At 58.6% G+C, this 113,313-nt stretch carries 105 protein-coding genes, 1 tRNA gene and 1 pseudogene (2 of these 107 only partly in view); 46 read left to right on the forward strand and 61 right to left on the reverse strand.

The window, feature by feature from the left end; all coding sequences use genetic code 11:
• Nucleotides 1-1,553: the 3' portion of a tetratricopeptide repeat-containing sulfotransferase family protein gene (locus ACYQ6M_RS07515; RefSeq protein ID WP_167579592.1), read on the forward strand. 130 nt of this gene lie to the left of the window's left edge; 1,553 of the gene's 1,683 nt are visible here — the last part of the coding sequence; its start codon lies beyond the left edge, outside the window; the stop codon is at nt 1,551-1,553.
• A 63-nt stretch (nt 1,554-1,616) separates the two neighbouring features.
• On the opposite strand, the gene ACYQ6M_RS07520 is transcribed toward ACYQ6M_RS07515, so the two are convergent.
• The 3 genes from ACYQ6M_RS07520 to ACYQ6M_RS07530 are packed head-to-tail and all read right to left on the reverse strand — an operon-like array spanning nt 1,617 to nt 5,067.
• On the reverse strand, nt 1,617-2,180 hold the full coding sequence (locus tag ACYQ6M_RS07520; RefSeq protein WP_460073020.1) for a DUF1254 domain-containing protein: 564 nt from the start codon (nt 2,178-2,180) through the stop codon (nt 1,617-1,619).
• A complete protein-coding gene (locus ACYQ6M_RS07525; RefSeq protein ID WP_023001022.1) occupies nt 2,177-2,857 on the reverse strand; it encodes a DUF1214 domain-containing protein in 681 nt (226 codons plus the stop codon). The genes ACYQ6M_RS07520 and ACYQ6M_RS07525 overlap by 4 nt, the downstream gene beginning before the upstream one ends.
• On the reverse strand, nt 2,854-5,067 hold the full coding sequence (locus tag ACYQ6M_RS07530) for a transglycosylase domain-containing protein (protein WP_460073022.1): 2,214 nt from the start codon (nt 5,065-5,067) through the stop codon (nt 2,854-2,856). Before ACYQ6M_RS07530 ends, ACYQ6M_RS07525 begins: the two co-directional genes overlap by 4 nt.
• Nucleotides 5,068-5,287: 220 nt before the next feature.
• Here ACYQ6M_RS07530 and ACYQ6M_RS07535 point away from each other — a divergent pair, with 220 nt between their 5' ends.
• The gene (locus ACYQ6M_RS07535) at nt 5,288-5,773 is read left to right on the forward strand and encodes a YcgN family cysteine cluster protein (protein ID WP_209169451.1); all 486 of its coding nucleotides are present in this window, start codon (nt 5,288-5,290) and stop codon (nt 5,771-5,773) included.
• A 55-nt stretch (nt 5,774-5,828) separates the two neighbouring features.
• On the opposite strand, the gene ACYQ6M_RS07540 is transcribed toward ACYQ6M_RS07535, so the two are convergent.
• Nucleotides 5,829-6,446 carry a TetR/AcrR family transcriptional regulator gene (locus ACYQ6M_RS07540; RefSeq protein WP_460073025.1) on the reverse strand — a complete coding sequence of 206 codons (618 nt, stop codon included), beginning with the start codon at nt 6,444-6,446 and terminating at the stop codon, nt 5,829-5,831.
• Nucleotides 6,447-6,563: 117 nt separating this feature from the next.
• On the opposite strand from ACYQ6M_RS07540, the gene ACYQ6M_RS07545 reads away from it, so the two are divergent.
• Nucleotides 6,564-7,145, forward strand: a complete 582-nt coding sequence (locus ACYQ6M_RS07545; protein ID WP_460073027.1) for an NAD(P)H-dependent oxidoreductase — start codon at nt 6,564-6,566, stop codon at nt 7,143-7,145.
• A gap of 73 nt (nt 7,146-7,218) precedes the next feature.
• Here the strand turns inward: ACYQ6M_RS07545 and ACYQ6M_RS07550 are convergent, their stop codons facing one another.
• The 4 genes from ACYQ6M_RS07550 to ACYQ6M_RS07565 form a co-directional block, all read right to left on the reverse strand.
• On the reverse strand, nt 7,219-8,706 hold the full coding sequence (locus ACYQ6M_RS07550; RefSeq protein WP_460073029.1) for an MltF family protein: 1,488 nt from the start codon (nt 8,704-8,706) through the stop codon (nt 7,219-7,221).
• Between the two features lie 88 nt (nt 8,707-8,794).
• Entirely contained in the window at nt 8,795-9,313 is a 519-nt protein-coding gene (locus ACYQ6M_RS07555) for a DUF3833 family protein (RefSeq protein WP_460073031.1), read from the reverse strand.
• 68 nt (nt 9,314-9,381) lie between these two features.
• Nucleotides 9,382-10,386, reverse strand: a complete 1,005-nt coding sequence (locus tag ACYQ6M_RS07560; protein WP_168692808.1) for a P1 family peptidase — start codon at nt 10,384-10,386, stop codon at nt 9,382-9,384.
• A 54-nt stretch (nt 10,387-10,440) separates the two neighbouring features.
• Nucleotides 10,441-10,968 carry a flavin reductase gene (locus ACYQ6M_RS07565; RefSeq protein ID WP_023001030.1) on the reverse strand — a complete coding sequence of 176 codons (528 nt, stop codon included), beginning with the start codon at nt 10,966-10,968 and terminating at the stop codon, nt 10,441-10,443.
• Nucleotides 10,969-11,291: 323 nt separating this feature from the next.
• On the opposite strand from ACYQ6M_RS07565, the gene ACYQ6M_RS07570 reads away from it, so the two are divergent.
• On the forward strand, nt 11,292-12,395 hold the full coding sequence (locus ACYQ6M_RS07570; protein WP_460073034.1) for a branched-chain amino acid ABC transporter substrate-binding protein: 1,104 nt from the start codon (nt 11,292-11,294) through the stop codon (nt 12,393-12,395).
• A gap of 77 nt (nt 12,396-12,472) precedes the next feature.
• Here the strand turns inward: ACYQ6M_RS07570 and ACYQ6M_RS07575 are convergent, their stop codons facing one another.
• Nucleotides 12,473-13,087, reverse strand: coding sequence for a YceI family protein (locus ACYQ6M_RS07575; RefSeq protein WP_460073036.1), 615 nt, complete (start codon nt 13,085-13,087; stop codon nt 12,473-12,475).
• 351 nt (nt 13,088-13,438) lie between these two features.
• On the opposite strand from ACYQ6M_RS07575, the gene ACYQ6M_RS07580 reads away from it, so the two are divergent.
• Nucleotides 13,439-13,918, forward strand: a complete 480-nt coding sequence (locus tag ACYQ6M_RS07580) for a L,D-transpeptidase (protein ID WP_286133815.1) — start codon at nt 13,439-13,441, stop codon at nt 13,916-13,918.
• Nucleotides 13,919-13,969: 51 nt separating this feature from the next.
• Here the strand turns inward: ACYQ6M_RS07580 and ACYQ6M_RS07585 are convergent, their stop codons facing one another.
• The 3 genes from ACYQ6M_RS07585 to ACYQ6M_RS07595 form a co-directional block, all read right to left on the reverse strand.
• Complete coding sequence (locus ACYQ6M_RS07585; protein ID WP_023001034.1) at nt 13,970-14,845, reverse strand: hypothetical protein; 876 nt, start codon at nt 14,843-14,845, stop codon at nt 13,970-13,972.
• Nucleotides 14,846-15,205: 360 nt separating this feature from the next.
• On the reverse strand, nt 15,206-16,420 hold the full coding sequence (locus ACYQ6M_RS07590; protein WP_055654880.1) for a vWA domain-containing protein: 1,215 nt from the start codon (nt 16,418-16,420) through the stop codon (nt 15,206-15,208).
• A 50-nt stretch (nt 16,421-16,470) separates the two neighbouring features.
• Nucleotides 16,471-17,403 (reverse strand): AAA family ATPase, encoded by a 933-nt coding sequence (locus tag ACYQ6M_RS07595; protein ID WP_460073039.1) that lies wholly within the window; start codon nt 17,401-17,403, stop codon nt 16,471-16,473.
• A 163-nt stretch (nt 17,404-17,566) separates the two neighbouring features.
• On the opposite strand from ACYQ6M_RS07595, the gene ACYQ6M_RS07600 reads away from it, so the two are divergent.
• Nucleotides 17,567-17,914, forward strand: a complete 348-nt coding sequence (locus tag ACYQ6M_RS07600; RefSeq protein ID WP_168692810.1) for a c-type cytochrome — start codon at nt 17,567-17,569, stop codon at nt 17,912-17,914.
• Nucleotides 17,915-18,061: 147 nt separating this feature from the next.
• The gene (locus ACYQ6M_RS07605) at nt 18,062-18,334 is read left to right on the forward strand and encodes an usg protein (protein ID WP_031269297.1); all 273 of its coding nucleotides are present in this window, start codon (nt 18,062-18,064) and stop codon (nt 18,332-18,334) included.
• A gap of 17 nt (nt 18,335-18,351) precedes the next feature.
• On the opposite strand, the gene ACYQ6M_RS07610 is transcribed toward ACYQ6M_RS07605, so the two are convergent.
• Complete coding sequence (locus ACYQ6M_RS07610) at nt 18,352-19,161, reverse strand: tRNA1(Val) (adenine(37)-N6)-methyltransferase (protein WP_460073042.1); 810 nt, start codon at nt 19,159-19,161, stop codon at nt 18,352-18,354.
• 1 nt (nt 19,162) lies between these two features.
• Nucleotides 19,163-19,399, reverse strand: a complete 237-nt coding sequence (locus ACYQ6M_RS07615) for a putative signal transducing protein (RefSeq protein WP_055654874.1) — start codon at nt 19,397-19,399, stop codon at nt 19,163-19,165.
• Between the two features lie 174 nt (nt 19,400-19,573).
• Between ACYQ6M_RS07615 and ACYQ6M_RS07620 the strand changes: the two genes are divergently transcribed.
• On the forward strand, nt 19,574-20,590 hold the full coding sequence (locus tag ACYQ6M_RS07620) for a polyprenyl synthetase family protein (RefSeq protein WP_023001041.1): 1,017 nt from the start codon (nt 19,574-19,576) through the stop codon (nt 20,588-20,590).
• A 97-nt stretch (nt 20,591-20,687) separates the two neighbouring features.
• Here ACYQ6M_RS07620 and ACYQ6M_RS07625 read toward each other — a convergent pair whose 3' ends face one another.
• Together ACYQ6M_RS07625 and ACYQ6M_RS07630 are read right to left on the reverse strand one after the other, a co-directional pair.
• Nucleotides 20,688-21,569 carry a 4-(cytidine 5'-diphospho)-2-C-methyl-D-erythritol kinase gene (locus ACYQ6M_RS07625; RefSeq protein ID WP_460073045.1) on the reverse strand — a complete coding sequence of 294 codons (882 nt, stop codon included), beginning with the start codon at nt 21,567-21,569 and terminating at the stop codon, nt 20,688-20,690.
• Between the two features lie 12 nt (nt 21,570-21,581).
• Nucleotides 21,582-23,369 carry a tetratricopeptide repeat protein gene (locus tag ACYQ6M_RS07630; protein WP_206907650.1) on the reverse strand — a complete coding sequence of 596 codons (1,788 nt, stop codon included), beginning with the start codon at nt 23,367-23,369 and terminating at the stop codon, nt 21,582-21,584.
• Between the two features lie 326 nt (nt 23,370-23,695).
• Here ACYQ6M_RS07630 and ppdK point away from each other — a divergent pair, with 326 nt between their 5' ends.
• Nucleotides 23,696-26,368, forward strand: a complete 2,673-nt coding sequence (gene ppdK / locus ACYQ6M_RS07635; protein WP_460073047.1) for a pyruvate, phosphate dikinase — start codon at nt 23,696-23,698, stop codon at nt 26,366-26,368.
• 41 nt (nt 26,369-26,409) lie between these two features.
• On the forward strand, nt 26,410-27,366 hold the full coding sequence (locus ACYQ6M_RS07640) for an ArgK/MeaB family GTPase (protein ID WP_460073049.1): 957 nt from the start codon (nt 26,410-26,412) through the stop codon (nt 27,364-27,366).
• 76 nt (nt 27,367-27,442) lie between these two features.
• Here ACYQ6M_RS07640 and ACYQ6M_RS07645 read toward each other — a convergent pair whose 3' ends face one another.
• The 3 genes from ACYQ6M_RS07645 to map all read right to left on the reverse strand — a co-directional run bounded on the left by ACYQ6M_RS07645 (nt 27,443) and on the right by map (nt 31,505).
• Nucleotides 27,443-29,722: a bifunctional diguanylate cyclase/phosphodiesterase gene (locus ACYQ6M_RS07645; protein ID WP_062488475.1), complete on the reverse strand. Its 2,280-nt coding sequence runs from the start codon at nt 29,720-29,722 to the stop codon at nt 27,443-27,445.
• Between the two features lie 172 nt (nt 29,723-29,894).
• On the reverse strand, nt 29,895-30,608 hold the full coding sequence (gene radC, locus ACYQ6M_RS07650; RefSeq protein ID WP_460073051.1) for a RadC family protein: 714 nt from the start codon (nt 30,606-30,608) through the stop codon (nt 29,895-29,897).
• Nucleotides 30,609-30,674: 66 nt separating this feature from the next.
• Nucleotides 30,675-31,505: a type I methionyl aminopeptidase gene (gene map, locus ACYQ6M_RS07655; RefSeq protein WP_023001049.1), complete on the reverse strand. Its 831-nt coding sequence runs from the start codon at nt 31,503-31,505 to the stop codon at nt 30,675-30,677.
• 220 nt (nt 31,506-31,725) lie between these two features.
• On the opposite strand from map, the gene ACYQ6M_RS07660 reads away from it, so the two are divergent.
• A tRNA-Leu gene (locus ACYQ6M_RS07660) sits at nt 31,726-31,811 on the forward strand.
• A gap of 362 nt (nt 31,812-32,173) precedes the next feature.
• On the forward strand, nt 32,174-33,349 hold the full coding sequence (locus ACYQ6M_RS07665) for an alpha-D-ribose 1-methylphosphonate 5-triphosphate diphosphatase (RefSeq protein ID WP_460073053.1): 1,176 nt from the start codon (nt 32,174-32,176) through the stop codon (nt 33,347-33,349).
• Nucleotides 33,350-33,833: 484 nt separating this feature from the next.
• Here ACYQ6M_RS07665 and phnE (ACYQ6M_RS07670) read toward each other — a convergent pair whose 3' ends face one another.
• The 4 genes from phnE (ACYQ6M_RS07670) to phnC (ACYQ6M_RS07685) form a co-directional block, all read right to left on the reverse strand.
• Entirely contained in the window at nt 33,834-34,691 is an 858-nt protein-coding gene (phnE, locus tag ACYQ6M_RS07670) for a phosphonate ABC transporter, permease protein PhnE (protein WP_460073055.1), read from the reverse strand.
• A 2-nt stretch (nt 34,692-34,693) separates the two neighbouring features.
• Nucleotides 34,694-35,608: a phosphonate ABC transporter, permease protein PhnE gene (gene phnE, locus ACYQ6M_RS07675; RefSeq protein ID WP_460073057.1), complete on the reverse strand. Its 915-nt coding sequence runs from the start codon at nt 35,606-35,608 to the stop codon at nt 34,694-34,696.
• Between the two features lie 168 nt (nt 35,609-35,776).
• The gene (phnD, locus tag ACYQ6M_RS07680) at nt 35,777-36,688 is read right to left on the reverse strand and encodes a phosphonate ABC transporter substrate-binding protein (RefSeq protein ID WP_460073059.1); all 912 of its coding nucleotides are present in this window, start codon (nt 36,686-36,688) and stop codon (nt 35,777-35,779) included.
• An 89-nt stretch (nt 36,689-36,777) separates the two neighbouring features.
• On the reverse strand, nt 36,778-37,599 hold the full coding sequence (gene phnC / locus ACYQ6M_RS07685) for a phosphonate ABC transporter ATP-binding protein (protein WP_062488481.1): 822 nt from the start codon (nt 37,597-37,599) through the stop codon (nt 36,778-36,780).
• A 298-nt stretch (nt 37,600-37,897) separates the two neighbouring features.
• On the opposite strand from phnC (ACYQ6M_RS07685), the gene ACYQ6M_RS07690 reads away from it, so the two are divergent.
• From ACYQ6M_RS07690 to ACYQ6M_RS07705, 4 genes are all read left to right on the forward strand, one after another.
• Complete coding sequence (locus tag ACYQ6M_RS07690; RefSeq protein WP_152506341.1) at nt 37,898-38,770, forward strand: phosphate/phosphite/phosphonate ABC transporter substrate-binding protein; 873 nt, start codon at nt 37,898-37,900, stop codon at nt 38,768-38,770.
• Between the two features lie 62 nt (nt 38,771-38,832).
• Nucleotides 38,833-39,585: a phosphonate ABC transporter ATP-binding protein gene (gene phnC, locus ACYQ6M_RS07695; protein WP_460073062.1), complete on the forward strand. Its 753-nt coding sequence runs from the start codon at nt 38,833-38,835 to the stop codon at nt 39,583-39,585.
• Nucleotides 39,578-40,411, forward strand: a complete 834-nt coding sequence (phnE, locus tag ACYQ6M_RS07700) for a phosphonate ABC transporter, permease protein PhnE (protein ID WP_460073064.1) — start codon at nt 39,578-39,580, stop codon at nt 40,409-40,411. Before phnC (ACYQ6M_RS07695) ends, phnE (ACYQ6M_RS07700) begins: the two co-directional genes overlap by 8 nt.
• Complete coding sequence (locus ACYQ6M_RS07705) at nt 40,408-41,082, forward strand: class I SAM-dependent methyltransferase (protein WP_460073066.1); 675 nt, start codon at nt 40,408-40,410, stop codon at nt 41,080-41,082. Before phnE (ACYQ6M_RS07700) ends, ACYQ6M_RS07705 begins: the two co-directional genes overlap by 4 nt.
• A 24-nt stretch (nt 41,083-41,106) precedes the next feature.
• On the opposite strand, the gene ACYQ6M_RS07710 is transcribed toward ACYQ6M_RS07705, so the two are convergent.
• From ACYQ6M_RS07710 to ACYQ6M_RS07720, 3 genes are read right to left on the reverse strand one after another with little or no spacing between them, the layout of a single operon-like run.
• Nucleotides 41,107-42,279: an osmoprotectant NAGGN system M42 family peptidase gene (locus ACYQ6M_RS07710; RefSeq protein ID WP_055654850.1), complete on the reverse strand. Its 1,173-nt coding sequence runs from the start codon at nt 42,277-42,279 to the stop codon at nt 41,107-41,109.
• The gene (gene ngg, locus ACYQ6M_RS07715; RefSeq protein WP_460073068.1) at nt 42,276-44,057 is read right to left on the reverse strand and encodes an N-acetylglutaminylglutamine synthetase; all 1,782 of its coding nucleotides are present in this window, start codon (nt 44,055-44,057) and stop codon (nt 42,276-42,278) included. Before ngg ends, ACYQ6M_RS07710 begins: the two co-directional genes overlap by 4 nt.
• Before the next feature lie 2 nt (nt 44,058-44,059).
• Nucleotides 44,060-45,835: an N-acetylglutaminylglutamine amidotransferase gene (locus ACYQ6M_RS07720; RefSeq protein WP_460073070.1), complete on the reverse strand. Its 1,776-nt coding sequence runs from the start codon at nt 45,833-45,835 to the stop codon at nt 44,060-44,062.
• An 84-nt stretch (nt 45,836-45,919) separates the two neighbouring features.
• On the opposite strand from ACYQ6M_RS07720, the gene ACYQ6M_RS07725 reads away from it, so the two are divergent.
• Entirely contained in the window at nt 45,920-46,396 is a 477-nt protein-coding gene (locus ACYQ6M_RS07725; RefSeq protein WP_023001062.1) for a MarR family winged helix-turn-helix transcriptional regulator, read from the forward strand.
• Nucleotides 46,397-46,411: 15 nt separating this feature from the next.
• On the opposite strand, the gene ACYQ6M_RS07730 is transcribed toward ACYQ6M_RS07725, so the two are convergent.
• Nucleotides 46,412-48,553: a bifunctional diguanylate cyclase/phosphodiesterase gene (locus tag ACYQ6M_RS07730; RefSeq protein ID WP_460073205.1), complete on the reverse strand. Its 2,142-nt coding sequence runs from the start codon at nt 48,551-48,553 to the stop codon at nt 46,412-46,414.
• Between the two features lie 452 nt (nt 48,554-49,005).
• Between ACYQ6M_RS07730 and ACYQ6M_RS07735 the strand changes: the two genes are divergently transcribed.
• Nucleotides 49,006-50,430, forward strand: coding sequence for a TrkH family potassium uptake protein (locus ACYQ6M_RS07735; protein WP_023001064.1), 1,425 nt, complete (start codon nt 49,006-49,008; stop codon nt 50,428-50,430).
• 62 nt (nt 50,431-50,492) lie between these two features.
• On the forward strand, nt 50,493-51,197 hold the full coding sequence (sfsA, locus tag ACYQ6M_RS07740) for a DNA/RNA nuclease SfsA (protein WP_062488489.1): 705 nt from the start codon (nt 50,493-50,495) through the stop codon (nt 51,195-51,197).
• Here the strand turns inward: sfsA and ACYQ6M_RS07745 are convergent.
• The 6 genes and pseudogenes from ACYQ6M_RS07745 to ACYQ6M_RS07770 form a co-directional block, all read right to left on the reverse strand.
• Nucleotides 51,187-51,243: pseudogene (locus ACYQ6M_RS07745) on the reverse strand (hypothetical protein); the annotation flags it as partial. The gene sfsA and the pseudogene ACYQ6M_RS07745 sit on opposite strands and share 11 nt — an antisense overlap.
• 14 nt (nt 51,244-51,257) lie before the next feature.
• Nucleotides 51,258-51,938: a L,D-transpeptidase gene (locus tag ACYQ6M_RS07750; protein WP_075282450.1), complete on the reverse strand. Its 681-nt coding sequence runs from the start codon at nt 51,936-51,938 to the stop codon at nt 51,258-51,260.
• Nucleotides 51,939-52,185: 247 nt separating this feature from the next.
• Nucleotides 52,186-52,695, reverse strand: a complete 510-nt coding sequence (gpt, locus tag ACYQ6M_RS07755; protein ID WP_023001067.1) for a xanthine phosphoribosyltransferase — start codon at nt 52,693-52,695, stop codon at nt 52,186-52,188.
• 15 nt (nt 52,696-52,710) lie between these two features.
• The gene (locus tag ACYQ6M_RS07760) at nt 52,711-53,454 is read right to left on the reverse strand and encodes a competence/damage-inducible protein A (protein WP_023001068.1); all 744 of its coding nucleotides are present in this window, start codon (nt 53,452-53,454) and stop codon (nt 52,711-52,713) included.
• A gap of 73 nt (nt 53,455-53,527) precedes the next feature.
• Nucleotides 53,528-54,730, reverse strand: coding sequence for an FAD-dependent monooxygenase (locus ACYQ6M_RS07765; protein ID WP_460073074.1), 1,203 nt, complete (start codon nt 54,728-54,730; stop codon nt 53,528-53,530).
• A 15-nt stretch (nt 54,731-54,745) separates the two neighbouring features.
• Nucleotides 54,746-54,991: a zinc-finger domain-containing protein gene (locus tag ACYQ6M_RS07770; RefSeq protein WP_023001070.1), complete on the reverse strand. Its 246-nt coding sequence runs from the start codon at nt 54,989-54,991 to the stop codon at nt 54,746-54,748.
• Nucleotides 54,992-55,205: 214 nt separating this feature from the next.
• Here ACYQ6M_RS07770 and ACYQ6M_RS07775 point away from each other — a divergent pair, with 214 nt between their 5' ends.
• Together ACYQ6M_RS07775 and ACYQ6M_RS07780 are read left to right on the forward strand one after the other, a co-directional pair.
• On the forward strand, nt 55,206-55,961 hold the full coding sequence (locus ACYQ6M_RS07775; RefSeq protein WP_055654839.1) for an alpha/beta fold hydrolase: 756 nt from the start codon (nt 55,206-55,208) through the stop codon (nt 55,959-55,961).
• Between the two features lie 65 nt (nt 55,962-56,026).
• Entirely contained in the window at nt 56,027-56,911 is an 885-nt protein-coding gene (locus tag ACYQ6M_RS07780) for an alpha/beta fold hydrolase (protein ID WP_055654838.1), read from the forward strand.
• Nucleotides 56,912-57,042: 131 nt separating this feature from the next.
• Here ACYQ6M_RS07780 and ACYQ6M_RS07785 read toward each other — a convergent pair whose 3' ends face one another.
• Nucleotides 57,043-57,855 carry an enoyl-CoA hydratase gene (locus ACYQ6M_RS07785; RefSeq protein ID WP_460073076.1) on the reverse strand — a complete coding sequence of 271 codons (813 nt, stop codon included), beginning with the start codon at nt 57,853-57,855 and terminating at the stop codon, nt 57,043-57,045.
• 166 nt (nt 57,856-58,021) lie between these two features.
• On the opposite strand from ACYQ6M_RS07785, the gene cysE reads away from it, so the two are divergent.
• Both cysE and ACYQ6M_RS07795 read left to right on the forward strand, forming a co-directional pair.
• The gene (gene cysE, locus ACYQ6M_RS07790; protein ID WP_023001074.1) at nt 58,022-58,858 is read left to right on the forward strand and encodes a serine O-acetyltransferase; all 837 of its coding nucleotides are present in this window, start codon (nt 58,022-58,024) and stop codon (nt 58,856-58,858) included.
• A gap of 112 nt (nt 58,859-58,970) precedes the next feature.
• Entirely contained in the window at nt 58,971-59,186 is a 216-nt protein-coding gene (locus tag ACYQ6M_RS07795; protein WP_006940479.1) for a DUF3126 family protein, read from the forward strand.
• An 86-nt stretch (nt 59,187-59,272) separates the two neighbouring features.
• Here ACYQ6M_RS07795 and ACYQ6M_RS07800 read toward each other — a convergent pair whose 3' ends face one another.
• The gene (locus ACYQ6M_RS07800; protein WP_460073079.1) at nt 59,273-59,902 is read right to left on the reverse strand and encodes a hypothetical protein; all 630 of its coding nucleotides are present in this window, start codon (nt 59,900-59,902) and stop codon (nt 59,273-59,275) included.
• A gap of 282 nt (nt 59,903-60,184) precedes the next feature.
• On the opposite strand from ACYQ6M_RS07800, the gene ACYQ6M_RS07805 reads away from it, so the two are divergent.
• Nucleotides 60,185-60,511: a DUF6949 family protein gene (locus tag ACYQ6M_RS07805; protein WP_023001076.1), complete on the forward strand. Its 327-nt coding sequence runs from the start codon at nt 60,185-60,187 to the stop codon at nt 60,509-60,511.
• Nucleotides 60,512-60,517: 6 nt separating this feature from the next.
• Complete coding sequence (locus tag ACYQ6M_RS07810; protein ID WP_023001077.1) at nt 60,518-61,045, forward strand: gamma carbonic anhydrase family protein; 528 nt, start codon at nt 60,518-60,520, stop codon at nt 61,043-61,045.
• A gap of 175 nt (nt 61,046-61,220) precedes the next feature.
• Here the strand turns inward: ACYQ6M_RS07810 and ACYQ6M_RS07815 are convergent, their stop codons facing one another.
• Entirely contained in the window at nt 61,221-61,835 is a 615-nt protein-coding gene (locus ACYQ6M_RS07815; RefSeq protein ID WP_460073081.1) for a transglutaminase-like cysteine peptidase, read from the reverse strand.
• A gap of 544 nt (nt 61,836-62,379) precedes the next feature.
• Between ACYQ6M_RS07815 and tnpA the strand changes: the two genes are divergently transcribed.
• Nucleotides 62,380-62,796 (forward strand): IS200/IS605 family transposase, encoded by a 417-nt coding sequence (gene tnpA / locus ACYQ6M_RS07820; RefSeq protein WP_460073083.1) that lies wholly within the window; start codon nt 62,380-62,382, stop codon nt 62,794-62,796.
• A 36-nt stretch (nt 62,797-62,832) separates the two neighbouring features.
• Here the strand turns inward: tnpA and ACYQ6M_RS07825 are convergent, their stop codons facing one another.
• Both ACYQ6M_RS07825 and ACYQ6M_RS07830 read right to left on the reverse strand, forming a co-directional pair.
• Nucleotides 62,833-63,468 carry a PilZ domain-containing protein gene (locus ACYQ6M_RS07825; RefSeq protein WP_055654833.1) on the reverse strand — a complete coding sequence of 212 codons (636 nt, stop codon included), beginning with the start codon at nt 63,466-63,468 and terminating at the stop codon, nt 62,833-62,835.
• A 368-nt stretch (nt 63,469-63,836) separates the two neighbouring features.
• Nucleotides 63,837-64,484, reverse strand: a complete 648-nt coding sequence (locus ACYQ6M_RS07830; protein ID WP_075282469.1) for a PAS domain-containing protein — start codon at nt 64,482-64,484, stop codon at nt 63,837-63,839.
• A 555-nt stretch (nt 64,485-65,039) separates the two neighbouring features.
• Here ACYQ6M_RS07830 and ACYQ6M_RS07835 point away from each other — a divergent pair.
• Together ACYQ6M_RS07835 and ACYQ6M_RS07840 are read left to right on the forward strand one after the other, a co-directional pair.
• A complete protein-coding gene (locus tag ACYQ6M_RS07835; RefSeq protein WP_055654831.1) occupies nt 65,040-65,828 on the forward strand; it encodes a rhomboid family intramembrane serine protease in 789 nt (262 codons plus the stop codon).
• A 280-nt stretch (nt 65,829-66,108) separates the two neighbouring features.
• The gene (locus tag ACYQ6M_RS07840; protein WP_023001082.1) at nt 66,109-66,540 is read left to right on the forward strand and encodes a CBS domain-containing protein; all 432 of its coding nucleotides are present in this window, start codon (nt 66,109-66,111) and stop codon (nt 66,538-66,540) included.
• A 53-nt stretch (nt 66,541-66,593) separates the two neighbouring features.
• Here the strand turns inward: ACYQ6M_RS07840 and ACYQ6M_RS07845 are convergent, their stop codons facing one another.
• The 8 genes from ACYQ6M_RS07845 to folE form a co-directional block, all read right to left on the reverse strand.
• Nucleotides 66,594-67,241, reverse strand: coding sequence for a cytochrome c3 family protein (locus ACYQ6M_RS07845; RefSeq protein ID WP_031269311.1), 648 nt, complete (start codon nt 67,239-67,241; stop codon nt 66,594-66,596).
• Nucleotides 67,241-67,711, reverse strand: a complete 471-nt coding sequence (locus ACYQ6M_RS07850; protein ID WP_023001084.1) for a nitrate reductase cytochrome c-type subunit — start codon at nt 67,709-67,711, stop codon at nt 67,241-67,243. Before ACYQ6M_RS07850 ends, ACYQ6M_RS07845 begins: the two co-directional genes overlap by 1 nt.
• 8 nt (nt 67,712-67,719) lie before the next feature.
• A complete protein-coding gene (napA, locus tag ACYQ6M_RS07855) occupies nt 67,720-70,215 on the reverse strand; it encodes a periplasmic nitrate reductase subunit alpha (RefSeq protein WP_228867788.1) in 2,496 nt (831 codons plus the stop codon).
• Complete coding sequence (locus ACYQ6M_RS07860) at nt 70,212-70,496, reverse strand: chaperone NapD (protein ID WP_077292652.1); 285 nt, start codon at nt 70,494-70,496, stop codon at nt 70,212-70,214. Before ACYQ6M_RS07860 ends, napA begins: the two co-directional genes overlap by 4 nt.
• Nucleotides 70,493-71,008 carry a ferredoxin-type protein NapF gene (gene napF, locus ACYQ6M_RS07865; protein ID WP_228930152.1) on the reverse strand — a complete coding sequence of 172 codons (516 nt, stop codon included), beginning with the start codon at nt 71,006-71,008 and terminating at the stop codon, nt 70,493-70,495. Before napF ends, ACYQ6M_RS07860 begins: the two co-directional genes overlap by 4 nt.
• A gap of 4 nt (nt 71,009-71,012) precedes the next feature.
• Nucleotides 71,013-71,168 carry a periplasmic nitrate reductase, NapE protein gene (gene napE, locus ACYQ6M_RS07870; RefSeq protein ID WP_023001088.1) on the reverse strand — a complete coding sequence of 52 codons (156 nt, stop codon included), beginning with the start codon at nt 71,166-71,168 and terminating at the stop codon, nt 71,013-71,015.
• Nucleotides 71,169-71,375: 207 nt separating this feature from the next.
• The gene (hisI, locus tag ACYQ6M_RS07875) at nt 71,376-71,831 is read right to left on the reverse strand and encodes a phosphoribosyl-AMP cyclohydrolase (RefSeq protein ID WP_228930153.1); all 456 of its coding nucleotides are present in this window, start codon (nt 71,829-71,831) and stop codon (nt 71,376-71,378) included.
• Nucleotides 71,832-71,876: 45 nt separating this feature from the next.
• The gene (gene folE, locus ACYQ6M_RS07880) at nt 71,877-72,512 is read right to left on the reverse strand and encodes a GTP cyclohydrolase I FolE (protein ID WP_023001090.1); all 636 of its coding nucleotides are present in this window, start codon (nt 72,510-72,512) and stop codon (nt 71,877-71,879) included.
• Between the two features lie 288 nt (nt 72,513-72,800).
• Here folE and ACYQ6M_RS07885 point away from each other — a divergent pair, with 288 nt between their 5' ends.
• The 3 genes from ACYQ6M_RS07885 to ACYQ6M_RS07895 all read left to right on the forward strand — a co-directional run bounded on the left by ACYQ6M_RS07885 (nt 72,801) and on the right by ACYQ6M_RS07895 (nt 75,490).
• Nucleotides 72,801-73,253 carry an iron-sulfur cluster assembly scaffold protein gene (locus tag ACYQ6M_RS07885; RefSeq protein ID WP_023001091.1) on the forward strand — a complete coding sequence of 151 codons (453 nt, stop codon included), beginning with the start codon at nt 72,801-72,803 and terminating at the stop codon, nt 73,251-73,253.
• 17 nt (nt 73,254-73,270) lie between these two features.
• Complete coding sequence (yidD, locus tag ACYQ6M_RS07890; protein ID WP_208984189.1) at nt 73,271-73,621, forward strand: membrane protein insertion efficiency factor YidD; 351 nt, start codon at nt 73,271-73,273, stop codon at nt 73,619-73,621.
• A gap of 78 nt (nt 73,622-73,699) precedes the next feature.
• Nucleotides 73,700-75,490, forward strand: coding sequence for a B12-binding domain-containing radical SAM protein (locus ACYQ6M_RS07895; protein WP_460073089.1), 1,791 nt, complete (start codon nt 73,700-73,702; stop codon nt 75,488-75,490).
• Here the strand turns inward: ACYQ6M_RS07895 and ACYQ6M_RS07900 are convergent.
• Nucleotides 75,485-76,381, reverse strand: coding sequence for a DMT family transporter (locus ACYQ6M_RS07900; protein ID WP_289808765.1), 897 nt, complete (start codon nt 76,379-76,381; stop codon nt 75,485-75,487). The two genes, ACYQ6M_RS07895 and ACYQ6M_RS07900, sit on opposite strands and share 6 nt — an antisense overlap.
• Before the next feature lie 135 nt (nt 76,382-76,516).
• Here ACYQ6M_RS07900 and ACYQ6M_RS07905 point away from each other — a divergent pair, with 135 nt between their 5' ends.
• The 5 genes from ACYQ6M_RS07905 (at nt 76,517) to ACYQ6M_RS07925 (ending at nt 82,873) form a co-directional block, all read left to right on the forward strand.
• A complete protein-coding gene (locus tag ACYQ6M_RS07905) occupies nt 76,517-76,969 on the forward strand; it encodes an Lrp/AsnC family transcriptional regulator (protein WP_031269318.1) in 453 nt (150 codons plus the stop codon).
• A 147-nt stretch (nt 76,970-77,116) separates the two neighbouring features.
• The gene (locus tag ACYQ6M_RS07910; RefSeq protein WP_460073092.1) at nt 77,117-78,301 is read left to right on the forward strand and encodes a GNAT family N-acetyltransferase/peptidase C39 family protein; all 1,185 of its coding nucleotides are present in this window, start codon (nt 77,117-77,119) and stop codon (nt 78,299-78,301) included.
• Nucleotides 78,302-78,305: 4 nt separating this feature from the next.
• Complete coding sequence (locus tag ACYQ6M_RS07915; protein ID WP_460073094.1) at nt 78,306-79,772, forward strand: RimK family protein; 1,467 nt, start codon at nt 78,306-78,308, stop codon at nt 79,770-79,772.
• A 138-nt stretch (nt 79,773-79,910) separates the two neighbouring features.
• Complete coding sequence (thrS, locus tag ACYQ6M_RS07920; protein WP_023001097.1) at nt 79,911-81,881, forward strand: threonine--tRNA ligase; 1,971 nt, start codon at nt 79,911-79,913, stop codon at nt 81,879-81,881.
• 143 nt (nt 81,882-82,024) lie between these two features.
• Nucleotides 82,025-82,873 (forward strand): lysophospholipid acyltransferase family protein, encoded by an 849-nt coding sequence (locus tag ACYQ6M_RS07925; protein WP_460073096.1) that lies wholly within the window; start codon nt 82,025-82,027, stop codon nt 82,871-82,873.
• A gap of 48 nt (nt 82,874-82,921) precedes the next feature.
• Here ACYQ6M_RS07925 and ACYQ6M_RS07930 read toward each other — a convergent pair whose 3' ends face one another.
• Complete coding sequence (locus tag ACYQ6M_RS07930; RefSeq protein ID WP_370197133.1) at nt 82,922-83,950, reverse strand: hypothetical protein; 1,029 nt, start codon at nt 83,948-83,950, stop codon at nt 82,922-82,924.
• 413 nt (nt 83,951-84,363) lie between these two features.
• Here ACYQ6M_RS07930 and ACYQ6M_RS07935 point away from each other — a divergent pair, with 413 nt between their 5' ends.
• The 4 genes from ACYQ6M_RS07935 to ACYQ6M_RS07950 all read left to right on the forward strand — a co-directional run bounded on the left by ACYQ6M_RS07935 (nt 84,364) and on the right by ACYQ6M_RS07950 (nt 88,531).
• On the forward strand, nt 84,364-84,960 hold the full coding sequence (locus ACYQ6M_RS07935) for a nitroreductase family protein (RefSeq protein ID WP_460073100.1): 597 nt from the start codon (nt 84,364-84,366) through the stop codon (nt 84,958-84,960).
• Between the two features lie 3 nt (nt 84,961-84,963).
• Nucleotides 84,964-85,566, forward strand: coding sequence for a flavin reductase family protein (locus tag ACYQ6M_RS07940; protein WP_023001101.1), 603 nt, complete (start codon nt 84,964-84,966; stop codon nt 85,564-85,566).
• Nucleotides 85,567-85,904: 338 nt separating this feature from the next.
• Nucleotides 85,905-87,212, forward strand: coding sequence for a transglycosylase SLT domain-containing protein (locus ACYQ6M_RS07945; protein ID WP_460073102.1), 1,308 nt, complete (start codon nt 85,905-85,907; stop codon nt 87,210-87,212).
• A 452-nt stretch (nt 87,213-87,664) separates the two neighbouring features.
• Entirely contained in the window at nt 87,665-88,531 is an 867-nt protein-coding gene (locus ACYQ6M_RS07950) for a DUF2336 domain-containing protein (RefSeq protein ID WP_416384213.1), read from the forward strand.
• Nucleotides 88,532-88,554: 23 nt separating this feature from the next.
• Here the strand turns inward: ACYQ6M_RS07950 and ACYQ6M_RS07955 are convergent, their stop codons facing one another.
• From ACYQ6M_RS07955 to ACYQ6M_RS08015, 13 genes are all read right to left on the reverse strand, one after another.
• Nucleotides 88,555-90,315 (reverse strand): caspase family protein, encoded by a 1,761-nt coding sequence (locus ACYQ6M_RS07955; protein ID WP_460073104.1) that lies wholly within the window; start codon nt 90,313-90,315, stop codon nt 88,555-88,557.
• Between the two features lie 162 nt (nt 90,316-90,477).
• Complete coding sequence (locus tag ACYQ6M_RS07960; protein ID WP_460073106.1) at nt 90,478-92,232, reverse strand: caspase family protein; 1,755 nt, start codon at nt 92,230-92,232, stop codon at nt 90,478-90,480.
• A gap of 161 nt (nt 92,233-92,393) precedes the next feature.
• Nucleotides 92,394-94,127, reverse strand: coding sequence for a caspase family protein (locus ACYQ6M_RS07965; RefSeq protein WP_460073108.1), 1,734 nt, complete (start codon nt 94,125-94,127; stop codon nt 92,394-92,396).
• 159 nt (nt 94,128-94,286) lie between these two features.
• Nucleotides 94,287-96,041, reverse strand: coding sequence for a caspase family protein (locus tag ACYQ6M_RS07970; RefSeq protein WP_460073110.1), 1,755 nt, complete (start codon nt 96,039-96,041; stop codon nt 94,287-94,289).
• Nucleotides 96,042-96,148: 107 nt separating this feature from the next.
• A complete protein-coding gene (locus ACYQ6M_RS07975; protein ID WP_460073112.1) occupies nt 96,149-96,673 on the reverse strand; it encodes an Hpt domain-containing protein in 525 nt (174 codons plus the stop codon).
• Nucleotides 96,674-96,817: 144 nt separating this feature from the next.
• The gene (locus ACYQ6M_RS07980) at nt 96,818-97,627 is read right to left on the reverse strand and encodes an NAD kinase (RefSeq protein ID WP_447238269.1); all 810 of its coding nucleotides are present in this window, start codon (nt 97,625-97,627) and stop codon (nt 96,818-96,820) included.
• A 166-nt stretch (nt 97,628-97,793) separates the two neighbouring features.
• The gene (locus ACYQ6M_RS07985; RefSeq protein WP_460073114.1) at nt 97,794-98,558 is read right to left on the reverse strand and encodes a trypsin-like serine peptidase; all 765 of its coding nucleotides are present in this window, start codon (nt 98,556-98,558) and stop codon (nt 97,794-97,796) included.
• Between the two features lie 141 nt (nt 98,559-98,699).
• Nucleotides 98,700-100,196, reverse strand: coding sequence for a sulfatase-like hydrolase/transferase (locus ACYQ6M_RS07990; protein ID WP_460073116.1), 1,497 nt, complete (start codon nt 100,194-100,196; stop codon nt 98,700-98,702).
• Nucleotides 100,193-100,975 (reverse strand): phosphonoacetaldehyde hydrolase, encoded by a 783-nt coding sequence (phnX, locus tag ACYQ6M_RS07995; RefSeq protein ID WP_055654807.1) that lies wholly within the window; start codon nt 100,973-100,975, stop codon nt 100,193-100,195. The genes ACYQ6M_RS07990 and phnX overlap by 4 nt, the downstream gene beginning before the upstream one ends.
• Nucleotides 100,976-100,984: 9 nt before the next feature.
• Complete coding sequence (locus tag ACYQ6M_RS08000) at nt 100,985-102,112, reverse strand: TIGR03364 family FAD-dependent oxidoreductase (RefSeq protein WP_460073118.1); 1,128 nt, start codon at nt 102,110-102,112, stop codon at nt 100,985-100,987.
• A gap of 191 nt (nt 102,113-102,303) precedes the next feature.
• Nucleotides 102,304-103,197: a LysR substrate-binding domain-containing protein gene (locus ACYQ6M_RS08005; RefSeq protein WP_460073120.1), complete on the reverse strand. Its 894-nt coding sequence runs from the start codon at nt 103,195-103,197 to the stop codon at nt 102,304-102,306.
• Between the two features lie 6 nt (nt 103,198-103,203).
• Entirely contained in the window at nt 103,204-104,616 is a 1,413-nt protein-coding gene (locus ACYQ6M_RS08010; protein WP_460073122.1) for an AtzE family amidohydrolase, read from the reverse strand.
• Nucleotides 104,613-104,798 (reverse strand): DUF4089 domain-containing protein, encoded by a 186-nt coding sequence (locus ACYQ6M_RS08015; RefSeq protein ID WP_200863770.1) that lies wholly within the window; start codon nt 104,796-104,798, stop codon nt 104,613-104,615. Before ACYQ6M_RS08015 ends, ACYQ6M_RS08010 begins: the two co-directional genes overlap by 4 nt.
• 206 nt (nt 104,799-105,004) lie before the next feature.
• Between ACYQ6M_RS08015 and ACYQ6M_RS08020 the strand changes: the two genes are divergently transcribed.
• From ACYQ6M_RS08020 to nirB, 6 genes are all read left to right on the forward strand, one after another.
• A complete protein-coding gene (locus ACYQ6M_RS08020) occupies nt 105,005-105,592 on the forward strand; it encodes an ANTAR domain-containing response regulator (protein ID WP_023001117.1) in 588 nt (195 codons plus the stop codon).
• A 60-nt stretch (nt 105,593-105,652) separates the two neighbouring features.
• Complete coding sequence (locus tag ACYQ6M_RS08025; RefSeq protein WP_460073125.1) at nt 105,653-106,762, forward strand: CmpA/NrtA family ABC transporter substrate-binding protein; 1,110 nt, start codon at nt 105,653-105,655, stop codon at nt 106,760-106,762.
• A 365-nt stretch (nt 106,763-107,127) separates the two neighbouring features.
• Complete coding sequence (locus tag ACYQ6M_RS08030; protein WP_023001119.1) at nt 107,128-108,528, forward strand: CmpA/NrtA family ABC transporter substrate-binding protein; 1,401 nt, start codon at nt 107,128-107,130, stop codon at nt 108,526-108,528.
• Between the two features lie 91 nt (nt 108,529-108,619).
• Nucleotides 108,620-109,702, forward strand: a complete 1,083-nt coding sequence (locus ACYQ6M_RS08035; RefSeq protein WP_460073127.1) for an ABC transporter permease — start codon at nt 108,620-108,622, stop codon at nt 109,700-109,702.
• Nucleotides 109,703-109,712: 10 nt separating this feature from the next.
• Entirely contained in the window at nt 109,713-111,473 is a 1,761-nt protein-coding gene (locus ACYQ6M_RS08040) for an ABC transporter ATP-binding protein (protein ID WP_460073129.1), read from the forward strand.
• A 17-nt stretch (nt 111,474-111,490) separates the two neighbouring features.
• Nucleotides 111,491-113,313: the 5' portion of a nitrite reductase large subunit NirB gene (nirB, locus tag ACYQ6M_RS08045; RefSeq protein ID WP_460073131.1), read on the forward strand. It continues 631 nt past the right edge of the window; 1,823 of the gene's 2,454 nt are visible here — the first part of the coding sequence; the start codon lies at nt 111,491-111,493; its stop codon lies off the right edge, out of view.

Raw genomic sequence — 113,313 nt, forward strand, 5'->3', positions numbered from 1 at the left:
CGCTGGGCATTGCTGCTTACCAGAACGGTGACGTGGGGCTTGCTATCGAGATGCTGAGGAAGGCTGAGCGCAAGGCCGGCAAGCATCCGCAGGTGCATCAGTTGCTCGGTCTGGCCCTCATGAACGCTGGCGATCTGGCCGGCGCGCTGAAATCGCTGAAAAAAGCTGTGGCCCTTGCGCCCAAAGCCGCTGATTTCCACGCCCATCTTGGTGACCTGTACACGCTCAAGCGTCAGCCGGTGCTGGCACGACAGAGCTTTCAGCGTGCATTGGCGATCGATCCGGAAAATGGTTATGCCCTTGTCGGCATGGGCCAGCTCGATATCACTGTCGGCCAGATCGACGAGGCTGTCGCCTGGTTCGAAAAAGCCATCGCATTGGGCAAGGAACTGCCCTCGGCCCTTCACTGCCTGACGATGGCACGCACCTACAGGGAAGAACCGGCGGAACTTGCCAAGATCGATGACCTGTTGAAACAGGCAAGCGCACTGCCTGCTCCGGAGCACGCTCACCTGCATTGGGCGGCCGGCAAGATCCACTACGACCTGGGAGACACCGCGCGCGCTGCCCAGCACTACCGCTCCGCTCGCCGGTTGCGCTACCAGTCGTTCGATCAGCAAGCCCATGAAGAGCGCATCGCGTTCATGAAGGAAGTTTTCAACGAGGCATTTTTCGCCGAACGGACGGAATTTGAGGATCCCTCGGAGCGGCCGGTTTTCATTTTCGGCATGCCGCGTTCAGGCACGACCCTGGCCGAGCAGATCGTGAGCCGGCATTCGCGCATCGCCAGCGGTGCGGAAATTCCGTATTTCCGCTTGCTGCAGCAGGACCTGGGTTTGCGGGGGGCGCCAAGTGCTGCCCTGGAAAACCGGTTGAAGAGCCTCGGGCCGCGTGAGTTCAAGCAGTTTGCACGGCAGTACCTTGCGGAACTGAGCGCAATCGATCGGCGGGCAGACCGTGTCACCGACAAGATGCCGCATAATTTCGAAGTGCTCTGGCTTATGAGCCTTCTGTTTCCGAAAGCGGCTTTCATCCATTGCGTTCGCTGTCCTGCGGACACATGCGTTTCGCTTCTGTCGCATTCGCTTTCGCCCGCGCATAACTACGCCATGACGCAGAAGTCACTGGGCAGCTATTTCGTCGCCTACGACGGTCTGATGAAACATTGGGAAAAGGTCCTGCCGGTTCGCATCCACACGCTTTCCTACGAAGACCTGGTTCATAACCAGGAAAAGGAAAGCAAGGCGCTACTGGCGTGCACAGGCATGGACTGGGAAGAGCAATGCCTGGAGTTCTATAACGGCGACAGTCCCGTGACGACGTTCTCCAATCTCCAGGTGCGGAAGCCGATGTTCAGATCATCGATCGGTCGGTGGAAGCGTCACAAGGATCTTCTGGGAGACCTGTTCGAGTCGCTCGGTCCACTGTCACCGCTCAATGAGGCTGCACCGGTCGGCAATAGTTCCAGCTACGGTCAGCAACAGACGCTTGCAACCGGTATGCCCGACAACGATATTTCTCACCTGCGGAACGCGGTTTCTCCGATATCGTGACCAGTTGCGGCGTCGGGGCGTGACAGCGTCCCGGCCTGACCGTTTTTCATGATTGCAAGTAGCTTAGCGAATGGAGCCGCAGCTTGCGGCCCTGAGAGCGCGGTCGACGTTGTCCGCCCGGGTCGGGTGGGGCACATAGGCTCGCAACAACGCAAAACCGCTTAGCGGCTCTTCCGTTTCAATGACGATGAGGTCTTCCAGGTTTTCCGGCGGGTTCTCCCGCAGGATCGACAGCTGTTCCGTGGTCAGCACCAGCATTGACAGGCGCTCGGCACCTGCGGTGCGGTTGTTGAGACTGTAGACGGCCTCTCCAGCCGCGTTGAACAGTCCTATGGACCAGAAGGGTACCGGAATGCTGGCATCGAAAAGAACCGGCCCGTCGGCGAGCTGAAACCGGCAGGCAGCGTGCTTCATGGCCGGATCGAGATCGGGCAGGGCTTCCTCGCCGGGGTGGACATCCGGCAGCAAATTGAACTGCCGGTCCGGTCCGTGGTTGCCGATGTTGTCATAGGCACTGTGCAGAACGTTCTGGGGGATGCTCAGCACCACCAGGATGTGAATGATGGCAGCAAGACACAGTGTGGCCAGCAGGCCAACCGACAGGGAAAAACGTGAAGAAAGGGTCATGGGCAGCCCAACCTGTCGATGGTGGGCATGCTGACGCCGTCAAGGGCTGCACCGGTCGTGACCGGAGCGTCATAGACCCTAAGCACGAAGCGTAGACCGTCGGCGGCCCTTGCATCGCTCGCCAGGGGCAGCCAGTTGCCGGAGTGGGGGCGGGTGGCGGCGACGATCTCGAATGTGCCGTCCGCGTTTCGCAGCAAGGCGTCACTTGCTAGGTTCACCCGGCCGGACATCGTCTTGACCAGGTGGCCGTGGCCATCGACCGCGGTCATGGTCCAGAGCCGTGCAGACGGGGTCTGGCCTGCGATACGGTACTCACATGTCGGATCAAGCTGGTGGCCGTTGCTGTCTTCGCGCGCGACCAGAGCAAGCCCTTCGCCCGATGCCAGGGGAATGACGGCGCCTCTTGTGTAGATCGCCACGGAATAGGGATCGGCTTCGGAGGTGCCGGCTTTCGGATAGGCGTGCCACGGGCCGATGGTGACCGCATTTAGCGGTTGTTCCCGCTCGATGATCAGATAGGCGGAGCTGATGCCGAGCAAGGAGGCCAGAACGACGACAAGCGTCACCGTGGCGAGCGTGCGAAAAGGATTGCCCCGATGCGAGCGGATGGCACGTGGAAGCCTTTCGTCATACCAGTCTGCCTCGCCATGTGCGGGCCGGAATCCTGTATCGCTCATTGCACCGCCGCGACATCGGTGTTGGCAGACCCTTGAGCAGGGGCGGCATCGGCGCTCGTTTGTTCAAGCAGCAGGCGCAGATCCTGACCGATCTGCAAGAGGAGATCCTGGGTGCGCCGTTTCAGGACTCGTGGCTGCGCAGTGTCGCTGGTGTCTGTAGCCAGCCTTGCCGGTGCGGTTCGGGCCAGTCGCGGCAGGCTTTCCGGATCGACACCGGGCATCCGGGCAAGCTCGATGCCATTGTGGGCAAAGGCGTTGTATTTCTGCCAGGCCATGGCAGGAAGGCTGCCGCCGGTGACACGCCGCGTGGAGGTAAAATCGTCGTTGCCGAACCAGACGGCCGTGGCAAAGTTGCCGGTGTAGCCGACAAACCACGCGTCACGGTAGGCGTTGGTGGTTCCGGTCTTTCCGGCTGCGACCACGCCGTCAATCTGCGCCCGGCGGGCCGTGCCGGCCTCAACCACATTGACCAGGATCTCGTTCATTTCCTGAACTTTCTCCTCCGGCAGGACACGAACTGCAGGCGGCTCGTCGCGTTCACGCCGGTAGAGAACCTTGCCGGCGCTGTTCTTGATCTCCAGAACCGCATAGGCCGCTGCCTTGGTTCCGCCATTGGCGAAAACGGAATAGGCCGACGCCATGTCGATGACGGAGACTTCAGATGAGCCGATTGGTAGCGACACGGAGTTTTCCAGTTCGTGGGTCAGGCCCATGCGATACGCCGTATCGATGATTTTTTGCCGGCCGAAATCCAGGGAAAGGATCACCGGAATGGTGTTGATGGACTTGGTGAGCGCGGTTTTCAGCGTGACAGCGCCCCGGTAGCTTCTGGAATAGTTCTTGGGCGACCAGTTACCGATCCAGACCGGACGGTCGGAGACCACGCTGTCCGAGGTGTAGCCGTTCATGAAAGCCGTCATATAGACGAAAGGCTTGAACGAGGATCCTGGCTGGCGCAGCGCGTTGACGGCGCGATTGAACTGGCTTTCGCCATAGGAACTGCCACCGACCATGGCAACGACGGCTCCGTCCGGGATCATCGAAACCATCGCCGCTTCACGAGCGTCGCGCAAATTTCCGTTTTCCCGAAGCACGGTTTCCACGGCCAGATCCGCCTGGCGCTGCAGCGCCGGGTCCAGTGTGGTGCGTACGGTCACAATGCGGTCGCGGGCGAGTGCCGGATACCGGCGTGCAAGTTTCTTGACCTCTTCAAGCGCCCAGTCGAGGAAGTATTCCGGCAACTGTTCCTGAGACCTGTCGACAGCCAGGGCCGGATTACGGCGTGCGCCGATCACCTGGCCTTCGGTCAGGAAACTGGCCTGTACCATGTTGGACAGGACTTCGTTGGCACGCGCGCGGGCTGCAGGCAGGTTGATGTGTGGGGCGTATTTGGTCGGTGCCTTGTAGAGACCTGCCAGCATGGCACTTTCAGCAAGCGTCAGCTCACGCACATTCTTGTTGAAATAGAATTCGGAAGCTGCCGTCACCCCGAAGACGCCGCCGCCCATGTAGGCGCGGTCGAGATAGAGCTTCAGGATTTCCTGCTTGGAAAGGTTCGCTTCCAGCCACAGCGCCAGATAGGCTTCCTTGATCTTGCGGCTGAGACTGCGCTCGTTGGTCAGGAAGAGGTTTTTGGCCAGCTGCTGGGTGAGCGTCGAACCGCCCTGGACGACACCGCCTGCGCGTGCGTTCTCGACCATGGCCCGGAAGGTGCCGAAAAAATCAATTCCGAAGTGGCTGAAGAAACGGCGATCTTCGGTGGCGAGCGTTGCCTTTATCAGGGAGTCTGGAATTTCCTCAAGCGGTACGCTGTCGTTGAGAACGATGCCGCGCCGGCCGATTTCCTTGCCGAAGCGATCCAGGAAGGTCACCGCGAAATCGTCTGTGGTCTTCCAGTCGGCATAGCGCGTTGCCTCGAAGGCTGGCTGGGCGAAGGCCAGCACCACGATGAAACCGGCAAGACCGTAAGTCAGGCCGTCAGACGAAAGTTCGGCAAGAACGCGCCAAATTCCCTTGGCCCGGAACCGCCGCAAGAAGGCGTCATAGCCTTCGAATATCCGGCGGATAGCTGTTCCGCTCTTCCACAGGGCCGTGTCGATAAGGGCATCGATCGCCAGGAAAAAGCGGCGAATACGATTGCGCTTTTTCGGCGGCTTCTGCGCCGGCGGATGGCCGGTTTCGACATCATCTGATTGCGGTTTGTCCGTCACGCGAACAAGGTCTCCGGATCAAAAAGGATCGGCCCAAGCTAGCCGTTTTTCGAGGTCGTGCAAACTGGTTGCCAACGTGCCCCTTTCATTGGAACAGTTTACCTAAAGTTCTTGCAATTTCATTGAGGAAAAACAGCCCGTTTTTTCGCCCAGGTTGCCCGACAGCCTGTAGCATGATAGGCGCCGATTGTTCCGGCCCAAGAAAGGCGCACAAGACTTCATGACTGTGGACGATACCTCACGCGAGCTTCCGTTCTGGAAAACCCGCACACTGGAAGACATGACGCAGTCCCAGTGGGAATCGCTTTGCGACGGCTGCGCACGCTGCTGTCTCAACAAGCTTGAGGACTGGGACACCGGCGAAATCGTCTGGACGGATGTTGCCTGCACGTTGCTTGATGGCACCAGCTGCCGCTGCAAGGATTACGACAACAGGGCAACCATCGTGCCGGACTGCATTCAGCTCACACCGGGTGAGGTGAGGACACTGACCTGGCTGCCTCCAACCTGTGCCTATCGGCTGGTGCGGGAAGGCAAGGATCTCTACTGGTGGCATCCTTTGGTGTCGGGAGATCCTGAAACGGTCCATCAGGCGGGCATTTCCGTTCGCGGGCGGACGATCCCCGAAGACGGCATGGCTCTGGAAGACTACGAGAACCACGTCGTGTTCTGGCCGGGGGAAATGCCGGAAGACCGGAAGGGTTGAGCTAACCCTGCCGATCAGGATGCAGTCACTCTATTCGAGCCCGCTTTGATCACTCTCATTGTCTGATCAGGAAAGCCTCGACATGGCGGCGGAGCCGATGTTCCAGTTCCACCCTGTCAGTCAGTTGATGGCTTTTGACCAGGATGGCTCCATGGATCATGAAGGCAATCAGCCCATCGACCATTTCCTTGGCTGACCGATCCTGCCTCAGGTTCGGCTTCAGGCTGGCCCCCTGTTGCCAGAACGTCAGGAAATGCTCCAGTTCCGCATCGAGGGCGTCCAGAGTTTCGACAAATTCAGCAGCGCAATTGGGTTTGGTTACACCGATATTGTCCAGGAACAGCCGCAGGATTGTCGGGCTGTCGGTGATGACGTCGATCAGGGCCATCATGCGCCGGGTCAGCAGTCCGACAGGGTCGGACAATTGGTCGGGTTCTGCTGCTTCGTCGGACGTCGCCGCACGCAGGGCATTCAGCCGGTCCAGCAGCACGTAGGACAAAAGGCCGTCCATATCGCCGAAATGCGAGAACACGGTCCCCTTTGCGACACCTGCCTCCTGAGCAACCGCTTCCGCGGTAACCAGGTCCAATCCGTGTTTTTGACTGAGATCGCGTGCGGCAGCCAGGACCCGTGCCCTTGTGGCAATGCTCCGCTGTTGTGGTTTGCGTGTCATGATTTTCCGTTAAAATGACCGTGGTCAAAAAATATCTTGACGGATGTGATGCCGAATGTCAAAAAATGACCACGGTCAATTTTGGCGTTTGACGCCTGCAAGCTCACAAGGTTGGACATGACAAGAATACTGGTATTGGAAGGACACCCAGCCAAGGACACGTTTTGCGGCGCCCTCGCGGCGGAATATGCAAATCATGCGCAAAAGGGTGGAAACGAAGTGCGGGTCAGGCATCTGGCCGATCTGGACTTCGACGCGGATTTCGGAGTGTCATCCTTCAAGGATGCGAAGCCTCTGGAGCCTGACCTAGAAGCACTGTGGCAGGATATCCTGTGGTGTGAACATTTCGTGCTCACGCACCCATTGTGGTGGGGCGGTCTGCCGGGCAGGTTGAAGGGGTTGTTCGACCGGATCCTGCTGCCGGGCATGTCCTTTCAATATGTGAAAGGCAAGCCTCTGCCTGAGCAACTGCTCAAGGGCCGCACCGCGCAGGTCCTGGTGACTTCCGACACACCGGGTTGGTACTTCACCTGGATTTATGGTGCCGGTGCCAAAAAGCAAACCGAGAAGCAGATCCTCGATTTCTGCGGTCTCAAGCCCAAAGGCTACCATATGTTCTCGCCGATCCGCGGATCGAGCGGCGAGGCAAAGCGGAAGATGCTGGCGCGGGCCGCTGCTCTTGGTCGCAAGGTTGCCTGAAGCGTTTTGCATCGGTCATGGTGGACGTTCAAACGGCCTTCGTTGAACGTCCTCATGTTGCTCGCGAAAGATCCTAGTTTCCGGCTGCCGCCTTCTCGGCAGCTTCTGTTTGCCGACGCTGCTGTTGGTTGAAGAACACGACGTAATACTGGTAGATGTTGCCGACGTAATCGACAGGTTCCCGGCCGATTTCGGAAGCCACGATCCACTCGACGTTGTCAAACCACTTGTCCGGGTCAAAGCCCTGTTGCTTGGCTTTTTCGCGCAGTTTGGCAAACCGGCTGGGGCCGGCGTTGTAGGCCGCAAGCGCAAAGAAGGTCTGGTTGGCATCCCGTGTCTGAAGACCGGCAAAATACTGGTTGGCAAGGTACCGAAGATATTTGACGCCTGCCTGAACGTTCTTGTCCGGATCTGCATCAATGCCGCTGATGTTGATTGGGTCGCCTTTGGCCGTAGCCGGCTTGATCTGCATCAGTCCAACGGCGCCCGCGCGGCTGTGGGCTTTCTGGTCGAAACGCGATTCCTGAAAGCTTTGCGCGGCGATCAACAACCAGTCGATCTCATACTCGTCCCCGTATTTCTGAAAAATGGTTTGGAGACTGGCGAGGTCGTTCTTGTAGTCCGCGCTGCGCATGTCCCGGAGGTAGTCGGCCTCTTTCAGATATCGCTTGAGGATGATGTTGCCGAGCAGGGTGCCTTTTGTCACGGTGGCGGCGAAGGCATCGACTTCCTTCAGGAGCTCCGGCGCATTGTTGCGAACGGCTATGGCAATCTCTCCATCCGTGCGCACGGCTGCCGAGGGATGCATCTTCAGGCCGTCCAGAACTTCCAGCCAGAGCTCGGCCTTGTGCTGGTCCACGATCACCATGGAAATGGCGCCGGCTGCCACCATTTCCAGAAGATCCTCGTCTTCCATGTGCTCGTCAGCGGTCACAATGTCGACCGGCTTGGCGCCTTTTTTGCCGAGCCTGTCGTTAAGTGCCTTGAGGCTCTGATAATAGGAAGACGAAGCCCGGACGTGAACGGTCTGACCTGACAGGGCTTCAGGTGAGGGAAGGTCGGCAACCCCTACGGCGGTGACCGGTACTTCGTGCACATCCTTCAGCAAAGGGGACGAAAAGGCGACCAGATCTTCCCGTTCGCGGGTAATGGTCAGATTGCCGATCGCGATGTCGCCTTTGCCCGCGGCAAGATCTGAAAACAAGTGATCTCTTGGGGTCGGAACAAGTACGAGCTTTGCATCCTTCGCCTTCTTCTCGTGGATCTTGTCCAGGTATTTGTCGAACTCGGTCATGAGATCAACCGAGCTGCCGCGCTGAACGCCCTTGTCGATGAAGTAACCGGTCTTTGAAAACGGGATCAGGACCCGAATGTAGCCACGCTTGAGCAAGGCGTCGAAGTCGCCGTCGAACGGTTCAAGCAGTTTGTTCTCAAGCGTTTCGGCAAGGCCCGTGCCCATTGCGCTTGCCAAGGTTGACTGGCTTGCAAGGCCCGCTACCACAAGAGCCATTGAAAACATCAGGTTCAGGAGATGTGGCAGGAAGTGCCGGATCGGTATCATGAAGCCCCCACGGACAATTTCTTCCGCAGAGTAAAGGCTTGAAATCACTCCCGATCAAGCGCCAAGTCGTACCTGAGCCCTGGAAGCTTTACCTTTTAAATGTCAGCGAAACCGTACCGACCGTAATCCCGGCCTTCATGACCTTGGCGGTGTTCCTGACCGTGTTTCTGTCGACCTGTGTCAGCGTGTCGTCAAAACGAAGCAGCAATGGCCCGTTCTCAGTCTCCAGGCTCGCGACGTAGGAGAAACGAAGGTCTCCATTTTCATCCGTACGAACGTTTGCCGGACCCAGTACGTCGGCTCTCTGGCCGATGTATCGGTCTTCGGCAACCTTCTGAAAGAACCAGGTCTTGGTATCACGTTCACCGTCTTCGTAGACGAAGTCCTCGCGAAGCCGGAGCGTAAAGGTCTTGCTGTTCCAGGTTCCTGTCAACGTGACGGTGAATGGTCGGTAGACACCGGCGATCTTGCTTTCAAAAACGCCCTTGCCCACCGTTTTTCCGCGGAAGAATTCTTCCAGCACCAGGGATTTGGCGTCGGCCGGAACAGAAGCGCAGACACCTATGGCGAACATGGCGAGAAGCAGAAAACGGTGAACGCGGGTCATGATGGGCAGAACCTCCTTCAGGAAAATCTGCCCAGTTTACGCAGGTCGGCGCGCGTCGGATCTGGTGACTAGCTTCCGAACCGCTCTCGCCACGTCGGGACCGGATCGTCGGCTGCCGGGGCTGCATTATAGACGCCGCGGGCGATGGCACGTGCCAGGCACGAAGCGGCTGCCGCACCGAGCTGAACCATGTCTTCCAGTCCGTTTTCCATTCGGCGTTGGCCCGTGGAGAGGGCGAAGACGAGATCGCCATCAAGCGGTGTGTGGGCGGGCCAGAGAGCCCGCGCGAGCCCGTCATGCGCCATGACCGCGAGGCGTTTCGCTTCGCCCTTGGTCAGGATGGCATCGGTCGCGACAGCTGCGATCGTGGTGTTGGCACCGGCCTTGAGGCCGTCAAGTTTGGTGCGGACCGTGATGCTGTCCGGCGGCAGCGGATGCGCCATTCCCAGGCCACCGAACTCATCGCCGATTTCAAAGGGGGCCGCCCAGAAGTGCGCGCTGTCCCCCACGGTTGCTCGCCCAAGCGCGTTCACCGCGACAATGGCGCCGACCGTAATGCCGTTTTCCAGTACATGGGAGGCAGACCCGAGACCGCCTTTCAGATTTGCGGTGGTGGCTCCGGTGCCGGCACCGATGGAACCGAGGGAAAAATCATGGCCGATTGCATCAAGTGCAGACCGGCCGAGATCCCGGTAAGGCGCTGCCTGTCCCCAGCTCTTGTCACCGCCGTTCAGGAGGTCGAACAGGATGGCGGTGGGAACGATCGGAACGCGGACCGGGCCGACCTGGAACCCGTAACCCAGTTCGGCAAGGCGTCCCTGGACACCTGCACCGGCATCCAGACCGAAGGCGGATCCACCGGCCAGCACGATGGCGTCGATCTTCTCGACGGTCTGCTCCGGCTCCAGGAGCGCGATTTCACGGGTGCCAGGTGCACCGCCGTGAATGGCCACCGAGGTGACCGCGGGTTCGTCCGGTACGAGCACGGTCGCCCCGGATTTCAGTTCAAGATCGGAAGCATTGCCAACCTTGAGGCCCGGGACATCGGTGATCAGGTTGCGTAAACCGGCCATGGGCAGACGGTCCTCGATTGAAGGTGGACGATAAGGAGTGTGATCGGCTGCGTGTCAGGTGTCGAGGCTTTTGTAGCCGCGGCGGACATAGAGAAGGGATTTGCCGGGATCGGTCATCCGAAGGTCGGTTACGGTGCCGACGATGATCGAATGCGTCCCCATTTCGGTGACTGAATAGACTTCGCAATCGACGCTGAGACGCGCGCTGTCGAGGGCGGGGCAGCCAGTGGCCAGACTTGTCCAGTCGCCTTTCTCGAACCTTTGCGGCATGTCCAGCTTGTCTCGCCCGGCAAAGGTGTCGGAAATTTCCTCGTGATCGTCGCTGAGCGTGTTGAGGCAGAAGCAGCGGTTTTCGAGAACTGCGCCATGGATGCGTGTTTTCCTGTTCAGGCAGATCAGAATGCTGGCGGGCTCGTCGCTGACCGAACAGGCAGCCGAAACGGTTGCACCCATTCGGCCGCCGGGGCCGTCAGTGGTCACCACGTGGACGGCTGCGGCAATCCGGCTCATGGCTTCCCGAAAAATGGCGGTCTCCAGGGGAAGCCTGTCCTGGTCTTCGGATTCTGAAGAGGTTGGGGACATCAAGTCGGCTCCTGGGCGGCTCAGCGGGAATCAATCGTCTGTCGGACGCGGACGGGAGTTTAGGCGGCCACGGAAAGGATGCCTAGACCATGCTGTGCTCGACACGGTGCAGACGGGTTTTTCTGATATTTCAAGGTCAACACCTTATGAACGCACGTCGGAAGGTCTCGTAAACCCATCCAACCGAAGTCGTGGGCCGGAAAGCTCATGAATTCATATGGGGCAGGTGTTCCGCATTTGCCACCTAAGCCACAAGTGCGGATTGAGCTGCGGACCGGGCCGCGCTAGGGGTAGGGGGCGATCACCGGATCTTGGGGAGACGAATGACCTTTCAGCAGTTTCTGGCCAGTGCTGGCCTCCTGGCTTACAGCGTCGTTGCGACACCTGCTGTCGCCGACATCCGGATCGCTGTTGCCGGGCCGATGAAAGGGCAGTTTGCTGCTTTCGGTGAAGAAATGCGTATCGGCGCGGAAAAGGCGGTTGCCGACCTCAATGCGGCCGGCGGGGTCAATGGCGAGACACTGGTGCTGGAAACTGTCGACGATGGCTGTGATGCGGACCAGGCTGTGGCCGTGGCCAACCAGTTGATCGGCAGAGACGTTGTCTTTGTTGCCGGCCATCTTTGTTTCAGCAGCTCTATTGCCGCCGCTGAAGTCTATGCCGGTGCGGGGATCGTTCAGATGTCACCGGCAACGACCTTGCCGAAATTCACCGATGAGCGGCAAGGCGAAGGCATTTTTCGTCTCGCCCCGAGGGATGACCGGCAGGCGGACGTGGCCGGCAGGTTGCTGGTGAATGAATTCGGCGACAAACGAATTGCAATTCTGCATGACAAGACAGCCTACGGCAAAGGTCTTGCTGACGCGGTCAAGGCGGTCGTGAACGAGCTGGGAACCAGCGAGAGCATGGCGCTGGGGTTTGACGCAGGCGGTGACGATTTCCGCAGCCTCGTGTCGCAACTGAAGCTTCAGGCTGTCGATGTTGTTTACCTGGGCGGTTATCACCCGGAAGCGGGGCTGATAAAGCTGGAGATGGACCGTCAGCGGTTGGACGCGGTGCTGGTGGCCGGTGATGCACTGATGACGGAAGACTATTGGTCCGTAACAGGTGAGGCGGGGAATGGAACCTTGCTGACCTATCCGGAGATCCCCCGGGATCGCCCCGAAGCGCAGGAACTGGTTGCTGATCTGGAAGCGGCGGGAGCTTCCGCAGACCGCTTCACATTGACGACCTATGCCGCAATTCAGGCCTGGGCACAGGCTGTCGAGGTCGCTGGTGGTACGGCGTTGCAAGGCGTGGCGACTGCTCTTCAGGAAGGAACCTTCGACACGGTGCTCGGAGATGTAACCTTCGACGGCAACGGTGACAGCAATCTGCCGGACTACATTGTCTATGAGTGGCGCAATGGTGTGCCACTAACCCGCTAGATCTGCCCCATAATGCAAGAGCACGCGGCCCTTGCAGGCACGCGTGCTTCTCAGGAATACAAGGCAAATGGTGGAGGTCAGCTACGTTTTCCGGTGCCTCTGATCTCGAGATTGACCTTGTCGGCGTAGATCGGCAAACCGGCATCCATGCCGTAGAGGCTGCGGAAAAACCCGCCTGACACTTCGAATCCGACCTGACCGTTGGCCTTGCTGTCGGTAATCTTCACCGAAAGCTTGGTGCGTTTCTGCTTTCCGCGAAGGTTCAAGACACCCTCAACTTCCGCCGTGTTCTGGCCGGTAATATGAACCCGGGTGCTCTGGAATGTGGCCACCGGGTGGTTGGCGACATCAAACATGGCCGAACTCTTCAGAAAACCTGTAACCTTGTCGTTGTTCGTGTGAACACTTCTCAGGTCGACCTTCACGACCACCTGGCTCTTCTCCGGACGGTTTTGGTCCAGTGTCATCTTGCCGGATACGGTCTTGAATTCACCCGTTACAGGGCCGCGTCCGAGGACCCGGACAGAAAAGCCGGTGGCCAGTTGAGCCGGTGACAGCAGGTAGGTGCCAGTCAAAGATCCGGCGAATGAAGGCAAAGGTGCCGCGGCGAGTGCGACAAGACAGGCGAAGGTTGCGACGGTTTTTCGAAAGGGGCGATTGAAGCCGCGTGTCGTGGCAGATGTTTGGGTCATTCGACAGGTCCTTGAACAAGATAAACGATGCAACTGGTGCGGCCATGTTCCGCAAGTTTTAAACTCAGGCTCTCTCTTCGAGCCATGGACGCAGTATCTCATGAGGCTCCGTCAGACGCGGTGACGCCTGTCACAGGCAAAGATGCGATTGTTCGACCGGTATTCGCTCACCCCCAGATACCAGTTGGCTCGCCGTATTGTCTCTTCACGTTGGAGTGCTGATTAACCTTTTGGTAAGAAAATAGGCCTGTCCCGGTTCTTTCAAGGGAAGGGGCAAGGTAATCTCGGCGCAACTGCATGGAGTTTGTAATGCGTCTGGTCTCCTTGTTCCGCGTTTTCATTCCTTTGATGATGCTTGTTGCAATCAGTGTTCCGCCAAAGTCTGCCGATGCCGCCGAAGTGGTGGGCTTCTCGGATGCCCGCTTTCGCGCCGGAACTATCGTGATAAAGAATTCCGAAAAGCGGCTTTATCTTGTGCTCGGCGCCAACAGGGCGATCCGCTACAAGGTTGCAGTCGGCAAACGGCAAAAATCCTGGACCGGACAGGCATTCATAACGGCTAAATACGTGAAGCCCGACTGGGCTCCGTCGGACGAAGTCCGTCGAGACTTTCCGCATTTGCCGACGGTCATTCGCGGTGGCGCGCCCAACAACCCGATGGGCGTTGCCGCCATGACGCTGTCCAACGGAAACTACGCCATTCACGGCACCAACCGGCCGGGCTCCATCGGGCGCGCGGTTTCGTATGGCTGCATCCGGATGGCCAATCACGACATCGAGGACCTGTTTCAAAGGGTAACGGTTCGCACGCCTGTGGTGGCATTGCCGTGAACCAGCCAGGTGCATTCGCTGGCTAGCCGGTAACTGGCGAGGAGATCAGTCTTACCTGTCCCGCTTGCCATTGCGTCCGGATGACGGTGCCGACCAGGCATTTTCCGGGGGTTTCTTCCGGTCCAGATAGGTTCCCAGCATCAGGACGACACCCAGCAGCAGGCAGCTTGTTCCCGCGAAGAACAGTTCGAACGGGGCCTGCTCGGAGGGGGAAATCTGCATTTTATGAAGCACGACCGTGCCGATGATCATGGGCAGCAGGTAAAGAGCAAGCGCGGTGAACTGACGGTAGAAATTTGATCTGCCTGGTTGCATCACGCTCTGGAAAGGAGCCTGATTGCGCATCTGGACCAGGAGGTCTACCGACACCAGCCACATGCCGAATTGCGTGATCATCGACAGTTCGTTCCCCCACAGAAAGAACGCATAGACTGTTTCCGCAAAGCCGAAGGACAATACGGCCAGGCAGACAGATACCAGGAGCAGCCTGACGACAGTATGCCGTTCCTGGGAAAGCTCGAAACTGAAGCAGCAAAACAGGAAGAGAGCCGTTTCAATCGAGAACCGGCCGTACATATTGATCGATTCCAGGGAATGGGACAGCCAGCTGTCGGCAAATAGAGTGATCTGATCCGGAAACAGGGCCTCGGCAATACGAAGGCCCGAGAGCAGGATCATCAGGCAGCACAGGGTACCCCTGAGCCAGACCGAGCGCGCCCATTGCAGACGAAAGAAGATAGCTCCGGCCAGAATGAGAAAACCAAGTGCCGTGATTGGATGAGTAGACGGCTTTGGGCCGGAAAAGGGATCGCCGGAAGAAAGATAGACGTTGTGTCCCAGACCAAACAGGATGACGAGCAGAAGCGAACAGCCAATCACTTGATGGTAGACTGTTTTGTCGAGATCCTGATTATTGTTCCTGGTCATAACGCGGCAGCAAATTCAAGAAGTAACGTCTGTTTCACACCACAAAAGTGTAGCGCAGTTTAATCGCGTTTTCGAGGTCAAGTTCATGCGGCAGCGCACACCCTGCCGCAGAGGCAGCATGTCGCATTTAGTTTCATGAAATTGAATATATGGTGGGTCCGAGGCCTGCAAACGACCTCTCAAATGACCCTGTCAACTTCTAGTGCCCCAACACGAAGCTGGCAGGGTCTCTTTGTTCATGCCGTCATTTTGAAGCAGAAAATCACCTGCTTCCAGCCTGCATGAAACCAGGCCAGTCAGGCACCGTCTTCCAGACTTTTGAGTGTCAATTGGACACGTCTGCGCAATGGGCTACCAACGTTACGGTTTCAACCAACGCTTCGGATTGGCACTGCTGTCGCGACCGCCTGAACCCGACAACGCAGCGACAAGATCGGCAACCGCGTCGAGTGAATGAACCGCTCGGAATTCGTCCACATTCGGCAGCATGGCGCGGATACCCTTTGCCTTTGCTTCGAAGCCTTCGAAGCGCAGCAGGGGATTAAGCCAGATTAGTCGACGGCAAGAGCGGTGCAGCCGGTCCATTTCCCGCTCAAGATCCTCGTCCGTATCGCGCTCCAAGCCGTCGGTGATCAGCAGTACGGTCGGCTGTCCCGACAGCACACGGCGAGACCAATGCCGGTTGAAATCATGCAGTGCAGAGGCGATGCGGGTGCCTCCCGACCAGTCCTCGACACCTGACGAGCAAGCTTCCAGGGCCTCGTCAGGATCCTTCATGCGCAATTGTCTCGTGACGTTCGTCAAACGGGTGCCAAACAGGAATGTGTGTACATCCCGCCGTTCCACGGTCAGACCATGCAGAAAATGCAGCAGAAGCCTGGAGTACTGGCTCATGCTTCCGGAGATATCGCAAAGGGCGACAAGCGGCGGCCGTTTTTCCGCCGGTTTGCGGAACTTCAGGTCAATTATGTCACCACCGGCCCGCATGGAGGCGCGCAAGGTTCGGCGTGGATCGACTTTTCCTCTGGACGCCGGCTTGAGGCGACGAAGCCTGATCTTGTCCAAAGGCATTGTCATGGCCCTGAGCGCCAGCTTGGCTTCGGTAATTTCATCCGACGTCATCTGCGCGAAGTCCTTGGTCTGCAGCAATTCCTTGCCGGAGACGGTGAACTTTGCATCGATTTCGATCTGGGGAACGGTTTCCTCTGCGACCCGCTCTTGCGCTGCCTGAAACGCCTGCGAGACCCGTGTCTGGCCGGCCTTCGGTTTTTCAGGCTCACCTCTGGGCGGGGCGACCGGCGACAGGATCGCCAGCATCTTCTCGATCAATCCACGGCTTTGCCAGTAGATCCGGAAGGCCTCGTCGAACAGCACCTTCTGTTCGCGTTTGCGCACGAAGACCGCATGCAGTGTCCAGTAGAGGTCCTCACGGCTTTCGATGCCGGAGACTTCCACGGCCGCAACCGCATCCACCACGGAGGCGGGGCCGACGGGAACGCCCGCCTTGCGCAGCGTTCGCGCGAAATAGACGATGTTGTCCGTGATCCGCGATCGCAACTCAGGAGAGGGTGTCATTGCAGCCTCCCGGATGAGTGCGATGGGACGCTTGTGGTCTTGTCACCTGTTCAAACCGCCGGCATGGATTGCTGGTGCGGAGCGTCCTTGCGGATGTCGTCGATCATCTGGCGCACTTTGGAGCCGCGGACGCGTTCGATGTCGTCCTGGTATTTCAACAGAAGGCCTAGCGTGTCGGATGCCATGTCCGGATCGAGCGCCATTTCGTTGAGTTCGGAAAGAGCTGTCGCCCAGTCCAGGGTTTCGGCGACACCGGGTTGCTTGAAAAGATCCTCGTCGGCACGCAGCTTCTGCACGAAGGCAACCACTTCGCTTGCAAGGCGCTGGGCGGCACCGGGAACCTTGCGGCGGACAATCTCCAGCTCGCGCTCGGCATCGGGGTAGTCGACCCAATGGTAGAGACAGCGGCGTTTCAGGGCATCGTGAATTTCACGCGTGCGGTTGGTCGTGATGATGACGATGGGCGGCTCGGCTGCCTTCACGGTGCCGAGCTCGGGAATTGTCACCTGGTTATCGGCCAGAACTTCCAGAAGAAAGGCTTCGAACGCTTCATCCGCCCGGTCGAGTTCGTCGATCAGGAACACCGGCGCGCCTGCCAGCGAAGGTTCGAGCGCCTGCAGCACGGGGCGCTTGATCAGGAAGCGTTCGTCGAAAATCGATTTGGAAAGCTCGGAGTGGTCAGTGTCACCGGCTGCTTCCGCGACACGGATTTCGACCATCTGAGCGGGGTAGTTCCACTCATAGACCGCGGAGGCGACGTCGAGACCTTCATAGCATTGCAGGCGGATCAGGTCTCTTCCGAGGGTCGACGACAGGACCTTGGCAATTTCCGTCTTGCCGACACCGGCTTCGCCTTCCAGAAACAGGGGGCGTTTCATCTTCAGGGCCAGATGCAGAACGGTGGCAAGCGACCGGTCGGCCACGTAGCCCGCCTGATCCATCAGGGCGAGAGTGTCGTCAATGGAAGCCGGCAGCTGGTTCATGTTTCCTCCGGTGAACGGGTGGTGATCCCGGTTATATAGAGATACTGGCGTCGAGAACATTGGTGTTGAAGGCACATTTTTCGTGGCCACCGTGTTCCCCCTAATGGGTTTCTGTTTCCGAACCTTCTATAAAAGCGAAACTGATTCAAGGGAGGGAAGTAGAGTGTCGTGCAGCAAGCCGTTTTTTGGTGTCGCCGTCATCCTGTTTGCAGCATCGTCCGCCCTGGCTTCTGACGGAGCTTATCCGACGGATCCGGTGAGCGTTGCGACCGGCCGGGAGCTGGCGGAAATCCATTGTGCTACGTGTCATGCAGTCGGCAGGGACGACCAGAGTGCACAGGCCGGTGCTCCTGCCTTTCGTGATCTTTCCAGCCGGTATCCGCTGGAAAGCCTGGAAGAACCATTGGCGGAAGGCATCGTGACGGCACATGACAACATGCCGGAATTCGCGCTGGAGCCGGATGACATCGACGCCTTTCTGGGGTATCTGACCACCATCCAAGTGAAATGATGCTTTTTGCAGCCCATGGCTCCTGTTGTTAGCAGTGCCTGTCGAGTGCTGCTAAATTGCTGTTTTTAAACAGCAAATATCCAAAAGTCGGGTTTGGTTAACCAGATTTCCGTGACAATCTTTCTTTGCACAGAAGAAAGGATTGGCATGAAAACCAGCTCTGACTTTGAAAAACGCCTTCTCGGTTATGGACTGATGACGGCGGAAATCCTCTACCGTCTGCCTGATCATCCGAAGTTGCTGCAGAGTTTCCTGTGGCAAACGGAAGACCTGGCGCCGAAATTTCCCGAATTGACCAGGTTTCTCGTGTTCTGGGAACGGGAGATAGAAGGTCGCATCCATTCCGTTCGCGTTGCGCATCAGACCCTGATCTCGCCGGTTGATTTCCGCTACGCGGACGGAGAAATCGTGGTGCACTGAGATAGGCGGGACAGGAATCAGCGCGCGCTGAGGCCAAGTCCTTCGCCATCACGCATGACGGCTTTTGACTGAGGGGTGAAATCGGATCCGTCCCCCTCATGCAATACGAACCCCGGCATCAGCCGCAAGGGGGCCTTGCTGGCGCGAATGGCGCGCAGCAGAACACGTGTTGCTGCCGCTTCCTGCCTTGGACGAAGCGGAATGACTTCGATTGCGCCGAACCGGCCCTTGAGAACGCTCAACAGTTCCTGCAGACCGTCTGCCCGAAAGATGACGGTCAGGCTGCCGCCTTCCTTGACAATATCCGTTGCTGTTTTCGCCCATGGCTCCAGTCCTCGGTCATCGAGCATATGCGCGCCGGCACGAGCACTGTTGGGCGATGCCCGGAAGCGGTCCGCCTCATAGTAGGGCGGGTTCATGATGGCATGGTCCGCCAATGCGGGGGTAAGACCGGCTGCGTGGCGCGCACTTCCCTTGGCCGTAATATCGGCTTCCAGAAGGGAAACACGGCTGGAAAATGCGCCATTGGCGGGGTCTTCAAGGCCGCGACGGGCGAGGGTGAGCACGGTCTCGTCGATATCAACCAGCGTTACCCGAATGTCCGGCAAGCGCGCCGCGGCGCAAAACCCGGCGGTGCCGACACCCGCGCCAAGGTCGATGACATGCCCCCGGGTACCATTCGGCAGGGCCGCCGCAAGATAAACCGCATCGAGGCCTGCCCTGTGCCGGCCACGCTTGGGCTGATGCACATAGACCTTGCCGCCCAGAAAAGCGTCATGGGTTGTTTCCTGTGATGTGCATTCGGTGCTGTCCGTCGGCGAAGTCATGTCAGGCCCGGCCGCTTTCCGGGCGCAGTTCATGTTCCAGACCGGCGTCTCGCACCAGCTTGCGCGCCATCTGGATCTGGTCTGAATCGACAAGTATGCGACGCGGGATCATGGCCAGCGAACCTTCCAGAATGCTCATGTTGCCGTCTGCGACAAAATGTTTGATGCCGGCATCTTCAAGAATCGATTCCAGAAAGGAAATCAGGACGGGATCGTTTGTTCTGACTAGTTCTTCCATAAGATTCCCGGCGTTAGCGGTCCATGTCCTGCGGTCGAACAGAAAGCCTCATCCGACCCGTTTACAGCAAAACCAGCTGATTGCGGCATTTCAACAGTTTGTCAATGGATTGGCGGCTTGCCCCGAAGGCGTTCGCAACATATTGTCCGCACAAATATTCAGGGAGTGCCATTAGTGGCCGTTGTTGCAACTTATACAGACGATCAGCCGCGCCGTCCGAGCATTCAGTCGCTCGTTGATCTGGTGTCCGGCGGCATGGGCGAGGTCAACGATCTGATCCTGTCGAAGGCAGGATCGAATGTTGAATTGATCCCGGAAATCGCCAAGCACCTGATTTCCTCCGGCGGCAAGCGGCTCCGGCCGATGCTGACGCTGGCCTGTGCCGAGATGTTCGGCTACCAGGGCGATGGTCATGTCACGCTGGCGGCCAGCGTGGAATTCATGCATACCGCCACGCTGTTGCATGACGATGTCGTGGACGAAAGCGACATGCGTCGAGGCAAGCTTGCAGCGCGCAAGCTCTGGGGGAACCAGGCAAGTGTTCTTGTCGGCGACTATCTGCTCGGACAGGCCTTCAAGATGATGGTCGATGTCGGTTCGCTGGAAGCGCTGCGCATCCTCTCCACGGCATCCGCAGTCATTGCCGAAGGCGAAGTGCTGCAGCTTGGCGCTGCAAAGAACATCGCCACGACCGAAGCAGACTATCTGCGGGTGATCGAGGCCAAGACCGCCGCTCTGTTTGCCGCTGCTGCCGAAGTCGGCCCCGTGATTGCCGGGCAGTCAGTGGAAATGAAGCGGGCCGCGCGGACCTACGGCATGGAACTCGGCTATGCGTTCCAGCTAGTTGACGACGCGCTCGACTATGGTGGCTCTTCCGCAGATCTCGGCAAGGATGTCGGCGATGATTTCCGCGAAGGCAAGATCACACTACCGGTGGTGTTGGCCGTTGCCCGTGGCACTGATGCAGATCGCGACTTCTGGAGACGTTGCCTGGAAGGCGAGGAAATCCAGGATGGTGATCTGGAACAGGCCATCGAGCTTTTGAAGAAATACGACGCCTTGTCTGAAACGGTCGAGCGGGCGAAGGACTACGGCAACAAGGCTCTTGCTGCACTGGACACGTTGCCGTCCGGTGCGCATAGCGATGCGCTGGGTGATGCTGTTGCCTTCTGCATCTCGCGTGTGAGCTAACTCTTACAAGTATTTGTTTTTCTGACGAAATTGAAACGCCGCCATTTTTGAAATGGCGGCTTTTTCTTTGTTTTCTAAAAGCCAACTCTGCGTTCTGTCAGGAGAGCGGCCCGGAGGCGATCCACCAGTCGGGATGGCTGCTGCGCAATGCACGTTCGACGTCCATGGCGGCATTCAACTCACACAGGCCGAAGCAGGTCGCACCGGAGCCGGACATCCTTGCAAGGTCGACGCGGGCATCGGCTTCAAGTTCGGACAGAACCTGACCGATTTCAGGACACAGACCCTTGGCCGGGTCCTGCAGATCGTTGCGGCAGCTTGCCAGATAGGCGACTAGCGAGGCCAGCGTTTCAAACTTTTCCGGCATGAGATCCATGGGAGCGTTGTCCCGCTGTTCCATGGACTTGAAGACTTCCGGAGTGGATACGCCAACCCTCGGGTTTACAAGCACGATACCGCAAGGCGGAAGGTCCGGACCGGCACTCAGGTCGCCGCCGATGCCGCGCATGATCTGGGGTTCCGGAAACAGGCAAACCGGTACATCCGCCCCAAGCGTCAGCGCCAGCGCGTGCAGATCTTCCTCGGCAAGATAGGTGCCGGTGAAGTCCTCCAGAAGGCGCAAGGTGGTAGCGGCATCGCTGGAGCCGCCGCCGATGCCGGAAGCGACAGGCAGGCGTTTGGTCAGTGTCAGACGAACCTGTGGAACATCAATACCGGCCTTTTCGGCGAAGCTGCGCACGGCCTTCAGGATAAGGTTGTCTTCGACCGGGCCCGTCAGGTCTCGCGCAAACGGGCCTTCGACTTGCAGGTCGAGCTCACCGGCAGCTTCTATTGCCAGTCTGTCGCCGATCTGGGGGAAGACCACGAGCGAATCCAGCAAATGATAGCCGTCCGGCTGCTGACCTGTAATATGCAGTGCCAGATTCACCTTGGCCCGGGCCAGCTCCACCCGGGGGGAAGACTTTGAGGCGAGGGCCATGGGTGTGTCCGGTTAGCCGCCGTTTTTGCCGGTCTCGGCTTTGGCGGCATCCGTTCCCGGAACCTCCTTCAGGCCTTCGGCAATCTTTTCCAGAATTTTCGGCAATTCCTCTGCGTCCGGACCCAGGTCGCGGGCGTGGTTCCACTGGAACCTTGCCTCGTTGCGACGACCGACCATCCAGTAGGCATCGCCCAGGTGATCGTTGATGACCGGATCCGCCGGGCGAAGCTCGATAGCCCGCTCCAGTTCCTTTACCGCTTCTTCGTAGCGACCAAGACGGAAATAAACCCAGCCAAGGCTATCGACGATGTATCCGTCTGTTGGCCGCAGTTCGACGGCTTTCTTGATCATGCCCAGGGCTTCATCCAGCTTCAGGCCCTGGTCGACCAGGGAATAGCCGAGATAGTTGAGCACGAGTGGCTGATCCTCGTTGAGTTCAAGCGCCTTGCGGAAGTCGGCTTCGGCAAGTTCCCATTTTCCCAGTCTTTCCCGGGCGATACCGCGGAAATAAAGCATCAGCCAATGCTGACTTTGCAGTTCGGAAATGGTGTCGATGCCCTTGGAGTAGGTTGCCTCGGCGTCCTCGTAGATTTCGTGTGCACGCAGGATGTTGCCAAGTGCGATCACGGCTTCAAGATCCGAGGGATCCTGTTTGATAAGCTCTTCCAGATGGCTGCGGGCTTCATCCACCATCTCCAGGGCATTGTAGTTCATGCCAACCTGGATTTCGGCTTCGCGCTTCAGCACGCTGTCATCGGGCACCATCATCAGGGCTTCGATGGCCCGTTCCGGCTGCTCCATCCGCTCAAAGACACTGCCGAGAGCAATGGCTGCAAATTCGGCCTTCGGATCGAGGTAGAGCGCAAGCTGCAGATAGGAGGTCGAAAGCTCTTCACCGCCATCGCGGCCGATTACGGCACCAAGGCCATAGAGGATTTCCGCCATGCCGGCTGCCGGATCAGTAACGAGCGGCGGAATGATCTCACCGCTGCTGATAGCCTCGCGGGTCTGGTCAAGCTTGGGGTGACCGCGGAATTGTGCATCGTATTGATCGAGCGCATCAAGTGCTTCCTTCTGGCGTCCGTTGGCGGCCAGAAGGCGGGTGTAGGCGTCCACGACGCGCAGGGCACCCTGGTCGATGGCATAGGCGCTCTCGGCGGCTTCCAGTGCTTCCTGGTTACGCCCTGCGGCAAACAGAAGATGTGCCTTGTGGGTGGACTTGAACACTTCGAACCAGTCCGGTCCCTCAAGTCCGTCAATCATCGCGACGGCTTCGTCGATCTTGCCGCTGCCATAAAGCGTCCAGGCGCGGGAGATACCGATGGAAAGCTGCGCGAGCGGGCCGTTCCGGCCCCGCTCAAGTTCTTCGTTGGCCTTTTCATAGCGGCCGTCCAGCATCTCTTGAGCACCGAGCGTCAGCTGCGCGAGGAAATTCTGCAGACCGGCGCTTTCCAGCTCCTTGGAGTAGACAACGGCCTGTTCGACATCGCCATTGGCCAACTTCAGGAGGAAAGTGCGTTCGAGCAACATCGTATTGCTCGGGTCGGCGGCCAGGGTTTCTTCGTAAAACGCCGCTGCCTGGGCGTAGTCTTTCTGGAAACCGGCGAGGCGGCCGGAAAGATAGCTGCCGGACAGCGTGAACGGCAGATCGGACGGTGTGCCAAGTGTTTCCGGTTCGGTGCTCGTTTCGGCAAGTGCGGTAGCGGGAAGAAGGGCGAGCACGCTGACCAGCGCAAGCAGTTTCCGGCGGAGAGGACTGCGATCCCTGGTCGAAACGGCACCGGTCGGATTTGTCATCATTGTTCGCACTTCTGTCCCTGAATCTGGTGGGTTTACTGCTTATTACCTTTGACAATGGCGTCTTTAAGGCTGACCGGCAAGGCGCCCGGGATAACTTTCTGCGGGTTTAAATCCTTTTGATTTTGCTCAACGTCGGAAATGCTAAGACTTACGACCAATCATAACCGGTTTCGCTGAAAAAGGGCTTGAAGACAAGCAGTTGCCGTAGCAGGAATGTGCGGTGCAAAAAGATCTGGTGCCGGTGCGGCCCGATTGCTGCCGGAATGATAATGCGAGTTGGCTGCGCGCGAGACGCCGCAGACCGAACTAGGCGAGGAGAGTATCAGATGACCAAGTGGGTCTACAGTTTCGGCAATGGTGCTGCAGAAGGTGCAGCGAATATGCGTAATCTTCTCGGTGGGAAGGGCGCAAACCTTGCCGAAATGAGCAGCCTGGGTCTGCCCGTGCCACCGGGCTTCACCATCACCACGGAAGTCTGCACCTGGTACTACGAGCATGAAAAATCCTATCCGGACGCTTTGACGGCACAGGTTGCCGAAGCGCTCGAGAAGGTCGGCGAGGCGACCAACCGAAAGTTTGGTGACCCGGAACGGCCGCTGCTGGTTTCCGTCCGCTCCGGCGCCCGTGTTTCCATGCCCGGCATGATGGATACCGTCCTGAACCTCGGCCTTAACGACCAGACCGTCGAAGCGATCGCGCAAGAGGCGGGAGACAGGCGTTTCGCCTACGACAGCTACCGCCGCTTCATCCAGATGTATTCCGACGTGGTGCTGGGCCTCGACCACCATGAGTTTGAAGAAATTCTGGAAGAGTACAAGGAACGCAATGAACTGACGCTCGATACCGAAATCGATGCGGATGCCTGGCTGGGCATCATCGAGAAGTTCAAGGCGCTGGTGGAAGAAGAACTGGAAAAGCCGTTCCCGCAGGATCCGCAGGAGCAGCTCTGGGGCGCGATTGGCGCGGTCTTCAGTTCCTGGATGGTGCCGCGTGCCGTGACGTATCGCCGTCTGCACGATCTGCCGTCCTCCTGGGGAACTGCCGTCAACGTTCAGGCCATGGTGTTCGGCAACATGGGCGAGAGCTCTGCGACCGGCGTCGCCTTTACCCGGAACCCTTCCACTGGCGAAAACGCCCTTTATGGCGAGTTCCTGGTCAATGCACAGGGCGAGGACGTGGTTGCCGGCATCCGGACACCGCAGGATATCACCGAGAAGGCCCGCACCGGGGCCGGGTCTTCCAGCCCGTCGCTGGAAGCGCTGATGCCGGAGGCATTTGCCGAATTCCAGACCTATTGTGCCAAGCTGGAAGCCCATTACAGGGACATGCAGGACCTGGAGTTCACGATCGAGAAGGGCAAGCTTTGGATGCTGCAGACCCGGTCGGGCAAGCGCACCGCCAAGGCGGCGCTGAAGATCGCAGTCGACATGGTTGCCGAAGGGCTGCTGGGTGAGGAAGAGGCCATTGGCCGCGTGGAGCCTGCTGCGCTCGACCAGCTCCTGCACCCGACAATTGATCCGAAAGCAAAGCGCGATGTGATCACGACCGGCCTGCCAGCCTCTCCCGGCGCTGCGTCCGGTGCCATCGTCTTTTCCTCCGACGAGGCGGAAAAAGCCAAGGCGGAAGGGCGCAAGGTCATTCTTGTTCGCGTGGAAACCAGCCCGGAAGACATCCATGGCATGCATGCGGCCGAGGGTATTCTGACCAGCCGGGGCGGCATGACAAGCCACGCGGCCGTGGTGGCGCGCGGCATGGGCAAGCCTTGTGTCGCCGGGGCTGGGATGCTGCGGATCGACTATCGCAACGGTGTGATCAATGCTGCCGGACGGCAGTTGAAGGAAGGCGACATCATCACCATCGATGGAGCCACCGGACAGGTTCTGGTTGGTGAGGTCGAGATGCTGCAGCCGACACTCTCCGGCGATTTCGGCACGCTGATGGGCTGGGCGGACAAGGTGCGCCGCATGCGCGTGCGCACCAACGCGGAAACGCCGCAAGACGCCAAGGTTGCGCGGGAGTTCGGCGCTGAAGGTATTGGCCTTTGCCGCACCGAGCACATGTTCTTCGAAGGCGAGCGTATCATTGCCGTGCGCGAGATGATCCTGGCCGAGACCGAAGCCGGACGCCGGACAGCACTTGCAAAACTCTTACCGATGCAGCGGCAGGACTTTACCGATCTCTTCGAAATCATGCACGGCCTGCCGGTAACGATCCGTCTGCTGGATCCGCCACTGCACGAATTCCTGCCGAAATCGGAAGAGGAACTGGCGGACGTCGCAAAAGCCATGGGTGCCGATCCGGAGTTGCTTCGCGACAGGGCGCTGGCACTGGAAGAATTCAACCCGATGCTCGGCCATCGCGGCTGCCGTCTGCTGGTTTCCTATCCGGAAATCGCCGAAATGCAGGCCCGGGCCATCTTCGAGGCGGCTGTCGAGGCTGCCAAGGTAACCGGCGCACCGGTGGTTCCGGAAATCATGGTTCCGCTGGTCGGCCTCAAGGGAGAACTCGACCTCGTACGCCAGAGCATCGAGGCCATGGCAAAAGCCGTGATGAGCGAAACCGGAGCGGAACTGACATACCAGATCGGCACCATGGTGGAACTGCCGCGCGCCGCCCTGAAAGCGGCGGAAATCGCACAGTCTGCCGAGTTCTTCTCCTTCGGTACCAACGATCTTACGCAGACCACCTTCGGTATCTCGCGCGATGATGCGGCTTCCTTCCTGGGGACGTATCAGACGCGCGGCCTGCTGGAGCAGGATCCGTTCGTCTCTCTCGATCAGGAAGGCGTGGGTGAGCTTATCAAGATCGGCGTTGAACGCGGCCGGTCGACCCGTCCCGACATCAAGCTTGGCATTTGCGGGGAGCATGGCGGTGATCCGGCCTCGATCTCCTTCTGCGAAGGCGTCGGTCTGGACTATGTCTCCTGCTCACCGTTCCGTGTGCCGATTGCCCGCCTGGCGGCAGCTCAGGCGGCCTTGAAGTTCAAGTCCGGAAGCTGAATGGGGCGGAAAACTCCGGTCGAGGCCAAGGGGAGCGCGGTGTGAGCGATGCTTACCCCCAGCTGGACACCTTGCGCGCGGGAGGCAAGAGGCAGCTCGCGCGGGTTCTCAGCCGGCTGGAAAGCCATGCGGAGGACGCCGAAACCGCGGCTTTTCTGGATTCGGCCGCTGGTGAAGCCACCGCGAAAGTGTTGGGCCTCACCGGTCCGCCCGGCGTCGGCAAATCAAGTCTGACCGACGCGCTCATCAAGGCGTGCCGGACGGCGGGGCAGACTGTGGCTGTACTTGCGATTGATCCGTCTTCCGCGGTGACCGGTGGTGCCCTTCTGGGTGACCGAACCCGCCTGAAAACCGATCCATCCGACGATGGCGTCTTCGTCCGCTCCATGGCGGCGCGAGATCGCCTTGGGGGCCTCTCCGATCATGCGGTTGCGGCAATCGCCGTTCTCCGGTGCGTGTGTGACTGCGTGATCGTTGAAACCGTTGGTATCGGACAATCGGAAGGTGACCTGAAGCAGGCTGTCGACACGGTTGTTCTGTGTATCCAGCCCGGATCGGGTGACAGTCTGCAGTTCATGAAGGCCGGCATCATGGAGCTGCCGGATATCGTGGCTGTCACCAAGGCAGATATGGGTGTGCTTGCCCGTCGGGCTGCCTCGGATGTCGCGGGCGCCCTGTCGTTGAGCGATACCGACAGCACTGCAGGGTGGAAGGTGCCTGTGTGCGAAGTCTCCGCGCAAACCCTCAGCGGTGTTGATGATCTGGTTGACCACTGGACGCGCCACCATGCGCACATCGCGTCAGGCGAGACCTTGCAACGCCAACGCAAAGCGCAGCATGTTGCCTGGTTCAAGGATATGGTGCGTGCGGAATTCGGTCACGCTGGCCTGAAGCTGGCTGCCGGGGTAGAGCAGGACTGGCTGACATTGGCCGAGACGGCTCCCTTTGCGAGCTTTCACGGGTTTGCCGCCCGGCTCCGTCCGTTGCTCGGTCTTTGAGCCTGGTGGCGTTTCCAGGTCGTTCCTGAACAAATCGAAGACCCGACGTGCAGGCATTTGCCCGTACGAAGTGTCGTCAAGCTTCCGCCGCGCGTACCTGATAGCTCAGGTCCGTACCGTAACCGGGCGTACCGACGCGGTGAAATTCGTCCAGGAACGCGGTCAGGGCGGTGTCCGTCAGCGGCCGGGAAATGTAATAGCCCTGCATTCGGTTGCAGTCGTGTGCCTGCAGGAAACGGATCTGTTCCAGCGTCTCGATGCCTTCGGCAACGATGGTCATGCCAAGCGCTTTGCCGAGCTGGATGATCGACACCAGGATGGCCTCGGCTTCGGCGTTGCCGTTCATGTCGGAAACGAAATCCCGGTCGATCTTGAGCGTGTCGAAAGGAAAGCGGCGCAGGTAGCTGAGGCTGGAATAACCTGAACCGAAGTCATCGAGCGCAACCTTCACGCCCAGGTTCTTCAGCCTGCGCAGGGCCTTCAGCACCGAATCGTTGCGGCCCGCGAAAACACTTTCGGTGACTTCAATTTCCAGGCGCTGTGGCGGCAGGTTGTTGGCGGCAAGGATCGCCATCACCTTTTCGACGAACCGCGGATGCTTGAACTGGTTTGGCGAAACGTTGACCGAAACGGTGATGCCGGGCCATTCGTGCGCCTTGGCACAGGCCTTGTTGAGCACCCAGATGCCCAGTTCGTTGATCAGGCCGGTTTCCTCGGCCACCGGAATGAACTGCGCCGGGGAAATGACGGTGCCGTCTTCCTTGGTCCAGCGGGCCAGCGCTTCAACGCTGACGATCCGCTTGGCCGATGTGTCGGACTGAGGTTGGTAGGCAAGTGTCAGTTCGTCGTTCTTGAGTGCCAGCCGAAGTTCGCGGGACAGCCGGTCCTTTGACTGGACGTGATGTTCCATGTTCGGTTCGAAGAAGGAACGGCGGTTCCGGCCGTTTGCCTTGGCATCATAAAGCGCGATATCGGCCTTGCGCAGCAGCTCGTCCGGATCGTTGCCGTCGCGCGGGGCAATGGCTGCGCCCATCGAGAGGCTGGCGTGAAGTTCACGGCGCCCGATCATTATCGGACGGCTGATTTCGTCCTGCACCTGGTCGAGGATGTATTCCAGCCAGACATCGTCTTCGCAGTTCTTGATGACCATCGCGAATTCGTCGCCGCTGATGCGCGCAACGATCCCGGTTTCGGGAATGACGCGCTGCAGTCTTTGGGCGACCGCAGTGATCACCTTGTCGCCGGCGGAATGGCCAAGCGTATCGTTGATGTCCTTGAAATGGTCGAGGTCGATGTAGACGACGGCCGTATTCGTTCCCTTGGCAACGCTTTCGTCCAGCGTGTCCGTCAAAAGTGCATGGAACCGCGCGCGGTTCGGCAGGCCGGACAGGGCATCATGACGCGAGGAGTGGACTGCCTTGGCTTCGCTGCGTGCAAGACGTTTGGTCATCTGGCGGGTGAAGATGGTCACGGCGATGACCACGGCGGCAATCATGAAAGCCGCCAAGGCCAGGAACGGATTGATCCGGCGTATCATCTGGCTGCCGGGCTCGGTTGTCTGCCAGGCGATCAGGCCGACATCCTGTCCAAGCGGGGACTTCAGCTGAAACCTGCCGACGCCATCGCGCTGGGTCTGGTTGTTGGCGAGAACAAACCCGTCAAGGCGAGACATTTCCGAGATTTCCGTCAGCTTTTCACCCCGCAAGGGTACCAGGCTTACCAGCACTGACGGCGGGAAACGGACCCGGGAGATCGACTGGATCTGCGGCATGATGGCGGCGGCACTGAAGAGATACGGTTCGCCCGCCAGGGAGACGAGGCCGGTTTCGGCAATCGACCGGCGCGCGTCGCTGCTTTGCGGAATGAAACTGTAGAGCCCGGATGGTGTGCGGCGGAAGGAAATGATGTAGCGGGCGCGCACCTTGGCAACGGCGGGCTTCAGTTCCTGAAGCAACTCCTGCGTCATCCACTTGTTGGTGTGGTTCTGCGCGTAGACATATTGCACGCCGTAATCGCGGTTGATCAGGATCGACTTGGAAAAACCGTGGTTCTGGAACAGCCAGTGCATCAGGTTGTTGTAGATCCAGCCTTCGTCCGGGTTGATCTGATTGACCCGGTGATAGGCTTCGTCCCAGATCACGACGCCGTTCTGCTGCTTGACCATGTAATTCTGGGTCAGCTGCAAAGCGCCGGAAATGAGCTTGTTCTGGGATTCGACAGCGGTTTCGTCCGACAGGCGGGCAGACCAGTGCAACAGGCCGAAAATACCGACAACGGATATCATGACGATCACGACCATCGGAATAATGATCGCGTTTGCTATCTGTCCGCCGGAGTTTTTAGACGAATTGTACATATACGAGCCCGATTTCTTTGGCCCGAGTATTGTCGATCTGGGTTAAGGAATGCCGCAAATTCTAAGTAAATTAAGGGTAAAGTCTCGAAACTCCCGATCCGGTTTTGCAAACAGTCTTAAAGAGCTTAGCTGTACGGGCCCCAAGACTTGGCCTGTCGGTTGCTCGAACAGCTCAAATCAGCTGTAAGCTGCGGAAGCTGACGTTTGTACGCAGACCAACGATGATATGGTCATGCAACTCGATCCCGAGTGGGCCGGCAATATCGACGATTTTCTTGGTCATCTGTATGTCGGCGCGTGATGGGGTCGGATCGCCCGACGGGTGGTTGTGGACAAGGATCAGGGCCGTTGCCGAAAGCTCCAGGGCACGCCGGATCACTTCGCGCGGATAGACCGGGGTGTGATCGACCGTGCCCGTCTGCTGAACCTCATCTGCGATAAGCGCATTTTTCTTGTCGAGAAACAGGATCCTGAACTGCTCTACCGGGGCCAGCCCCATGGAAACCTGCAGGTAGTCCATGACCTTCTGCCAGCTGTCGAGCACCTGCCGTTTTTCCAGCCCGGCCTTGTGAAAGCGGATGACCGATGCATGCACCGCCTGTAGCGCATCTATGCTGATGTCGGACAACCCCGGGATTTCCTTGAGCCGTTCCCGGGGGGCGGCAAGGGCTGCCGGAAAGGAACCGAAGCGCTGAAGCAGCGCTTTGGCGATCGGCTTTGTATCCTGGCGGGGCAGGGCGGAAAATAACAGGAATTCCAGAAGTTCATAATCGGCGAGACCTTGCTCGCCCGTTTTACGAAATCGTTCCCGCAGCCGCTGGCGGTGTCCCTTGTGGTCGCTGCCGGTTGCGGCCGGTGCTTCACTGGCGGTCGTCGTCTCTTTCATGAGCTCCTGCGTCAGCCGCTGTCAGATGACGGTGCATCGCCGGTAAACGGACCTCAGGCCGAACAATCAGTCCGTCTGCAGGCCCGGCTTGTGGATGCCTTTGGGGGACGTGGTGAAGATCTGGCAGCCTTCAGGCGTGATGCCAATGGAATGTTCGAACTGGGCGGACAGGGATCTGTCTCGCGTGACGGCCGTCCAGCCGTCGCTGAGAACCTTCACGTGCGGACGGCCCAGATTGACCATCGGTTCGATGGTGAAGATCATGCCCGGCTTCAGTTCAACGCCTTCGCCAGGACGCCCGTAATGCAGGATGTTGGGGGTGTCGTGGAACAGAAGGCCAAGTCCGTGCCCGCAGAAATCGCGCACGACCGAACAGCGTTCAGCCTCGACAAAGGTCTGGATGGCAGCGCCGATATCACCGGTGGTGTTGCCCGGCTTGGCAGCCTCGATACCGCGCATCAGCGATTCATAGGTCACATCGATCAGGCGCTCGGCGGCACGTTTCAACTGGCCGACCGGATACATGCGGCTGGAATCGCCGTGCCATCCGTCCAGAATGAAGGTCACGTCGATGTTGACGATGTCGCCCTCGCGCAGGGCCTTGTCGTTTGGAATGCCGTGACAGACGACATGGTTGATCGACGTACAGGAGGACTTTGTGTAGCCGCGATAGTTCAGCGTTGCCGGAATGGCGTTGTGATCCATGCCGTACTGGTAGACGAAGTCGTCGATTTCCTGGGTGGTCGTGCCCGGTTTGACGATGTCGGCCAGCTCGTCCAGACAGGCTGCGGTCAGCTGTCCGGCGCGCATCATGCCTTCAAAATCTTCAGGGCCGTACAAACGTACCTGACCCGTGTTTTTCAAAGGGGCTTCCGAAGCGTCGATATAGCTGACCATGGGGTTTACCGTGTCTCACAATTATTCGGTGCCATTCTAAGCCCACAAGGCCCTGTTCGGCACCAATTATCCGTTACCTGTTCTCATACCGCCCAAAGCGCCTATTTTCCAGCTTCTGTTCCCGCAAAATCAGGCTGACGTGGAAACTTCCCGCCTGTGCGCTGAAAAGCGGCAGTGCCTTCTTGCGCTTTTCGGGCAGGAGAGCTAGGGGAAGGGAAAAGCGGGCGTGGTGGAATTGGTAGACACAAGGGACTTAAAATCCCTCGGCCCTAGGCTGTACGGGTTCGAGTCCCGTCGCCCGCACCATGGTTTGTTGCGCTACCGGCCTTTGGCCCACTTGAGCGGCGGCCTGGTTCGAGGTTCCCTTTCTGACCTGTCATTCTTCCCTGTGCTCTTGCCTTTCCAGCCGGTTGAGCGCAGATTTTGTGTCCGACCCTGCTAATCCATCCCTTCGCCTGCAATCTGCAGATTTTTCCGGATTGTCACGGATCCGTTGAACGACTGTCACAATTTGCGCCCGAAAGAGCGCTAGATCATCGGTCGATCAACCGGAAACGCGTTTGCTTCCGGCCCCAGTTCACTCCCGCTCTCGCGGAGTCATATCTCATTGCGGTCCGCTACCGGGCCATCCTTGAATTCGTTCGACCTGCTCGCCGGAAGGAGTTTCCATGACTTATGCCGACAATCGCGTGCCCTCCGGCAGTGCCCTGACAGTTCTGAAAAACGCCCGGCTGGTGCTCGCCGATGAAGTCGTCAACGGTCACATTGCCTTTTCCGAAAGCGGGATCGTCTCGGTGGATCAGGGCAGCGCGCCGCAAGCCGGGTTCGATCTCGAGGCTGATTACCTGCTGCCGGGGTTGGTCGACATTCACACCGACCACTTCGAAAAGCATGTCTTTCCGCGTGCACATGTGCGCTGGGATCCGCTCAGAGCGGCGATGGCCCATGATGCTCAGATCATCGGCAGCGGCATCACCACCGTGTTCGACAGCCTCTGCGTGGGGGCGACGATCAAGAACCCGGAGCGCCGCGAAATCCTGGCGCCAATGGTCGACGCCCTGGAAACGCTTCAGTCCGGAGGCATGCTCAAGTCGGAGCATCTGGTGCACCTGCGCTGCGAGATTACAGATGGCGAGACCACGCGTCTGACGGAAGAAAACATCGGCAAGGACATCGTGCGCATGGTGTCGGTGATGGAACACCTGCCGGGCCGGCGCCAGAGCAAGGACGTCGAGGCCTATATTCACCGCCGCATGGCCGACACGGGCGAAACACGTGCCGTTGCCGAGCGTGAGACGCAGGAGCTGTTGAACTTCTCCGATGAAATCAGCTCGAAGGTTCGTCCGGCTGTGGTCGCGCTGGCGCATGCACACAAGCTGCCGCTGCTCAGTCACGACGATACGGAACTGGAACACATCGACGAAGCCCTCGGCGAGGGCATCAGCGTTTCGGAGTTTCCGTGCACACTGGAGGCAGCCCGCAAGGCCAAGAGCCACGCAATGCACGTCGTCGGTGGTGCGCCCAACGTCATTCGCGGCGGGTCCCAGTCGGGCAACATCGCGGTCAGCGCACTGTTGGCGGAAGATCTCGTCGACATCCTGGCTTCGGACTACGTCCCGCGCTCGCTGCTCGACTGTGCGTTTCTTGTGGGGCTGGACGATGCGTTCCACGCCGACCTTCCGGCAGCTATCCGGATGGTTTCAAAAACGCCGGCCGAAGTTGCCGGACTGTCAGACAGAGGCGAGATCGCAGAAGGAAAACGCGCCGACCTGCTTCATGTCGGCGTCCTCAACGGGCATCCCTTCATCAAGCAGGCCTGGCGGAACGGACAGCGGGTGCTCTGATTATTCGACTGTTCGATGTGCGTTGCCTTTTTTGGGGACTGATCGTGTGGTGAGGTCACGGCCTGGATGCCATGGTCGAGCCATGGCATGACGGATGGGGTGGGGTGTCGAATGTCCTCATCCATGGCCTGTTTTCTGATCAGCTAAGGCGAATTCGGATATGTTGACTTTCCTGTCGACATAGATCGCGAAATGAGGCCGCAGACCGGATGCTGCTTATAGGCATGGGCTTGACGGTAGGTTGGAGTGTTTTGTTCTGAAAAACTCCCGCCGTCATTGCAGGGTCAAGCCCTGCAATGACGGAGTGGTAATTCGACTAAAATTCCTCCTCCGTCATGCCATGGCTTGACCATGGCATCCATGCCAATGCCGGTACCCACGAGCTGACGCTGTTCGTTTTATGGGAAGTTTGTCGCGCACGAACACAAAGTTGCGTAGTGGCAGTGCCGATCATGGATAATCTCGGCGCTCCCCCAGGTGAAAATTACTTTCGCTCCGGTTCCAGGCCGATGATCCGCCGCCGCAGGAAACCGGAGAAGCCGTCGATCAGGTAGACCATGAAGATGATCAGGAAAATGATCGTCCAGGCTTCCGGCCAGCGGTAGGCGTGGATGCGGTCGGCGAGGAGGAAGCCAATGCCTCCGGCGCCGACAATGCCCAGGATGGTGCCGGTGCGGGTGTTGGATTCGAAATTGTAGAGGATGATCGACAGGATCACCGGCAGGGCCTGCGGCAGAACCGCAAAGCGGATTGTCTGCAGGCTGCCGCCGCCGGAAGCGCGCACGCCTTCGACCGGCTTTGGGCTGGTGTTCTCTATGGCTTCCGAAAAGAGCTTCGAAAACGTGCCGACTTCCGAAACCGCGATGGCCAGAATGCCTGCCAGTGGCCCGAGGCCGAAGGCGCGGATGAAGACGAGCGCGAGGATCAGCTGTTCGATCGCCCGCAGGGCGTCGAAGCCGCGCCTGACACCGAGCCGGAGCCAGGACAGCGGCAGGATGTTCTTGGCGCCCAGGAATGCCAGTGGAAACGCAACCAGGGCTCCCAGAAGCGTGCCCATGAACGCCATGGCGACGGTTTCTCCCAGGCCTTTCAGAACTTCCTGCCATTCCGCCCAGCTTGTCCAGATGTGGGGTGGAAACATGAAGGCGAGCACATCGCCAAAGCGGGTTGCCCCGTGAAGAAGTTTTTCCGGCGCAAAGCCGAAGTCCCACAGGCACCAGCCGGTCAAAAGAAGGAAAGCCGACCAACCGGCGAGACGGATCAGGCGCGTCCGGAGCGGTGTTGAAAAGGCGCCTGGTACGAGCGTTCTGGCGCGGGCGATATCAGGAGATTGTGCGGTCATGGTCAGATGCCTCTTCCGGTCAGGCCGATGATGCGGTGACGCACCTTTTCGCTCAGCATGTCGATGACGATCACGGTGAGGAAGACGATCAGGAACAGCGCCGAAAGATCGGTGTATTCCTGCAGGGACATTGCCACGCGGATCTCTTGGCCCAGGCCACCTGCGCCGACGAAGCCGATGATGGAGGAGGACCGTACGTTGATCTCGAACCGCAGCAGCGTGTAGCTGATGATATTAGGGACAACCTGGGGCACGATGCCGTAGCGGATCTGGTCGAACCAGGTGCCGCCCGACGCCTTGATGCCTTCGAGCGGGCGCATGTCGGCATTTTCGTTGGCTTCGGAATAGAGCTTGCCGAGAGCGCCGGTGGCATGAAGACCGATGGCGAGAACACCGGCCAGCGGGCCGACGCCAAAACAGAAAACGAAAATGAGGGCCCAGACGAGATCCGGAACCGTCCGGATGATTTCCAGGAACCGGCGGGTGACATTCAGGACCAGTCTGTTGGGGGAGAGGTTCCGTGACGCCGGGAAACTGAGGAGAAACGCACCGATGATGCCAAGCAATGTTGCCATATAGGCAATCAGGATCGTTTCCAGGAGCAGCCAGAGCCAGACCTTCCAGCGCCAGAACCAACCGGCAAGATCCGCCCCGAGTGTCTCGCGGTGAAGCTCTGGCAAGGTCTTGTAGAGATACTCTCCAAGCCGCGGCAAACCTGCCCAGATCTTCCACATGGACACACGGTCGCCATCGGGCAGGGTGACGTCGGTCATGTCGAAGAAACCGCCTAACCACGCTGTTGCGAAGAAGCAGAGTGCGAAGACCGTGGTCGAGATGAGGTTTACCCGGAGGGCTGACCGGCGGGCGGCAGCATAATCGATTTCGAACCGGTCAATGGCAGGGGAGAGCGCTGTCATGCCTCTAGTTCCAATGATTTTGGGCAGGAGGCGCTGACGCCGCAGCTTTCTGCGCCACAAGTTTATCCAGGCGTCATCCCGGGAGATGCGAAGTGCCGCCCGGGATGACGATGGTCGGGTCGTCGAGAGGAACCCGGATCAGCCGGTTTCCTCCCTCGCTCTGCAAAGTCAGCCGCCGCGGCGCTGTTTCTTCAGCCAGTCGCGCATTTCGACGATCCACTGGTAACGGTCGTGATCAACCTCGATCCACGCTTCCTGGGTGCTGTCTTCGCCGCCGGTCATTTCGATGAAGGCCAGCGTATCCTTTTCCGGGATTTCCATGACCGCGGTGCGCATGGCATCGATCAGGCCCTTAGGCAGGTTGCTGCGGGCAGCCAGCGGACCGGAAGTGATTTCCGGTGACTTCCAGATGGTGCAGATCGCGTCCTTCTCGATCATGCCCTTGGTGACCATGCGCTGCGGAATGCCGTCTTCCTCGTTGGTGATGTAGGTAGCGGCAGCGTCATACTGCTTGTTGTAGACACCAAGCACACCGGTTTCATGGGCCCCGGAGAAGGGAATGGCACCGAAATAGGTTTTCGGCTCGTAGCCCTGTTTGCTGAGGTTGAAGTAAGGCACGGCATAACCGGACGTGCTGTCCGGATCGGCAAAAGCCAGTGTCTTGCCCTTCAGGTCGTCAAGGGTCTTGTAGCCGCTGTCGCAACGCACGGCGACGACCGAGAAATAACCGGTGGAACCGTCCTTCTGCAGGCGGGAGACAAGCGGAACGACACCGCCGTTGGTTTCGGTGTAGGCAGCGGCATAGGAAGACGAACCGAAGAAGGCGAATTCGATCTGGTCGGCCGCCATGGCCTGGATCACGCCGTCATAGGATCCGGCGGTGAAGATTTCGACATCAACGCCGAGTTCGTTCTCCAGGTACTTTTCGAAAGGCGTGTAACGGGCAATCCGGTCCTTTTCGTTTTCACCGGAAAGAATGCCGAACTTGACTGTCTTGTACTGATCCTTCCAGCTGTCCGCCAGGGCCGGGGAGGCTGCAAGAACGGCAGCGGAAACGGCTGCTGCAAAAATGGCCTTCATCTCAAGTCTCCTTTGGTGCCGGCAGATCCGGCGATTTGCGCGGCAAAGGCCGCTTCAAGAGCGAGAGCGGATGATCCGCTTCGCGAAGGTCAGGCCCCGACAGCCTTCATCGGCGGCCGGGAAGTGGTTGTCGAAAGGGAGGTGGAGGTGACTGCTTCGTTGATGTCACCGGAAAGATCGTCGGATCCGTAAATCTGCCGAACCCTTTCACTGGTCAGGGCGTCCGGCGTGCCGTCGAACTGAACCCGCCCGTCCTTCATTGCGATAATCCGGTCGCAATAGGCACGGGCGGTGTCGAGCGTGTGCAGGTTGACCAACACCGTGAGACCGTCCGTCCGGTTGATTTCGCGCAAGGCGTCCATCACACGGCTGGCGTTGGCCGGATCAAGTGAAGCAATCGGTTCGTCGGCCAGCATGATGCGCGGGTTCTGCACCAGCGCCTTGGCGATGGCGACGCGCTGCTGCTGCCCGCCGGAAAGGGTTCCCGCGCGTTGCAGCGCCTGGGGCACAAGGTCCAGCCGGTCCAGGGCTTCGATGGCGCGGGCGCGGTCTTCGTCAGTGAAGGATCGTGTCATGGAGCGCAGGAACCCAGTGTGGGCGATACGGCCAACCATGACATTGGTCAGCACATCCATGCGCTCGACGAGATTGAACTGCTGAAAGATCATGGCGCAGGACGCACGCCAAAGCCGCAGATCGCGACCCTTCAGGGCCGTGATGTTCTTTCCCTCGTTGAGGATCGTCCCCCGGCTGGGGTCGGCCAGCCGGTTGATCATGCGCAGGAACGTGGACTTGCCGGCACCGGACCGACCGATCACGCCGACCATCTGTCCCTTGGGAATGGCAAGGGAGACACTGTCCACCGCGGTCAGGTCTCCAAAGACTTTAGATAATTGCTCAATGACCAGCATCGGGCCCTCCGAAAAACGGAGAGCGAACTAGCAGACATGTGCCGAGAACAGATGTCTATACGATTATACTTTTATGAAGTTTTACGACAGAGACATCGATAAAATTTGCCGGAAAACAAATAAGATCAAGATTTGTCTGGAGGTTCGAAGATAAAGAAATTTTCTGCTTCGTAGATCCGTCTTTTTCTGATGTAAATTTCGTAAAATTTACATAATACAGTCACGTTCCGCGGCGCGCGTGTCGTTACGCTCCTGTTGCCTTGCCGGCTTTGTTTCGGCTGTCTGAGGAGTTCCTGTCATGCGCTTTTTGAAATCCGCCGCACTCGCGGCTGCCGTTCTTGCCGTTTCCCTGTCTTCTTCCCTGGCCGACACGTTCAAACTGGCCGTTACCGATGTTGAGGGCCTGGAGCGGCTGCAGGTTGAATGGGGGCCGTTCAAGAACGCCCTTGAAAATGCAACAGACCACACCTTCGAGTTTTTCCCGGTTACCAGCCGGACCGCGGCGGCTGAAGCCTTGCGCGCAAAACGCGTCGACTTCGTCGTAACCGGCCCTGCCGAGTACATCGTGATCAACAAACTGACCGAAGCCCGTCCGCTTATCGGTCTTGGCCGCCCGGATTATTTCTGTGCTGTCGTCGTGCGAGCCGACAGCGGTTTCACGCGGCCGGCCGATCTCAAGGGCAAGAAGGTGGCCTTCGGTGATATCGGTTCCACCTCGAACATGCTGTGCCCGATGCAGCTGATGGCCGATTATGGCGTCGATCCGGTCAAGGACATCGAGAAGCTGCATACTTCGCGCAACATTGCGCATGAAGCTTTGAAGAAGGGCGACGTTGCCGCCATCGGGATCAATCACAATTCGTGGATTGGCACCCGCAACAAGGATGACAGCGTCCCGAACGGCTTTTTCCGGGTGATCGCCCGTTCCGGCGATCTGCCGAACGACATGATCATGGCCGGAGCCCATGTCGATCCCGCGACAGCGCAGAGCCTGCGCCAGGCGATCCTCGACAACAAGAAGTCGATCATCGCCGCGATCCTGCAGCACGAGGAAAACGACAAGTATTCGGGCATGGATCTGGTGGCGATCGAAGATGGTGCCTATGACCTGGTGCGGTCCATGTACACCACCGCCGGTTTCCCGCAATACGACAAGTTCATCGGCGAATAATGGCGCAGCCTCTGCTCCAGTCCGCCGGCGCAATTGCGCCGGCGGTCCCAGCCCGACAGCCCGTGACGGAGACGCCGTGTGACCTGAAGGTCGAAGGCCTTTGCAAGACTTTCGGCAAGGACCGTAGCGTGCTGCGCGAAGTTTCCTTCTCCGTGGACCGTGAGGAAGCGGTTGCCTTGATCGGTTCAAACGGTGCCGGAAAATCGACCGCATTGCGCTGCGCGCTGCGCCTGATCGAGCCGGAAACCGGTTCGGTTCTGTTGTTCGGTGAAGACATTTCGACTGCGCGACAGCGCCAGCTCAGGCGGATTCGCGCCGAGGTCGGCTTTGTCTTTCAAAAGCACAACCTGGTGCCTCGTGTTTCGGCTTTGACCAACGTAATCCATGGCAACCTGGGCCGCACCGGTGGCATGCGCGGCTGGACGCAGTTTCTTGCCAAAACGGCCTTGCGTGACCGGGCTATGGCGTGCCTCGAAAGGGTCGGGCTCGCGGACCATGCATTGAAACGGGCAGACCAGCTCTCGGGTGGTCAGTCCCAGCGGGTTGCGATCGCCAGAGCCTTGATGCAGCAGCCCAGAATGATCGTCGCGGACGAACCCGTTGCCAGCCTTGACCCGGTTGCCGGCCAGGAGGTGATGGACCTCTTCCGCCAACTCACCCGGGAGGAGGGGATCACGCTCCTGTTCACCTCGCACAACGTGGAACAGGCGCTCGCCTACTCTGATCGGGTCCTTGCGATCCGGCAGGGGGAAGTCGTTTTGGACGAGAAGAGCAGCAACCTTAGTGTTGCGGATCTGGGGAGGCATTATGGCTGATCTCCTGACATTGAAACGCTCCCGCATGCCGGATCGGTTCGAACGCCCGGGTGCATTTCATTTTGTCGCCTATGTCGCGCTGCTGGCCTTCGTTGTCTGGTCGTTTCAGGGGGCAGGCTGGTCGTTTTCCGCTCTGGTGTCTGGTGGTCCGGCGCTGGTCGACTTCCTGTCGAGGGCCTGGCCTCCCTCTCTGGAAAGGTTGCCGCAACTGTCAAAGGCGTTGCTGGAAACGTTTCAGATGGCGCTCGCGGGCACACTTATCGGCATCGTCCTCAGCCTGCCGTTGGCGATCCTGGCCGCAAAAGGCCTGACGCGGCCGTCGATGCTGTCCCGGGCTGTCTATACCTGTGCCCGCTTGCTGGTTGCCCTCTTCAGAACGGTGCTGGATCTGGTCTGGGCATTGGTCTTTGTCATTTCGGTCGGACTTGGCCCATTCGCGGGCACGCTTGCGATCGCCGTCGACACCATCGGTTTTTGCGGACGCTTCTTCGCTGAAGCCATGGAGGATGTGGAGAAAGGACCAACCGAGGCGCTGACAGCGGCCGGTGCAGGGCGTTTCGACACGATCTTCTGTGCAGTGGTACCTGCCGCGATGCCCTCCTTTATCACCACCTCGCTGTTCGCGCTTGAAAAGGCCACGCGATCCTCCGTCGTGCTTGGTCTTGTCGGGGCAGGGGGCATCGGCATCGAACTCAAGGTGGCCATGGACTTTTTCGACTACCAGCTCGCGATGACTATCATCCTGATGATCTTCGTGCTGGTTCTTTGTGTTGAGCGGCTTGGCACAATCGCCCGCAGCCGGATACTGGAAGGATCGTCTCAATGAGCGACACGCACACTCTGGAAAAAACCGATACCGCCCATCTCGCGTGGGACAAGCGCTGGCAGACAGAAGAAGGCCGAGCGGATTGGCTGCGTCCGGAGGCGGACGTTGCCGGTCTTATCGAAAGACTTCAGAAGCAGGGGCCGGTGAAGGCCCTGGATCTGGGCTGCGGGGTTGGCCGACATGCGCTTTCCTTTGCTCGCGCCGGGTTCGAGACCCACGCGATGGATCTTTCCGAAGCCGGGCTGGGTGAGCTGAAAAAGAGCGCGGTACTGGAAAGCATGCAGATCGCGACGCGTCTGGCGCCGATGACGTCGCTGCCCTTTGAGGACGACAGTTTCGACTATGTCCTGTCCTTCAACGTGATCTATCACGGTGATCCGTCGATCGTCCGTACAGCCATTTCGGAGATTGCCCGGGTGCTGAAACCTGGCGGGATCTACCAGGGAACCATGCTGTCAAAGCGCAACGCGAACTTCGGGATCGGGACGGAAATTGCCGCGGACACCTGGGTTCGTGAGGGGGATGACGACAAGGATCACCCGCATTTCTATTGCAATGCGGGTGAGCTGGTTTCGCTTTTCGACCGGTTTGAGCTGAGCTACCTGGAAGACAAGGTGCACTCGAAGCCCGGGTCGTGGCACTGGCACATGATCGCGGAACTCAACCGCTGAACGAGCCGGTCTCGGCGGCGGGCGTTATTCGCCCGCCGGTTCCGGCAGCGGTTCGTCCGTCTCCGGATTGAGTGTCTGGTCGGCATCGGCAGTCGGCTGACGGGTAAAGCCCTTGAGGTCCGCAAACTCGCGGGCGTCCCGCTGGATTTCCACCGGGCTGAGGGCATAGCCGGTCGCCAGTTCGGCGAGCGAGCGCAGCGCGTGCATGTGGATGCGCTCATAGCCGTGGCTGGCATCAACGCCAAATGTGATCAGCGCCGTGCGCACGTCCGCACCCGCCTCGATGGCGGTTGCCGCATCCGAGCGATAGAAGCGGAAGACATCCTTCTGGAACTTGATGTCGTTGTCCCGGCAGAGTTGGACCATCTTGCGGGTGAGATGATAGTCGAACGGTCCGGTCTGGTCTGCCATGGCGATCGTGACGCCGAATTCGTCCGAATTCTGCCCTGGGGCAGTGGTGCCGTTGTCGATGGCAACCAGCGACGCGATGTCTGGCGTCAGGATGGACTGGGCGCCATGGCCGGTTTCCTCTGCAATCGTGAACAGCCAGAACACGTCGACCGTCGGTTCGATGTCGGATTCCACCAGCGCCTTGATCGCCGCCAGCATCACCGCAACACCTGCCTTGTTGTCCAGGTGGCGGGAAACGATGAAGCCGTTTTCCAGGAACTCCGGCGCCGGGTCTATGGAAACAAAATCGCCGACGTCGATACCAAGCCGGTGCAGGTCGTCTACCGACTTGGAATAGGCGTCTACGCGAAGTTCGACATAGGGCCAGCCGACCGGAAGTTCATCCACGCCGGTGTTGTAGGTGTGCCCCGAAGCCTTCAGCGGCAATATGGTGCCGGTGTAGGCGCCGCTTTCGGAAAAGATCGTCGTGCGGGCTCCTTCCGCGAAGCGGGCGGACCAGTGGCCGATAGACACCAGCTCCAGCCGGCCGTTGTCTTTCAGCGATTTTACCTGAGCCCCAAGCGTATCGAGATGCGATACGAAGGCCCGCGCGGGTCGGCGCGACTTGCCGGACACTCTTGCCCGAACGCCGCCACGGCGAGTAATTTCGTAAAATACCCCCAGCGCCTCCAGTTCCTTGGAAACGTGCCGGACAATTTCGTCCGTATAGCCCGTCGGGCTGGGGATTTTCAGAAGTTCCTTCAGTCGATCGTTCAAATAGGAAATATCGATATTCAGCAAGGTCATGTTCCGGCCCGGTTCAAGGTCGTCCTGACGGGTTGAGGCACCGACAGGGGAAACAGGAAGTCCACGAAGCGTTCTGCGGTTGGCTGAGGTTCGTGGTTGGCGAGCCCCGGCCGCTCGTTCGCCTCGATAAAGCGGTACTCCGGTTGTCGCGGGTCTTTGACCATCAAGTCAATGCCTGTCACCGGAATTTCAATTGCGCGCGCTGCCTTGATCGCGGCTTCGATCAGGGTGTGATGGGTTTCACCAGTCACATCATGAATGGTGCCACCGGTATGAAGGTTGGCCGTACGGCGGACCGGCAAGGTCTTGCCTTCTGGCAGAATATCTTCCAGCTGAAAGCCGTTGGCTGTGAGGCAGCGCAGAACCTCGTCGTCCACTTGGATCCTGGATTCCCCGCCTGTTGCCGCAGACCGGCGACGGGACTGTATTTCGATCAGTTCTCCAATCGTGGCCTTGCCGTTTCCGGTGACCTCGGCCGGTTTGCGCAGGGCGGTCGCCACTACCTTGTAGTCGATCACGACAAGCCGCAGATCCTGACCGGTCACGAATTCCTCCACCAGAACATCATTGGAGTAGGTGCGGGCAACTTCCACCGCAGCCATGACGTCTTCGGTCGTTGTCAGTCCGATGGCGATGCCCTTGCCCTGTTCACCGCGCGCAGGCTTGACCACAACCGAACCGTGCTGCTCCAGAAACGCGGCGATCTCATCAGCGGATCCTGCCAGGATCTGGTCAGGCACGTTTACACCGGCCCTTTCGACGATCCGGCGCGTGGTGGCCTTGTCGTCGCAGATGGACATGGCGACGGCGCTGGTGAATTCGCTCAAGGATTCCCGGCAGGCGACCGAGCGGCCACCATAGGACAGGCGAAAGAAGCCGCCTTCCGCGTCGATGATCTCCGCCTGGATGCCGCGCCGCCGTGCCTCGTTCACGACAATGGTGGCGTAAGGGTTGAGCTTGTCTTCAACGGCAGGGCCGGCGAACAGGGCCTCGTTGATGGTGTTCTTGCGCTTGATGGTGAAATAGGGAACCCGCTCGAAGCCGAGTTTGTCGTAAAGGCCAATGGCAAGTTCGTTATCATGAAGCACCGACAGGTCCATGTGCGGTGCGCCTTTGCCCTTGAAGACCTCCGCCATGCGCCGGACCAGGGCTTCCCCTATGCCCGGAAACCGGGCCTGTGGGGAAACCGCAAGGCACCAGAGCGAACTGCCGAGATCGGCATCATTGGTGGCCCGGCTGTGATCGACGCCCATTGCGGTGCCGACGATGACACCGGTCTCGTCTTCTTCCGCCACGAGTACCGTGATGGTACGCGGATCGAGTTGCGACCAGAAAAACTCCGGCGGCACCGGCACCATGCCGCGGGTGAGATAAAGTTCGTTGATCGCCTCCGCATCACTGCGGGAAGACAGGCGCCGTACCGTGAAGCCCTTGCGACGATTGCGCGCCGGCCGGTAGGTCGCAAGATCCAGGCGGAATGTGTGCGAGGGGTCAAGGAACAGCTCCTGCGGGGCCGAGCCAACAAGCACATGCGGATCACGCACATAGAACGCGATGTCGCGTCTGTCCGGTCGCTCGTTGCGCAGGACCTCGACCAGTTTCTCGGTTTCGCCATAGGTGTTGGCAAACACCAGCCGTCCCCAGCCGCAATCGATGAACCGGTTCTTCTGGGCTTCCGTCTCGTCCAGCCGGTATTCCGGTTTGAGCCCATGCTGGCGCATACGCTTCAGGCGGTGGTCAAACGCACCTTTCGGTCGCGAAGGTTCATTCTCGGCCATGTTCAGACCTCCTGTGCCTGCAGCCACATTTCCAGAAGCGCGACCTGCCAAAGCTCGGAACCACGCAAAGGCGTGATGTATTTGGTCGGGTCGGCATACAGTTTCTGCAGGTAAACCTCGTTGAAGAGGCCTCGTTCCCTGGCGGCCTGACTGGAAAGCGTGTCGCGCACCATGTCGAGGTAGTCACCCTGGATGTATTTCAGGGCGGGCACCGGGAAATAGCCCTTCGGACGGTCGATGACGGCACTCGGAATGACCTTGCGCGCAGCTTCCTTCAGGACGCCCTTGCCTTCCTGTGCGAGTTTGAACTCGGCAGGAATGCGTCCGGCGAGCTCGACCAGTTCGTGATCGAGGAACGGAACGCGCGCCTCAAGGCCCCAAGCCATGGAGTGGTTGTCGACACGCTTGACCGGGTCATCCACCAACATGACGTTGGTATCGAGCCGCAGGGCCTTGTCGACCGGATCGGCAGCGCCGGAGCGGGCGAAATGTTCTTCGACGAAGGCAAGGCTTTCATCCCTGGCACAGTGGTAGGCGGGGGAAACAGCCTCTGTCATCTGTGCTTCAGTCCGGTCGAAAAAGGCCGTGGCATAATCGGAAACCGGACTGTTTGAGCCGCTGAGCTTCGGATACCAGTGGTAACCGGCAAAGACTTCGTCGGCACCCTGGCCGGACTGGACCACGGTGATGTGCTTGGAGACCTCACGCGACAGCAGATAGAAGCCGATATTGTCATAGGAGACCATCGGCTCGGACATCGCCTTGATCGCTCCGGGCAGGTTTTCCTGAAGCTCGGAGGAGGGGATGAAGATCTGCTGGTGATTTGTTCCGTAGTGTTCGGCAATCAGGTCCGAATACTGGAATTCGTCGCCCTTTTCGCCATGTGCTTCTTCAAAGCCGATGGAGAAGGTTGCAAGACCCTTCTGGCCTTCCTCGGCCAGCAGACCGACGATCAGGCTGGAATCGACACCGCCGGACAGGAGAACGCCGACAGGTACGTCGGCCACCATGCGGCGGCGAACGGCTGTGCGCAGGCTTTCCAGGACTTCATCGCGCCAGTCGTCGGCGCTGCGGGCAAGGTCTTCCGCCGTCTTTTCAAAACGCGGTTCCCAATAGGTGTACTCGGAAGAGGTGCCATCAGCTTCAAGCGTCCGCACCGTGGCCGCGGGCAGCTTGCGCACGCCGTTCAGGATCGTGCGCGGCGCGGGAACGACAGCGTGCCAGCTCATGTAGTGATGCAGCGCCACCCGGTCGATCGACTTGTCGATGCCACCGCCTGCCAGAAGTGCAGGCAGGGAGGAGGCGAAGGCAAGACGCCCGTTCGCTTCGCTCAGGTAAAGCGGCTTGATGCCGAACCTGTCGCGGGCAAGGTGAATGCGGCCGCTGTCATGCTCGTGAATGGCGATGGCGAACATGCCATGGAACCTGGAAAAGCAATCCTTGCCCCACTCGGCCCAGGCCTTGAGGATGACCTCGGTGTCGCTGGTAGAGAAGAACGAATAGCCGCGGCCAATCAGCTCGGATCGCAGCTCCTGGTAATTGTAGATGCAGCCGTTGAAGACCAGGGACAGGCCAAGCGCCATGTCGGTCATTGGCTGCGTACCACGTTCGCTTAGGTCAATAATCTTCAGGCGCCTGTGGCCAAAGGCGACCCGGCCGCGCTGCGTTACACCCATACCGTCGGGGCCGCGCGCCGCCATGGTGTCCGCCATCCGGCTGACCCGGACAACGTCTGCCTGACTGCCATTGAAAACCACTTCGCCGCAAATGCCGCACATATTGAAAAAAATCTCCGTTTTGTAACTGGACGTGCACTATATAGAGGTCTAATCATTAGAGTTCAAATTAATAGAGGTGTAATAATGCAGGCGATGCAGGCATCGCAAGTGGTCAAGGCTATCCGGAAGATCGTCCGGGCCATTGACTTGCGCTCCAGAGAAGTGTCCAGACTGACCGGGCTCACGATCCCGCAAATCGTTGTTTTGCAAGGGATTCGGGATCTGGGTGAGGTGACGACCAAAGCCCTTTCGGACAACGCTGACCTGAGCTCGGCGACCGTGGTAACCATTCTCGACAAGCTGGAAGAAAAGGGTCTTGTCGAGCGGTACAGATCCGTCTCGGACCGGCGAATCGTCCATGCCAAGCTGACGAAAAGTGGAAAAGAGGTTGCTTCAAACCTGCCTGGCCTTCTGCATGAAGAGTTCGTGCGAAAGTTCGATGATCTGAATGCCGAGGACCGGACGCACCTCGTTTCTTCAATCGAGCAGATTGCCGAAATGATGAACGCGCACAAGCTGGATGCGGCACCCATCCTGATGACGGGAAAGCTCTCGGGATAAGACACCCGGGCAAGATCAGGCTCGTTTCTTGGATGACCGGTCGGAGTCGTTCATGATGCCGGACGCTTTCAAGGTCGCCCTGAAGCTCTGAAGCTGCGATTGAATGAGGTTTGCCGGTACGGCCGGGGAGCAATAATAACCCTGAAGGCCGTCGCAGTGATGGGTCACTGTCAGCGCGAATTCTCCTGCAGTCTCGGCACCTTCCGCTATCACACGCAAGCCCAGGCTGCGTCCAAGCCGAACGATCGCCTCAAACAGCTGTTCGCGTTGCGGGTGCGTATCCGCCCCGGAAATGAAGGCTCGGTCGATCTTCAGCTCCTGGAATGGCAGCCGGTGCAGATAATTCAGGGAAGAGTAACCCGAGCCGAAATCGTCCAGGGAAAGCTGGACACCAATTTGCTGAAGTTCTGAAAGGATGTTCAGAACCAGCTGTTCCCTGGTGTCGACAAAGACGTTTTCCGTCACTTCAAGACACAGGTAGCTTGCAGGCAGGCCATAGTCGTTCAGGGTCTGCCGAACTGTGTCGGCAAAATTGGACTGGCGGAATTGAAGCGGTGATACGTTGATGGAAACCTGGCCGAACTCGAAACCGGCCTGTCGCCACTCTGCAGCCTGCTTGCACGCCGATTCCAGAACGTATTGGCCAAGGTCCAAGATAAGGCCGGTCTTTTCCGCAATCGGAATGAACTCTCCCGGCGGGATGAGGCCACGTTTTTCGTGTGGCCAGCGGAGCAGGGCTTCCAGGCCAATGAGACGGCCGTCGGCAGGGCAAACCTGAGGCTGATAATGCAAGACAAGCTGGCGGGTCTGAAGTGCAGCCCGCAGCAGCGTCTCCGTGAGCATTTCACTCTGGACGCGGTCGTTCAGGGGCGGAGAGAAGAATTCGTATCGTGCACCTGCGTTCCGCTTTGCTGCCCGCAAGGCAAGTCCTGCCATACGGTGAGCCGTTTCCGCGTCCTCTGCATCTTGCGGCAAAAGGGCTATGCCGATGCTTGGTTCTACACGGATTTCGCCTTCTTCCAGCTGGAAGGGGACGGACAGCATGTCGATTGCCTGCACCGCGTAGTCTTCTGCAATCGCGCCCTTGCTGTCAAAGGGCAGGAGAATGCAGAAATCGTCTGCCGAAATTCGAGCAATCTGCGCGCTCGGACCGAAGATATTTGCAAGACGTGCGTAGGCCTGTAACAGGACCCGGTTACCTGCCTGCTGGCCGAAGGTGTCGTTCACCTTGGCAAAGCCATTGAAATCCAGATGGATCAGTGAGGCCGAATAGGTGCCGGACCTTGCCCGTTGCAAGGCTTCGCTCAGATCCGAGAAGTATCTGGCGCGGTTGCCTGCGGTTGTTACGGGGTCCGTATAGGCAAGCTTGTGAAGCTTGTCCTGCAGGTCGGTGACCCTCTCCAGACCATGCGCCAGATCACCGATCTCGTCCCGCCGGTCCGTGAAGGGAATGCGTTTTGGCTGGGTGCCGGTGGCCAGTTCATCCGCTGTCTTTGCCAGGCGGCGCAATGGCCGCAATTCGAAACGCAGGAACAATCCACCCACAAGGATGACAGCAAACAGGATGACAATGGCTGCAGAGGCCATGCGTGTCTTCAGTCGGTTTTCTGCCAATGTCAGGTCGTCTGCCCAGCCGACATCAACTGCGATTGCACCGACAAGCTTACCGCCATCGGTGACAATCGGGGTCATATAGGCGAGGCGGAACCTGCCCTGAACCGGAACATTGCCCGCATATGGCTGGCCTGCAGAAAGACTGGCAAATGCGGGGTGGCGTTCACTGATGGAAAAAGCCGGCGGGGGCTCACCCTTGGGGTGGCTGAAAGTGGTGGCGAAGCGGTCGAAGGATCTGGTCTCGCCCGACCAGCTGAACAAATTCGCCGCGCCCTGATTGGTCTTGCCTATGGTTTCGATCAAGCCGTCCAGCTTTTCGCTTGGCTGGAGCAATTCTTTGGCAGAAGCTTCGGAAACGCGAATGACGATCGGCTCACCGCTATCGGCGAAAACCGGATTGAAGCTTTCATTCGTGCCGTAATGCAGCATTGAAGCAGCGGCACGTGCGGCCCGGTCCAGCCTGATGGTGGCATTTTCCTGAGTGCTTCTGGACAAATCGAGATAGGCAAGCCCTGAGACCAGCCCGATGCTGCAAAGCACCATCACCACCAGGGTGAGGCTGATCCTGAATACAAGCGAATGTAGTCCGAGCCGTTCTATTGCACCAAATCCTTGTCAATTTCACGTATAGGAAGCTGGATTGGCAATTAGCACGTAAAAGTAATTCTTATTCGCTACGAAATCCTGAACAGGGCTAAAAAAATTGGCAGTTTCCCGCGCTGTTCCTGCGTAGCGTGCCCGTGCACAGACGCCAATCAACTTCGTCAGGCGGTTCCAAAATGGAAGGACAAGCTCTATTGGCGGTGTGAGACATGCCTTTTGTTGACCGGGACCCGGATGGTCATCCCCGTCATCTTCCGGGGAACGCGCGCCAAAGCCATTGGAAAATCGGCAGAAAGGCGTTAGGACGAGTGGTTGGTGCGGCAATTCGCGGATCGGCCGACCGACACAGCGTTTTTCGGGAAGACTGATACTTGATTTCTCTCAGACCAGTTTTGAATGTTCTCGGATTTCTGTATGTCGGCCTGGCAACTGCCATGCTCATTCCCGCTATCGTGGACGTTGCCCAGAAAAATGCCGATTGGCAGGCCTTTGTCTTTTCCGCACTTCTGACCGGCATGATCGGCATGCTGTTGTCTCTTGCCGTCGGCGGATCGCTGCGCGAGGGGCTGGATACGCGGCAGACCTTCGTTCTCACGACGCTTGCGTGGACGACGTTGCCGGCCTTCGGCGCGCTGCCGTTCCTGTGGCTTGGCATCGGCTACGCGGATGCGGTGTTCGAGGCGGTTTCCGGTTTCACCACCACGGGATCCACCGTTCTGACCGGCATCGACAGTCTGCCGCCGGGCCTTCTGGTCTGGCGGTCGCTGATGCAGTGGATGGGCGGCGTCGGTATCATCGTTATGGCCATCGTGCTGCTGCCGTTCCTGAGAATCGGCGGTATGCAGCTTTTCCAGAGCGAGAACTCCGACCGGTCCGAGAAGATTGTCAGCCGGTCGGTTGAACTGATCCGGCTGATCGGCCTTGCCTACCTGTTCCTGACATTCCTTTGCATCGTCGCCTATCTGGTCACGGGGATTGAGCTGTTCGATGCCTTCAATCACGCCCTGACCACGATCGCCACGGGCGGTTTTTCCACCCATGATCAATCCTTCGGCTATTTCACCAATCCGGCCTCGGGTTGGGTTGCGATCGTTTTCATGATCATCGGTGCCTTGCCGTTCGTGCTGATTGTCCAGGCCTTGCGTGGTCATCCGCTGCAGCTCTGGCGAGATCCGCAGGTGCGGGCATTGCTGGGATTTCTGGCTGTCGTTGCGTTGACGCTGACCGTCTATCTCGGCCTCAACATGCACTTTCCCTTCGATGAAGCGCTGTTGAGGGCCACCTTCAACGTGGTTTCCATCGTTACTGGAACCGGATATGCGCTGGGCGACTATTCGCAGTGGGGCGCGCCGGTCGTCGGGATCGCGCTGCTGTTGATGTTCGTTGGGGGGTGTACCGGTTCAACGACAGGCGGCATCAAGATTTTCCGCTTCCTGGTCTTCTTCGGTACTGTCCGCGCGCATCTGCGCCGCATGGTGCGTCCACACCGGATCATGTCGGAAGAGTACGGCGGGACAAGACTGACACCTGAACTGTCCTTCTCGGTTCTGGCCTTCCTTGTTGTCTACATGGGGTCGGTGGGCATCATCACCGTTGCCTTGTCCTTCTTCGATCTGGATCTGGTTACCGCCATCTCCGCCGCGGCAACATCCGTGGGCAACGTCGGTCCGGGCCTGGGGCCGGTCATCGGCCCAGCAGGGCATTTTGCTCCGCTGCCGGACGGCGCCAAGTGGCTGTTGTCCTTTGCCATGCTGGTCGGCCGCCTTGAGCTGTTCACAATCCTGGTTCTTCTTGATCCGGATTTCTGGTCAAAGTGACCTTTAAGCTCACCTGAACGAACGGGGCCGTCCGGCCCTGATCTGCACGAGAGAGATCTGCCATGAAGTTTTCCGCGCCCCTTGTCAGTGGCCGTCTGGTCAAGCGCTACAAGCGTTTCCTTGCCGATGTTCTTCTGGACGACAATGGCGGTGCGATCACGGCTCATTGCGCCAACCCGGGCTCGATGCTCGGCTTGAAGGAGCCGGGATCTCGTGTCTGGCTGTCGGCTTCGGACAACCCGAAACGCAAGCTCAAATATTCCTGGGAAGTGATCGAGGCCGACGGGGCTCTGGTCGGCATCAACACGGCGCATCCCAATAAGCTGGTGGAAGAAGCGTTGGAGGCAGGGCGTATTGCCGGACTTACAGGCTATCAGACGCTGCGCCGTGAAGTGAAATACGGCAAGAACTCACGTATCGACATTCTGCTGGAAGGTGCAGACGGCGCGAAGACCTACGTGGAAGTGAAGAACGTCCACCTGATGCGTGAAGCAGGACTTGCTGAATTTCCGGACAGTGTCACTGCCCGCGGGGCCAAGCATCTTGTGGAACTGGGCGACATGGTGGCCGAGGGGCACCGCGCGGCAATGGTGTTTCTGGTCCAGCGGCCCGATTGTAGCCGGATGAGCCTTGCGGACGACATCGACCCTGCCTATGCAGCCGCCTTTGCCGAGGCCAGACGAGCCGGAGTGGAGGCCTTTGCAATTGGCTGCGATGTCCGGCTGGACGGTATTGATGCAGTCAAGCCGGTCGAAATCATCGCCTGAGCGAAGCCAAGCCAAGCCAAGCCAAACCAAGCCAAGTCAAGCCAAACTGATCGGCAGCTGTTACGCCTGCCGCACGACAATCGGCGTGCCGTTTGGCACACGGTTATAAAGATCGATAATGTCCTGCTGGAGCAGGCGCACGCAGCCGGACGACACGGCCTTGCCAATGGACAAGGTTTCCGACGTGCCGTGCAGGCGGTAGAGCGTGTCGCGATTGCCTTCAAAAATATAAAGAGCTCGCGCACCCAGCGGATTGTCGAGACCCGGCGGCATGCCGTTCCTGTATTTCTCCAGTTCTGGCTGACGGTCGATCATTTCAGCCGGCGGCGTCCACTTGGGCCAGGCAGCCTTGCGTGCGATGCGTGCACGGCCACCCCAGGCGAATCCTTCCCGGCCGATGCCGACGCCATACCGCATTGCCTGGCCGCCCTCCATGGTCAGGTAGAGAAACCGGTTGGGCGTATCGACGATGATCGTGCCCGCCGGTTCGGGAGCGGCATAGGTCACCAGTTGGCGGTAGTAGACCGGATCGATCTTCGACAGATCCACTGCCGGAATAGGGTAGGGCTCTTCCGGCATTGCCCGGTACATCTGAAGGTACTCGGGTGAAATGCGCACAGCTCTTCCCAGGCCATCGGCTGGGTAACCAGGTCCTGCAAGTTGTCCGGTTCTTTGACTGGATGCGCAGCCGGTCACAAGAGCGGCGGCAGCGGAGGCGAGGAACAAACGTCTGTTGAGCATTCCGTTTTCCGAAATCGGCTTTCGTAGCGTGTAACGACCATGTTTTCGGAGAGGAAACGCATGACAGGCGACAAAGTTCTGATTTGCCGAATTTTTGTTTCGGCGAGCCGAGATATGTGGGTGGAATGAGTTGACGGCAGACGCAAAAAGACCGGCCAAACGCCATGTCTGACCGGTCGATTGTCGATTTACAAACAGGGTTCCAGCCGAAACGTGGCAGGACCTTCAAAAGTTCGCGACGTCTGGATCAGCCCGCGGTTTCTTTCGAAAGCGGCGGCTGGAACTGCCAGCCCATGTCCCAGGGGAAATAGATCCAGGTGTCCTGCGATACTTCTGTGATGAAGGTATCGACCATGGGCACGCCAACCGGCTTCGCATAAACAGTCGCGTAGTGCGCCTTCGGCAGCATTTCACGAACCACTTTCAGGGTTTTGCCGGTGTCGACCAGATCGTCGATCACCAGAACACCGCTGCCTTCACCGTCTTCCAGGTCGATGACCTTCGGATCGATCGGCTTGATGACCTTGAGCGAACCCTGACTGTCGTAGTCGTGATAGGACGCAATGCAGACGGTTTCGATGGTGCGGATGCCAAGCTCACGCGCAACGATCCCGGCCGGTACCAGTCCGCCACGGGTGATGCAGACGATCGCCTTCCATTCGCCTTCGCTAGAAAGGCGCCAGGCAAGTGCGCGGGAATCTCTGTGAAACATGTCCCAGGAAACGGGGAATGCTTTGTCTTGGGCTGGGTTTTCCATTTCTAGTCCTTCAGATTATCCCGACAGGTCGGCGACAGCTTCCGCGACATCCCTGACCGCGGCCATCAGTATCGCCTCGTCCCGCGAGCGGATCACGATTTGTGTGGTGAACTTGCCGTCCGTCGCTCTCGGATAAGAGCCAATCAAGGTTTGCGGATGCGCGTCCTGAATGGCAGCGAGGCGCTCGGCGATGCGGCTTTCAGGCATGTCTGCGGCAACGGTTTCCGACAGCATCTTCTTGCCAGTCTTCAGCGAGGGCGCAAGCGCGTCCATCATCGCCTGCATGATCGACGGCACGCCTGCCATCACGTGGACGTTCTCGATCCGGAAGCCCGGTGCCTTCGAAACCTTGTTTTCGATGAGGTCCGCGCCTTCGGGGATTCGTGCCATCCGCTGGCGAGCCGGGGTGAATTGGCCCGGCGGGTAGTGGGGTTCCATGATTGCGACAGCGCGCGGATCAAGGTTCAGTGCAACACCAAAGGCGTCGGCGATGCTTTCGGCCGTGATGTCGTCGTGTGTCGGGCCAATGCCGCCGGACGTGAACACGTAGTCGTAGCGCGCCCGCAGCGCATTGACGGCACCGATGATTTCCGGCTTTTCGTCCGGAACAATGCGCACTTCCTTGAGGTCAATGCCAAGCGCAGTCAGGTAGTCGGCGAGGAAGCCGATGTTCTTGTCCTTCGTGCGGCCGGACAGGATCTCATCCCCGATGACCAGAAACGCAGCGGTTACAACGTCATCTGCCCTCTGACCGGTCATCTTCACACTCCCTGACACATGGATGGGGATTGGCTTTATCCCAGCTTGACGCCGGGCTCAAGCGAAAGCGGGTCTATTGCCCGGGAGTCCAGCCATAAATATCGTCAAACCTGGCAGCCAGACTGGTTGGTTTCGACAGGCGCAAAACGGTGTCGCGGGCGAAGGCCATCGCGCCACCGTAGTGGAATGTTCGGGCATTTCTGAAAGAAATACCCTGAATGTGCTGTACCCGTTGTTTGCGTTGCCGCTCAAACGCCCTGAAGGCAGCGGGGATGTTTTCGACATCCTGAGGCATATGCTCAGCCAGGATCGCTGCGTCCTCGATGGACATTGCCGCCCCCTGCGCCATGAACGGCAGCATCGCATGGGCGGCATCACCGATCAGCGCAATATTGCCATGGGTCCAGGGGCCTCCAGCGTCCACGCTGCACAGGGCCCATTTCAACCAGGCGTCAGGGATCGTGAGAAGATTGCGAACTTCGGTTGGCCAATCCCGGAAAATCTTCAGAAGGGTTTCCTTGTTGGCCTTTGCAGACCAGGTCTCGTCCTCCCAGGCCTCTTCGACCAGCCCGACGATGTTCAGTTCCCGACCGCCACGAACCGGGTAATGCACCAGATGGGCGCTCTTGTGGAACCAGAGGCCGGCATCGTGGCGCCAGCGCTCGGGCACCGCATCGATCGGGACCGTGGCCCTGTAGGCGACCTGGCCGCTGTAATGAGCGTCTTCATGTCCGGGAATGAGCCGCCTGGTCCTGGACCAGACCCCATCAGCGCCAATGAGAGCCCTGCAATGAAGATTTCCCGAGATCTCATCGTCCTGGAACACGCAGGTCAGGTGCTCGTAGGGCGAGGATTCCAGATCGATAACTTCGCTTGAAAGGCGGAGGGAGATACCGTCACTGGCCTGGACTTTCTCCAGAAGCACGCGCTGGAGATCTGCCCGGTGGATTTCCCAGAAAGGATAGCCGTGTCGCTCCTTAAGGAAGGTACCCATGGTCACTCTGGCGAGCTCTTCACCAGATTTTGCCGAGAAAATTTTTACGAAGTCCGGGGCGTAGGCATGTGGGGTGAGGTCTTCCAGCAAGCCAAGCTGATCGAGCACCGAGCAGGCGTTGGGAGAGAGCTGAAGGCCGGCGCCAACTTCCGAAAGTTGCCGAGCCCTGTCCATGAGAACAATTTCATGCCCTTGAGCATGCAGGCAAAGGGCGGCCGTTAGACCGCCAATCCCTGCGCCGGCAATAATGATCGGAAGACCGGTCTCACCATTCGTGCTCATGGACAGACCAATAAATTACGCCGCTACAGGCGTCCAGGTGCAGTCTGAAGGCGAGGATTCGGTTGCCTGCAGTGTCTTGTCGAACTTGTAGAGCGTCGAGCAATAGGGGCAGACCACTTCGTTCTCACTACCCATGTCGAGGAAGACATGAGGATGATCAAACGGAGGATTTGCACCGATGCACATGAATTCCCGTGCGCCGATCGCCACCGAATCGTGTCCGCTGGAGTTCTGGAAATGCGGGACGACATGATCCGCCATGTTGAAATTCCTCTGTCTCTAAAGGGTTGAACCCCGATAGCAAATTTTCCGGACCATATCCATTTGTAAAATATATGGGTAGACCCGGAATCTTCGATCCACAACCGCAGCAAGGCTCCACCTGGAGCCGGAAATGGGCTTTACCTTCGCTGCCCAAACCCCTTACTCTACCGTGAAATTGTGTTTTCCGTTTACGTAAGGGTTAATGTCTTAGATGCCTCAGTTCGAGTTCGATGGTGTTAGGATCGCCTATGAGGATAAAGGTGAGGGGGACCCGATCCTGCTGATCCACGGGTTCGCGTCCAACAAGCAGGTGAACTGGCAGTATCCCGGTTGGGTCGATTTGCTGGTCGGCGACGGCAGGCGCGTGATTACCATCGACAATCGCGGCCATGGCGACAGTCAGAAGTTCTACGACCCGGCAGCTTATGGTGCACCGGTGATGGCGGAAGATGCCAAACGCCTGCTCGACCATCTTGATATCGAACGTGCCGATGTCATGGGCTACTCGATGGGCGCAAGAATCTCGGCATTCCTGACACTCAATCACCCGGGCAGGGTGCGTCGTGCGATCTTCAGCGGTCTGGGCTACGGCATGATTTCCGGCATCGGAGATCCGGAACCGATTGCGACAGCCCTTGAGACCGACCGCATCCAGGACATTTCCGATCGCACCGGACGCGCCTTCAGGGCCTTTGCGGAGCAGACAGGGTCCGATCGCCGGGCGCTGGCGGCCTGCATGCGCTCCTCGCGGCAGAAAATCAGCGAGGAAGACGTCGCGCGCATTGAACGCCCGGTGTTGATTGCCGTCGGTACGAAGGATGATATCGCCGGGTCCCCGCACAAGCTGGCGGCCTTGATTCCGCACGCGGAAGTTCTGGAGATCCCGGGCCGAGATCACATGGTTGCGGTGGGCGACAAGGTGCACAAGCAGGGCGTTCTGGCGTTCCTGAACAACATTGAAGCGTAAGGCTTGATGCCACCGGAGGCGCAAGCCGCGCTGTGGTGTGCTGATCGGGTATCGAGGGAGGTTGCATGGGTCCGAAGCGTGTTGAATTCCAGGGCGCGGAAAAGAACGGTCTGGTGGCGGATCGCTACGGGGTAGGGGACTTGCCTGTGATCATGCTCCACGGCGGCGGCCAGACCCGGCATTCCTGGGACGGTGCTGCACGCAGGATCGCGGATCTTGGGCACCCGGTCTATTCACTGGACCAGCGCGGACATGGCGAAAGCGACTGGGTTGCCTCGGGAAACTATGCATTCGACGATTTCGCCAGGGATCTCGTGGCTGTCACCAGTCAGGTTGAGGCCTTGCACAAGGCGAACCCGGTTGTCGTTGGTGCGTCGCTTGGCGGCTTTGCCGGTATGCTGGCGGAGGGCCAGGAAAACAGGGGCGGTCTTTCCGCGCTGGTTCTGGTGGACATCACGCCACGGATCGACATGGGTGGTGTCGCCAAGATCCTGGGCTTCATGGGAGACAGGGTCGATGACGGCTTTGCCGATGTGGAAGAGGCCGCTGATGCGATCGCCCGCTATCTGCCCAACCGCTCGCGGCCCAAGGATCTGTCCGGCCTCTCAAAGAACCTTCGCCTCCATGCAGATGGCCGCTACCGCTGGCATTGGGACCCGGCTTTCCTGAAGTCAAAGCATCATCAGGACGAAGACAGGGCGGTGGAGTCGCAAGAGCGCATGCTGGCTGCGGCGGGCAATCTTTCCGTGCCTGTTCTCCTGATCCGGGGGCAGAACTCCGAATTGGTGTCCATGGACCATGTTCGCGAGTTCCAGGCGCTGGTGCCTCACTCGAAATTCACCGATATCCGTGATGCCGGACACATGGTTGCCGGCGATCGCAACGACGTTTTTGCCGGGGCGGTAGAGGACTTCCTGATCGCACTCAAAACCGATGCCGCAATGGCCTGAGGCAGGTTTGCCGACAAGTCGTCGTGACGTGTTCGGGTGTTCGCTGTGAAGTGAAAACGGGAGTCGTTTCAACTTGCTGGCAGAAGTGGTTGAGAGGTTGATTCAGCTTCGGGGCTTGGCTTGCGATCTTGTCAGACGCCAGTGAACACCGGCGATCTCTTTTCCAGAAAGGCCCTGCAGCCTTCGCGGTAGTCGGCACTGTCGATACAGACCTGCGCATTTGCAAGGTCAGCCGTTGCGTCCGCCTGACTGCCGGGCTGGGCGAGGCGATTGATGGCTTGCTTGGCTGCCTTCAGTGACAAAGGCGCATTGGCGCAGAGTACCTTGCTCAGCGCGTTGATGTGCTGGTTCAGATCCATGTCATCCACCACTTCATTGACAAGGCCCATGTCCAGCGCCTTTTCGGCCGTCAAGCGCTCGGCCGAAAACAGCAATCTCTTGGCGTTGGAAGGTGAAACGGCTTCCAGAAGATCCCCGAGCGCTTCGGGCGGATAGGCAAGACCGAGCCTCGCTGCAGGAATGGCGAAAAAGGCGGAATGGGCCGCGATGCGCAGATCGCAGGCGAGCGCGAGGCCCAGGCCGCCGCCAAGGCAGGGGCCTTCGATCGCCGCAATGACCGGGACGGGCAGCGCCTTAAGCGCCTTGAAGGCGGCAACATTTATGTCATCGTATCTCTTGGCGGCTTCCGGCGTCGAGCGGATGGCTTCGAATTCCGATATGTCAGCGCCCGCGCAAAAGCTCTTGCCACCGGCACCACGCACGATGCAGACGCGCAGATCCGGATCCCGTGCGAGCTCTGCCAGAAGACCGGGAATTGCCTGCCATGCGGCAAGAGGCAGCGCGTTTTTTCTGTCGGGCGCATTCAACACAAGCTCTGCAATCTGACCGTTGCGGATCACCATCGGGTTGCCGGAAGGGGCTGATTGGGACGTTTGTGTTGGCATGATTTAACCTCAAATTGCGATTTCAGTTAGCAAGATGCTGAAAATCTTCAGGTATCGGGGTTCATTCGAAACGGTCATATCTGATATCAGGAAGTTTGATTTGGGAATATCAGACGACAGTCCTATTTTAAGGACCACTCGTGACGGCTTGAAAAGGAGACAGGCCATGTCGGCACCGATCAGCAAGACCGGTTTGAAAGAAGTTCCGACCCATGATCCGGTCTGGCATCAACTGAGGGATGAAGCACAAGCGATGGTCGCGGCAGAGCCGGCCCTGTCGTCCTTCGTCTACGAAACGGTTCTGAACCATGACAGCCTGGAAGAGGCCGTCGTTCATCGCCTTGGCGACCGGCTGGGCCGGGACATTGTTTCCGCATCATTGATCCGGCAAACCTATCTTGAAGCCCTGGCAGACGAGCCGGAGCTGGCAAAGATTTTCCGGGTCGACATCGTTGCCGTCTTCGACCGCGATCCGGCATGCTTCCGTTTCCTGGAGCCGGTCCTTTACTTCAAGGGCTTCCATGGTCTGCAGACGCACCGGCTGGCAAACTGGCTGTGGCGTCGTGGCCGGAAGGATTTTGCCCTTTATCTGCAAAGCCGCAGCTCTGAAGTTTTTCAGATCGACATCCATCCGGCGGTTCCCGTCGGGCGCGGTATCTTCATCGACCACGGTACCGGTATTGTGGTTGGCGGAACCGCGGTGATCGAGGACGATGTCTCGATCCTGCAGGGCGTCACCCTTGGCGGCACCGGCAAGGAAGATGGCGACCGCCATCCGAAGATCCGCCGCGGTGTCTTGCTGGGGGCGGGAGCCAAGGTGCTCGGCAACCTGGAAATCGGACATTGCTCGCGCATTGCCTCGGGGTCCGTGGTGCTTCAGGACGTGCCTGCAAACACGACGGTTGCCGGGGTTCCGGCCAAGATCGTCGGCAAGGCAGGGTGCGCAGAACCGGCCCGCAGCATGAATCAGCTGCTCGGTGAAGACGCCGGCCAGACGAATTGAAATTCCGGTTTCAGGAAGACGGGGAAAGCTTGCGGAAAGGCTTTGGCATTTCCGTTGGCTCCTGTAGGGTCCGCGCCAGATTGATGCTGAAGGCAAAGAACAGGAGAGCGCCGTGAAACCCGATGAAATCCGAAAGATCGAAGCCTATCTGCGTTCGAAGTTCGAGAACAAGACCATCAAGGTGCAGGCCCGTCCGCGCAAGGACGACTCTGCTGAAGTTTACATCGGCGATGAATTCATCGGTGTCATCTTCCGGGACGATGAGGATGAAGATCTGAGCTGGAACTTCCAGATGGCGATCCTTGAAATTGATCTGGACGAAGTCTGAGTTTCAGACTTTTCGATCGTAACGTGAAAAGGCGGCTCCTCTGGTGAGCCGCCTTTTTCATTTCTCCGCCATTCGCGCAAGTCAGGTCACTGCATTCGGTAACCTTCGATGCTGGCAACGATGTCGCCGTCGAGACGGCGCCAGTCCGGCAGCAGCGATTGATCGAAGCTGTAGCGCAGCTCCAGACCCGAGGCGAACACGATGGCACGGTGGCAACCGGCTTTTCCGGAAGTGCTGTCTTTGCGGCATCGTGCGATGAAGCCGTTTTGAACGGTTGGATCGTAGACGATGAGATCCGTCGCAGGCGCGCCACGCGCCGACAATTTCAGCACCTTCAGTCCAGAAGGCCCCTTCATCTCGCCGCCGCGTGCAAGACGCCTGTAGAACGGATCAAGCCTTGCCCGCAGGCTCTCCCGGCCGGGATTGCTCTCAAGGTCAACCTGGATCGTCGCAGGGGTGTCCCATCCCGTATCGTTGTTCTTGGTGGCGCTGGAAGACCAGTGCAGGTTCAGGCGAAGTGTTTCAAACACGGCTTCGGAACCAAGGGCCTGCCGTTTCTGCGAAGCCGTCGCGATCAGGTTCAGGGGAAGCTCAAAGCGGGTCGTGCCAACCGCAAAGCGGACGGGCTGGTCCTGTCTGATGCCTGCCTCCATCGGCCAGCCGGATGACCAGGAGTAGATCTTCCCGCCAACATGAGCCGTGCCCAATACACACATTGCCAACGCCAGCCAGGTGAAGTGGCGGGGATCGGTTCTGATCGGGCCTGGCAAGGAGACAGGTATCACGACTTCAGTCCCTTGATTGGCTGTGCACATATATGGGACAGGTTGTCCTGAAACGGCACAGGTGTCCCGCTTGGGGAAGGCGTTGACACTGCTCGAAGTGGCTCAATTGAGGGGATTTCGCTCATTTGCCGTTCCGGCACAGTCTTTGCTCTTGACCCTTTACGAATTCTTAATCACTTTCCGTGCGAAAGAGTTAACAAGGGGTTAACGGGCGTGCTGTTCAATCTTCTAATCGTTGGATATATCGCATGCGCCGGATTTGTTGCGTCCGGTGTGCTGGGCAGCCTTTATCAGCTGATCACGAAGCAGCCGCCGAAGTTCGCCTTTGACGGAGAGGGCATCCTGTCGTTTATCGCCGGCGTTTTTGTCTGCGTGTTCGCTGGACCCTTCATCATCATGCGCAATGCCATTCGCGGACGCAGGATCGAAAAGCGGCCGTTGGGTTGGCTGGTCGCGTCTTCGACGATTGCCGGCATGTGGAGCATGTGTTCCGGTGTTATGGTGATCAACGTTGCCCTGATCATGATTGGTTACACCTGAGGTCTCATGCCGGTCTTTGCTCTTGATGGACGTACGCCCGTTTTTCCGGAAAACGGGGAATACTGGATCGCACCGAATGCGACGCTGATTGGCGATATCATTCTGCAGGAAGCTGCAAGCGTCTGGTTCAACGCGGTCCTGCGTGGCGATAACGAGCCGATTACCGTCGGCATGCGCTCCAACGTCCAGGACGGTTGCGTCTTTCATACGGACATGGGTTACCCGCTGACCATCGGCGCCAACTGCACGATCGGCCACAAGGCAATCCTGCATGGCTGTACGATCAAGGACAATTCGCTGGTCGGGATGGGCGCGACAATTCTGAACGGCGCTGTCATCGGCTCCAACTGTATCATTGGTGCCAATGCCCTTATTGCCGAAGGCAAGGAAATTCCGGACAATTCTCTTGTGGTGGGCGTGCCAGGAAAGGTCGTGAAAACGTTGCCGCTGGAAGCGGCGAACGGGATTGCGAATTCCGCCGACGGATATGTGCGCAACTGGCGACGCTTCAAGGCCGGCCTGCGGGAACTCTGATCCGCTTTGATCTTGACCCCTTCGACCCGATCCCGATTGAGCTGGGCCTGAAAAGGCGGGAACCGGCCTGCGGGGGGCGGGCCGGTTCCCTGGATCCGGTCGTGGTAGGGATGGGGAGGGTGGGGACGCGACCGGATCGTCCTAGAGGCCGGCTGAAGCCGGACCAATCCCAATCCTAGTTGGACACGCTACTGACAGTCGTCACGCGCGTGTCTGCAATACCTGTCCACTGTACAGGCGAGCTGGCGGACTGACGCTTGATGTAACGGTAGGGTGTCGAATACCAGGGCAGCACTGCCTCGATCTGGTTGTCGAGGATCATGTCGCCATGGTCCGTACGTACCGTCAGAACGGCATGACCCGAGTTCTGGGTATCTTTTGCAACAGTGATCAGAAGGGCGCTCTTCGGCCAGCCGGCTTCTATCAGGACCCGCTGCTTTTCAAGGACGTATTCTTCGCAGTCACCGTATCCGTTTACCGGATAGGTCCAGTATTCTTCCTGGCCGAACAGGTCCTGGTCGGTCATAGGATGAATCCGGCGATTGACTTCCTTGTTGATTGCAATGAGTTCGTTCCAGCGGGCTTCGTCCAGCTTCACGACAACCGGCTTGTATGTTTCCTTCGGACAAGCCGAGACGTTGTCACGGCAGAACTGGTCATAGCCGACGGGTGCCTTGACAACCATTTGCATGTCCATGAAGCGGCCAGGTTCTGCCTGTGCAACCGATCCGATGACGGTGCAAGACAGCAACATTGCAGATGCGAGTAGAGTTCTGTGAAGTAATTTCATCGTAACGCCCTCCCCAAGGCTGACGCAACGATGACTCAATGATTTTTACTTGGAGAAAATCACCAAAGTAAAACTGTATTTGTATTTTATGTGTGTTTGATTTTCTTTTTATCGTTATTTGAATTTACTTTAATTCAAGTTGGAAGAAAATTTTCGTAAAATTTGATGCATCCTCCAGAAGTCATTGAATTAGTGAGAAATTGGTGTTTTTCGAGTGGTGCGAAATCGGTTTTCAATCGCCTGGTTTTCGGTCTGGAGCGGGTCTTGTGCCTGTCCTCGAGGGTGAGAAAAGGGCATGAAAGTTTTTTGATTTTTTTGGATCTGGCCACCAAAAAAGAAACGCCATTACCCGGAAAATTGCGCAGAAACGAAAAGACCCGGCAAAAAGCCGGGCCTGTCTGAAGGCTTCTAAGTTCCATTGCCTTGGGTTAGCTCCCCCGTCTTCCAGACGGGCACGCTTTAGCGGAGCTCACAATGAATGATCATCCTCTGAGGAAAATGAACCGCCGAAGGGCTGAAGGTTCATTTTCCTCAGAGGATGATCATGCACTACGACAAAGGCAAGCATTGCACCTTTCACCACCGCTATCACCTGGTTTGGATTACCAAGTACCGGTACAAGGTTTTGCACGGGGATGTGGGCCTGCGTGTGCGGGAGATTATCCGTCAGGTTTGCTCGGAAAACCGGGTGGAGATTTTGAAGGGCGTGTTGGCGGCGGACCATGTGCACATGTTCGTGTCGATCCCACCGAGCCTTGCGGTCAGCGACCTGATGCGCAAGATGAAGGGCCGGTCGTCGCACAAGGTGCAACAGGAGTTCCCTCAGTTGAAGAAGCGTTACTGGGGCAGGCACTTTTGGGGGCGGGGATACTTTTCGGCCACCAACGGCGCAATTACCGAAGACACCGTACTTCAGTACCTGGAACAACACTCAAACAAATCTACCGGCGCAAGCCGGTAGTGGTTTAAGCACTTGCGATTGATGAGAAAGCTAAAGTCAGCTTTCCTCTGGTGCCGATATGTGATGTTCCAGCAATTCGCGGCTTTGAACAGCAGCAAATTCGACGGCTATGCCACCTTCGATGCGGCGAATGACACGTGCATGCATCTTGCCGAGCGTGATGGCGTCGCCCATCTCCGGCACGATGTCCGTGGCGATGGCCGCGCCGGACAGGGATACGTCTATGATGCGGCAGACATGTTCCGAGCCGTCCGGCAGGATCATCTTCGTCATCGGGTTTTTGGGCACGAAGCGGTCGTGGCGGCGGTCTTCGGGAAGATTGAGTTCGTCCCGGTTCGCAAGCCACGTCAAAACATTGGCGATCTTGTCGCGTTTGCGGACCGTATTGCGCAGTTCAACCGCAAAGCCACCATCGATCAGGCGGGAAATCCTGCCTTCGACGCGGCTCAGGTGGTCAAGATAGGCAATCACGCGTTCGCCGACCCTGCCGGTGACCGGTGTAATCATGGCCATGCCGCCCGGCGACATGTCGATAACCTGACAAGGATATTCGCGCCGATCTTCAAGCATGAAGCGGCCCAGTATATTGACCTGGACCCGTTGATGGCGCCGGCGGTCAGTGACTTGAAGCGATCTGCTTCCTTCGGTTGCTGTTGCCACTCCGGCGCTCATGCCTGTTCTATCCAAAACGGTGCGTAAATCGCATTGTCCCCGGCTGAGATGCGATTCAAAAGACGTCTTTCAAAGCACTTTAGGTAGCTGGGGTTAACGATGTGTAAGAGTGTAGCTCAGAAGGCGCACAGGTCCAGACTTGTGATCGATAAAAATGCGGGTACGGCCGTGATGTTCGGAATTCGAGCGTCCTCTGGCGAGAAAGCACAATAACGCGAGAGTAAAAATCCGGAAGGAAGGACTTCTTTTCAGCTGAATATAGGCTGCAAAACAGCCGGTGCCGGACATGAATTCGGGCCAGCTGATTCTCGGCCGGCCCGATTTCGCAGGTGAACAGGGATGTTACCAGACTTGCTATGTTGTGCGGATCAGGTCTTGCCGCCGGAATAGACGGTCAGATGTCCGACCTTGCGCTCCGCACCGCTCGGCAGGGGCGGTGTCGGCATGGCGATGCCCTCGGCGGTAAACCGCGGCAGGATCGGGTTGAGCGTGGAAGCAGGGGAATCCACGAAATAGGGGCGCTCGTCCGGCCAGACCAGGCGCAGGCTGCTGATCGACTGGCTCAAAATGGGATGCAGGCCGATCCAATAGGGTTTTTCCATCGGGGTACAGCTTCCCAGGACACGGATCCTGCCTTCACCTGGAACATTCAGCGGTACCAGCAGCATTTCCATCTGCAGGATCTGTCCGCGTTCCGTATGGCCGTTGATGCCGATTACGGCCGCGGCCGCATCTTCGGTGATGGCGGCGATCAGGCTTTCCAGGGCTTCACGGTCTTTCACGCTCCAGCCGCGCAGGAAGTTGCGGCCCTTGAGTTCCCGGCAATGTGCGGAACACAGACGTGTACCGGCGAGGCGGTAGCGCACATCCCTGGAACCGTTCGTCTCCAGAATGAAGGTGTCACCAAGAAGGCCGCGGATCTCACCCGGATCGACTTCACTGCGGTTCGGTGCAGGACGGGCGCCGCGAAGATTGTCCCAGTAGTTGTAAAGAGTTTGCGTTACGCCGTGTTTCATCTGGTTCGCCTCTTTGCCATTCTTGCGCCCGGTGTTTCGTCTCAAGACAGTTCTTGTTTCAAAACGGGACGAAAATGCTTCCCTGTTGGTTTTTGACCTTTACAAAGCAGGGCGCGTGCCAAGTGCTTGTTGGCGCGAAAGCTTGAGAGGCGGTCAGAAATTAAGGTTAATTTTCGGTAAAGCTTGTATTGGGGGCGGTTGCCTGTCAGCTTAACACTCAGTTCACATAGACAGCGGGTGGGAGGAACCTGTTGTTGCAGGTCAGGCCGCGGGCCGATAGGTACAGCCGCCAAGAGCTGCCTCGGTAAAACAAGCGCCGGCCAAAGTGAACAACTGTCCTGAACGGGCGTCGTGGGGACGCGACCGGTTTTGGGGGGCATCGCAAAGCGCTGGTCACCTTTAGGTGGCCGGCGCTTTGTATTTTCAGGCTTTTTGGGGATTGTGACCGGTGAAGTCGAAGTCACTATTTCCCGGTTTCGCATGTTCTGGCGGTCGAACCACTCTTGTTTTGTCTTCGATCTGGCTTAGAAGAAAGACAGGAAAGGCAGAGGGTCCATGAACGTTTACCGCATTGATGAAGAACGCGCCCGGCGCGAAAAAGCCCAGAAGGAACAACCTCCCCAACGGCCGTCCGGTCCGCCCGTGTTCAATCTGCCCGGGATCATCGTCTGGCTTGGCGGTATCCTGATTGCGATCCACGTTCTGCGTGTGATGGTCCTTCCGGCAAACCTGGACAATCTGATCATCGAACTTTTTGCATTCTGGCCGGTAAAATATGCCTATCTCGGCAGTCTCCCGCCTTTTGATCTTCTCTCCAGCCTCTGGGCCTTCGTCACTTACAGCCTGCTGCATGGTGGCGCCATGCACATCATCTTCAACCTGCTCTGGATGGCGATTTTCGGCAGTGCGGTTGCCAGGCGGTTTGGCGTGGGCCGGTTTCTGTTGTTTTCAGCGGCCTGTTCCGTTGGCGGGGCGCTGGCTCATCTTGCCACCCATTGGGGGGAAGGGGCGCCGATGATCGGTGCATCCGCCGCCATTTCCGGCCAGATGGCTGCGGCCATTCGCTTCGTTTTCGAGCGTGGTGGCCCGCTGGGTGCGATCCGCAGCAACGATCCGACAGCCTATTTCGTACCGGCGCAGCCGCTTGCGGAATGCCTTCGCAATCAACAGGTTCTGGTTTTTGTCGCGGTATGGTTCGGGCTCAATCTTTTCTTCGGCCTGATGAGCGGTCCCGTTGCGGGACAGCCGGCAAGTGTTGCCTGGCAAGCTCATATTGGTGGATTTGTCGCCGGACTTGCCCTGTTCCCGCTGTTTGACCCCGTGCCGCAGCGGCGGAATTCCTGACGCGAAGCGAAAGTGCGTTCAAGACGCAAGGTCAACAGTTTGCGCGATCTGATTTTTTTGCCATGATACCTGACGACTGGAGGTCGTCCTGTCGGATTCGAATGGACGTCCGGCCCCAGTCGGTGCGAAAGTGGTCGAGCAGCTGGAACATCTCCATCCGGAGACCGGCTGGCAGACTACATTAAGGTCGATCAACTATTGACGTTTGATCGCTTCCGATTGAGCGTCGGTTGATCTGGTCCGGTAAAACGGACCGATTGATGCCATGGGAGGTGATTGAATGACCGTAGCCGCTATCCTGAGTGGGAAAGGCCACGATATTATCACAGCGCGCAGCGACGCGTTGCTCAGCGAAATTTGTGAAACCCTGGCAAAACACAAGATCGGTGCCGTGGTCGTTTCCGACAAGGAAGGTGCCGTTGACGGCATTGTGTCAGAGCGGGACATCGTTCGCGTGGTCGGTACGCAAGGCGTGTCGGCGCTGAAAACACCGGTTTCCGGTGTCATGACCAAGAACGTGGTTACCTGCTCCGAAGAGAACAACATCAACGAAGTCATGGCTCGCATGACACAGGGCAGGTTCCGCCATATGCCGGTCGTGAAGGACGGCAAGCTGACCGGTGTGATCTCCATCGGCGACGTTGTGAAGTTCAAGATTGCGCAGGTTGAACTCGAAGCCGAGCAGATGCGCAGCTACATTACTATGGCCTGACGTGAAAAAGGCTGGCTTGTCAGCCAGCCTTTTTTGTTTCGACGTGTGATTTATCAATCTTGCCGTGTTGCCAGAAACGCGGTGGCTTCCTTCAGCATCTTTTCGGGTTTTTCCCCGTGCCATGCCGACTGGGACATGTCCGGCAAGCGATGCGCAATGCCCTTGTGGCAATCGATGCAGGTCTTTTCACCCGTGAACAGGAAGCGTTGGTGCGCCTCCGAGGCCCTTCCACTCTGACGGGTTATGTCCATGGAATCGGCGGAATGGCAGTTGCGGCACTCCAGCGAATTGTTCGCCTTGAGCCGGGCCCATTCGTGCTGGGCCAGTTCAAGCCGGTGTTCCAGAAACTTTTCCCGCGTATTGATCGTCCCGAAAATCTTGCCCCAGACCTCCTTTGAAGCCTGCATCTTGCGGGCGATCTTGTCTGTCCATTCATGGGGGACATGGCAATCCGGACACGTGGCTCTCACGCCCGAGCGGTTGGAGTAGTGGATTGTCGTTTTAAGCTCGGCAAAGACGTTGTCGCGCATCTCGTGACAGCCCGTGCAGAACTTCTCGGTATTGGTCAACTCCAGCGCGGTGTTGAAACCACCCCAGAAAATTATGCCCATGATGAAGCCGCCGAGGGTCAGAAAGCCGAGGCTGTAGTGCACGCTCGGGCGGCGGATGGTGGTCCAGAGCCTTTTGAGGAAGGCCAGCATCATTTGGCCCCCTCTTTGGATTTCACATATTCGAGCACTTCATCGACATCGACAAAGTCGTTCTCGACCAGAGGCCGGGCGTCGGTCTGCGGCACGTGGCACTGATTGCAGAAGTACCGCCGAGGAGTGACGGACGCCAGGAACTGGTTGTCCCGGTTCATGAAATGCGTGATCGACACCATTGGCGCCTGGCTGACTTCGATGGCTGTACGGGAGTGACAGCTCAGGCACTTGTTGGAGTTCTTGTCGATCTGATAGCCCTCGATCGTGTGAGGGATCAGCGGTGGCTGCTCGGGATAGTTCCGCACCTGGCGAATGTCGGAGTTCACCGGCTTTGGCATGGGTGCAGGCGTCCCGTTTTCCGCCAACGGCGTTGCGGGGCGCATGGTGGCGATGTGTTCCTGGGCGGCTGCGGCAGCTGCGGCAACCAACAGGGCGGCGCAGGCAAGGCCGATTGCAAAGCGTTTCATGGCTCACCTCACACTGCTTCTACGCGCACGGCGCATTTCTTGAAATCGGTCTGCTTCGACAGTGGATCGGTCGCGTCCAGCGTGACCTTGTTGATCAACTGGCGGGCATCGAACCAGGGCACGAAAATCAGCCCCTTGGGCGGTTTGTTGCGGCCTCTGGTTTCGACGCGGGTGAGAATTTCCCCACGTCTGGATTTGATGCGCACTTCCGCACCGCGCCTCAGGCCTAGAGCCTCGGCATCGTCCGGATGCATGTAGCAGAGGGCATCGGGCACGGCCTTGTAGAGTTCAGGCACGCGCTGCGTCATCGATCCAGAGTGCCAGTGCTCCAGAACCCGGCCGGTGGACAGCCAGAAGGGATACTCCTCATCCGGGCTTTCGGCGGGCGGTTCAAAGGGCAGGGCGAAGGCGACCGCCTTGCCGTCCGGTTTCCCATAGAAATCGAACGCGGCTCCTTCTTTCACATAAGGGTCGTATTTGCCGTTGTAGCGCCAGCGGGTTTCCTTGCCGTCCACCACGGGCCAACGGAGCCCGCGTACTTGGTGGTAGGTGTCGAAATCCGCCAGGTCGTGGCCGTGTCCGCGGCCGAACTGGGCGTATTCCTCAAACAGGCCTTTCTGGATGTAGAAGCCGAATTCGTCGGATTCGCGGTTTTCGTAGTCTTCCGCCCGCTCGCTGTTGGGGAAGGCGTTGACGTTGCCGTTTTCGAACAGAACCTCGTACAGCGTCTTACCCTTGTAATCGGGATTGTCGGCCAGAAGCTCGGGCGGCCAGACCTCGTCTGTTGTGAAACGTTTGGAAAACTCAACCAGCTGCCACAGGTCGGACATGGCCCCTTCCGGTGCGTCGACGAGCTGGTGCCAGAACTGGGTGCGGCGCTCGGCGTTGCCGTAGGCACCTTCCTTTTCCACCCACATTGCGGTTGGCAGAACAAGGTCGGCGGCTTCGGCCGTCACAGTCGGGTAGGCATCGGAAACGACGATGAAGTTTTCCGGATTGCGATATCCGGGCAGGCCTTCTTCCATCATGTTCGGGGCGGCCTGCATGTTGTTGTTGACCTGCACCCAGTAGCAGTTGATTTCGCCGTCCTTGAGTTTCCGGTTCTGCAGAACGGCATGTGCACCTATCCATTCAGGAACGGTTCCTGCCGGCAGTTTCCAGATCTTTTCGGCTGTTGCCCGGTGCTCCGGATTTGAAACCACGAGGTCGGCAGGCAGACGGTGAGCGAAGGTGCCGACTTCGCGGGCGGTGCCGCAGGCAGACGGCTGGCCGGTCAGGGAGAAGGGGGAATTGCCGGGTTGGGCAATTTTACCGGTCAACAGGTGGATGTTGTAGATGAGGTTGTTCATCCACACACCGCGGGTATGCTGGTTGACGCCCATGGTCCAAAGGGACATCACCTTGGTGTCCGGATCTGCGTAAAGCTCAGCGATCTGCTGAAGCCGCTCCTTTGAAACTCCGGACTTCTCCGCGGCGAAATCCAGTGTGTAGGGTTTCACGAATTCGGCGAATTCCTCGAGAGACATCGGCTCGGAATCGCCGCTGCCGGCATTTGCTGCAGCGGCTTCAAGCGGATTTTCCGGTCGCAAGCCATAGCCGATGTCCTGTGCGCCCTTCCGGAAATTGACGTGGTTTGACACGAACTCCTCGTTGACCGCGCCGGACTGGATGATGTGGTTCGCAATATAGTTGGCGATGATCAGGTCCGTCTGGGGAACGAATACGCCGGGAATGTCCGCCAGATCGAAGCTGCGATGTTCGAAGGTGGAAAGCACGGCAACCTTGACATGGGGATGGCTGAGGCGCCGGTCGGCGATCCTGGTCCACAGGATCGGATGCATCTCGGCCATGTTGGAGCCCCAGAGCACAAAGGCGTCGGCGTTTTCAAAGTCGTCGTAGCAGCCCATGGGCTCGTCAATGCCGAAGGCACGGATGAACCCGACGACAGCTGACGCCATGCAGTGGCGAGCATTGGGGTCGATATTGTTGGAGCGGAAGCCGGCCTTCATCAGCTTGGAAGCCGCATACCCTTCCCAGACCGTCCATTGGCCCGAGCCGAACATGCCGACAGCCTTCGGGCCCTTGGCCTTCAGTGTCGCCTTCCATTTCTCGGCCATGATGTCGAACGCTTCGTCCCAGGATACCGGTTCGAAGTCGCCGTCCTTGTCGAACTTGCCGTTCTTCTTGCGCAGGAGAGGTGTGGTCAGCCGGTCCTTGCCGTACATGATCTTCGACAGGAAGTAGCCCTTGACGCAGTTGAGGCCCCGGTTCACCTCCGCTTCAGCGTCGCCGTGGGTTGCAACCACGCGTCCAGCCTTGGTCGCGACCATGATGGAGCAGCCGGTGCCGCAGAAGCGGCAGGCTGCCTTGGACCACTTCAGGTCAGTCAAATGCGCATGGGTAACAAGGTTCTGTGCGGCCGCAGGCACCGGTAGTCCCGCTGCCGCGGCGGCGGCCGCCACAGCCTGCGCCTTGATGACATCACGTCTGCTTATTCCGCTCATTGTGTGTCTCCTTGAAGGGAGGTCGGTGTCGCCTCGGGCGCACCGTCTGTCTGGTGGTAAACAAGGGATGCGCTCACAACGCCGGTGAGCAGCTGGATATCCGTGAGGGCCTGTACGATTTCCGCTTCGTTCGCGGTTTCCAGTGTCACGATCAGGCGTCCCTGATCATCGGAATGGGCGATCTCGGCGCCGCCGAGTGCAAGAATGTCCCGCTCGACATCGGATATCGCTTCGGTCCGCGCATGAACGAGAAGACTGGCTATGTGGACTGTTGTGCTCATGCTGTCTGGGCATCCTCTTTGGGATGGACAATGGCCAGTGCATCCTGCGGACAGACTGGGAGACAGGCTCCGCAGCCCGTGCAGGCATCTGTTTCGATGCGAAGCCGGCCAAAGGGTCGTTTGGTGAGATCTATGCGGATTGCCGAAGTGGGGCAGATATCCCGGCACACCTGGCAGGCAATGCCATGATCCTGCAGGCAACCCGGCTGAAATTCAGCCTTCATCGGCCAGGCCGGTGTGCGCTTCGTGTCAAAGACGTCCTGTGCGCAGGCGTCTGCGCATTTGCCGCAGAAAGTACATTCGCCGCCGTCGAAGACAACTTCCGGCCGCCCGGTGTCGTCTGGCCTCAAGATGGATTCGGGGCAAGCTTCGCTGCAGGCGTTACAGCTTGTGCAACGCGCGGCAACAAGGGCTTCGTCCGTCCAGGGTGGGCGAAGTCTCTGGATCTCCGGTTGGCTGGGCAGTTTCAGGAATGCTCTGCGGCTGGCCGAAAAATGAGGGTCGGGTGACATTGCATCAGCCCGTCGGCGGCCCAAGGACCAGCTGTGACATCCAGATGATAAAGCCGTAGCCGCCAACAATTGCGACTGAAAGCGCCGGGGCAAGCAAAACGGCCAACAGGATGAACGCAATCCGTTCGTCCCGTTTGCTTGGAACAGTATTGTCCGCCATAGCCTCTCCCTCAGCTTGCGGTCGATAGGGAATCAGGCACGGGGTGTTGATCTTGTTGTTCGCGCCTGACGAAAACTTAGGCGCAAGAGAGGTGGTTGAGATATACGTGATACTACTTAAAAGGTTGTTTCAAAAATTCGCAACTTAATATGTTTCAATGACTTGCAGCAGGGACACAGGTAAAATTGCTGGCCCTGGAGGCCAGGCTCAACTCTTGCCGTAAACTTCGTCGGGATCGTAAACCCGATCGGTTTCCACGCGTTCCAGACGCACCGTTCCGTCGTCGCTCTTCACGGTTTTTCTGTAGAAACAGGAGCGATATCCGACGTGGCAGGTTGCGCCATTGCCGGCAACCGAAACCTTCAGGATCAGGGCGTCCTGGTCGCAATCGGTCAGGATTTCATGCACGGTCTGGATCTGGCCGGAGGTTTCGCCCTTCTTCCAGAAGCTCTGGCGCGAACGGCTCCAGTACCAGGCCTCGCCGGTCTCGATCGTCCGCTTCAGGGCCTCGGCGTTCATGTAGCCAACCATGAGCACTTCGCCTGACGCCACGTCGGTGACGACAGCCACAATCAGGCCGTCCCGGTCGAACTTCGGCATCATCAGATCGCCGTTTTCGACCGTTGCCTTGTCGCCGCGCTCAGTCAGGTGGGTATTGCACATGGGAGGAAAGCCCTTGTCGTCATCGATAACGCAAGGGCTGAAAACTCAGAGACCCTTGCCGCGTACCAGAGACATGAATTTCGCCTGTTCGGCGGGATCGTCCTGGAATACGCCGGTAAACTGGGTGGTGATCGTGGAAACACCGGGTTTCTGGACACCGCGCATGGTCATGCACTGGTGTTCGGCTTCCAGCATCACGGCCAGGCCACGCGGGGCCAGAGCGTCGTCAATGACCGATGCGATCTGCGCAGTCAAGTTTTCCTGCGTTTGCAGACGCTTGGCGTAGATGTCGACAACGCGTGCCAGTTTGGAAAGTCCAACGACGCCTTCTGCCGGGTAATAGGCGATATGAGCTTCGCCGATGAAAGGCAGCATGTGGTGTTCGCAATGGGAATGGAACGGGATGCCGCGCACAAGGACGATATCCTTGTAGCCGCCAACATCTTCGAACGTCCTTGCAAGATGCTCTGCCGGATCTTCGAAGTAGCCACTGTAAAGCTGGCTCAGCGCCTTGACCACGCGCTTCGGTGTTTCCACCAGACCTTCGCGGTCCGGGTCGTCGCCGGTCCAGGCCAAAAGCGTGCGCACCGCAGCTTCCGCTTCTTCACGGCTTGGCCGATGCAACTGATCCGGCGACTTTCTTTCGAAGGTTTTTTCTACCGGCTTGAGGACAGCGTCCATGGGGATCCTCGCAATTTTACCCTTGTCACTCGTCATACGGCGCCCGCTGGTGCACAGATCAGAAGGTTCGGGCTTTTCAAGCCGCGGACCCTTATCATACTCCAGGCAAAAAGCGAACGCACAGTTTCTGAGCGGGAGGAGCCGGTTTCTAGCGTGCAAACGTCATGCGAAAGACCAACTGCGACCACTCTGCCCCTTGCGAATTTGCCGTGGCGTCTGATGTATATATATGAAAGCAGTGCGCCATCAATGTGTCGCGCATCACAGGCATTCACGAAGAGGCGAGTTATGCTCGACGACATTTATAACGCGAAGATCCTTGAATTCGCCGGAAATATCCCGCGGATCGGCCGTCTCGAGCATCCGGACGCAAGCGCAAAAGCTCATTCCAAATTGTGTGGCTCCACCGTCATTGTCGACCTTTCCATGAAGGACGGCGTCGTCACGGATTTTGCTCACGACGTCAAAGCCTGCGCGCTTGGCCAGGCGTCTTCGTCAATCATGGCTCGAAATATCATCGGCGCGCGCGCAGATGAGTTGCGCGAAGTGCAACAGACCATGCGCGCCATGTTGAAGGAAGGCGGCGAGGCCCCCACAGGCCGCTTCGAAGACCTGAAGTTTCTGGAACCGGTTCGCGAATACAAGGCGCGCCATGCCTCGACGCTTCTGACCTTTGATGCCGTTGTCGATGCGCTCGACCAGATCGAGGCGAAAGCCAAGGAAGACAGTGCGGTCGCGTGACCGCGGTTCTGCGTCCGATGTGTTCTTGCCATAACGAACCGCGAAAGCCGGATGGCCGATTGTCACCAATCGGATATGCAGCGATTGGGCTTATCTGGCTTTACCGCCATTCCCTGTCGCTCTTCATGGGGCGCACCTGCCGCTACGCGCCGACTTGCTCCGATTACACCGAGCAATCCATTCGCCGCTTCGGTTTTTGGGCCGGGGGGTGGGTTGGCTTGTCCCGGGTTCTTCGGTGTAATCCCTGGGGCTCCTCCGGTTTTGACCCGGTTCCTGATACCTTGCCGCCAGATGCGCACTGGTTTTTGCCCTGGCGTTACGGTCATTGGACCGGCAAGCACATACCGCCGGAACATCGTCTGGACTAATCGCTCCTCTGATCTGTTATTGACCCGACGTCAGGTTGGTGCAACGCTTGCCTCTCATGCCAGAAGGCGGAGGGAAGAATGAGCGGACGCGACTTCCATTTCGTGATGATCAAGCCGACCCATTACGACGACGACGGTTATCCGATCCAGTGGCTTCGCTCTGCAATTCCTTCCAACACGCTCGCCAGCCTGAACGGGCTCGCAGAAGCGGCCCGCACCCGTCAGGTTCTCGGGAAGGATGTCCGCATCCATCTTCATACCTACGATGAAACCAACAAGCGGGTTCGTCCGGAAAAGATTGCCCGGGATATCCGAAAAGCAGGCGGAAAGGCCCTGATCGCGCTGGTCGGGGTTCAGTCAAACCAGTTTCCCCGGGCGACCGACCTTGCCCGCAGGTTTCTAGGTCTTGGTCTGCCGGTGGCCATCGGCGGATTTCATGTCTCCGGCTGCATATCCATGCTGGATGAAATGCCGGAAGAGATGGTTCGGTTGCAAAAGGAAAGTGTCGTCTATTTTGCCGGCGAGGCCGAGGACGGGCGGTTGGACGATGTCTTCCGCGATGCCTTTTCCAACGATCTGAAGCCGCTTTACAATTTCATGGCGGACTTGCCGTCGCTGGAGGGCGAGCCGACCCCGATCCTGCCCACCCAGCACATTCGCTTCACGGCCGGATCGCATTCCAGCTTCGATCTTGGCCGCGGTTGCCCTTTCCAGTGTTCCTTCTGCACCATCATCAACGTGCAAGGTCGCAAGAGCCGGTTTCGTTCCGCCGACGATCTGGAGCAGATCATTCGCGATAACGTTGCACAGGGGATCGACCGTTTTTTCATCACCGACGACAATTTCGCCCGCAACCGGGAATGGGAGCCGCTGTTCGACCGGCTGATTCAGCTTAGGGAGCAGGAGAGTTTCGACATCAAGTTCATCATCCAGGTGGACACGCTCTGTCACCGGATTGACGGTTTCATCGAGAAAGCGACGAGGGCAGGGGTCAACCGGGTCTTCATCGGGCTGGAAAACATCAATCCGGACAATCTCATGGCGGCAAAGAAGCGGCAGAACAAGATCACCGAATACCGGGAGATGCTGCAGAAATGGCGGACCCACGGGGCAACCACCTATGCCGGTTACATCATCGGTTTTCCGGGGGATACCAAGGAGTCGGTCCTGCATGATGTCGAGATCATCAAAAAGGAGCTTCCGCTCGATCTGCTCGAGTTCTTTTATCTGACGCCGCTTCCGGGATCCGAAGATCACAAGGTGCTTTCAAGCAAAGGCATCTGGATGGATCCAGACCTCAACAAGTACGATCTCAATCACCGGGTGAGCCATCACCCGAAAATGAGCGATGAGGATTGGGAGGAGGCCTACCGGCAAGCCTGGGCAAGCTACTATTCGGATGGCCACATCGAAACGGTGCTGCGCAGAGCCGCGGCGCATCGCAAGGGGCGTCCGGGCAACAAATTGTTCCTGATGATGTGGTTCAAGCTGATGGTCGAACGCGAAGGCGTTCATCCGCTTGAGGGCGGTTATTTTCGCCTCAAATTCCGCACAGACCGACGCGGTGGGCTGCCGATTGAAAATCCGCTGGTGTTCTATCCGCGGTATCTTGCCGAAATCGTCGCCAAACATTGGGTCTATCTATCTGCCGTCTGGCGGGTTTACCGGATCTACCGGAGGGTCAAGGCATCGCCTGGCAGGCGGACGTATTCCGATCTTGCCATTGCCCCGATGAACCGGAGCGAAGAAGAGGATCTGGCGATGATCCGGGAAACACGCGGCGGCGCGGAAGCGGTTGCCAAACAGCTTCGCGATGCCGCGCTTTCGAAGGCCGGAAAAGACAGGGCGAAGGCTGCTTCGGCCCTATGATGGAGAGGCCGTAGCCTTGCGCCGAAGCAGCCGCCAGCCGAAGGTCATGCCCATCGCGGCAATGATGATCGCAGCCGCTCCGACAAGCTGCAGCGGTTTCAGCTGATGGCCGAAGGCTACATAGTCGACAAGAATCGCCACCACCGGATAAATGAAGGAAAAGGCACCTTGCAGATAGGTCGGCAGCTTCTGCACGGCGCCATACATGAGGATATACATCAACCCCGTATGAACGGCGCCAAGCGTGACAAGCGAGCCCCAGGCCATTGTACCTTCCGGCAGAGCGTTCCAGCTGACGAAGGGGGCAAGCATCAGGATGCCGACACAGACCTGTACCAGGGCGATCAGCTGTGGAGGCGTTCCCGTCAGCTTCTTGGTCAGCAGGGCCGCGACAGCCCAGAAAAAGGCAGCGCCGAGCGAGAGTGCTATACCGAGTGCATAATTTGAACCGGCATATTCGACAGCGCCGGGTTTTGCCTGGACGATCAGCAGGACACCGGCAAAGGCAATGACCAGCCAGCCGAGCTTGTTGACGGTGATCCGTTCTCCCAGAAACAGAATGCCGAAGCCGACCAGGATGAACGGCTGGGTATTGTAGACAGCCGTTGCTACGCCGATGGATGCCTCGGAATAGGCAGTGAAGAGCATTGCCCAGTTCACGACGATGGCAACGCCCCCTACGGCGGCAACGGCCAGTTTCTTCCAGGTCAGGTGCCGGCGGAGTAGGCCCTGGGCAGAACAGATGACAAGTAGCGCCAACGCACCGAAGGCGCAGCGCCAGAACACAACGTCGATGGCGCCCTGGCCGGAAAGGACCACGAAAAGTCCTATCGTTCCCAGAATGGTCATGGCGGCGGTCATTTCAGTGGCGCCGCGCAATGTCTTGTCCATTGTTGCCTCCAAGCGTTTCAGGATGGCCTTCATTCTGCCAAGGAGATGGATGCGCGTACTTTTGATAAATCAACAGAAGCTGATATTGTTTTGTGAAATGTAAGCTTATCTGCCGATTGGTGTTTCGAAATGAAGATGGATGAGACGGATATCAAGATCGTTGAAGCCTTGATTGACGACGCGCGCATGTCGTTGAAAGACCTGGCCGCTCACGTGGGATTGTCGTCGCCCGGTGTTTCGGAGCGGATCCGCCGTCTGCAGGAGCGCGGCGTCATTCGCGGCTTTACCGTGGATATTGATCCGAAGGTGCTTGGATACAGTCTGCAGGCGATCGTGCGCATTCGACCGCTGCCTGGAAAGCTGCATATCGTGCAGCAACTCATTCAGGAAATTCCCGAGTTTTGCGAGTGCGACAAGGTCACGGGAGAAGACTGTTTCGTCGCCCGACTTGCCATTCCTTCCATCGATCAGCTCGACGGAATTCTGGACCGGATTTCGGACAAGGCGGAAACCAGCACCTCGATTGTCAAATCCCAGCCGATCCGCCGCCGTCCGCCGCCCTTGGCTGTGGCTGAGAAGGCCTCTTGAGGCCCGCATTTCCGGGCCGTTAAGGCCTGAATGCAAAATGTGTTGCCGCAACGAAAATTCTCAAAGACAGCACCTGCAAATCGGTGTATTCCGCAAAGGCCGCCGACCGGTCCGTGCAGTCTCTAAACTGCCTCAGGGCCGTCGCCAATGTTGGATGGAGACCGGGTGCGGCGCACCGGCCTTTGGGTCTTTCAAGGCACCATGGACAAGGCTTCGCCCCAGGCCGAAACCGGGGATATTCTCATTCGCACTGCCGAGCCCGGCGATCTCGCCGAGCTGTTTCGCATTGAAAACGCCGCCTTTGCCGGCGATCGCATTTCCCGGCGAAGCTTCAGGCGATTTCTGGAGAGCCCTCGCGCACGCCTTTTGGTCGCAACCGGCGCAGACGGGTTGGTTGGGTACGCGCTGCTGCTCTTGCGCCAGGCAACCGCGCTGGCGCGGCTTTATTCGCTTGCTGTGGATCCGGCCTGCCGGGGGCAGGGGCTTGGCGCAAAGCTGCTGGAAGCGTCCGAAGTTGCCGCTTTCGACAGCGATCGCATTGTGCTGCGGCTTGAAGTGCGTGCGGACAATGAGGCGGCCATCGCACTCTATCAACGCAGCGGCTACCGGATGCTGGGCAGGGTAGAGGCCTATTACGAGGATGGCTGCGCAGCGTTGCGCATGGAAAAGCTGCTCCATGGTCCGGTGCTGGGCACCGGCAACGCGCCATATTACTCGCAGACAACCGAATTCACCTGCGGCCCGGCCTGTGCACTGATGGCGGCCCGGCATTTCGACCGGTCGGTTCCGGTAGAACCCTTGACGGAACTCACCCTCTGGCGGGAGGCAACGACGATCTATCTCGCCTCCGGTCATGGCGGCTGCGGTCCCTTCGGCCTGGCCAATGCGCTTGCTCGGCGCGGGCTTTCGGTCGAGGTCAGGCTGTTTCCCGACGAACTCCTGTTTCTCAATTCGGTTCGGAACCCGGAAAAGCGCAAGGTTCTGACCCTGGTACAGGAAGGCTACCGCTCGGAAGCCGCGCAGCTTGGTGTTGCCCGTTCGGAAACCCCCTTGGAAGCAACAGCACTGGCGACCGAGATATCAGCCGGTACGCTCGCGATCGTGCTCATTTCCGGCTACCGCATGTTCGGCCAGAAAGTGCCGCATTGGGTGCTTGTGCATGATGCGGACGATCGCCACCTCATCATTCATGACCCGTGGCTTGAGCGCGAGCGCCATGAAAGTCCGGCAGATGCTGCCAATCTTCCCATTCCCTTTGCCGAATTCGACCGCATGGCCCGCTGGGGCCGCAGCGCGGTACGTGCCCAAATCCTGATACGAAAGGACGCCTGATCCAATGTCTTCCTGGGTCATTCTGGTCGACAACCTCAAAGACCTCTCCAACACGGAAACGCCGCACAAGGTCATGACCGTGCGGGAGTATCTGACGCACCCGAAACTGTTTACCGGTGCCAAGCCGACCATTCTCAATCTTTCGCGCTCCTACGCTTACCAGGGGGCAGGCTATTACGCGTCGCTTCTGGCTGAAGCACGCCAGCACCGCGTGGTGCCGGTTGTCGAGACGATGATCGAACTGTCCCGCAAGCAACTCTATCAGCATGCCTTGCCGGAGCTTGAAGACCGGCTGAACCGCTGCCTTCGCAAGATGGCACCAGAGGCCGCTGGTGCGGTCTCTCGGCTGCTGATCTATCTCGGCCAGGTTGGCGACCCTGCATTTGAACCGTTCGCGCGGCTTCTGTTCGACTGGTTCCGGGCACCTGTGCTGGAGGTACTGCTGGAAGAGGGCGAATGGCGCAGCATCAAACGCATCCGGGTGCTGGCGGTAAATGACCTCGAAGCGGAAGAGCGCGCGCAATTTCTGGCAGCGGTGGAAAGCTATACCACACGTCCCTGGCGGGCGCCGAAACAGCGCGCCCTGATGAAGTACGCGATGGCTGTTCTGTCCGATCCCAAGGAAGAGTTGCCGCCATCCTCCATCGCCTCTTTGAAGCATATGGCCAAGGTGGCGGCGCGCCACGGGGTTGAAGTCGTGCCGATCGGCAAGGGTGATCTCGACAAGCTGGCGCAGTATGATGCGCTGTTCATTCGCGAGACCACCAACATCGACAATCACACCTACCGTTTTGCCCGGCGCGCCGTGCAGGAAGGCATGCCGGTGATCGACGATCCGGTGTCGATGATCCGCTGTACCAACAAGGTCTATCTGACCGAGCTTCTGGCAAGTCATGGCATCGCGACACCCAAGACCATCGTCCTGTCTTCCCTGAAGGAGGCGGGTGACCTGGAAGCCAAGCTCGGCTCTCCGATCGTTCTGAAGATCCCCGACGGTTCCTTCAGCCGCGGCGTGTTCCGGGTGACGGGCGCTGAACCCATCAAGGAAAAGCTGAAAGAGCTTTTCCAGGAAAGCGCCATCCTGCTGGCGCAGGAATATTGCCCGACGGACTTCGACTGGCGCATCGGTGTGCTGGACGGAGAGCCGCTGTTTGCCTGCCAGTATCTGATGGCCAAGAAACACTGGCAGATAGTGCGGCACGAGACCGGCAAGAAGGCCGTCGAAGGCGGGTTCAAGACGGTTTCCATGGCCGAAACGCCGCCAGCGGTGATCGATATCGCGGTTCGGGCGGCGCGGCTTATCGGTGATGGTCTTTACGGCGTCGACCTGAAAGTGATCGGCGAGCGGGTGGTGGTCATCGAGATCAACGACAATCCCAATCTTGATCACGGGGTCGAGGATCTTGCCGAAAAGGACGCTGTCTGGGATCAGCTTATCCGCTGGTTCGTACGCCGCCTGGAGGCGCGCTAGGGCAACACCGCCGGCCAAATCAAGGGAAATGCTTCGGAAAAGGTTGCCGGATTAGTTTGAATCCCGTATGCCCGGCCCGTTCCATTTCCTTTGAACAGCTTACCTGCCTTGTCTGCAGGAGTGAGCAGGAGAAAACCGATGATTGAACTTACTTTCCCCGACAATTCCGTGCGCGAATACGCGGCAGGCACCACCGGTCTCGCCGTCGCCGAAGGCATTTCCAAGTCGCTGGCCAAAAAGGCCGTGGCAATGGCTCTCGACGGGGAACTGAAAGATCTCACCGACCCGATCAGCGGCAATCACCAGATCGAGATCGTCACCCGCGACGACCCGCGCGCCCTTGAACTGATCCGTCACGATGCGGCTCACGTCATGGCCGAAGCCGTGCAGGAGCTGTGGCCCGGTACCCAGGTGACCATCGGTCCGGTGATCGAAAACGGCTTTTACTACGACTTCAAGCGCGTTCACCCGGACACGGGCGCCGACTGGCCGTTCACGCCGGAAGAGCTGCCGGTTATTGAAAAGAAGATGCGCGAGATCATCGGCCGCGGTGCACAGTTCACCAAGGAAGTGTGGAGCCGCGACGAAGCGAAGCGCTATTTCGCAGCCAAGGGCGAGGACTACAAGGTCGAGCTCGTTGATGCGATTCCGGAAGATCAGGAACTCAAGATCTACAAGCAGGGACAGTGGCTGGACCTGTGCCGTGGTCCGCATATGGTCTCCACCCGGCAGATCGGTGATGCCTTCAAGCTGATGAAGGTGGCCGGCGCCTACTGGCGCGGCGACAGCAACAACGAAATGCTGACGCGCATCTACGCAACGGCATGGCACAGCGAGAAGGAGCTCAAAGCCTACCTTCACATGCTGGAAGAGGCCGAAAAGCGCGACCACCGCAAACTGGGCCGGGAAATGGACCTGTTCCATTTCCAGGAAGAAGGCCCGGGCGTTGTCTTCTGGCACCCGAAGGGCTGGGACATGTTCCAGAGCCTGATCGCCTACAAGCGCCGGGTTCTGAAGGACACCTACAAGGAAGTGAACGCACCGCAGGTGCTGCACACGTCGCTTTGGGAAACCTCCGGTCACTGGACCTGGTACAAGGAGAACATGTTCTCCGTGCAGTGTGCCGATCCGGAAGCCGAGGACGAGCGTGTCTTCGCGCTGAAGCCGATGAACTGCCCCGGGCACGTACAGATTTTCAAGCACGGGCTGAAGAGCTACCGCGATCTGCCGATGCGCCTTGCCGAGTTCGGTGCGGTGCACCGCTACGAACCGTCTGGTGCACTTCACGGTCTGATGCGCGTGCGCGGCTTCACCCAGGACGATGCCCATGTGTTCTGTACCGAGGAGCAGATGGCGGATGAGTGTCTCAAGATCAACGACCTGATCCTGTCTGTGTATGAAGACTTCGGCTTCGACGAGATCGTGGTGAAACTGTCCACCCGTCCGGAAAAGCGCGTCGGCACCGACGAGGCATGGGATCATGCCGAAGCGATCATGTCCGATGTGCTGAAGCAGATCGAAGCCCAGTCGGGCGGTCGGGTGAAGACCGACATCTTGCCGGGTGAGGGTGCTTTCTACGGTCCGAAGTTCGAGTACACCTTGCGCGATGCCATCGGCCGTGAATGGCAGTGCGGCACCACGCAGGTCGACTTCAACCTGCCGGAACGCTTTGGTGCCTTCTACGTCGACAAGGACGGCGAGAAGAAGACACCGGTGATGATCCACCGCGCGATCTGCGGGTCCATGGAACGGTTCCTGGGTATCCTGATCGAGAACTTCGCCGGTCACTTCCCGCTGTGGTTTGCGCCGCTGCAGATCGTGGTGGCAACGATCACTTCGGAAGCCGACGATTACGGCCAGGAAGTGGCGGATCTGCTCAAGGCGAAAGGCCTCAAGGTCGAGACCGATTTCCGCAATGAGAAGATCAACTACAAGGTCCGCGAACACTCGCTGGCCAAGGTGCCGGTGATCATCGTGTGCGGCATGCGTGAAGCCGAGGAGCGGACCGTGAACGTTCGCCGTCTCGGTTCCAAGGACCAGACCCCGATGGGCCTCGACGAGGCGATTGCAGCGTTTGTTGAAGAAGCGACGCCGCCAGACCTGAAGTAAGGTTTTCCCTGGCATTAAGGGAAAATCTGACAGCTTGCACATTGCCCTGGCATCAGGGCAATGTGCTGTCACAATCATGAAACAGGGTGTCTGGTATTGGGTTCCGGATTTGCCACCGTTTCATCAGGGTCAAGACGACTGCCGTGAACTACGCTGAATTCAGTTATGCCAATCCTGAGCATCCACCGCTGAAGCGTTGGACCATCCGCACCATTGAAGGTCTCTCCGGCCGGCGAAAGCTGGTCAACATCTACGAGGTGTGGAAGGAAACGATGGTCGGCACGTCCGACTATATCTGGAATGACCTTCTCGGCCTGATCAACCTCAACGTTTCGGTTGCAGATGGCGAATGGCCGCCGAAGGATCTGCCGGAAGGTCCACTGGTGCTTATCGCCAATCATCCCTACGGCATTGGCGATGGTCTAGCGATCCTGGCACTCGCGGAACAGCTTGGCCGCCCGTTCAAGATCCTGATCAACAACGAGTTGCTGAAGGTGCCGGAAGTCCGGCCGTTTTCGCTGCCGGTCGATTTCGAGGAAACCAAGGAAGCGCTCAAGACCAATATGGCCACTCGCAAGGAGGCGCTGCGCCTGCTGCAGGAAGGCACGACCATTATCGTTTTTCCAGGTGGTGGCGTGGCAACGGCTGCCAAGCCATTCGGCCGTGCGGAAGAACTACCCTGGAAGACTTTCACGGCAAAAATGATACGGTCTTCGAGAGCGACCGTCCTTCCGCTTTACTTCGACGGGCAGAATTCCTGGCTGTTCCACCTGGTCAGCAGATACTCGCTGACCCTTCGTCTCGCGCTGCTTGTGCGCGAGTTCCGCCGTATCCTCGGGTCTGTGATGACCGCACGCGCGGGCAGAGCAATTCCGTTCGAAACGCTTTCGGGATTTGGCGATCAGAAGGAGATCATGGATTTCCTGCAGACCAAGGTCATGGAGATGGCGCCGCCCACACGAACCCGGCGTTTGCTCGGCCGACGGCGTTAGACGTCGCTACCTGGTCAGATCGTAAAGTCGCCGGGAACACGGCGCAGGTCAGTTGTTGATGCTGGACTGCTGCTGGCTGGCCAGTTCGCTGATGGAAGTGACCACTTCAACTTCGCGATCTTCACCCGGTTCCACCTGGAACGTGTGCAGGTAGGTGCGGCCATTGTTGCGGGCGAGGGCTTCATATTCGCCTTCTGCGAGCACGAAATCAGGGAAGGCACCTGTCGCCTCGACCACGACGTCCCCCCCCGGGCTCAGGACGGACCACGTCGTGTTGGCAATTGCTTCGCCGCCACGTTCGTTGACCAGTTTGAGCGTGATACCGGCGGCCTTGTGGAAGATCGTCGCTTCAGTGAGCTTGCCCGGCAGCACCTGAATATCGGCCCGGACGACAGCGTTCACATCGCCGTATTTGCTGACAACATGATAGGTGTTGGCGCTGAGACGGAGAATGGAGCCCGGCTTGACGTTGCTGGCAATCAGGTTGCGTTCGCCGCGCTGATTGAACTCCATGCCATAAAGATCGAAGGCCACGGCGCGCCCGTCGAGGTCTTCACCATCCTTGAGTGCCGCACCGAATTTGATGCCGCCCGCATTGAGCGTCACCATCTTCGACTGGACTTCCTTGCCGATGACGATGCGGTTGGTTGCCTGGGAGAAGCCGTAGGCGGTGTGAATCAGGTAGGTGCCCGGGTCGAGCCGGAATTCGGCATCACCACCTTGCGACGTTGCAACAAGTTGCAGGCGCCCGTCGGCATTGGTCGTTTCCGAATAGATCCGCCAGATGAGCCCTTCGTTCAGCGGAGGGCTGTCGGGCGTCAGCTTTGCCATCAGGTAGAGAGCGCCCTGCCGCAGGCCGCCCTTGATACCGGGGGATGATGCCCTGGCCGGCGCGTAGGGGACAAGCGTATCGGAAAAGAGGGGTTCCGGCTCGCGGTCGAGCAGGTTGATGATGGGTTCTTCAGGGGCAGTAGACGGTGCGTTCGGGTCCGGTTTTTCCGCAGGGGCCGGCGGTACGTCAGATGTCTGCGCCAAGGTCGCAGGAGCAAGGCCCATCGAAAGGACGGCGCTCAGCATTATCGAAAATGCAGTGCATCTGACTGCACGCTTCAAAGCCGATTGGCCGGAGAGGGGGGCTGAATTCACCATGCCTACGTCGTTATCATTTTGACTCGCAGACTTTTACCAGTCTTTTGAGGCATTCGTCACCCGAAACTGACCTTGGAGATCCGGTCCGGTTTGCCTGGTGCAAGTGCACCGGATGCAGGGTAACGACTATGTTTCTGTTTCCAGTGCGTTTTTTGGAATTCTCGGTGCAATCTGACCGATCACGGGCCAAGGACGATTTTCCCGAGATTCACCGCACTGCAGCGTTGTCCCTTAATGCGCCCGGAAATTGGGCAAATTCAAGACGCCGCGATCAAAGTTGACAATTACGGTCAATGAATTAGGTGGATCGTACGATTGCAAAACGCCGACAGGATCTTTTCATGCCGAGTAACAGCGCCGGATCGCCGGCAACTCTGGACTTTCTCCGACAGCGGCGCTCCCACCCCTCTGTTACCATGACAGCCCCGGGGCCGAGCGAAGAACAGATCAACGACATTCTGACCATTGCAGCGCGCGTGCCAGACCATGGCAAGCTGGCGCCCTGGCGTTTCGTTATCTACAGGCCGGAACAGGGACGCACGATCGGTTCCTGGCTGGCGGATCGGTATGAAGCACTCAACGGACCGCTCGACGGCGAGCAACGCCAGAAGGAACTGACCCGCTTCACCCGTGCACCATTGGTGATCGGTGTTCTCAGCCAGGCAGCCGAGCATCCGAAAATCCCGGTCTGGGAACAGGAGCTTTCCGCCGGCGCCGTCTGCATGAACCTTCTGACAGCCGCGGCTGCATCAGGATTCGCGTCGCAGTGGCTGTCCGAATGGTTTGCCTTCGATGAAGATGCAGCCCGTTACCTTGGCGCGCGAGACGGAGAACGGTTTGCGGGGTTCGTACATATTGGAACTCCGACACAGCCACCTTTCGAGCGTCCGCGCCCCGACCTTGCCGATATTGTATCCACCTGGACAGAGACCGACTGACCCATGTTCTACGAAACGGAAAAAAACGACCACGGCCTGCCGCATAACCCGTTCAAGGCTATTGTCGCACCCCGGCCGATTGGCTGGATCTCCACACTCGACAAGGACGGCAAGGCCAACCTTGCACCCTACAGTTTCTTCAACGCGGTCTGCGATACGCCGCCGATCGTGATGTTCTCGTCCACCGGCTACAAGGACAGCGTCTCCAACATCGACGCGACAGGGGAGTTCGTCTGCAACATGGCGAACCTCGGCCTCAAGGACGAGATGAACCAGTCCTCCGCCTCCGTCGCACATGAGATCTCCGAGTTTGATCTGGCCGGATTGGAGATGGCTGCCTCAAGACTGGTGAAAGCGCCTCGCGTTGCAAAGGCCGTCACTGCGCTGGAGTGCAAGCACCTTCAAACCCTGCGATTGAAGACGCTGACAGGAGACGACACCGACAGCTACGTCGTTTTCGGTCAGGTTGTCGGTGTCCACATCGATGAAAGCGTCATTGTCGACGGCAAGGTGGATGTAACGCTCTACAAGCCGCTATCCCGGCTTGGCTACATGGACTACGCCGTGGTGAACGAGGTGTTCCAGATGGGCCGGCCCAAAGTTTAACGATTATCCGAACGATTATGACCGAAAAGGGCGCCGGCAAAGTCGGCGCCCTTTTATTGTGACTTGCCGACTCATGGAAAACGGCGTTATTCGAATGCAGTAGTCGATGTTTTTCCTGGTGCGTTTTTCCAAAGGAAATGGCCGGTAGCCTCTTGTCTGTCCACATAACCGGCTTTCGACATAAGTAGTTCTGACCAGGCACAAAAGAAAAAAGACTCGCCTGTAGTTGCTTAGATCCCCACCTGTGTGTTGTTAAGGTTTTGTTAACCTTTTGGGCGTGAAAGTTAACGCTGAAAGTTAACGAAGTGATAATTTGGTTCCGTCGAGGAGACAGGGTCATGCGAGTTGCTGACACCGCCTCGATCGCGTCTAGGATCGAGCTTGCGTTTCAGTCTGCGAGTACTTCAACGGGGACGTCATTCGACTACCTGGTGAAGACAGCTGCGCGGGAATCGTCATTCAACCCAACGGCAAAGGCCAGAACATCCAGCGCCACCGGGTTGTTCCAATTCATTGAATCCACCTGGCTGGAGACAATGAAGGAAGCTGGTCCGAAACACGGTCTTGAAAAATACTCCGATCAGATTCAACGCTCCAAGAGCGGAAAGTTCTATGTAAGCGACCCGCAAATGCGGCGGGAGATTCTCGACCTTCGGAAGGATCCGGAAATCTCGTCCATGATGGCAGGGGCGCTCACGCAGAAGAATTCCCAGTACCTGGAACGCAGAATCGGGCGCGAACCGAGCGACGGCGAGCTCTATATGGCTCATTTTCTTGGTGCCAACGGCGCAAGCAGATTGATTGATGCGGCCGGCGCCAGCCCGGACATGCGAGCCGACAAGGTTTTTTCCGCTCAGGCACGCGCCAACAAACCGATCTTCTATCAGTCGAACGGCAAGGCCCGCTCAATGCAGGAAGTTTACGAGGTTATCGTTTCCAAGCACGATGCCGTCACGATGATTGCGCAGGCCAGCACCAACAAGGACCTGCGGACATCGGGAGAACTCACGCAGGTCGCGACGCTGCCGAATGCAAAGCCTGCGGACGGCGCTGCGACGATCAACCAGAAATCCTTCGATCATCTGGCAGGAGATCCGGCTGCCGCCTTCGCGATGCGGACGAAACCCGCCGGCCCGGGCCAGATCGCGAGAGCTGACAACACAGGCCCTCAATTGCCTCAGGGCGAACTGTTTCAATTGGCAAAGACGGATGTGCCGCTGCCTGAGCGCACGGCAGGGCAGGGGGCAACCACAACGGCAAGCGCAGCTTTCCTGGAAGAAAGTGTCGGCTCTGTGACCCCGGACCGTCCGGTGCCGCAAAACACACGCGAAGCAGCCATTGATGGTGATGATTTCGACGCAAGCAACAGGGTTCTGTCGGCCTTCCAGGCGACGGAAACAGCCAATCCGTTCGAGGCTCTGTTCCGCAATGACGCGGCTTCGAACCAGGCAGGCGTCAACCCGCGCTTTGCGTCGGCTTTCGCCGCTGTGGAAGAAGCTGCCCTTGTCAGCGCCCTGTCCGGAGCCTCCAACCAGGTGCAGGCACAGGAACTGGCGCTGGTGAATCAGGGCGGACCGCTGGACCTGACGCGTTTCCTGCGCCTGAAGGCAGAAGAGGAACAAAAGGACCTGCTGCCACCGGCTTGAGCATGGGCAGTTGAAAGACCCGGCTGAAAGCCTGAAGTCTCATGTCCGCCACCATCGGGAAAGGCGGGCATTCGCCAGAGAACCTGGCAAAATTATGGTGAACCGATCGTTAAGCCTTTGATGTCAGACTCACACTCGACTCTTGGGAAGATTGTTTTACCGCCATGAACGCACATGACTTTCACCCTCTGAACGAAGTTGACGAGCGCACCTTGGATATACGGGCCGCGGAAGAATTCGCGGAACGTTATTTGGCAGCCGAACCTGGCAGCCAGGAACAGACCAGCATGGCTGCAGCCTTGACGATTCTTCTCGACGATCCCAGCCGCGCCGTCCGCAAGGCGATAGCGAGCCTGCTTGCGCCAAGCGCCTACGCTCCCGGTCACGTCGTCCGTTGCCTCGCAAGTGATGTCGACGAAGTGGCGTTGCCGGTTCTCAAGCACTCTCCCATATTGACGGATGTCGAACTGGTCGACCTTCTTGCCGAAGGCAGCGACGCAGTTCAATGCGCCATCGCCTCTCGTGAGGGATTGCCGGCTTCTGTCTGCGCCGCCATCTGCGAGGTTGGCTGCGAGCAGGCCTGCAGACAGCTTCTGGAAAACAGAAGCGCCCGCATCCTGCAGTCCTCCCTCCTGCGTATCGCGCAAAGATTCGAAGACCGGCCGGACCTCTGCGACCAGCTTCTGAAAACCCGGGACCTGCCGCTGACCACGCGCTATCAGTTGCTTATGCGTCTCGCGCAGAACCTTGACGATCATCCGATCGTGCTGGAGCGCGTTCCGGAAAACCAGCGTCATACTTTCCTGAGCGATGCGGAAGACAAGGTCGTGCTGCGGCTGGCTCTCGAAGCCGGTGCAGACGATCTGCCGGAATTCGTCGAGCATCTTCGCGTCAATGGCAAGCTGACCACCCGGTTGCTGCTGCGCGCGGTCTGCTGTGGACGCTTGCGGTTCTTCGCTGCCGCTCTTGCCAACCTTGGCCAGGTGCCGTTGCCGAGGCTGTGCAAGCTTCTGGTCACTGTTCGCCGGTCGGCGCTGCAGGCCATGCTCCGCAAGGCCGGTCTGCCGCTACGGGCTCACCAGGCCTTTCTGCTGGCCATTGACATTGCCCGGCAGGCGGATGCCGACTTCACCTATGATCTGGCGCTGGACGAAGCCCGCATGCTAACGGAAACACTGCTTTCCGAAATGCAGGACGGCGCCCTGGGAGCGGACGAAGACGTGACTGCATTCCTGCGCCGTTTCGCCATCGACGTTGCACGTCTGGAGGCTCGACTATTGGTGAAGAACAGCGGCCTTCAGGTGACAGCCGCTGCTTAGGCCGCAGTCCACCTCTTGGCGGATTACTTCCAGAAACATTTGAACGGATGAACGTTGCTCTGCGGCTTGTTGCAAATCACCTGCCGACCGCACGGATGTGTCGCAACAGCGGTGATCTGCCTATAGTTGAAACTGACCAGCCTTCTGGACGAGGCTGTTGGATCAGCCGGGCAAGCGCCGCTAGATTGTGCCGTCTTAGTGGAGTTGGACTTCTCGTTCGATTTGGAGGGTGTCTCCTGCCGAACGGCGATGCACTTGCCGTTCTTCAGTTCCTGATTTCGGCCACATGTCAGCGGGCACACTCGGCCTGTCGATTGCTTCAGACGGTCTAGAATTGAAGGGTCCGGGTCGAGCGAGGCAAGATCGACACCTGCTTCGCGGCTGAAAGTCCTCAAAGCCTGGCGGCTACGGTTGCCCCAATCACCATCAACACGACCAACCGAACACCCAAGGCGGTTCAATTCGGTTTGCATTGCAGTGGCGAGTTCTTCAGGCGAGAGTGACCGGCTGCTTGTTGATGGAACAATTGCTGGAGCAGGTTCGGTTGATACTGTTTCCTGCTGCGGCAGGGCAGCAAGGGTTATCTCCTGCGCAGGGGACGTGCTGTTGGAGGCATCCGCAGTCTTGGCTGCCTTTGCCGCAGCGGCGGCGGCGGCAGTAGCTGCCGCTTCCGCCTGCTGTTGCAGTGACGATATATTCAGCCTTGCCAGCTTGGCGTAGATCCCGTCCGGATATTGCTCCAGATAGGTTTCATACATTTCCGGACGGGTGGCGTTCTGGATTGATTGCCAGAAAGCGATTTCAGCGGAGGTGTCGGGCTTCGCGTTGCGGGCAGCTTCTGCCTCGCTGCGGCTCTTGAGCTCATCGATCCGGATCTTGGCGATATCCGCGAACTGGCCCTCGGGATATCGGGTCAGGTAGGTTTCGAAATAGGCAATGGATTCGCCGGATTTGATGGAATCCCAGTAGGCCAGTTCGATCTGCGGATTGATCGCGGGCTTCTCCGGTTCGACAGGCTGCACCATCTCAAGCTGCTTGAGGATGACTTCGCCAGTCAGCGAGGAATTGTCCCAGGGAACCTGCTGGCCCTTGGTGGCTTCCAGAACGTCCCGGCGCACCATTACCAGGTCGCGGGTGATGTCCTGACCGGGCGTGCCGAGATGCTTGATCAGGGCAGTTGTAAACGGGCTGTTCTCGCCATCGCCGTCAAGCGCGACATTGCCCGGCTGGGTGGCGAAGGAAACCAGGGAGCCGACACCGGAGCCGATCTTCGCAAGGCCACGACCGACTGCGCTTGAGCGCGTCCCCATGGACCGGGCAAGGTTTTCCGTAAACGGGTTGTTCCGGCAAGCATCCAGAAAGACAAGGTTGACCTTCGTGCTTTGCTCCATGGCATTGAGCACGAGATTTGCGGGCAGGGCCTCGAAATCAAGGTCGAGATGGGTGCTGAGTTCGGCGTCGACCGGGACGAGATAATTCTCGCCGTTCACCTGGATGCCATGGCCGGCATAGAAGAACAGGGCAAGGTCTGCGTTGTCGAGCTTCTTGATGAACTCGCGCACGGTCTGGCGCATGTCCCTCAAGCTCAGGTCGAGACCTGTGACGACATCGAATCCGAGGTCCGTCAGCTTGTCCGACATGCCCTTGGCATCATTGTAGGGGTTCTTCAGCTCCGCGACATTCGCGTAGCCGGAATTACCGATCACGAGCGCCACACGGCGTTCGGCATGTGCCGCGCTTGCGGCAAACACAAGTAGCAACAGGCATGCGATTATCTGCTTCACAAGCGGTTCTCCAAACCTACCGGCCCTCGGGAGCTGCCGGGGAAAACTGTTCCGGGTACTCAGCTGCAGGGCGCTCCGACGGGCAATGATCATCATTCTGATCACGGATACGCCGGAACATCTCAACTTCGAAAGTCTAAAATTCAGGCCTGAGCCAAGTGCTTAAAGCCAGTTACAGGTCAGAACCCAACTGGAATGGTTGCCCACACAGGAGAGCTTTCTGCCACAGGGATGGGTCAACGTCTGGCGGCCCAGGCCGTGAGATTTTCCAATTATCTTGTTGCCATAAGAGCTCGGGTTATTCGGGCAGCTGTCCGTGGTCTTCGTCTGTGTGCTCGGTTTTGTGCTGTTGCCGGAAGGTTCAGGCTTTCTGGTTGCGACACAGCGACCGTTCTTCAGTTCCTGGTTCCGCCCACAGGTCAGCGGGCAAACGCGTCCGGTCGACTTCTTGAGCTGTTCCAGAATGGAAGGATCCGGGTCGAGCGAGGCAAGATCGATCCCGGCTTCGCGGCCATAGGTTCTCAATGCCTGACGGCTTCTGTTGCCCCAGTCGCCGTCAACACGGCCAACCGAACAGCCAACCCGGTTGAGTTCTGTCTGGAGAGCCGTTGCAAGCTCTTCAGGCGATAACAACGATACCGGGGATGTCGAGGTCGTTGACGGCGCCTGATCAGGCGTCAGGGCGGCAACGGTGATTTCGTCTGCAGGCTTGGACGTCGTTCTTTCAGGCGATGCATTCGCTGCTGCCGTAGCGATGGCTTGGGCTTCTGCCTCTGCCTGAGCCTTGCGGCGCGCATCCGCTTCCGCCTGGCTCTTGATAGACTGGATTTTCAGCTGGGCAAGGTCGGCATAGATCCCGTTCGGGTATCTGCCGAGATAACTCTCGAACATTTCCGGGCGGTTCGAATTCTGGATTGTCTGCCAATAGGTGATTTCAGCCGTGGCGTCCGGTTTTGCCTGCTTGGCCTTGTCGCTTTCGGCCTGTGCCTTGATCTCGTCCAGACGGATCCGGGCGATGTCGGCGAACTGGCCTTCCGGGTAGCGCGACAGATAGGTTTCGAAGTAGGCCGCATTCTGTCCGGACTTGATCGAGTCCCAATAGGTCAACTCGATTTGCGGATTGATCGCCGGCTTTTCCGGTTCGACGGGCTGAACCATCTCAAGCTGTTTGAGGATGACTTCGCCAGTCAGTGAGGAATTGTCCCAGGGAACCTGCTGGCCCTTGGTGGCTTCCAGAACGTCCCGGCGCACCATTACCAGGTCGCGGGTGATGTCCTGACCGGGCGTGCCGAGATGCTTGATCAGGGCAGTTGTAAACGGGCTGTTCTCGCCATCGCCGTCAAGCGCGACATTGCCCGGCTGGGTGGCGAAGGAAACCAGGGAGCCGACACCGGAGCCGATCTTCGCAAGGCCACGACCGACTGCGCTTGAGCGCGTCCCCATGGACCGGGCGAGGTTTTCCGTAAACGGGTTGTTTCGGCAGGCATCCAGAAAGACAAGGTTGACCTTCGTGCTTTGCTCCATGGCATTGAGCACGAGATTTGCGGGCAGGGCCTCGAAATCAAGGTCGAGATGGGTGCTGAGTTCGGCGTCGACCGGGACGAGATAATTCTCGCCGTTCACCTGGATGCCATGGCCGGCATAGAAGAACAGGGCAAGGTCTGCGTTGTCGAGCTTCTTGATGAACTCGCGCACGGTCTGGCGCATGTCCCTCAAGCTCAGGTCGAGACCTGTGACAACATCGAATCCGAGGTCCGTCAGCTTGTCCGACATGCCCTTGGCATCGTTGTAGGGGTTCTTCAGCTCCGCGACATTCGCGTAGCCGGAATTACCGATCACGAGCGCCACACGGCGTTCGGCATGTGCCGCGCTTGCGGCAAACACAAGTAGCAACAGGCATGCGATTATCTGCTTCACAGGCGGTTCTCCAAACCTACCAGCTCTCGGGAGCTGCCGTGCAAAACTATTCCGGTTACTCTGCTGTAGGGCACTCCGGCAGGCCGGGATCATAAATCAGATCGCGGCTCGCCGGCACACTTCAACTTTAAACATTCTTAAATCTGGCTTTAGCCGTGTAGCTAAATCCAGTTACAGCTCAATATCCAGCTGGCCTTCGAACCTTTGCAAGCGAGCTTCCTGCCGCACGGGTGTGTCAACGTCTGTCGTCCGACTCCAGGCACTCTGCCGATGATCTTGTTGCCGTAAATAGTCGGGTTTTTCGGGCAACTGTCGGCGGTCTTGGACTTGGTGCTCGGCTTGGAGCCGTTGCCGGAAGGTTCAGGTTTTCTGGTTGCGACACAGCGACCGTTCTTCAGTTCCTGGTTCCGTCCACAAGTGAGCGGGCAAACGCGTCCGGTTGATTTCTTGAGCTGGTCCAAAATAGCGGGACTTGGGTCGAGTGAGGCAAGATCGATGCCCGCTTCGCGTCCATAGGTCCTCAGTGCCCGACGGCTCTTGTTGCCCCAATCGCCATCAACCCTGCCAACCGAACAACCGACGCGGTTGAGTTCAGTCTGCAGAGCCGTAGCCAGTTCTTCAGCGGAGAGCGGTGTGATTGGCGAAGGAATGATGCCTGCCGGTGTTTCGTCAGGTGTCAACGCGGCAACGGTGATTTCCTCGTCGCGTTTGGTAGCAGTTCTTTCAGGCACCGGGTTGGGCGCGGCCGCTGAGGCCTGGGCCTTGCGGAGGCTTTCTGCTTCAGCCTGGCGTTTGATCGATTCAATCTTCAACCGCGCAAGGTCGGCGTAGATCCCTTTTGGATACCGGGTAATGTAACTTTCGAACATCTCCGGCCGGGTCGAATTCTGGATTGTTTGCCAGTAGGTGATCTCAGCCGTTGCATCCGGCTTGTTCTGCTGGGCCTTGTCACGTTCGGCCTTTGCCTCGATTTCGTCGATACGGATCCGGGCGATGTCGGCAAACTGGCCGTCGGGGTAACGGCTCAGGTAGGTTTCAAAATAGGCAATGGATTCGCCGGACTTGATCGAATCCCAGTAAGCCAGCTCGATCTGCGGGTTGATCGCTGGTTTTTCCGGCTCAATGGGCTCCACCATCTCAAGCTGCTTGAGGATCACTTCGCCAGTCAGCGAGGAATTGTCCCAGGGAACCTGCTGACCTTTGGTGGCTTCCAGAACGTCACGTCGCACCATTACCAGATCCCGGGTAATATCCTGTCCGGGTGTGCCGAGATGTTTCAGCAAGGCCGTGGTGAAGGGGCTGTTCGTCCCTTCGCCATCAAGCGCGACGTTACCAGGCTGGGTGGCGAAGGAAATCAGGGAGCCAACCCCAGAGCCGATCTTGGCAAGGCCCCTGCCGACCGAGCCGGAACGGGTGCCCATGGACCGCGCAAGGTTTTCAGCCAGCGGATTGTTCCGGCAGGCATCCAGAAACACCAGATTGACCTTGGTGGAATGCTCCATGGCATTGAGAACAAGGTTCGCCGGCATCGCCTCGAATTCAAGATCGACGTAGGAATTCAGCTCGGCATCAATCGGCACCAGATAGTTCTCGCCACTTACCTGAAGGCCATGCCCTGCGTAGAAGAACAGGGCTATATCAGCACCTTCGAGCTTGGCGATGAACTCCCGAACGGTCTTTCGCATATCCCGAAGCGACAGGTTGGTGCCGGTCACGACCTCGAAATCCAGACTGGCCAGTTTTTCGGCCATGCCTTTGGCGTCGTTGTCCGGATTGGTGAGCTGGGTGACGTGCTCATAACCGGAATTACCGATCACGAGAGCCACACGGCGTTCGGCATGTGCCGCGCTTGCGGCAAACGCAAGAAGCAAAAGGGACACGAGGATCTGCTTCACAATCGATTCTCCAGAGCTACCTGATCTCGGGAGCAATCGGGCACAAAATCGCCTGCTCCCCTGAAGGGTAATCCGGCGATTCGGGATCGGAAATCAGATCGCGGGCTCACCAGAAAAATTCAACTTCAAACATTCATAAATCGGACTTCAGCCGAACGGCTAAAGCCAGATGCAGTTCTTTACCCAGCTGGCCCTAGAACCTCTGCAAGCAAGCTTCCTGCCGCAGGGGTGTGTAAGGGTCTGGCGGCCGAGGCCATGAGATTTTCCAATTACCTTGTTTCCATAGGCAGACGGGTTTTTCGGGCAGCTGTCCGTAGTCTTCGTCTGTGTGCTCGGTTTTGTGCTGTTGCCGGAAGGTTCAGGCGTTCTGGTCGCGACACAGCGACCGTTCTTCAGTTCCTGGTTCCGTCCACAGGTGAGCGGGCAAACGCGTCCGGTCGACTTCTTGAGCTGATCAAGAATGGAAGGATCCGGGTCGAGCGAGGCAAGATCGATCCCGGCTTCGCGGCCATAGGTTCTCAATGCCTGACGGCTTCTGTTGCCCCAGTCACCATCAACACGGCCGACCGAACAGCCGACCCGGTTGAGTTCTGTCTGGAGAGTCGTTGCAAGCTCTTCAGGCGATAACAACGATACCGGCGATGTCAAGGTCGTTGAGGGCGCCTGATCAGGCGTCAGGGCGGCAACGGTGATTTCGTCTGCAGGCTTGGCTGTCGTTCTTTCTGGCGATGCATTCGCTGCTGCCGAAGCGATGGCTTGGGCTTCAGCCTCTGCCTGAGCCTTGCGGCGCGCATCCGCTTCCGCCTGGCTCTTGATCGACTGGATTTTCAGCTGGGCAAGGTCGGCATAGATCCCGGTCGGGTATCTGCCGAGATAACTCTCGAACATTTCCGGCCGGGTCGAATTCTGGATCGTCTGCCAGTAGGTGATTTCAGCCGTGGCATCCGGTTTTGCCTGCTTGGCCTTGTCGCTTTCGGCCTTTGCCTTGATCTCGTCCAGACGGATCCGGGCGATGTCGGCGAACTGGCCTTCCGGGTAGCGCGACAGGTAGGTTTCGAAGTAGGCCGCATTCTGTCCGGACTTGATCGAGTCCCAATAGGTGAGTTCGATCTGCGGATTGATCGCCGGCTTTTCCGGCTCGACAGGCTGCACCATCTCAAGCTGTTTGAGAATGACTTCGCCAGTCAGCGAGGAATTGTCCCAGGGAACCTGCTGGCCCTTGGTGGCTTCCAGAACGTCACGTCGCACCATTACCAGGTCGCGGGTGATGTCCTGACCGGGCGTGCCGAGATGCTTGATCAGGGCAGTTGTAAACGGGCTGTTCTCGCCATCGCCGTCAAGCGCGACATTGCCCGGCTGGGTGGCGAAGGAAACCAGGGAGCCGACACCGGAGCCGATCTTCGCAAGGCCACGACCGACTGCGCTTGAGCGCGTCCCCATGGACCGGGCGAGGTTTTCCGTAAACGGGTTGTTCCGGCAGGCATCCAGAAAGACAAGGTTGACCTTCGTGCTTTGCTCCATGGCATTGAGCACGAGATTTGCGGGCAGGGCCTCGAAATCAAGGTCGAGATGGGTGCTGAGTTCAGCGTCGACCGGGACGAGATAATTCTCGCCGTTCACCTGGATGCCATGGCCGGCATAGAAGAACAGGGCAAGGTCAGCGTTGTCGAGCTTCTTGATGAACTCGCGCACGGTCTGGCGCATGTCCCTCAAGCTCAGGTCGAGACCTGTGACAACATCGAATCCGAGGTCCGTCAGCTTGTCCGACATGCCCTTGGCATCATTGTAGGGGTTCTTCAGCTCCGCGACATTCGCGTAGCCGGAATTCCCTATTACGAGAGCTACCCTTCGTTCGGCATGTGCGGAAGTCAAAGACAGCAATAAAAGAAAAAAGAAACAAAAAAAATGTTTCACGGCCATTCTCCATGAATAGGCCGAATGCTATGCGCGCTTGAAACCTGAGTCAATCAACTCTTTGACGTTGCGGCATAAACCTTGTTGGCAATTGGTCTACTGGTCCGTCAGACGTCATCAGGTTTCGGCGGAAATTGCGCCAGATATTCTTCCGTCACGCCTTGCAGGGTTTTCAGAAGTTCGACGCCGGTCTTGTTCGCTTCGTCCTTTGCACCTTCGGCGACCATTGCGCGAATGGCTTCGACGTAGCGTTCGACGAGGGACAGGGGCAACTTGTCGGGAGACGGCACGGTTTCGATCAGGTGACAGAAGCTGGCGGCGACTTCACCAACCAATGGAAAACCAAGTGTCAGGGCCTGTCCCTTGATGTTGTGAGCAGCCTGAAACAGGGCGGCGAGGGTGTCGTCGTTCAATCCCTGTGCGCGAACAGCTTCCCAGGCGTGGAGCAGGGTGGCGCTCTCGTTGTTCATCCAGGTTCCGAAATGGGAGGACAAGCGTTCGAGTGCTGCTTCAGCCGCCTTGACCGGATCGAATTTCTTGGCCTCGCGAGGTGTCAGTTCCCGCACCTTGCTGCGCAGGTCCGATGGCGGGGACAAGACTTCATATTCCTGGTCCTTGGCAGTGTCGGCCATGACGGCAAATGTCCTCGTTATCCTCGCTCGGTCCTGACTTCAGAACACCCCGGTGGCAAAGCCTTCGGGCATTCGGCCGGAGCCTGTGGCTGGCAGTATCGGCAATCATACTTAACAGGGTGTTTCCGCCAGGATGTTTCGATACTAATAGCGGAACATTTCAGTGAGGATGCGTTCGTCCCAACCGTGATCGGAATCAAACATGATCACGCCTTCCGCTTCGGCCGCCTCCCGGACTGCGACATGGGTAACGTGTCGGATTTCGGTGTGGTCGGCCGACGCGCTGACAGGGCGTTTGCCGGGATCCAGTATCTCGATATCGACCTTGGCGCCGTTCGGCAGGATCGCACCGCGCCAACGCCGTGGCCGGAAGGCGCTGATGGGGGTCAGCGCGAGCAGTTGTGCGGTGATTGGCAGGATCGGGCCATGCGCAGATAGATTGTAGGCAGTGCTGCCTGCCGGTGTCGCAACTATGATGCCATCGCACACAAGTTCTTCCAGCCGGACGCGTCCATCGACCGAGATGCGCAGCCGGGCGGCCTGCGATGTCTGGCGCAGGAGTGACACCTCGTTGATGGCAAGGGCGTGATGGATACCTGCGGACGTCGTTGCCGTCATTTCCAAAGGCCGGATCGTCGTAATGTCGGCCAAAGCTAGCCGGTCCTTCAGGTCGTTTTCCCGGTATTCGTTCATCAGGAAGCCGACCGAACCACGGTTCATGCCGTAGATCGGTTTGTTGCTGCCCATGTGCTTGTGAAGGGTCTGCAGCATCAGGCCATCGCCGCCGAGAGCCACGATGACATCGGCTTCAGCCACCGGAACATTGCCGTAGCGGGCGGACAGGTCTTCCTGAGCCTTGAGTGCTTCCTCCGTGTCGCTGGCGACAAAGGCGAGCTTGTCGGTGGAAACCGGCCGGAAGTGTTCGGCACTGGAAGGAGGCGCAGATTGGTACATGAGCCAAGGGGTCTTTGCGTCTGGCAGTCTGCCGGCCAAAAAGCTGTACGCGTTGCGAAGCTGCTCCGGGCCGAATTCAGGGAATAGCACCATAACCGGGCAACCGGCGTTGGTGCAGAGAAAATTTGTCTTTCGGTTCAGATTATGCCCGTCGGCTGGATTATCGTCAGTTGTCCGTATCAAACGATGACCGGAGTGGCGGGGCTGCCGGAGCAGTGTCACCGCTGCAGCTCGGATTGGCCAAAAGGTCCTGCCATTCCAGGAAAGGCACGATGGCTGAGCGGACGGCGTCGATCTTGGCCGACATGATGCCGGCAACACGGAGCCCGTTCGGCGTTTCCACCAGGAGCGGACCGCCCGATGCGCCGGCTTCCGAGGCGCAATCCGTTACCCAGCTGTCCTCGGCGGTTCCCATGACCCTGCATGCGGGCACGACGGTTGGCAGAAACCGGCGGCTGCGGCGGTAGCCTGCGGATTGAAACCGTGTGTCCTTGGTCAGAACTGTTGCCTCATCCAGCGAAAGCACCGGAACGGGCGGTAATGTGCTGGGTTCCTTCAGCAAAATGATCCCGACATCCTTGTGTACCTCCCGCAACCTGGGATTCTGCCGTGGCTCGTATCCTGCAGCGGTGATGGTGCAGGCAGGTTCCAGGCGGGCGGAGTATTCGTCCCGCCGAACACCGGCCATGAACAGAAGGTCTTCGATCGGAAAGGGCTTGCGGGTCGTCTTGTTGAAGAGGCAATGGGCGGCTGTGAGCACGATATCGGGTGCGATCAAGGTGCCGGTACACATGGCAGTCGACCTGAAGCCGGCAACGTTTACCCGTCCAATGGACGGCCAGGGTGGATCGATCGAGTCGATGACCTTGAGCTCAATCGGGGCCGCGGACACATGCTGGTGCGAGAGCAGCGCGACGAGAGCCAGGCCCATGGTCCGAAGAACACTCCGTCCAATCCCGGTGAAAAGCTGATTTTTCCGCAAAGTCTGACGCATTCTTCAGAGCCCCTATGGAGGGTTCATTCTGTCGTTCGACGCTTAACGTCACGCTAAGCGGACCTGCGAAAGTCCAGGCTATTCCCGATAGTAGTCCCAGACCAGGGTGCGGGCCAGGGTCTCGTCGTTGTGGCGCATCCGGGTTGCCACAAGGGCATCAAGGTTGGCGATCACCAGGTCCGGGTGACTGGCCGCCTCGTTGACCGGCGCGGTGGACGTGCAGGTGGCCTTCATCAGAATGTTGGGCATTCCGGAGAAATGCACGAACTGCCATTCCGGCCCGAGGCGACAAAGTGCTGTGGAGGATCCTTCATGGGCAGATGCCGGGAACTTATCCGGCCATTTCTTCAGAAATTGCCGGTAATCGAACTCCCAGAGAGCAGCATCTCGCCAGGACAGAGGCGTTTGTCCGCTGAGGTACGGCAGCAGGCTGGCTCCGTCCGGGGCATGCTCGGGTTCGATATCCAGCAGATCCAGGAGTGTCGGGAAGATATCGGTCGAGGACGTGAAGGCGGAGACCCGGTTCGCTGCACCGCCACCCGGTGCCCGTATCATGAGGGGGATGTGGTAGCTCTCGCGGTAGAACCCGCTTTTGCCGAGCATCCAGTGATCGCCCATCATCTCCGCATGATCGGAGGTGAAAATAACCAACGTGTTTTCGAGTGGTTCCAGCGCCTCGAAGATCCGGCCGAGCTGTGCGTCAACTTCGGTGATCATGCCGTAATAAAGTGCTCGCAACCGCCTGAGATCGCGCTCCGTCAGATCACGCACGAAGTCAGTGGTTCCAGGTAAATGGGAGGCCAGCTGCTGATAGTCCTGCAGGGCTTCCATTAGGGGATGAAACGCAGCTTCCTCCGCCGCAGTTGGTGCCCCGGAGAAACCCGGCCCGTCATCCGGATGGTAGAGGGTGTTATAGGAGGCAGGAGCGGCAATCGGCGGATGCGGACGCAGGAAGGAAACATGCGCCATCCATGGCCGGTCTTCTTCCTGTTCTCCAAGCCAGGTGAGGAAGGCATCCGTCATGAAGGCGGTCTGGGTTTCGTCCTTCGAATACCTGGCTGCCTTGAGGCTGACTTTTTCACCTTCTTCGGGTTCCACGTGATGGATGGTAGGCAAACCTGCGGGATCGTGGCCGCGTGAGGCCATCCAGGAAAGCCATTGCTTTTCGTCCTCGGCAAGAGGCTGGCGTACCCAGAAGACGGGCAGAACACCTTCATAGGAAGTCAGGACGGGGTCGTTCGGGTGATGCAGGCGCGGATCGGGTGAGGTATCGGTGTAGCCGAACAACGTTGGCGTATATCCGGCCCGGCGGGCAGCACGGGCGATATTGTCGAACCGATCATCGAGTGGCGCGCCGTTCCACACGACCCGGTGGTTCATCTGGTAAAGTCCGGTATAGAGCGAGGCCCGTGCAGGAGAGCACGGAGCCGTTGCTGCATAATGCTGCTCGAAAACTGTTGCCGTTGCGGCGAAGGCATCAAGGTTCGGCGTCCTGACAACCGGGTGTCCAACTGTGCCGAGACAATCGCCCCGCCACTGGTCAGCGGTGATCAGCAGGATATTCGGACGTGTCATTCCGCTTCCAGTTTCTCGATCAGGGCTGGCAGATCCGCGACCGTATCAATCACGTAATCGGCTCCGGCTTTTTTCAGCTCTACCGTTGCATGCTGGCGCAGGACGTCAACCTGATCTTTCGAAAGTGCAGCGAGTTCCTCCGGTGTCTTGCCTGCATAGTTGCCTGACAGCGCAAGACCCACAGTCAGGCAGCCGGCTGCAACACCCTCGGCAATGCCCGGTTCAGTGTCGTCTACCTTGATGACCGCGCTCGGCGGATAGGCCACCAGATCGACGAAGCACTGATACATGCCGAGCGGACCGGGACGGCCTTCCGGCAGGTCGTCGGCACAGATGAGATTGTCCGGCTCATACCCCTGTTCGGCGGCTTTCGGCAGCACGCGTTCCATGATCGAGCGGGTATAGCCGGTGGTCGAGCCGATTTTCATGCCCTTGGCGCGAAGCAATCTGACAACCTCGGCAGCACCTGGAACGAGATCGGAGAAATCGGCGACGACTTCCTCGTTCATTGGAACGAAGACCTTGTAGACCTTGTCCACATCGGCATCAGTTGGTGCGTGGCCGTATTTGGCGATCCATTGTGCGCAGATGTCCGGATCATCCATCATGGAGCGGATGTGGTCCCACTTCGGTTTGCCCATCGGGCCGCGTGCCTGGTCGATGGTTGCGGTAATGCCGAAGGTCTCGAAGGCCTTTACGAAGACACCCATCGGGGCAAAGGATCCGAAGTCGATCATGGTGCCGGCCCAGTCGAAGACCACGGCTTTGAATTTGCTCATCTTGTTTCCTCACGCATAGAGATCGGCAATGGTTTCCTCGCCGATGGCGAAGGCGGTGGAGGCACCGCAGCCGGCCGTGACGACGACAATGCGGGTAGAATCGTCCGGCGCATCGGTGAAGCGCCAGCGGTCCGGGGCAGAGGCATAGGTGCCGATCCAGGTTTCAGAAATGTCATAGGGGCCGAGATCGAGGATCGTCTCCATCTCGCCCAGGATCAGGTCGTTCACGGTCTTGTCGATGAACGGATCGGGTGTCGCGCTGTAATGATGGCTGTCGCCGACAACGAGACTGCCGTCTTCGGACTGGACAACGATCAGGTGAATGCCGTTTTCCCGGTGATCAGCCATCTCCCGATCCAGCCGGGCTTTCAAAGGCTCTGCTTGGGGGAGTTCGGCATAGCCAAGATATCGCGCAAGGCCGAGGTCAGACATGACTGCGGTGCCAAGGTCGATACGATTGTGAGGGGCGACGCGTAACATCTGCAGTTTGCAGCGCGTGACTTCGTAAGTGGCGATCCGGTCAGCAAAAAGCGTCGTTCCATCGTCGCCGGGGCAGATGATCACGGTCTCCGCGTGCACCGTCCCGCGCGAGGTTTGAAGCTTCGGCGCCTCGACAGAATTGACGCTTGTCTGCCAGAGGAAGTCGACGGCATGGGCTTCTTTCAGCCAATTGGCGATCCGGGGCAGGGCATCTTTCGATTCCACGCGCACTTCCAGCGGTGAATAGAGCGCGCAGGTGATTTTCTCCTGTCGCAAACAGGGAACCTTCAGGGCGGCCTGAGCGGGTGTCAGGCGTTGACACTCCGCACCCATTTCTGTCTTCAGAAACGCGTCGATAACAGCTTCCGCCTCCGGGAGCCTTGCGGTCATGGTCAGACCTTCGTGCAGCAGCGGTATGCGGGCGGCTTTCGCAACTTCTGCCCACACCTGTCGGCTGCGCGACGCTTTCTGCCAGCAGTCGCCTGCCTGTTGGCCGGTGACGGTCACAAAGCCGAAGTTGCGGATCGAGGCGCCATTTGCCTGGCTGTCGCGATCAATGACGACAACTTTCTTGCCGCGCCTGACTGCTGCGAGGGCGTGTGCAAGCCCAACGATCCCGGCACCGACGATCGCAAGGTCATAAGATCTCTGTTCCATTCAGGCGGTCTCTGGAATTGTGCTGGAGCCGTTCGAAGTCAGTATCACGCCTTTGTCGCGGGCGATGGAATCGACTCTGGTGCAGTGGTTTTGAAAACGTCAGGCGTCAGTAATCACGGAAGCGTCTTTCGGTCTATCAAAGATCGAAATGTATAGGTTTTAATTATCAAATGACGGGTGACTTCAATTTGTCATGGGGCGGGCAAACCGGCTCGAAATGCCTCTATGGCGGCAACCGTACCCATATCTTTTTGCCAGACTGCAAAGTGGTTTGCGGTGAGGTTCGCGTCTTCGATCCTGACACCGACACAACCGTCGCGCTCGGTGATTTCCGCTTCCAGCGCGACACCGATACCCGAGCCGGATCTGACCAGCGTTGCGATCGACCCCCACGAGCCAAGAGCAAGTGCGGTCTTGGGTCTTGTCCCGGCAAGCGTGGCAGCGGCTTCGAACAGTCTGCGGGTACCGGAACTTCCTTCGCGTTGGAGGAGGGGGAGCTCGGCGACGTCTTTCCAGGAAGCACTGTCCTTTTTCGCCAGCGGGTGTTCGGGAGGAACCGCCAGGACAATGCGTGTCTTCAGGATCAGTTCGCCTTCGAGACCTGCCGGAATTTCGCGTCCGGTAATGAAGCCGATATCGAGAGAGCCTGTTTCGATCAGGTTGATGATGTCCTGGCTTGCAAGGGCGCGGGCCTCGATCGAGATGGTTGGGTGTTTCGCCATGAAGGACGAGATGATCGGGATGGCGAGCTGATAGGTTGAATAGCCAATCCTGAGTTCACCAGCCGCAAGGGCACGGTGGTGAGACAGTTCGGTTTCCAGATCGCCTGCCAATGCCAGCAAGGCCCTGATGCGGGGCAATAGAGAGACCAGAACCGGCGTCGCGGAAACTGAATATCCGGACTTTACCAGCAGTTTTGTCTTGAAGCGGCTTTCCAGACCCTGAATGTGATTGGAGATGGAGGGTTGGGAGACGCCGATTTCCTTCGCCGCATCTGTGAAGCTCCCGGTGCGTACCACCGCTTCCAGCGCTCGCAGTTGCGCCAGGCTGAGATTTCCTGTGGTGCGGGCCAGTTCCCTTTTCACCGGGCTTCAGGCCGTCAAATTGGCGACGGGCGCGCGGCAGATACCTGTCTGTTCCAGGTGGTGAGCGACACGAAGCGCCAGATCCTCGCGCCAGGCAGGGGCGATCACCTGAACACCGATCGGCAATGTCGCCCCTTCCAGCCAGACCGGTACCGTCACCGCGGGAAGGCCGATGAAGGAGATTGGCTGGGTAAACAGGCCGATGTTGGGACGGGCCGGCATGGTTTCACCGCCGATCGTGAAGGTCTTGGTACCTGACGGCAGGGCCGGGAAGGGGGTGGCCGGGGCCAGAAGAACATCGACATTCTCGAAGATCTTGCGGAAGAGGTCGCGAAACCAGCTCCGGAAGCGCTGAGCCTGCTGGACCCAGATTGCCGGTACCATGGTTCCCGCCAGGAAGCGGTCACGCGTTTCCGGGTCAAAGTCCTGCGGCCGTTCCAGGATGCGGCCGAGATGCAGGGTAGAGCCTTCGGCCGCCGTGATGACATAGGCCGCGGCACGGGCCCGGGCAGCTTCCGGAATGTCAATCTCAAGGCTTGCCCCAAGCGCCTTGGCGACAAGATCCACTGCATTCAGGGCGTCCGGCAGGGCCTTGTCGCGGAAATAGCCACCTGCCACGGCAATGCGCAGCGGGCCGATATCTTCCTGCAGCCGGTTATGGGTCTCGATTTCCGGATGGTTTGCCTGGGCCGGGTCCGCGGGGTCGTGGCCCTGCAGGACGTCAAAGATCAGGGCAAGATCTTCTGCCGATCGTGTGAGTGGGCCCAGGTGATCGAGACTGCCGACAAACGGATATGTGCCTGCACGGCTGAGACGGCCATAGGTCGGTTTCAAGCCGAACAGGCCGCAGAACGAGGCCGGCACGCGGATGGAGCCATTGGTATCGGAGCCCATTGCCAGCGGCACCATTCCGGCAGCCGTTGCCGCGGCAGATCCGGAGGAAGAGCCCCCGGTCATATGACCCGTATCATGAGGATTGCGGCAGATGCCGTCGTGCGCGCTCTCGCCGGTAAAATCATAGGCGTATTCGCCCATGTGGGTCGCGCCGACCAGAACTGCGCCAGCGTCTTTCAGCTTGCGGACCAAAGTCGCATCGGCAGAAGCAGGCGGGTTTTCGCGATTGATCTTCGCGCCGGCGCGGGTTGTCAGGCCTTCGACATCATACAGGTTCTTGACCGCATATGGCACACCGGCGAGTGGCAGTGTTCGGCCCTCTGTAATCGCGTCATCGACAGCGCGCGCTTCAAGAAGTGCACGCTCCCCCAGAACGTCGGTAAAGGCGTTGACCGTCGGATTGAGACGTTCAATGGTCTCGAGAGATGCGTAGGCAACTTCCAGAGCCTTGATGTCGCCGCTGTTGACGGCTGTGGCCGTCTGAGCCGCGGAGCGGGTGTTCAGTTTGCTGTTGTCCTGGCTCATGGAACAAAGACCGGTGCGGCTTCGGCGTGGTCTTCCAGCGGAAAATCCAGGACGGCTTCGGCAGCTTTCTCGATCGCGGCAATATGCATTTCCACAACAGGGCGCCAATCTTCTTCGATCGTCAGCCCCAACATCTTTTCCATGTGGGCCACATGCGCCTTCGGCTCAAACGTGTCCGCCATCCCGCTTTCCTTCATCCTGAATTTTCCCGGTGCATCATTCTAAGGCTGTGGGGTTCTGTCCAGAGGAGAAATCTTCTTTTGGTTCCCGTCTTTCGCAAGTCCGGTTTCACGCGCTCCAGGGTCACTTCAGAATGTCTCCACAGGACAGCGTTGTTGCGGCGCAGCATTTTTGTTGCATAAAAAATAGCCCTGCGCATAATGGCGGCATGAGCGGCGGGCTTTCCATTCTGGTTATAGATGACAACAAGATCCGTGCCTCGATCATCGAGCAGGGATTGCACGATGCCGGGCACGATAGGGTCATTCTTGTTCACCAGATGGAAGGTCTGGTTCGTCAGATCGCCGACATCAATCCGGATGTGATTGTCATCGATCTGGAAAACCCGAATCGCGACCAGCTGGAACACATGTTTCAGGTGTCGCGTGCGGTACGGCGACCGATTGCAATGTTCGTCGACAAGTCGGACAGCCATTCCATAGAGGCCGCCGTCGATGCGGGGGTGTCGGCCTATATCGTCGACGGGCTCAAGCGGGAGCGGGTCAAATCGATCCTAGACATGGCGATCAGCCGCTTTCGCGCGTTTTCCAGGCTGACAGAGGAGCTGGAGGAAGTGCGCTCTGAACTTGCAGACCGGAAAACCATCGATCGGGCCAAGGGCATCTTGATGAAGTCGAAGGGGCTCAGCGAGCAGGAGGCCTATGACCTGTTGCGCCGTACGGCCATGAACCAGAGCCGGAAGATCATTGATGTGGCGCAGAGCCTGGTGATCGCCAGCGGACTTCTGGGAGACTGACGCGATGACAACAAAAAACACCGAGTGGGGAGAAGCGGCCAACCAGGGGACTGGAGGATCATGGATACGAACTTGAAGCCTGTCATTGCCGGATTTATCCCGCTTCTGGACAGTGCCGTTGTCGTGGCGGCTGCCGAACTCGGTTTTGCCGAGCAGGAAGGCATTGCGCTGAAGCTGATCCGCGAAACATCCTGGGCCAATATTCGAGACAGAATTTCGGTCGGTCATTTCGACGTGGCGCATATGCTCGCCCCGATGCCGATTGCATCCAGCCTCAACCTGACCAGTCTTGCCGTGCCCATGCTGGCGCCCATGCTTCTGGGGCTAGGTGGCAACGCAATTACGGTTTCCAACGCACTCTGGGCGGACATGTCGGCTGTCGGAGCCGATCCGGAAGGCGACCCGACGTCGACCGGTGCGGCGCTCGCGCGGGTGATTGCCGACCAGCAGGAGGCGGATGCGCCGCTGCTTCATTTCGGGGTTGTGCACCCATTTTCAGGCCATGCCTATGAATTGCGCTATTGGCTCGCCGCCGCCGGAATTGATCCGGACCGGGATGTCGAGATTACCGTACTGGCTCCGCAGGTCATGGCGGATGCCCTGGCCGCCGGCCAGCTCGATGGATATTGCGTTGGCGAACCCTGGAACACGGCTGCAGTCGACGCGGGAACGGGGCGCATTGCAACCTACAAACAGGCCATCTGGCCGGACAGTCCGGAAAAAGTGCTGGGCGTGACGCGCAAATGGGCCGAAGCCAACCCGGAAACGCTGGCTGCGCTGATGCGTGCCTTTTCGGCAGCCGCCGACTGGTGTGCCGATCCGAAGAACAATGCCGAGCTGGCCGACATGCTCGCAAGGCCCGACCTACTGGCTTGCCCCGCTGAAATCTGCCTAGTAGCGCTATCGGGCCGCGTCAGGCTCGGCCCGGTCTCGGTGAAGAACGTTCCGGACTTCCTGACCTTCTCGGGTGGGCTCAAGGCGGCGCCAATGCCGGTTCATGGCAAATGGTTCTACGAGCAGATGGTTCGCTGGGGGCAGGTGGAGCGTTCGCGAGAGGCGGAAAGCGAAGTTGAAAAGGTCTTTTCTCCGACCGCCTATCTGGAGGCTCTGGAGCTGACCGGCGAAGCGACAGACATGACCATCGAAATGTTTGACGGCGCCCGTTTTTGACTTCCGAGACAGCTCGCCTGGCGCCGGGGCAGTCTGGTTGCGTTGCACAAAATTCGTTCAGTTGCCTGCAAGCTTCGATGATCAAATATGCAGCTTGAGCATATGGTCAAAATTTTCACAAAGAATAAGTATCTGTAAATAAAGAGAAAAGCCAATTTCTTCAAATTGGCACAGTTCGTGCTTTTAAGCAGGTGAGGCCGACGCTGGCCTACCAGATATCGCACCCACTGCCGGGTGCACAGGCAAAGCCGCCGATCTGAACCGCATGGGAATTCCTCCCGTCATGCGGTTCGGTCGGCGGCTTTTTTATTGCTCCTGTGCCCGGCTGAAGAGGGCGCAGGACGAACGAGGGACAGGACGCGACAATGAAAAAGACCCTGAATATTACCCGCCGGACCGCATTTGGCGCCCTGATGGCAGCCACGGCACTTGTGTCCGCATCCAGCGCCTATGCCGAGATGCTGGATGTCGAAAAGGACGAACTCACCTTCGGCTTCATCAAGCTGACGGACATGGCTCCGCTCGCGGTTGCCTATGAGCTCGGCTATTTCGAAGAAGAAGGCCTTTTCGTCACCCTGGAGCCGCAGGCCAACTGGAAGGTTCTGCTCGACCGGGTCATCACGGGCGAACTGGATGGGGCGCACATGCTGGCCGGACAGCCGCTGGCGGCCACCATCGGTTTCGGCACGAAGGCACACATCGTGACGCCGTTCTCCATGGATCTCAACGGCAACGGCATCACCGTTTCCAACGAGATCTTCGAGATGATGAAGCCGCACCTGGAAATGCAGGACGACGGCAAGCCGGTTCACCCGATCAAGGCAACCGCCTTGAAGCCGGTCGTCGACAAGTTCAAGTCCGAAGGCAAGCCGTTCAACATGGGCATGGTCTTCCCCGTCTCCACCCATAACTACGAACTGCGCTACTGGCTGGCATCCGGTGATATCAACCCGGGCTTCTATTCCAGTTCGGATATCTCCGGCCAGATCCAGGCAGACGCTCTGCTGTCGGTCACTCCGCCTCCGCAGATGCCTTCAACGCTGGAGGCCGGCACCATCTATGGCTATTGCGTCGGCGAACCCTGGAACCAGCAGGCAGTCTTCAAGGGCATCGGCGTTCCGGTCATCACCGATTACGAGATCTGGAAGAACAATCCGGAGAAGGTCTTCGGTCTGACGCAGGAATTTACCGAAGAATATCCGAACACCACGCTTGCGCTTACCAAGGCGTTGATCCGCGCGGCCAAGTGGCTGGACGAGAACGACAACGCCAATCGTATGGAAGCCGTCGAGATCCTGTCCCGCTCGGAGTATGTCGGTGCGGACGCTGAAGTGATCGCCAACTCCATGACCGGCACCTTCGAGTATGAGAAGGGCGACAAGCGAGACGTTCCCGACTTCAACGTCTTCTACCGCTACTTCGCGACCTATCCCTACTATTCCGATGCCGTCTGGTACCTGACCCAGATGCGCCGCTGGGGGCAGATTTCCGAGTACAAACCCGACAGCTGGTACGACGAAGTCGCGCGGTCGGTCTATCGCCCGGACATCTATCTGAAAGCCGCAGAAATGCTGGTCGAGGAAGGGCATGTGGCCAAGGAAGACTTCCCCTGGGAAACGGACGGCTACCGCGCTCCGACCCCGTCGGCGGACATCATCGACGGCATTCCCTACGACGGCAAGCAGCCGAACGCCTACATCGACAGCCTTCCGATCGGCCTGAAAGGCAAGCAGGTGGTCGACGGCAACCAGGTCGTGGGCGGCTGAACTTCCCCAAACTTGAGCGGCGGTCTGCAGCCCCGCCGCTCGTTTTTCTCATTCGACACGAACCGACAGAATTCGAACAAGGATTGACGACATGGCCAATGCCGATACCGCAGGCAGTCAGGACCTTGCCCGTGCCGCACGCCGGGAAAAGCTCTTCACACGGATCAACAAGGCCGCCGGCTGGCTGGATGCGCTTGGCCTTTCCTGGACCGTGCCGCTCCTGAAAATTGCCGCAGGCGACAGCCCGAAGGAGCAGCTGGGGGAACTCAAACGCGTTCTCGTGATTCCTCTCCTGGGCATCATCGCCTTTCTCGTCCTCTGGGGAGCGCTGGCGCCCCAGGTACAGACATCACTGGGCGCAGTTCCCGGGCCTGCTGCCGTCTGGACCCAGGCGGTCAACCTCTGGGACGATCATGAGCGCGAGCGTGACAAGGCCGCTGCCTTCTACGATCGCCAGGAACAACGCAACGCCAAATACCAAGCTGAAGGCAAGACCGACAAGATCAAGTGGCGCGACTATACCGGCAAGCCGACCTATATCGACCAGATTGGCACCTCGCTGAAAACCGTCGGCCTCGGCTTTTTGATCGCAACGCTGATTGCCGTGCCGCTTGGCATTGCCTCTGGTCTGTCGCGCTCCTTCAACGGCGCAATCAATCCACTGATCCAGATCTTCAAGCCGGTGTCGCCGCTGGCATGGTTGCCAATCGTCACGATGATCGTGTCGGCAACCTATGCCGATCCTGTCGACTGGCTGTCTAAATCCCTGTTGATCTCCGCCGTCACCGTGACCCTTTGCTCCATGTGGCCGACCCTGATCAACACCGCGCTGGGTGTGGCCTCGGTCGACAAGGACCTGATGAATGTCGGCCGTGTTCTGCAGCTGCCGACCTGGAAGACCGTTACCAAGCTGGTTCTGCCGTCCTCTCTGCCACTGATCTTCACCGGGCTGCGCCTGTCGCTGGGTGTGGGCTGGATGGTGCTTATTGCGGCGGAAATGCTGGCGCAGAACCCGGGGCTTGGAAAATTCGTCTGGGACGAATTCCAGAACGGTTCTTCCCAGTCGCTCGCAAAGATCATGGTCGCTGTCCTGACCATCGGCATCATCGGCTTCATGCTCGACCGGCTGATGTTTGCCCTGCAGCGCGCCTTCACATTCTCGGCCAATCGCTAAGGAGACGGATATGTCCTTTCTGGAAATTTCCGGCGTCTCCAAATCCTATGGCGAAAATGCCACCCGGACGGATGTGCTGGACGATATCAATCTGAAAGTGGAAGAGGGCGAGTTCATTGCCATCGTCGGGTTTTCCGGCACCGGCAAGACCACGCTGATCTCCCTGCTGGCCGGTCTCATCGAGCCGGACAAGGGCGGCATCATCTTCAAGAACAAGGAAATTGACGGGCCGCACCAGGATCGGGGCGTCGTGTTCCAGTCCTATTCGCTGATGCCGTGGTTGTCGGTGTTCGGCAATGTGGCACTGGCCGTCGACAGCGTTTTCAAGAAGAAGAGCGCCGCAGAGCGCAAGGCGATCTGCGACAAGTACATCGAGATGGTCGGTCTGGGGCACGCCAGGGACCGCAAGCCGTCGGAACTTTCCGGTGGCATGCGTCAGCGCGTTGCCGTGGCACGGGCACTTGCCATGCAGCCGGAACTTCTGCTGCTGGACGAGCCGTTGTCCGCTCTTGATGCCCTGACCCGCGCGAAGCTGCAGGACGAATTCGCCGCGATCTGCGACGAAGAGAAGAAGACCATCGTTCTCATCACAAACGATGTCGATGAGGCGATCCTTCTCGCAGACCGGATCATACCCCTGAAACCCGGCACACCGGCAACGCTCGGTCCGGAGTTCAAGGTGCCGTTTCAGCGGCCGCGCGATCGCGGTGAACTCAATCACGATGACGACTTCATTCGGCTGCGTGCCGAAGTCACCGAATACCTGATGGAAGCAGGTGCCGAGCGTGGGGCTGATCTGGAGCGGGAAATCGTTCTGCCGGACATCGTTCCGATTACTCAGCGTCCGAAGCCTGCCGACAAGCTTCCGGTAGCCTATGAGCGGGCATCGGATTCCGCGGTTCAGGACCGTTATCTCGACTTCTCTCAGCTGAAGAAGGTCTATCCGACTCCGAAGGGGCCGCTGACGGTCGTCGACGGTTTCGATCTGAAAATGAAGAAGGGCGAGTTCATCACCCTGATCGGCCATTCGGGCTGCGGAAAGTCGACGGTCCTGTCCATGGTGGCCGGCCTCAACAAGATCACCGAAGGTGCCATCGTACTGGACGGCACTCATGTGACGCAGGCCGGTCCGGACCGTGCCGTCGTTTTCCAGGCACCGAGCCTGATGCCCTGGCTGACAGCTTACGAGAATGTCGAGCTTGGGGTCGACAAGGTCTATCCGGATGCGTCCAGGGCCGAAAAGCGGGACGTGATTGAATACTACCTCGGCAAGGTCGGTCTGTCGGACGCCATGCAAAAGGCTGCTTCGGAGCTTTCCAACGGCATGAAGCAACGCGTCGGCATTGCACGGGCCTTTGCCCTGTCGCCGAAGCTTCTGCTACTGGACGAACCCTTCGGCATGCTCGACAGCCTGACCCGCTGGGAGTTGCAGGACGTCCTGATGGATGTCTGGAAACGCACCCAGGTGACGGCTGTCTGCGTCACGCATGATGTCGATGAGGCCATCTTGCTCGCCGACCGGGTGGTGATGATGTCGAACGGGCCCAATGCCCGCATCGGCAACATCATGGAAGTGGACCTGCCACGCCCGAGGTCGCGCAAGGAATTGCTCGCCCACCCGGATTACTACGCCTACCGCGAGGAGCTTCTGGACTTCCTGGAAGCCTATGAGGGCGGCGCGGACCCGAGCGAAGACCAGTTGAAATCCATTCAGGAAAAGCGGGCCGCACGGATGGCCCGTCAAACCGCGGCGGCCGAAGCAGCCGAATGAAAGTCTGGAGAAAAGCCATGACAAAACAGAAACTTGTCATCGTCGGCAACGGCATGGCACCCGGGCGGATGCTCGAAAACCTGTTCGAAAAAGACAGGGATGCATATGACGTCACGATTTTCAATGCAGAGCCGCGGGTCAACTACAACAGGCTGATGCTGTCGCCCGTGCTGTCAGGCGAGAAGTCATACGAGGACATCATCACCCATGGCGACAACTGGTATGCCGAACATGGCGTGACGCTTCACAAGGGAGCACGGGTTGCCGAGATCGACCGGGACGCCAAAACGGTGACCTCGGAAAACGGCGTTACCGCCTCTTACGACAAGCTGGTGATCGCCACGGGATCTTCCCCCTTCATCATTCCGCTTCCTGGAAAGGATCTGGACGGGGTTCTGACCTATCGCGATCTGGACGATGTGGAAAAAATGCTGGATGCCGCCAAACGGGGCGGACGTGCCGTCGTCATCGGCGGGGGGCTCCTGGGTCTTGAAGCGGCAGCCGGTCTCAAGATGCAGGGTATGGACGTAACTGTTCTGCACCTGATGCCGACCCTGATGGAACGCCAGCTCGACCCGGCTGCGGGGTTCCTGCTCGAAGCGGAATTCAAACGCCGCGGCATCGACGTGCGCACTAAGGCAAACAGCCATGAAATCCTGGGTGATGATGCCGGCAAGGTGAGGGGCATCCGCCTTGACGACGGCACCGAGATCGAAGCCTCGATCATCGTCATGGCCGTCGGCATCCGCCCGTCGGCCGACCTTGCCAGGGCGGTCGGGCTTGACGTCAATCGCGGTGTGCTGGTTGGCGATGACATGCGCACCAGCGATGCGGACATCTTCTCGCTCGGGGAATGCGCCGAACACCGTGGCATGTGTTACGGGCTTGTCGCGCCGCTTTATGAAATGGCGGGTGTGATTGCCGACAATCTGCTTGGTGCCTCATCCGAATACACGGGCTCGGTCACCGCGACCAAGCTCAAGGTGACAGGTGTCGATCTCTATTCGGCAGGCGATTTTTCCGAAGGCGACGACCGGGAAGAGATCGTGCTGCGCGATGCGTCGGCAGGCGTCTATAAACGCATCGTCCTGAAAGACAACAAGATCGTCGGTGCCGTCCTTTACGGTGAGACTTCCGACGGCCCGTGGTTCTTCGACCTTCTCAAAAAAGGTACCGACGTCTCGGACATGCGCGAGACGCTGATCTTTGGTCAGGCTTACCAGGGAGGGTCCCCGCTGGACCCTACGGCGGCCGTTGCAGCCTTGCCGGATGATGCGGAAATCTGCGGCTGCAACGGCGTATGCAAGGGCAAGATCGTTACGACGATCAAGGAGAAGGGCCTGACGACCCTGGACGGTGTTCGGGCCCACACAAAGGCCTCGAACTCCTGCGGCACCTGCACGGGGCTGGTCGAGCAACTGATGCAGGTGACCTTGGGCGATGCCTATAACCCGGCGGCCGTAACGCCGATGTGTGGTTGCACGCACCTGGGCCATGACGAGGTCCGCCGCCTGATCAAGTCCAAGGAGCTGAAATCCATTCCGGCAGTGATGCAGGAACTGGAATGGACCACCTCCGGCGGCTGTGCCAAGTGCCGGCCGGCGCTCAACTACTATCTGGTCTCCGATTGGCCGGATGAATATGCGGATGATTACCAGTCCCGTTTCATCAACGAGCGTGTCCACGCCAACATCCAGAAGGACGGCACCTATTCGGTGGTCCCGCGCATGTGGGGCGGGATGACCTCTTCCAAGGAACTGCGGGCGATTGCCGATGTGGTCGACAAGTTCAACATTCCGGCGGTGAAATGCACCGGTGGCCAGCGCATCGACATGCTTGG

The sequence above is a fragment of the Roseibium sp. ROS1 genome (assembly GCF_054658215.1).

Coding starts and splice junctions, on each gene's coding strand:
- ACYQ6M_RS07520 (WP_460073020.1), bottom strand. CDS start 2,180: ATGACCCTTTCTTCACGTTTTTCCCTGTCGGTTGGCCTGCTGGCCACA.
- ACYQ6M_RS07525 (WP_023001022.1), bottom strand. CDS start 2,857: ATGAGCGATACAGGATTCCGGCCCGCACATGGCGAGGCAGACTGGTAT.
- ACYQ6M_RS07535 (WP_209169451.1), top strand. CDS start 5,288: ATGACTGTGGACGATACCTCACGCGAGCTTCCGTTCTGGAAAACCCGC.
- ACYQ6M_RS07540 (WP_460073025.1), bottom strand. CDS start 6,446: ATGACACGCAAACCACAACAGCGGAGCATTGCCACAAGGGCACGGGTC.
- ACYQ6M_RS07545 (WP_460073027.1), top strand. CDS start 6,564: ATGACAAGAATACTGGTATTGGAAGGACACCCAGCCAAGGACACGTTT.
- ACYQ6M_RS07550 (WP_460073029.1), bottom strand. CDS start 8,706: ATGATACCGATCCGGCACTTCCTGCCACATCTCCTGAACCTGATGTTT.
- ACYQ6M_RS07555 (WP_460073031.1), bottom strand. CDS start 9,313: ATGACCCGCGTTCACCGTTTTCTGCTTCTCGCCATGTTCGCCATAGGT.
- ACYQ6M_RS07560 (WP_168692808.1), bottom strand. CDS start 10,386: ATGGCCGGTTTACGCAACCTGATCACCGATGTCCCGGGCCTCAAGGTT.
- ACYQ6M_RS07565 (WP_023001030.1), bottom strand. CDS start 10,968: ATGTCCCCAACCTCTTCAGAATCCGAAGACCAGGACAGGCTTCCCCTG.
- ACYQ6M_RS07570 (WP_460073034.1), top strand. CDS start 11,292: ATGACCTTTCAGCAGTTTCTGGCCAGTGCTGGCCTCCTGGCTTACAGC.
- ACYQ6M_RS07575 (WP_460073036.1), bottom strand. CDS start 13,087: ATGACCCAAACATCTGCCACGACACGCGGCTTCAATCGCCCCTTTCGA.
- ACYQ6M_RS07580 (WP_286133815.1), top strand. CDS start 13,439: ATGCTTGTTGCAATCAGTGTTCCGCCAAAGTCTGCCGATGCCGCCGAA.
- ACYQ6M_RS07585 (WP_023001034.1), bottom strand. CDS start 14,845: ATGACCAGGAACAATAATCAGGATCTCGACAAAACAGTCTACCATCAA.
- ACYQ6M_RS07590 (WP_055654880.1), bottom strand. CDS start 16,420: ATGACACCCTCTCCTGAGTTGCGATCGCGGATCACGGACAACATCGTC.
- ACYQ6M_RS07595 (WP_460073039.1), bottom strand. CDS start 17,403: ATGAACCAGCTGCCGGCTTCCATTGACGACACTCTCGCCCTGATGGAT.
- ACYQ6M_RS07605 (WP_031269297.1), top strand. CDS start 18,062: ATGAAAACCAGCTCTGACTTTGAAAAACGCCTTCTCGGTTATGGACTG.
- ACYQ6M_RS07610 (WP_460073042.1), bottom strand. CDS start 19,161: ATGACTTCGCCGACGGACAGCACCGAATGCACATCACAGGAAACAACC.
- ACYQ6M_RS07615 (WP_055654874.1), bottom strand. CDS start 19,399: ATGGAAGAACTAGTCAGAACAAACGATCCCGTCCTGATTTCCTTTCTG.
- ACYQ6M_RS07625 (WP_460073045.1), bottom strand. CDS start 21,569: ATGGCCCTCGCCTCAAAGTCTTCCCCCCGGGTGGAGCTGGCCCGGGCC.
- ACYQ6M_RS07630 (WP_206907650.1), bottom strand. CDS start 23,369: ATGATGACAAATCCGACCGGTGCCGTTTCGACCAGGGATCGCAGTCCT.
- ppdK (WP_460073047.1), top strand. CDS start 23,696: ATGACCAAGTGGGTCTACAGTTTCGGCAATGGTGCTGCAGAAGGTGCA.
- ACYQ6M_RS07645 (WP_062488475.1), bottom strand. CDS start 29,722: ATGTACAATTCGTCTAAAAACTCCGGCGGACAGATAGCAAACGCGATC.
- radC (WP_460073051.1), bottom strand. CDS start 30,608: ATGAAAGAGACGACGACCGCCAGTGAAGCACCGGCCGCAACCGGCAGC.
- map (WP_023001049.1), bottom strand. CDS start 31,505: ATGGTCAGCTATATCGACGCTTCGGAAGCCCCTTTGAAAAACACGGGT.
- ACYQ6M_RS07665 (WP_460073053.1), top strand. CDS start 32,174: ATGACTTATGCCGACAATCGCGTGCCCTCCGGCAGTGCCCTGACAGTT.
- phnE (WP_460073055.1), bottom strand. CDS start 34,691: ATGACCGCACAATCTCCTGATATCGCCCGCGCCAGAACGCTCGTACCA.
- phnE (WP_460073057.1), bottom strand. CDS start 35,608: ATGACAGCGCTCTCCCCTGCCATTGACCGGTTCGAAATCGATTATGCT.
- phnD (WP_460073059.1), bottom strand. CDS start 36,688: ATGAAGGCCATTTTTGCAGCAGCCGTTTCCGCTGCCGTTCTTGCAGCC.
- phnC (WP_062488481.1), bottom strand. CDS start 37,599: ATGCTGGTCATTGAGCAATTATCTAAAGTCTTTGGAGACCTGACCGCG.
- ACYQ6M_RS07690 (WP_152506341.1), top strand. CDS start 37,898: ATGCGCTTTTTGAAATCCGCCGCACTCGCGGCTGCCGTTCTTGCCGTT.
- phnE (WP_460073064.1), top strand. CDS start 39,578: ATGGCTGATCTCCTGACATTGAAACGCTCCCGCATGCCGGATCGGTTC.
- ACYQ6M_RS07705 (WP_460073066.1), top strand. CDS start 40,408: ATGAGCGACACGCACACTCTGGAAAAAACCGATACCGCCCATCTCGCG.
- ACYQ6M_RS07710 (WP_055654850.1), bottom strand. CDS start 42,279: ATGACCTTGCTGAATATCGATATTTCCTATTTGAACGATCGACTGAAG.
- ngg (WP_460073068.1), bottom strand. CDS start 44,057: ATGGCCGAGAATGAACCTTCGCGACCGAAAGGTGCGTTTGACCACCGC.
- ACYQ6M_RS07720 (WP_460073070.1), bottom strand. CDS start 45,835: ATGTGCGGCATTTGCGGCGAAGTGGTTTTCAATGGCAGTCAGGCAGAC.
- ACYQ6M_RS07725 (WP_023001062.1), top strand. CDS start 45,920: ATGCAGGCGATGCAGGCATCGCAAGTGGTCAAGGCTATCCGGAAGATC.
- ACYQ6M_RS07730 (WP_460073205.1), bottom strand. CDS start 48,553: ATGGTGCTTTGCAGCATCGGGCTGGTCTCAGGGCTTGCCTATCTCGAT.
- sfsA (WP_062488489.1), top strand. CDS start 50,493: ATGAAGTTTTCCGCGCCCCTTGTCAGTGGCCGTCTGGTCAAGCGCTAC.
- ACYQ6M_RS07750 (WP_075282450.1), bottom strand. CDS start 51,938: ATGCTCAACAGACGTTTGTTCCTCGCCTCCGCTGCCGCCGCTCTTGTG.
- gpt (WP_023001067.1), bottom strand. CDS start 52,695: ATGGAAAACCCAGCCCAAGACAAAGCATTCCCCGTTTCCTGGGACATG.
- ACYQ6M_RS07760 (WP_023001068.1), bottom strand. CDS start 53,454: ATGACCGGTCAGAGGGCAGATGACGTTGTAACCGCTGCGTTTCTGGTC.
- ACYQ6M_RS07765 (WP_460073074.1), bottom strand. CDS start 54,730: ATGAGCACGAATGGTGAGACCGGTCTTCCGATCATTATTGCCGGCGCA.
- ACYQ6M_RS07770 (WP_023001070.1), bottom strand. CDS start 54,991: ATGGCGGATCATGTCGTCCCGCATTTCCAGAACTCCAGCGGACACGAT.
- ACYQ6M_RS07775 (WP_055654839.1), top strand. CDS start 55,206: ATGCCTCAGTTCGAGTTCGATGGTGTTAGGATCGCCTATGAGGATAAA.
- ACYQ6M_RS07780 (WP_055654838.1), top strand. CDS start 56,027: ATGGGTCCGAAGCGTGTTGAATTCCAGGGCGCGGAAAAGAACGGTCTG.
- ACYQ6M_RS07785 (WP_460073076.1), bottom strand. CDS start 57,855: ATGCCAACACAAACGTCCCAATCAGCCCCTTCCGGCAACCCGATGGTG.
- cysE (WP_023001074.1), top strand. CDS start 58,022: ATGTCGGCACCGATCAGCAAGACCGGTTTGAAAGAAGTTCCGACCCAT.
- ACYQ6M_RS07800 (WP_460073079.1), bottom strand. CDS start 59,902: ATGTGTGTATTGGGCACGGCTCATGTTGGCGGGAAGATCTACTCCTGG.
- ACYQ6M_RS07810 (WP_023001077.1), top strand. CDS start 60,518: ATGCCGGTCTTTGCTCTTGATGGACGTACGCCCGTTTTTCCGGAAAAC.
- ACYQ6M_RS07815 (WP_460073081.1), bottom strand. CDS start 61,835: ATGAAATTACTTCACAGAACTCTACTCGCATCTGCAATGTTGCTGTCT.
- tnpA (WP_460073083.1), top strand. CDS start 62,380: ATGCACTACGACAAAGGCAAGCATTGCACCTTTCACCACCGCTATCAC.
- ACYQ6M_RS07825 (WP_055654833.1), bottom strand. CDS start 63,468: ATGAGCGCCGGAGTGGCAACAGCAACCGAAGGAAGCAGATCGCTTCAA.
- ACYQ6M_RS07830 (WP_075282469.1), bottom strand. CDS start 64,484: ATGAAACACGGCGTAACGCAAACTCTTTACAACTACTGGGACAATCTT.
- ACYQ6M_RS07835 (WP_055654831.1), top strand. CDS start 65,040: ATGAACGTTTACCGCATTGATGAAGAACGCGCCCGGCGCGAAAAAGCC.
- ACYQ6M_RS07840 (WP_023001082.1), top strand. CDS start 66,109: ATGACCGTAGCCGCTATCCTGAGTGGGAAAGGCCACGATATTATCACA.
- ACYQ6M_RS07845 (WP_031269311.1), bottom strand. CDS start 67,241: ATGCTGGCCTTCCTCAAAAGGCTCTGGACCACCATCCGCCGCCCGAGC.
- ACYQ6M_RS07850 (WP_023001084.1), bottom strand. CDS start 67,711: ATGAAACGCTTTGCAATCGGCCTTGCCTGCGCCGCCCTGTTGGTTGCC.
- napA (WP_228867788.1), bottom strand. CDS start 70,215: ATGAGCGGAATAAGCAGACGTGATGTCATCAAGGCGCAGGCTGTGGCG.
- ACYQ6M_RS07860 (WP_077292652.1), bottom strand. CDS start 70,496: ATGAGCACAACAGTCCACATAGCCAGTCTTCTCGTTCATGCGCGGACC.
- napF (WP_228930152.1), bottom strand. CDS start 71,008: ATGTCACCCGACCCTCATTTTTCGGCCAGCCGCAGAGCATTCCTGAAA.
- napE (WP_023001088.1), bottom strand. CDS start 71,168: ATGGCGGACAATACTGTTCCAAGCAAACGGGACGAACGGATTGCGTTC.
- hisI (WP_228930153.1), bottom strand. CDS start 71,831: ATGTGCAATACCCACCTGACTGAGCGCGGCGACAAGGCAACGGTCGAA.
- folE (WP_023001090.1), bottom strand. CDS start 72,512: ATGGACGCTGTCCTCAAGCCGGTAGAAAAAACCTTCGAAAGAAAGTCG.
- ACYQ6M_RS07885 (WP_023001091.1), top strand. CDS start 72,801: ATGCTCGACGACATTTATAACGCGAAGATCCTTGAATTCGCCGGAAAT.
- yidD (WP_208984189.1), top strand. CDS start 73,271: ATGTGTTCTTGCCATAACGAACCGCGAAAGCCGGATGGCCGATTGTCA.
- ACYQ6M_RS07895 (WP_460073089.1), top strand. CDS start 73,700: ATGAGCGGACGCGACTTCCATTTCGTGATGATCAAGCCGACCCATTAC.
- ACYQ6M_RS07900 (WP_289808765.1), bottom strand. CDS start 76,381: ATGGACAAGACATTGCGCGGCGCCACTGAAATGACCGCCGCCATGACC.
- ACYQ6M_RS07905 (WP_031269318.1), top strand. CDS start 76,517: ATGGATGAGACGGATATCAAGATCGTTGAAGCCTTGATTGACGACGCG.
- ACYQ6M_RS07910 (WP_460073092.1), top strand. CDS start 77,117: ATGTTGGATGGAGACCGGGTGCGGCGCACCGGCCTTTGGGTCTTTCAA.
- ACYQ6M_RS07915 (WP_460073094.1), top strand. CDS start 78,306: ATGTCTTCCTGGGTCATTCTGGTCGACAACCTCAAAGACCTCTCCAAC.
- thrS (WP_023001097.1), top strand. CDS start 79,911: ATGATTGAACTTACTTTCCCCGACAATTCCGTGCGCGAATACGCGGCA.
- ACYQ6M_RS07930 (WP_370197133.1), bottom strand. CDS start 83,950: ATGCTGAGCGCCGTCCTTTCGATGGGCCTTGCTCCTGCGACCTTGGCG.
- ACYQ6M_RS07935 (WP_460073100.1), top strand. CDS start 84,364: ATGCCGAGTAACAGCGCCGGATCGCCGGCAACTCTGGACTTTCTCCGA.
- ACYQ6M_RS07940 (WP_023001101.1), top strand. CDS start 84,964: ATGTTCTACGAAACGGAAAAAAACGACCACGGCCTGCCGCATAACCCG.
- ACYQ6M_RS07945 (WP_460073102.1), top strand. CDS start 85,905: ATGCGAGTTGCTGACACCGCCTCGATCGCGTCTAGGATCGAGCTTGCG.
- ACYQ6M_RS07975 (WP_460073112.1), bottom strand. CDS start 96,673: ATGGCCGACACTGCCAAGGACCAGGAATATGAAGTCTTGTCCCCGCCA.
- ACYQ6M_RS07980 (WP_447238269.1), bottom strand. CDS start 97,627: ATGTACCAATCTGCGCCTCCTTCCAGTGCCGAACACTTCCGGCCGGTT.
- ACYQ6M_RS07985 (WP_460073114.1), bottom strand. CDS start 98,558: ATGGGCCTGGCTCTCGTCGCGCTGCTCTCGCACCAGCATGTGTCCGCG.
- ACYQ6M_RS07990 (WP_460073116.1), bottom strand. CDS start 100,196: ATGACACGTCCGAATATCCTGCTGATCACCGCTGACCAGTGGCGGGGC.
- phnX (WP_055654807.1), bottom strand. CDS start 100,975: ATGAGCAAATTCAAAGCCGTGGTCTTCGACTGGGCCGGCACCATGATC.
- ACYQ6M_RS08000 (WP_460073118.1), bottom strand. CDS start 102,112: ATGGAACAGAGATCTTATGACCTTGCGATCGTCGGTGCCGGGATCGTT.
- ACYQ6M_RS08010 (WP_460073122.1), bottom strand. CDS start 104,616: ATGAGCCAGGACAACAGCAAACTGAACACCCGCTCCGCGGCTCAGACG.
- ACYQ6M_RS08015 (WP_200863770.1), bottom strand. CDS start 104,798: ATGGCGGACACGTTTGAGCCGAAGGCGCATGTGGCCCACATGGAAAAG.
- ACYQ6M_RS08020 (WP_023001117.1), top strand. CDS start 105,005: ATGAGCGGCGGGCTTTCCATTCTGGTTATAGATGACAACAAGATCCGT.
- ACYQ6M_RS08025 (WP_460073125.1), top strand. CDS start 105,653: ATGGATACGAACTTGAAGCCTGTCATTGCCGGATTTATCCCGCTTCTG.
- ACYQ6M_RS08030 (WP_023001119.1), top strand. CDS start 107,128: ATGAAAAAGACCCTGAATATTACCCGCCGGACCGCATTTGGCGCCCTG.
- ACYQ6M_RS08035 (WP_460073127.1), top strand. CDS start 108,620: ATGGCCAATGCCGATACCGCAGGCAGTCAGGACCTTGCCCGTGCCGCA.
- ACYQ6M_RS08040 (WP_460073129.1), top strand. CDS start 109,713: ATGTCCTTTCTGGAAATTTCCGGCGTCTCCAAATCCTATGGCGAAAAT.